The organism is Cellvibrio sp. ARAG 10.3 (genome assembly GCF_051846955.1).
In the GTDB taxonomy this organism is placed as follows: domain Bacteria; phylum Pseudomonadota; class Gammaproteobacteria; order Pseudomonadales; family Cellvibrionaceae; genus Cellvibrio.
Genome location: NZ_JBPYCU010000002.1, coordinates 343,928 through 459,270, shown reverse-complemented (window position 1 = coordinate 459,270; position 115,343 = coordinate 343,928). Strand labels below are relative to the sequence as shown.

Annotated in this window: 107 protein-coding genes and 1 tRNA gene (2 of these 108 running past the window's edge); 65 read left to right on the top strand and 43 right to left on the bottom strand. The window is 51.5% G+C overall.

Annotated elements, in window-relative coordinates:
* From ACSV5M_RS04705 to ACSV5M_RS04680, 6 genes are all read left to right on the top strand, one after another.
* Positions 1–328: the final stretch of a metallophosphoesterase gene (locus tag ACSV5M_RS04705; RefSeq protein ID WP_439174432.1), read on the top strand. It extends 671 nt beyond the left edge of the window; 328 of the gene's 999 nt are visible here — the last part of the coding sequence; its start codon lies beyond the left edge, outside the window; the stop codon is at positions 326–328.
* A gap of 50 nt (positions 329–378) precedes the next feature.
* On the top strand, positions 379–1,260 hold the full coding sequence (locus tag ACSV5M_RS04700; RefSeq protein ID WP_439174431.1) for a rhomboid family intramembrane serine protease: 882 nt from the start codon (positions 379–381) through the stop codon (positions 1,258–1,260).
* A gap of 34 nt (positions 1,261–1,294) precedes the next feature.
* Positions 1,295–1,564, top strand: coding sequence for a YeaC family protein (locus tag ACSV5M_RS04695; RefSeq protein WP_439174430.1), 270 nt, complete (start codon positions 1,295–1,297; stop codon positions 1,562–1,564).
* 49 nt (positions 1,565–1,613) lie between these two features.
* Positions 1,614–4,301, top strand: coding sequence for an aminopeptidase N (gene pepN / locus ACSV5M_RS04690; RefSeq protein WP_439174429.1), 2,688 nt, complete (start codon positions 1,614–1,616; stop codon positions 4,299–4,301).
* 387 nt (positions 4,302–4,688) lie between these two features.
* A complete protein-coding gene (locus ACSV5M_RS04685; RefSeq protein WP_439174428.1) occupies positions 4,689–5,822 on the top strand; it encodes a methyl-accepting chemotaxis protein in 1,134 nt (377 codons plus the stop codon).
* Between the two features lie 3 nt (positions 5,823–5,825).
* A complete protein-coding gene (locus tag ACSV5M_RS04680) occupies positions 5,826–6,623 on the top strand; it encodes a nitrate- and nitrite sensing domain-containing protein (protein WP_439174427.1) in 798 nt (265 codons plus the stop codon).
* A 14-nt stretch (positions 6,624–6,637) separates the two neighbouring features.
* On the opposite strand, the gene ACSV5M_RS04675 is transcribed toward ACSV5M_RS04680, so the two are convergent.
* The 6 genes from ACSV5M_RS04675 to ACSV5M_RS04650 are packed head-to-tail and all read right to left on the bottom strand — an operon-like array spanning position 6,638 to position 13,971.
* A complete protein-coding gene (locus ACSV5M_RS04675; protein ID WP_439174426.1) occupies positions 6,638–8,380 on the bottom strand; it encodes a BatD family protein in 1,743 nt (580 codons plus the stop codon).
* 59 nt (positions 8,381–8,439) lie between these two features.
* Entirely contained in the window at positions 8,440–10,371 is a 1,932-nt protein-coding gene (locus tag ACSV5M_RS04670; protein WP_439174425.1) for a VWA domain-containing protein, read from the bottom strand.
* A complete protein-coding gene (locus ACSV5M_RS04665) occupies positions 10,368–11,432 on the bottom strand; it encodes a vWA domain-containing protein (RefSeq protein ID WP_439174424.1) in 1,065 nt (354 codons plus the stop codon). Before ACSV5M_RS04665 ends, ACSV5M_RS04670 begins: the two co-directional genes overlap by 4 nt.
* A complete protein-coding gene (locus tag ACSV5M_RS04660; RefSeq protein ID WP_439174423.1) occupies positions 11,425–12,033 on the bottom strand; it encodes a DUF4381 domain-containing protein in 609 nt (202 codons plus the stop codon). The genes ACSV5M_RS04665 and ACSV5M_RS04660 overlap by 8 nt, the downstream gene beginning before the upstream one ends.
* A 21-nt stretch (positions 12,034–12,054) precedes the next feature.
* Positions 12,055–13,008 carry a DUF58 domain-containing protein gene (locus ACSV5M_RS04655; protein WP_439174422.1) on the bottom strand — a complete coding sequence of 318 codons (954 nt, stop codon included), beginning with the start codon at positions 13,006–13,008 and terminating at the stop codon, positions 12,055–12,057.
* 3 nt (positions 13,009–13,011) lie between these two features.
* On the bottom strand, positions 13,012–13,971 hold the full coding sequence (locus ACSV5M_RS04650) for an AAA family ATPase (protein WP_439174421.1): 960 nt from the start codon (positions 13,969–13,971) through the stop codon (positions 13,012–13,014).
* A 272-nt stretch (positions 13,972–14,243) separates the two neighbouring features.
* Here ACSV5M_RS04650 and ACSV5M_RS04645 point away from each other — a divergent pair, with 272 nt between their 5' ends.
* A complete protein-coding gene (locus ACSV5M_RS04645; protein ID WP_439174420.1) occupies positions 14,244–19,091 on the top strand; it encodes an NAD-glutamate dehydrogenase in 4,848 nt (1,615 codons plus the stop codon).
* A 26-nt stretch (positions 19,092–19,117) separates the two neighbouring features.
* On the opposite strand, the gene ACSV5M_RS04640 is transcribed toward ACSV5M_RS04645, so the two are convergent.
* Complete coding sequence (locus ACSV5M_RS04640; protein WP_439174419.1) at positions 19,118–20,842, bottom strand: DUF4153 domain-containing protein; 1,725 nt, start codon at positions 20,840–20,842, stop codon at positions 19,118–19,120.
* A gap of 83 nt (positions 20,843–20,925) precedes the next feature.
* On the opposite strand from ACSV5M_RS04640, the gene ACSV5M_RS04635 reads away from it, so the two are divergent.
* Entirely contained in the window at positions 20,926–21,153 is a 228-nt protein-coding gene (locus ACSV5M_RS04635; RefSeq protein WP_439174418.1) for a DUF2835 domain-containing protein, read from the top strand.
* A 64-nt stretch (positions 21,154–21,217) separates the two neighbouring features.
* Positions 21,218–22,240 (top strand): quinone-dependent dihydroorotate dehydrogenase, encoded by a 1,023-nt coding sequence (locus tag ACSV5M_RS04630; protein ID WP_439174417.1) that lies wholly within the window; start codon positions 21,218–21,220, stop codon positions 22,238–22,240.
* Between the two features lie 157 nt (positions 22,241–22,397).
* Here ACSV5M_RS04630 and rmf read toward each other — a convergent pair whose 3' ends face one another.
* Complete coding sequence (gene rmf, locus ACSV5M_RS04625) at positions 22,398–22,622, bottom strand: ribosome modulation factor (protein ID WP_439174416.1); 225 nt, start codon at positions 22,620–22,622, stop codon at positions 22,398–22,400.
* Between the two features lie 418 nt (positions 22,623–23,040).
* Here rmf and rlmKL point away from each other — a divergent pair, with 418 nt between their 5' ends.
* The 5 genes from rlmKL (at position 23,041) to ACSV5M_RS04600 (ending at position 29,172) form a co-directional block, all read left to right on the top strand.
* Positions 23,041–25,296, top strand: coding sequence for a bifunctional 23S rRNA (guanine(2069)-N(7))-methyltransferase RlmK/23S rRNA (guanine(2445)-N(2))-methyltransferase RlmL (gene rlmKL, locus ACSV5M_RS04620; protein ID WP_439174415.1), 2,256 nt, complete (start codon positions 23,041–23,043; stop codon positions 25,294–25,296).
* Between the two features lie 67 nt (positions 25,297–25,363).
* Positions 25,364–26,242: a hypothetical protein gene (locus ACSV5M_RS04615; RefSeq protein ID WP_439174414.1), complete on the top strand. Its 879-nt coding sequence runs from the start codon at positions 25,364–25,366 to the stop codon at positions 26,240–26,242.
* A gap of 228 nt (positions 26,243–26,470) precedes the next feature.
* Positions 26,471–27,199 (top strand): SIMPL domain-containing protein, encoded by a 729-nt coding sequence (locus tag ACSV5M_RS04610; protein ID WP_439174413.1) that lies wholly within the window; start codon positions 26,471–26,473, stop codon positions 27,197–27,199.
* Positions 27,200–27,468: 269 nt separating this feature from the next.
* A complete protein-coding gene (gene msrP, locus ACSV5M_RS04605; RefSeq protein WP_439174412.1) occupies positions 27,469–28,476 on the top strand; it encodes a protein-methionine-sulfoxide reductase catalytic subunit MsrP in 1,008 nt (335 codons plus the stop codon).
* A 90-nt stretch (positions 28,477–28,566) separates the two neighbouring features.
* Entirely contained in the window at positions 28,567–29,172 is a 606-nt protein-coding gene (locus tag ACSV5M_RS04600) for a sulfite oxidase heme-binding subunit YedZ (RefSeq protein WP_439174411.1), read from the top strand.
* A gap of 40 nt (positions 29,173–29,212) precedes the next feature.
* Here the strand turns inward: ACSV5M_RS04600 and ACSV5M_RS04595 are convergent, their stop codons facing one another.
* From ACSV5M_RS04595 to earP, 6 genes are all read right to left on the bottom strand, one after another.
* Complete coding sequence (locus ACSV5M_RS04595) at positions 29,213–30,169, bottom strand: hypothetical protein (RefSeq protein WP_439174410.1); 957 nt, start codon at positions 30,167–30,169, stop codon at positions 29,213–29,215.
* A 63-nt stretch (positions 30,170–30,232) separates the two neighbouring features.
* Positions 30,233–31,084, bottom strand: a complete 852-nt coding sequence (mtnN, locus tag ACSV5M_RS04590) for a 5'-methylthioadenosine/S-adenosylhomocysteine nucleosidase (protein ID WP_439174409.1) — start codon at positions 31,082–31,084, stop codon at positions 30,233–30,235.
* A gap of 15 nt (positions 31,085–31,099) precedes the next feature.
* A complete protein-coding gene (add, locus tag ACSV5M_RS04585; RefSeq protein ID WP_439174408.1) occupies positions 31,100–32,122 on the bottom strand; it encodes an adenosine deaminase in 1,023 nt (340 codons plus the stop codon).
* Positions 32,123–32,549: 427 nt separating this feature from the next.
* Positions 32,550–34,439, bottom strand: a complete 1,890-nt coding sequence (locus ACSV5M_RS04580; protein ID WP_439174407.1) for a cation:proton antiporter — start codon at positions 34,437–34,439, stop codon at positions 32,550–32,552.
* Positions 34,440–34,654: 215 nt separating this feature from the next.
* On the bottom strand, positions 34,655–35,221 hold the full coding sequence (gene efp / locus ACSV5M_RS04575) for an elongation factor P (RefSeq protein WP_439174406.1): 567 nt from the start codon (positions 35,219–35,221) through the stop codon (positions 34,655–34,657).
* Positions 35,222–35,259: 38 nt separating this feature from the next.
* The gene (gene earP, locus ACSV5M_RS04570) at positions 35,260–36,411 is read right to left on the bottom strand and encodes an elongation factor P maturation arginine rhamnosyltransferase EarP (protein ID WP_439174405.1); all 1,152 of its coding nucleotides are present in this window, start codon (positions 36,409–36,411) and stop codon (positions 35,260–35,262) included.
* Positions 36,412–36,591: 180 nt separating this feature from the next.
* On the opposite strand from earP, the gene ACSV5M_RS04565 reads away from it, so the two are divergent.
* On the top strand, positions 36,592–37,128 hold the full coding sequence (locus ACSV5M_RS04565) for a DUF2058 domain-containing protein (RefSeq protein WP_439174404.1): 537 nt from the start codon (positions 36,592–36,594) through the stop codon (positions 37,126–37,128).
* 105 nt (positions 37,129–37,233) lie between these two features.
* Positions 37,234–37,485, top strand: a complete 252-nt coding sequence (locus ACSV5M_RS04560) for a hypothetical protein (protein ID WP_439174403.1) — start codon at positions 37,234–37,236, stop codon at positions 37,483–37,485.
* 41 nt (positions 37,486–37,526) lie between these two features.
* Here the strand turns inward: ACSV5M_RS04560 and ACSV5M_RS04555 are convergent, their stop codons facing one another.
* A complete protein-coding gene (locus ACSV5M_RS04555) occupies positions 37,527–39,356 on the bottom strand; it encodes an ABC transporter ATP-binding protein (RefSeq protein WP_439174402.1) in 1,830 nt (609 codons plus the stop codon).
* 234 nt (positions 39,357–39,590) lie between these two features.
* Here ACSV5M_RS04555 and ACSV5M_RS04550 point away from each other — a divergent pair, with 234 nt between their 5' ends.
* Positions 39,591–39,983, top strand: a complete 393-nt coding sequence (locus ACSV5M_RS04550) for a hypothetical protein (protein ID WP_439174401.1) — start codon at positions 39,591–39,593, stop codon at positions 39,981–39,983.
* A 37-nt stretch (positions 39,984–40,020) separates the two neighbouring features.
* On the opposite strand, the gene ACSV5M_RS04545 is transcribed toward ACSV5M_RS04550, so the two are convergent.
* On the bottom strand, positions 40,021–40,875 hold the full coding sequence (locus ACSV5M_RS04545; RefSeq protein ID WP_439174400.1) for a pirin family protein: 855 nt from the start codon (positions 40,873–40,875) through the stop codon (positions 40,021–40,023).
* Between the two features lie 17 nt (positions 40,876–40,892).
* A complete protein-coding gene (locus ACSV5M_RS04540; RefSeq protein WP_439174399.1) occupies positions 40,893–41,489 on the bottom strand; it encodes an FMN-dependent NADH-azoreductase in 597 nt (198 codons plus the stop codon).
* Positions 41,490–41,614: 125 nt separating this feature from the next.
* Here ACSV5M_RS04540 and ACSV5M_RS04535 point away from each other — a divergent pair, with 125 nt between their 5' ends.
* On the top strand, positions 41,615–42,544 hold the full coding sequence (locus tag ACSV5M_RS04535) for a LysR family transcriptional regulator (RefSeq protein ID WP_439174398.1): 930 nt from the start codon (positions 41,615–41,617) through the stop codon (positions 42,542–42,544).
* A 35-nt stretch (positions 42,545–42,579) separates the two neighbouring features.
* On the opposite strand, the gene ACSV5M_RS04530 is transcribed toward ACSV5M_RS04535, so the two are convergent.
* The gene (locus tag ACSV5M_RS04530) at positions 42,580–43,956 is read right to left on the bottom strand and encodes a class II fumarate hydratase (RefSeq protein ID WP_439174397.1); all 1,377 of its coding nucleotides are present in this window, start codon (positions 43,954–43,956) and stop codon (positions 42,580–42,582) included.
* 46 nt (positions 43,957–44,002) lie between these two features.
* Here ACSV5M_RS04530 and ACSV5M_RS04525 point away from each other — a divergent pair, with 46 nt between their 5' ends.
* A complete protein-coding gene (locus ACSV5M_RS04525; RefSeq protein ID WP_439174396.1) occupies positions 44,003–44,323 on the top strand; it encodes a hypothetical protein in 321 nt (106 codons plus the stop codon).
* Between the two features lie 105 nt (positions 44,324–44,428).
* Positions 44,429–46,447: an excinuclease ABC subunit UvrB gene (gene uvrB, locus ACSV5M_RS04520; RefSeq protein WP_439174395.1), complete on the top strand. Its 2,019-nt coding sequence runs from the start codon at positions 44,429–44,431 to the stop codon at positions 46,445–46,447.
* 179 nt (positions 46,448–46,626) lie between these two features.
* Here the strand turns inward: uvrB and ACSV5M_RS04515 are convergent, their stop codons facing one another.
* Positions 46,627–47,712, bottom strand: a complete 1,086-nt coding sequence (locus tag ACSV5M_RS04515; protein WP_439174394.1) for a Gfo/Idh/MocA family oxidoreductase — start codon at positions 47,710–47,712, stop codon at positions 46,627–46,629.
* Between the two features lie 182 nt (positions 47,713–47,894).
* Between ACSV5M_RS04515 and ACSV5M_RS04510 the strand changes: the two genes are divergently transcribed.
* The 4 genes from ACSV5M_RS04510 (at position 47,895) to ACSV5M_RS04495 (ending at position 52,956) form a co-directional block, all read left to right on the top strand.
* On the top strand, positions 47,895–48,680 hold the full coding sequence (locus ACSV5M_RS04510) for a TSUP family transporter (protein WP_439174393.1): 786 nt from the start codon (positions 47,895–47,897) through the stop codon (positions 48,678–48,680).
* Between the two features lie 36 nt (positions 48,681–48,716).
* Complete coding sequence (locus ACSV5M_RS04505) at positions 48,717–50,090, top strand: RsmB/NOP family class I SAM-dependent RNA methyltransferase (protein ID WP_439174392.1); 1,374 nt, start codon at positions 48,717–48,719, stop codon at positions 50,088–50,090.
* Between the two features lie 733 nt (positions 50,091–50,823).
* Positions 50,824–51,399 carry a DUF2214 domain-containing protein gene (locus ACSV5M_RS04500; RefSeq protein ID WP_439174391.1) on the top strand — a complete coding sequence of 192 codons (576 nt, stop codon included), beginning with the start codon at positions 50,824–50,826 and terminating at the stop codon, positions 51,397–51,399.
* Between the two features lie 378 nt (positions 51,400–51,777).
* Positions 51,778–52,956, top strand: coding sequence for a lytic polysaccharide monooxygenase auxiliary activity family 9 protein (locus tag ACSV5M_RS04495; RefSeq protein WP_439174390.1), 1,179 nt, complete (start codon positions 51,778–51,780; stop codon positions 52,954–52,956).
* A gap of 301 nt (positions 52,957–53,257) precedes the next feature.
* On the opposite strand, the gene ACSV5M_RS04490 is transcribed toward ACSV5M_RS04495, so the two are convergent.
* From ACSV5M_RS04490 to ACSV5M_RS04470, 5 genes are all read right to left on the bottom strand, one after another.
* Complete coding sequence (locus ACSV5M_RS04490; protein ID WP_439174389.1) at positions 53,258–55,570, bottom strand: SUMF1/EgtB/PvdO family nonheme iron enzyme; 2,313 nt, start codon at positions 55,568–55,570, stop codon at positions 53,258–53,260.
* 17 nt (positions 55,571–55,587) lie between these two features.
* Positions 55,588–56,454 carry a PP2C family protein-serine/threonine phosphatase gene (locus ACSV5M_RS04485; RefSeq protein WP_439174388.1) on the bottom strand — a complete coding sequence of 289 codons (867 nt, stop codon included), beginning with the start codon at positions 56,452–56,454 and terminating at the stop codon, positions 55,588–55,590.
* Positions 56,455–56,626: 172 nt separating this feature from the next.
* Positions 56,627–59,551 (bottom strand): insulinase family protein, encoded by a 2,925-nt coding sequence (locus ACSV5M_RS04480; protein ID WP_439174387.1) that lies wholly within the window; start codon positions 59,549–59,551, stop codon positions 56,627–56,629.
* A gap of 43 nt (positions 59,552–59,594) precedes the next feature.
* Complete coding sequence (locus ACSV5M_RS04475; protein ID WP_439174386.1) at positions 59,595–60,209, bottom strand: tRNA-uridine aminocarboxypropyltransferase; 615 nt, start codon at positions 60,207–60,209, stop codon at positions 59,595–59,597.
* Positions 60,196–60,495, bottom strand: a complete 300-nt coding sequence (locus tag ACSV5M_RS04470) for a GIY-YIG nuclease family protein (protein WP_439174443.1) — start codon at positions 60,493–60,495, stop codon at positions 60,196–60,198. Before ACSV5M_RS04470 ends, ACSV5M_RS04475 begins: the two co-directional genes overlap by 14 nt.
* 97 nt (positions 60,496–60,592) lie before the next feature.
* On the opposite strand from ACSV5M_RS04470, the gene ACSV5M_RS04465 reads away from it, so the two are divergent.
* Both ACSV5M_RS04465 and ACSV5M_RS04460 read left to right on the top strand, forming a co-directional pair.
* Complete coding sequence (locus tag ACSV5M_RS04465; protein WP_439174385.1) at positions 60,593–60,910, top strand: MazG-like family protein; 318 nt, start codon at positions 60,593–60,595, stop codon at positions 60,908–60,910.
* 33 nt (positions 60,911–60,943) lie between these two features.
* On the top strand, positions 60,944–61,744 hold the full coding sequence (locus tag ACSV5M_RS04460) for a methyltransferase domain-containing protein (RefSeq protein ID WP_439174384.1): 801 nt from the start codon (positions 60,944–60,946) through the stop codon (positions 61,742–61,744).
* Positions 61,745–61,747: 3 nt separating this feature from the next.
* Here ACSV5M_RS04460 and ACSV5M_RS04455 read toward each other — a convergent pair whose 3' ends face one another.
* Positions 61,748–62,263, bottom strand: coding sequence for a molecular chaperone DnaJ (locus ACSV5M_RS04455; protein WP_439174383.1), 516 nt, complete (start codon positions 62,261–62,263; stop codon positions 61,748–61,750).
* 17 nt (positions 62,264–62,280) lie between these two features.
* Between ACSV5M_RS04455 and ACSV5M_RS04450 the strand changes: the two genes are divergently transcribed.
* The 11 genes from ACSV5M_RS04450 to ACSV5M_RS04400 all read left to right on the top strand — a co-directional run bounded on the left by ACSV5M_RS04450 (position 62,281) and on the right by ACSV5M_RS04400 (position 72,874).
* Positions 62,281–62,406, top strand: a complete 126-nt coding sequence (locus ACSV5M_RS04450) for a hypothetical protein (protein WP_439174382.1) — start codon at positions 62,281–62,283, stop codon at positions 62,404–62,406.
* Positions 62,407–62,449: 43 nt separating this feature from the next.
* Positions 62,450–62,968 carry a lipocalin family protein gene (locus tag ACSV5M_RS04445; protein WP_439174381.1) on the top strand — a complete coding sequence of 173 codons (519 nt, stop codon included), beginning with the start codon at positions 62,450–62,452 and terminating at the stop codon, positions 62,966–62,968.
* A 144-nt stretch (positions 62,969–63,112) separates the two neighbouring features.
* Positions 63,113–64,738: a hypothetical protein gene (locus tag ACSV5M_RS04440; protein WP_439174380.1), complete on the top strand. Its 1,626-nt coding sequence runs from the start codon at positions 63,113–63,115 to the stop codon at positions 64,736–64,738.
* Between the two features lie 36 nt (positions 64,739–64,774).
* A complete protein-coding gene (locus ACSV5M_RS04435; protein WP_439174379.1) occupies positions 64,775–65,344 on the top strand; it encodes a hypothetical protein in 570 nt (189 codons plus the stop codon).
* Between the two features lie 157 nt (positions 65,345–65,501).
* Positions 65,502–66,542: an agmatine deiminase family protein gene (locus tag ACSV5M_RS04430; RefSeq protein ID WP_439174378.1), complete on the top strand. Its 1,041-nt coding sequence runs from the start codon at positions 65,502–65,504 to the stop codon at positions 66,540–66,542.
* Entirely contained in the window at positions 66,539–67,420 is an 882-nt protein-coding gene (locus ACSV5M_RS04425; RefSeq protein WP_439174377.1) for a carbon-nitrogen hydrolase, read from the top strand. Before ACSV5M_RS04430 ends, ACSV5M_RS04425 begins: the two co-directional genes overlap by 4 nt.
* A 477-nt stretch (positions 67,421–67,897) precedes the next feature.
* A complete protein-coding gene (locus ACSV5M_RS04420) occupies positions 67,898–69,601 on the top strand; it encodes a diguanylate cyclase domain-containing protein (protein WP_439174376.1) in 1,704 nt (567 codons plus the stop codon).
* Positions 69,602–69,655: 54 nt separating this feature from the next.
* The gene (gene bcp, locus ACSV5M_RS04415) at positions 69,656–70,129 is read left to right on the top strand and encodes a thioredoxin-dependent thiol peroxidase (RefSeq protein WP_439174375.1); all 474 of its coding nucleotides are present in this window, start codon (positions 69,656–69,658) and stop codon (positions 70,127–70,129) included.
* A gap of 225 nt (positions 70,130–70,354) precedes the next feature.
* Positions 70,355–70,798 carry a helix-turn-helix domain-containing protein gene (locus ACSV5M_RS04410; RefSeq protein WP_439174374.1) on the top strand — a complete coding sequence of 148 codons (444 nt, stop codon included), beginning with the start codon at positions 70,355–70,357 and terminating at the stop codon, positions 70,796–70,798.
* Between the two features lie 136 nt (positions 70,799–70,934).
* Entirely contained in the window at positions 70,935–71,285 is a 351-nt protein-coding gene (gene yajC / locus ACSV5M_RS04405) for a preprotein translocase subunit YajC (protein WP_439174373.1), read from the top strand.
* A gap of 218 nt (positions 71,286–71,503) precedes the next feature.
* Positions 71,504–72,874 (top strand): alanine/glycine:cation symporter family protein, encoded by a 1,371-nt coding sequence (locus tag ACSV5M_RS04400; protein ID WP_439174372.1) that lies wholly within the window; start codon positions 71,504–71,506, stop codon positions 72,872–72,874.
* On the opposite strand, the gene ACSV5M_RS04395 is transcribed toward ACSV5M_RS04400, so the two are convergent.
* The 7 genes from ACSV5M_RS04395 to rne all read right to left on the bottom strand — a co-directional run bounded on the left by ACSV5M_RS04395 (position 72,861) and on the right by rne (position 78,466).
* Complete coding sequence (locus ACSV5M_RS04395) at positions 72,861–73,193, bottom strand: TusE/DsrC/DsvC family sulfur relay protein (protein WP_439174371.1); 333 nt, start codon at positions 73,191–73,193, stop codon at positions 72,861–72,863. The two genes, ACSV5M_RS04400 and ACSV5M_RS04395, sit on opposite strands and share 14 nt — an antisense overlap.
* 2 nt (positions 73,194–73,195) lie before the next feature.
* The gene (gene tusB, locus ACSV5M_RS04390; RefSeq protein ID WP_439174370.1) at positions 73,196–73,504 is read right to left on the bottom strand and encodes a sulfurtransferase complex subunit TusB; all 309 of its coding nucleotides are present in this window, start codon (positions 73,502–73,504) and stop codon (positions 73,196–73,198) included.
* A gap of 5 nt (positions 73,505–73,509) precedes the next feature.
* Entirely contained in the window at positions 73,510–73,872 is a 363-nt protein-coding gene (tusC, locus tag ACSV5M_RS04385; protein ID WP_439174369.1) for a sulfurtransferase complex subunit TusC, read from the bottom strand.
* 1 nt (position 73,873) lies between these two features.
* Entirely contained in the window at positions 73,874–74,266 is a 393-nt protein-coding gene (gene tusD, locus ACSV5M_RS04380) for a sulfurtransferase complex subunit TusD (RefSeq protein WP_439174368.1), read from the bottom strand.
* A gap of 60 nt (positions 74,267–74,326) precedes the next feature.
* The gene (locus ACSV5M_RS04375) at positions 74,327–75,004 is read right to left on the bottom strand and encodes a Bax inhibitor-1/YccA family protein (RefSeq protein WP_439174367.1); all 678 of its coding nucleotides are present in this window, start codon (positions 75,002–75,004) and stop codon (positions 74,327–74,329) included.
* A 205-nt stretch (positions 75,005–75,209) separates the two neighbouring features.
* Positions 75,210–75,299: transfer RNA gene (locus ACSV5M_RS04370), tRNA-Ser, on the bottom strand.
* A 170-nt stretch (positions 75,300–75,469) separates the two neighbouring features.
* Positions 75,470–78,466 carry a ribonuclease E gene (gene rne / locus ACSV5M_RS04365; RefSeq protein ID WP_439174366.1) on the bottom strand — a complete coding sequence of 999 codons (2,997 nt, stop codon included), beginning with the start codon at positions 78,464–78,466 and terminating at the stop codon, positions 75,470–75,472.
* Positions 78,467–79,273: 807 nt separating this feature from the next.
* Between rne and rluC the strand changes: the two genes are divergently transcribed.
* Together rluC and ACSV5M_RS04355 are read left to right on the top strand one after the other, a co-directional pair.
* Entirely contained in the window at positions 79,274–80,263 is a 990-nt protein-coding gene (gene rluC, locus ACSV5M_RS04360) for a 23S rRNA pseudouridine(955/2504/2580) synthase RluC (RefSeq protein ID WP_439174365.1), read from the top strand.
* A gap of 33 nt (positions 80,264–80,296) precedes the next feature.
* On the top strand, positions 80,297–80,941 hold the full coding sequence (locus ACSV5M_RS04355) for an HAD-IA family hydrolase (RefSeq protein WP_439174364.1): 645 nt from the start codon (positions 80,297–80,299) through the stop codon (positions 80,939–80,941).
* Here ACSV5M_RS04355 and ACSV5M_RS04350 read toward each other — a convergent pair.
* The gene (locus ACSV5M_RS04350; protein ID WP_439174363.1) at positions 80,919–81,521 is read right to left on the bottom strand and encodes a Maf family protein; all 603 of its coding nucleotides are present in this window, start codon (positions 81,519–81,521) and stop codon (positions 80,919–80,921) included. The two genes, ACSV5M_RS04355 and ACSV5M_RS04350, sit on opposite strands and share 23 nt — an antisense overlap.
* 114 nt (positions 81,522–81,635) lie before the next feature.
* Between ACSV5M_RS04350 and ACSV5M_RS04345 the strand changes: the two genes are divergently transcribed.
* From ACSV5M_RS04345 to ACSV5M_RS04285, 13 genes are all read left to right on the top strand, one after another.
* Positions 81,636–82,172, top strand: a complete 537-nt coding sequence (locus ACSV5M_RS04345) for a YceD family protein (protein ID WP_439174362.1) — start codon at positions 81,636–81,638, stop codon at positions 82,170–82,172.
* Between the two features lie 41 nt (positions 82,173–82,213).
* Complete coding sequence (rpmF, locus tag ACSV5M_RS04340) at positions 82,214–82,396, top strand: 50S ribosomal protein L32 (protein WP_087465325.1); 183 nt, start codon at positions 82,214–82,216, stop codon at positions 82,394–82,396.
* A gap of 27 nt (positions 82,397–82,423) precedes the next feature.
* Positions 82,424–83,446, top strand: a complete 1,023-nt coding sequence (gene plsX, locus ACSV5M_RS04335) for a phosphate acyltransferase PlsX (protein WP_439174361.1) — start codon at positions 82,424–82,426, stop codon at positions 83,444–83,446.
* Positions 83,447–83,491: 45 nt separating this feature from the next.
* On the top strand, positions 83,492–84,433 hold the full coding sequence (gene fabD / locus ACSV5M_RS04330; protein ID WP_439174360.1) for an ACP S-malonyltransferase: 942 nt from the start codon (positions 83,492–83,494) through the stop codon (positions 84,431–84,433).
* A 12-nt stretch (positions 84,434–84,445) separates the two neighbouring features.
* Entirely contained in the window at positions 84,446–85,192 is a 747-nt protein-coding gene (gene fabG / locus ACSV5M_RS04325) for a 3-oxoacyl-ACP reductase FabG (protein ID WP_439174359.1), read from the top strand.
* Between the two features lie 194 nt (positions 85,193–85,386).
* Entirely contained in the window at positions 85,387–85,623 is a 237-nt protein-coding gene (gene acpP, locus ACSV5M_RS04320) for an acyl carrier protein (RefSeq protein ID WP_012487300.1), read from the top strand.
* A gap of 197 nt (positions 85,624–85,820) precedes the next feature.
* The gene (gene fabF, locus ACSV5M_RS04315) at positions 85,821–87,062 is read left to right on the top strand and encodes a beta-ketoacyl-ACP synthase II (protein ID WP_439174358.1); all 1,242 of its coding nucleotides are present in this window, start codon (positions 85,821–85,823) and stop codon (positions 87,060–87,062) included.
* 95 nt (positions 87,063–87,157) lie between these two features.
* Positions 87,158–88,018, top strand: a complete 861-nt coding sequence (gene pabC / locus ACSV5M_RS04310; protein WP_439174357.1) for an aminodeoxychorismate lyase — start codon at positions 87,158–87,160, stop codon at positions 88,016–88,018.
* Between the two features lie 45 nt (positions 88,019–88,063).
* Positions 88,064–89,098 carry an endolytic transglycosylase MltG gene (mltG, locus tag ACSV5M_RS04305; protein ID WP_439174356.1) on the top strand — a complete coding sequence of 345 codons (1,035 nt, stop codon included), beginning with the start codon at positions 88,064–88,066 and terminating at the stop codon, positions 89,096–89,098.
* A 116-nt stretch (positions 89,099–89,214) separates the two neighbouring features.
* Positions 89,215–90,936 carry a glutamine--tRNA ligase/YqeY domain fusion protein gene (locus tag ACSV5M_RS04300; RefSeq protein ID WP_439174355.1) on the top strand — a complete coding sequence of 574 codons (1,722 nt, stop codon included), beginning with the start codon at positions 89,215–89,217 and terminating at the stop codon, positions 90,934–90,936.
* Between the two features lie 33 nt (positions 90,937–90,969).
* Positions 90,970–92,367: a cysteine--tRNA ligase gene (gene cysS / locus ACSV5M_RS04295; protein WP_439174354.1), complete on the top strand. Its 1,398-nt coding sequence runs from the start codon at positions 90,970–90,972 to the stop codon at positions 92,365–92,367.
* Positions 92,368–92,462: 95 nt separating this feature from the next.
* On the top strand, positions 92,463–92,759 hold the full coding sequence (locus ACSV5M_RS04290; protein ID WP_439174353.1) for a rhodanese-like domain-containing protein: 297 nt from the start codon (positions 92,463–92,465) through the stop codon (positions 92,757–92,759).
* A 36-nt stretch (positions 92,760–92,795) separates the two neighbouring features.
* The gene (locus ACSV5M_RS04285) at positions 92,796–93,014 is read left to right on the top strand and encodes a hypothetical protein (RefSeq protein ID WP_439174352.1); all 219 of its coding nucleotides are present in this window, start codon (positions 92,796–92,798) and stop codon (positions 93,012–93,014) included.
* Here ACSV5M_RS04285 and ACSV5M_RS04280 read toward each other — a convergent pair whose 3' ends face one another.
* Both ACSV5M_RS04280 and ACSV5M_RS04275 read right to left on the bottom strand, forming a co-directional pair.
* Positions 93,015–94,283: an HlyC/CorC family transporter gene (locus tag ACSV5M_RS04280; protein WP_439174351.1), complete on the bottom strand. Its 1,269-nt coding sequence runs from the start codon at positions 94,281–94,283 to the stop codon at positions 93,015–93,017.
* A 100-nt stretch (positions 94,284–94,383) separates the two neighbouring features.
* Complete coding sequence (locus ACSV5M_RS04275) at positions 94,384–95,193, bottom strand: cytochrome C assembly family protein (RefSeq protein WP_439174350.1); 810 nt, start codon at positions 95,191–95,193, stop codon at positions 94,384–94,386.
* Between the two features lie 264 nt (positions 95,194–95,457).
* Here ACSV5M_RS04275 and ffh point away from each other — a divergent pair, with 264 nt between their 5' ends.
* From ffh to ACSV5M_RS04260, 3 genes are all read left to right on the top strand, one after another.
* Positions 95,458–96,846 carry a signal recognition particle protein gene (gene ffh, locus ACSV5M_RS04270; RefSeq protein ID WP_439174349.1) on the top strand — a complete coding sequence of 463 codons (1,389 nt, stop codon included), beginning with the start codon at positions 95,458–95,460 and terminating at the stop codon, positions 96,844–96,846.
* 241 nt (positions 96,847–97,087) lie between these two features.
* On the top strand, positions 97,088–97,585 hold the full coding sequence (locus ACSV5M_RS04265; RefSeq protein WP_439174348.1) for an META domain-containing protein: 498 nt from the start codon (positions 97,088–97,090) through the stop codon (positions 97,583–97,585).
* 2 nt (positions 97,586–97,587) lie between these two features.
* Complete coding sequence (locus tag ACSV5M_RS04260; protein ID WP_439174347.1) at positions 97,588–97,959, top strand: DUF2956 domain-containing protein; 372 nt, start codon at positions 97,588–97,590, stop codon at positions 97,957–97,959.
* Between the two features lie 104 nt (positions 97,960–98,063).
* Here the strand turns inward: ACSV5M_RS04260 and ACSV5M_RS04255 are convergent, their stop codons facing one another.
* From ACSV5M_RS04255 to ACSV5M_RS04245, 3 genes are read right to left on the bottom strand one after another with little or no spacing between them, the layout of a single operon-like run.
* Positions 98,064–98,492, bottom strand: a complete 429-nt coding sequence (locus ACSV5M_RS04255) for a secondary thiamine-phosphate synthase enzyme YjbQ (protein WP_439174346.1) — start codon at positions 98,490–98,492, stop codon at positions 98,064–98,066.
* A gap of 33 nt (positions 98,493–98,525) precedes the next feature.
* Positions 98,526–98,867 (bottom strand): hypothetical protein, encoded by a 342-nt coding sequence (locus ACSV5M_RS04250; protein ID WP_439174345.1) that lies wholly within the window; start codon positions 98,865–98,867, stop codon positions 98,526–98,528.
* A 15-nt stretch (positions 98,868–98,882) separates the two neighbouring features.
* Positions 98,883–99,230, bottom strand: a complete 348-nt coding sequence (locus tag ACSV5M_RS04245) for a HopJ type III effector protein (protein ID WP_439174344.1) — start codon at positions 99,228–99,230, stop codon at positions 98,883–98,885.
* A gap of 258 nt (positions 99,231–99,488) precedes the next feature.
* Here ACSV5M_RS04245 and ACSV5M_RS04240 point away from each other — a divergent pair, with 258 nt between their 5' ends.
* The 9 genes from ACSV5M_RS04240 (at position 99,489) to ACSV5M_RS04200 (ending at position 109,988) form a co-directional block, all read left to right on the top strand.
* The gene (locus tag ACSV5M_RS04240; RefSeq protein ID WP_439174442.1) at positions 99,489–101,186 is read left to right on the top strand and encodes an NAD-dependent malic enzyme; all 1,698 of its coding nucleotides are present in this window, start codon (positions 99,489–99,491) and stop codon (positions 101,184–101,186) included.
* Positions 101,187–101,740: 554 nt separating this feature from the next.
* On the top strand, positions 101,741–102,103 hold the full coding sequence (locus ACSV5M_RS04235) for an MmcQ/YjbR family DNA-binding protein (RefSeq protein WP_439174343.1): 363 nt from the start codon (positions 101,741–101,743) through the stop codon (positions 102,101–102,103).
* Positions 102,104–102,123: 20 nt separating this feature from the next.
* Positions 102,124–102,795 carry an SDR family oxidoreductase gene (locus tag ACSV5M_RS04230; RefSeq protein ID WP_439174342.1) on the top strand — a complete coding sequence of 224 codons (672 nt, stop codon included), beginning with the start codon at positions 102,124–102,126 and terminating at the stop codon, positions 102,793–102,795.
* Between the two features lie 69 nt (positions 102,796–102,864).
* The gene (locus ACSV5M_RS04225; protein ID WP_439174341.1) at positions 102,865–103,515 is read left to right on the top strand and encodes a helix-turn-helix domain-containing protein; all 651 of its coding nucleotides are present in this window, start codon (positions 102,865–102,867) and stop codon (positions 103,513–103,515) included.
* Between the two features lie 217 nt (positions 103,516–103,732).
* Complete coding sequence (gene fadB, locus ACSV5M_RS04220; RefSeq protein WP_439174340.1) at positions 103,733–105,880, top strand: fatty acid oxidation complex subunit alpha FadB; 2,148 nt, start codon at positions 103,733–103,735, stop codon at positions 105,878–105,880.
* Between the two features lie 47 nt (positions 105,881–105,927).
* Positions 105,928–107,106 carry an acetyl-CoA C-acyltransferase FadA gene (gene fadA, locus ACSV5M_RS04215; RefSeq protein WP_439174339.1) on the top strand — a complete coding sequence of 393 codons (1,179 nt, stop codon included), beginning with the start codon at positions 105,928–105,930 and terminating at the stop codon, positions 107,104–107,106.
* A 138-nt stretch (positions 107,107–107,244) separates the two neighbouring features.
* Positions 107,245–108,684: a hypothetical protein gene (locus ACSV5M_RS04210; RefSeq protein WP_439174338.1), complete on the top strand. Its 1,440-nt coding sequence runs from the start codon at positions 107,245–107,247 to the stop codon at positions 108,682–108,684.
* A complete protein-coding gene (locus ACSV5M_RS04205; protein WP_439174337.1) occupies positions 108,681–109,652 on the top strand; it encodes a TraB/GumN family protein in 972 nt (323 codons plus the stop codon). The genes ACSV5M_RS04210 and ACSV5M_RS04205 overlap by 4 nt, the downstream gene beginning before the upstream one ends.
* Positions 109,653–109,727: 75 nt before the next feature.
* Complete coding sequence (locus ACSV5M_RS04200; protein ID WP_439174336.1) at positions 109,728–109,988, top strand: hypothetical protein; 261 nt, start codon at positions 109,728–109,730, stop codon at positions 109,986–109,988.
* 50 nt (positions 109,989–110,038) lie between these two features.
* Here the strand turns inward: ACSV5M_RS04200 and ACSV5M_RS04195 are convergent, their stop codons facing one another.
* The 4 genes from ACSV5M_RS04195 to ACSV5M_RS04180 form a co-directional block, all read right to left on the bottom strand.
* Positions 110,039–110,446 (bottom strand): cell division inhibitor SulA, encoded by a 408-nt coding sequence (locus tag ACSV5M_RS04195; RefSeq protein WP_439174335.1) that lies wholly within the window; start codon positions 110,444–110,446, stop codon positions 110,039–110,041.
* The gene (gene lexA, locus ACSV5M_RS04190) at positions 110,439–111,041 is read right to left on the bottom strand and encodes a transcriptional repressor LexA (RefSeq protein WP_439174334.1); all 603 of its coding nucleotides are present in this window, start codon (positions 111,039–111,041) and stop codon (positions 110,439–110,441) included. Before lexA ends, ACSV5M_RS04195 begins: the two co-directional genes overlap by 8 nt.
* A gap of 103 nt (positions 111,042–111,144) precedes the next feature.
* Positions 111,145–111,465 (bottom strand): DUF2845 domain-containing protein, encoded by a 321-nt coding sequence (locus ACSV5M_RS04185; protein ID WP_439174333.1) that lies wholly within the window; start codon positions 111,463–111,465, stop codon positions 111,145–111,147.
* Between the two features lie 156 nt (positions 111,466–111,621).
* Positions 111,622–112,458, bottom strand: a complete 837-nt coding sequence (locus ACSV5M_RS04180) for an SDR family oxidoreductase (protein WP_439174332.1) — start codon at positions 112,456–112,458, stop codon at positions 111,622–111,624.
* 172 nt (positions 112,459–112,630) lie between these two features.
* On the opposite strand from ACSV5M_RS04180, the gene ACSV5M_RS04175 reads away from it, so the two are divergent.
* Complete coding sequence (locus ACSV5M_RS04175; protein WP_439174331.1) at positions 112,631–113,797, top strand: glycoside hydrolase family 18 protein; 1,167 nt, start codon at positions 112,631–112,633, stop codon at positions 113,795–113,797.
* Positions 113,798–113,869: 72 nt separating this feature from the next.
* On the opposite strand, the gene acnB is transcribed toward ACSV5M_RS04175, so the two are convergent.
* Positions 113,870–115,343 carry the 3' portion of a bifunctional aconitate hydratase 2/2-methylisocitrate dehydratase gene (acnB, locus tag ACSV5M_RS04170; protein WP_439174330.1) on the bottom strand. It continues 1,145 nt past the right edge of the window, so only the last 1,474 of its 2,619 coding nucleotides appear in the window; its start codon lies off the right edge, out of view — the gene reads right to left on this strand; the stop codon is at positions 113,870–113,872.

Here is a 115,343-nt window from a genome sequence, read left to right as displayed (position 1 = left end):
TGAGCGCAGCGTTTTCCGGACCAAATTCTGGGTACCCCGGCCCAAGACCTATGGCGAGTTATTGTTTCAGCCGGACCCCTTGCCGGAAGACATTGCGGCAGCGTCTATCAGCCCGGAACATCGCGGGCAGATGGTCAATTACGACGCTGATCAACCACCATTGTTTGTGGGACACTACTGGCTCAAGGGAAAACCGCAACCCATCGCACCGAATGTGGCCTGCCTGGATTACAGTGCGGTGAAATACGGGCGCCTGGTGGCGTACCGGATGGACGGCGAAGCCCATCTGCGCGCACATAAATATGTGTGGGAATATGTAGACCCTTAAGGGGTTGCGATGATTTGTTTACTATCAATTGACCGGGATACCAAGACTGAATGTCGAACTGGATTGCTGTAAAACATCTGCCGCTGGATCAGGACCTGAGCGAACTGACCCGTTTCCTGCAACGTCGCGGCCTGAATTTCCGTGTGAGTGAAGAAAGTGGGCGGCAGGTCATCGCCGTGCAAGACCCGCAACTTGTCGAGCCTCTGGATCAATTGATCGACGACTTCCTGCGCGGCGACGTGCAATTACCCACAGAAGATTCCGCCGCAGAGACCATTGAGACGCAACCCAGAGACATTCCCTTCTGGATGACGCCGATCACGCTGGTGTTGATTATCTTCAGTGGCATCGGTGCCCTGTTAACCCACACCGAAACCGGACAAGTGTGGGCCATGTGGTTTTTGTTGCTGGATGTCGCACCGGATTTACGCAGTTTTATGTCGCTGGACGACACCCTGGCCAGCGGCCAACTCTGGCGATTGATCACACCAGCCTTCCTCCACTTCGGTTTGTTTCATGTGTTGTTTAACAGTTTGTGGATGTGGGATCTCGGACGGCGTCTGGAACTTGGGCTGGGGAAAGGCCGGTATGTTTTGTTCTTTGTGATCACCGCCATTGTGGCGAATCTCACCCAGTATTTTTGGGAATCATCGCCCTGGTTCGGGGGGATGTCCGGCGTGGTTTACGCGCTGGTGGGATTTTTATGGATTCGCCAACGACTTGCACCGCACCCGTTATTCGCCGTGCCCGCCAGCATTATCGGTTTCATGTTGTTTTGGCTGGTGTTGTGTATGACAGGTATTGTCGATCAATTTATTGACGGCAGTGTAGCCAACGCGGCGCACTTGGGCGGATTGGTTGCCGGGATGCTGCTGGGTGTCGTGTCCGGCATGTTAGCGCGCGGCAAGCCCACGGATTCAATAACGCTATAGTTTTTTGTCCCTCAGTATTTTTTTGGAATGGCTTATGGATGTACAACAACTTCTCTCCAGTTTGACCCCGGATATTTACCGCAACCTCAAACGCGCGGTTGAATTGGGCAAGTGGCCCGACGGTAATCGCTTGTCAGCAGAACAGCGGCAGTTATGTATGCAAGCGATGATTGCCTATGAACAACAGCATTTACCCCCGGAACAGCACACCGGTTATATCGAACCGGAGCCGCACACGCACTGTGGTACGGATGATCATGACCACGACCACCCGGATGAACCCAAACCGCTGAAATGGCTGTGATGGTTTTACTAGCCGATATTTTTTGCAAGCTGCTAATCAGGACATTTCTATGAACGCCAGCCAACAACCCCAAGCGATTCACCTGAAAGATTATCGCGTACCCGATTACGTGATCGATAAAACCGAACTGCATGTCGATCTCTATGAAGACTACACCATCGTCACCAGCAGGCTGAATTTGCGCCGGAATCCTGCGGCTGGCAGTGACGCTGTACCGTTGGTGTTGGACGGGTGCGAGATGACACTGCGTGCCATCGCCGTTGACGGCCGCACGCTGGCTGAGGATGAGTATCAGGTAGATGAGGAACATCTGACGCTGCTCAATCCGCCAGCAGAATTTGTGCTGCAAACACAAACGGAAATCAAACCGCAATTAAATACCTCGCTGGAAGGTTTATATAAATCGCGCACCATGTTTTGTACCCAGTGCGAGGCAGAAGGCTTTCGCAAAATTACTTATTATCTCGACCGTCCGGATGCGATGAGTGAATTTACCACCACCATCGTTGCCGATAAGACGCGCTACCCGGTGTTGCTATCCAATGGCAATTTAATAGCGCAGGGCGAAGCGGAAAACGGTCGGCACTTTGCGACCTGGCATGATCCGTTTAAAAAGCCCTGCTATCTATTTGCGCTGGTGGCTGGCGACCTTGAACATATTGAGGACCGTTTTACGATGATGTCCGGGCGTGAAGTGACCTTGAAAATCTTTGTGGAAGCCAAGGATCTCGACAAATGTGACCACGCCATGACGTCATTGAAAAACGCCATGCGGTGGGACGAAGTCGTTTACGGCCGTGAATATGATCTGGATATTTTTATGATCGTTGCGGTAGACGATTTCAATATGGGCGCGATGGAAAACAAAGGCCTGAATATCTTTAACACCTCCTGCGTTTTAGCCAAACCGGAAACCACCACCGATGCCGGTTTTCAGCGCGTGGAAGGCGTAGTGGCCCACGAATATTTCCACAATTGGTCGGGCAATCGCGTCACGTGCCGCGACTGGTTTCAATTGAGTTTGAAAGAAGGCTTTACCGTTTATCGCGACGCCGAATTTTCCGCCGACATGGGCTCGCGCACGGTTAAACGCGTGGAGGACGTTAGCTTGCTGCGTACCGCTCAATTTGCCGAAGATGCCGGGCCAATGGCGCATCCCATTTGGCCGGAATCCTATATTGAAATTTCCAACTTCTACACGCTGACGATTTATGAAAAAGGCGCAGAAGTGATTCGCATGTTGGCCAACTTGTTAGGGCCGGAAGATTTCCGCAAAGGCACGGATTTATATTTCGAGCGCCACGATGGCCAGGCGGTTACAACCGAAGATTTTGTCGCCGCGTTGGCCGATGCATCAGGCCGCGACCTCACGCAATTCAAGCGCTGGTATTCACAAGCGGGCACGCCGCGTTTACAGGTAACCGATAGCTACGATGAAGATGCGCGCGAGTACACCCTGCACATCAAACAAAGCTGCCCGCCCACGCCGGAATGCCAGAACAAATTGCCGTTCCATATTCCGGTCGCCATGGGCTTGCTGGGCAGCGGAGGCAACCTGCCGTTAAAAATCAAAGGCCAGGTGCCGAATTTTGAAACCGCTGATAACACGCACACTGTGCTGGAATTAACCGAAGCAGAACATACATTTGTTTTTGAAGGCGTAAATGAAAAACCCGTGCCTTCATTGTTGCGCGGTTTTTCGGCACCTGTGAAATTACACTACGCTTATTCCCGCGAAGCGCTGATGCTCTTGATGAGCCGCGACGACGACGGCTTCTGCCGCTGGGACGCCAGCCAGCAGTTGGCTCTGCAAGTAATCGGCGATGTGATGCAAGCCTGGCAGCGCAAAGACGACATTGCTGCTATGGCAATCGACACACGCCTGATCGAAGCCTACCGCAGTCTTTTGCAGGACACGAGCCTGGACCAGGCCATGGTCGCCTACATGTTATCGCTACCATCGGAAGCCTATCTCAGCGAACTTGCGGATGTGATCGATGTGGAAGCCATCCACTACGGTCGCCTGCGCGTGCGCCGCGCCATCGCCGAATCACTGCGAGAGGAATTTGCCAGCATCTACCAGCGCTACGACAATCAGCAAGCCTACGCCGCCACCGCAGAAGCCATTGCTGCACGCAGCTTAAAAAATGTCGCACTGGCCTATCTAATGCTCCTGGAAGATGACCAATGGATTCACGCCTGCGAGCAACAATATCGGCAAGCAAACAACATGACCGACCGCATGGACGCGCTCTCCCAATTGGTCAATAGCCGCTCGCAAACTGCACAAGCACTCGCGGCATCAGCGCTGGATGATTTTTACCAACGTTGGCAAGACGAATCCCTGGTGGTCAACCAATGGATCAGCGTGCAGGCAAGCTGCTCATTACCCAACACCCTGGCCAAGGTCAAGCAACTGCAACAACACCCGGCTTACGACGCAAAAAATCCCAACAAAATCCGTGCGTTGGTATCGACCTTTTGTAATGCCAACGCGATTAACTTCCACGCGTTGCAGGACGGCAAGGCAGAGGGTTATCGCTTCCTTGCCGACGAAGTGATTCGCTTGAACACCCAGAACCCACAAATCGCTTCTCGTTTACTGGGGCCCTTAACCAAGTGGAAAAAATACAGTCCACAACGCCAGACGTTGATGAAAGCTGAGTTGGAAAGAATCCTTGCTGAACCTAAATTATCGAAAGATGTGTTTGAAGTTGTAAGTAAAAGTCTTGCTTGATGAATAGAAAATTTATCAAGATCTTCTCGCTTTCAAAGAGAAAGTTGATGAAAACTTGATATTGGCACAATACGAGTTTGGCGTTAGGGCCTATGTTTCGAAACCCTCAAGTCATGGATGACTTGAGGGAGCTACAGGGATGTATTCATGCGTTTTCGAAACATAGGCCCTAATGACAAACGCACTACAAGGTGCATTCATTCATACCCGTAATATCTCTCCTCAGTTCTTGGCACAAAAGTTGAAGCACAACACACTAATCCTGCCCAAATAAGGGCAGGGATGGTGATGTTGTTTATTTCCTATATTTTCTGCGCCCCGATTTGGGGCTCTTCGATTAAGTGGAACAGTTGGGTTGCACGGTAAATGTGCAGTCGAGGACGAGTGATGGGACGTTTGCTTGGGCACTGGGTAAGTGCAGTCAATAGTCAATTATTGTGCGGTGTAATGCTTGCGTTTATCGCCATCCCCGCATTGGCGTTACTAGCCGGTTACCACCAGCTCTGGTTGTTTATCCCGCTCATCGCTACCGCTACACTACTGATTGGGCTGGTCAGCAGTTACCACAACAGTGTTGAGCAAGTGCGTGCCTGCTTATTGTCAATTCGCCAATCGCAACCGATAGATTCCCCTGTCTACCTGCCTAAAGCGTTTGCGCTGTTGTTGGATGACACCCGCGAAACCTTCAAACATTTCCAACGACGCAATGCCGAGTTTCGCGATGCCGTGAAAGAGATGGGTTATTCATCGTCAGAACTGGCGGGCAATGCCAATGAAGTATCGAGCAGTGCGGCGTTTCAGTCCAAGGCAACCACCTCCAGTGCGGCGGCGATTACGGAGATCAGCCACAGCATTGATGATGTCAGCCAACGAATTGTGTCAGCGCGCGTGGCGGCAACGGCGGCGTGTGAGTTGAGTGAAAGTGGTGCGCGAGCGTTGGTGACGGCCAGTGATGAAGTCAAACAGGTCGCTGGGCTTGCGCAGGAAACACAAACACGTATTACGGCGCTGGAAGAATTGATGGTTAAGGTCACGGCCATGTCGCGCATCATTGGTGAGATTTCCGAGCAGACGAATCTGTTAGCGCTGAATGCGGCCATTGAAGCGGCCCGTGCCGGTGAACACGGGCGTGGATTTGCCGTGGTGGCAGATGAGGTGCGCGCCCTGGCGCAACGCAGCCAGGGCTCGGCGGCGGACATCGCCACTAACATCCTGCAGGTACAAACCACCATGCAACAGGTGCGCGGCAGCATGGGTTCAGTGGTGGAAAAAACCGGTAAGAGTATGGTGGAGGTGGAGCGTGCTGAAGCGGCATTGGCTTCTATCAATCAGCGCACGCGCGATGTGTTCAGTTTGATTGACGATATTGCCGTTGCCGCGCAACAACAAAGCCAGGCAGCGCACGAAATTTCACAGCATATCGAAACCGTTGCTAGCCTGGCCAACGAAAATAGCGGGCGCGCTGTACAGGCTGCTGAAATCGCTGAGCATTTACATCGACTGACACGGTTAACGGAGTAGGGTATGGCTGATGTATTCTCGCTGTTATTTATTCTCCTGCCGCTAATTTTTATTGCATTTATTTTTTATTGCCTGCATCGCCGGCGGGTCATTGTGGGGCGTCTCGTGGATCAGGGGCTGAATTACGTGCGGGTCATGCGTACTTTATTGACGCACGTCCAACAACATCGCGGACTGACGACGGGTTTTCTCAATGGTAATCAGGATGCGAAAGCAGAGATTCAGGCGTTGCAGAATAAAATCCGTAAGGAAATTGTGGAGGTGAATAATCTGGGTGTGTGGGTGCAGGCTAATGAAAAGTGGCGGAGCATCCTCGATCACTGGTCGCGCCTGAGTAGCCATTACGCTTCCGGGGAAGCCATGAATAACCTCAAACAACACAACCAGTTGATTGCCAATATCCTGTATTTCATCGAAGACATTGCCGACGCGCATCACCTGGATAGCAAGGCGCCAGCGGCGTTTGCACATCAATGGCGGTCGTTGTTATTTATTGCTGAGTCGATTGGCCAGGCGCGTGCTTTGGGCACTGGTGTGGTGGCAAAAGGGGAGTGCAGCAGCGTCTTGCGAATTCAGTTGAATCATTTACGCAATAAAATTGCGTCACATACAGGCGAATATCTTTCGCCGCAGGCCTGGGCCGAGATTGAACAGCTGCTGCACTGCATAGAAACGGATGTGGTAATCGATCAGCCCACCATCAGCCCTAAAGCGTATTTTCAGTTGGCCACCCGCTCCCTGGAGCGGGTGATGGAACAGTTTGACCAGTATATCGAGGGGTTGCGTTATCAGGGCCGTTGAATGCGCTGTGAAACTCAGCTTTTATACAGCGGCACCAAACCATCCTGTTGTTTTTGTCGGTGATGTTTCTGGCGGCGGCAGTTGTTGATCTCCTGGATTAATTCACTGCTATCCCAATCATTGCCGGCAGCGCCGCGATACAGAATCTCATCCAGCTTTTTCAGTTGCACACGCAAGGCGTCATTGCTCGAACGTTCGGCAAGGAGCTGCAGGTTTTGCAGTTGCGGATCTTGCCAATGGGCTTGAGCCCAGTGAATCAACGCCGTGCGCAGGGCGGGATAATCCTTGTTGGCCGCCGCACGTTTGAGGTCATTCCAGGCTGCTGTTTCAGTCACATGATCCTGGGTTTTTTCTGCGATATAGAAGGAATGAATGGCTCGCAATTCGCGGCGCGCCTGCCAGTAGAGCCACGCGAACATCAGGGTAGTTAAACCCAGAATCAGCGCCACGGTAATGAGCCAAACGGGCGCAATGTTTACCACGCGAACATCCGTTGTTGCGCTGGGCATATCGGTAGTGATCGGTGTGGTTTCTGCGGGAGTATCCACGCTGAGGGCGGGCACTGGGTCGGGTGTGATGTTCCCCAAGGCATCTTCTACCTGAACCGTTTTGGCCGGCAAAGTAGCGGTTTTCATTTTTTGTGAGTCGGTATCCCACCAGTCGACACTGATCGCCGGCAAGGTAAATTTACCGCTGCGATTGGGAATAATGGCGAGGGTTTCTATCCGTGAACCCGTTACGCCCTTGTTGCTGGTTTTGTCATCATTTTGTGGTTGGTCCGGGTAAAAGGTCAGCCCATCAACCGCCGGCATCGATAACGGCGTCAATTGGCCAGCGGTTAAACCCTCGGCGGACAGGGTAATGGTGCGGGTAACCGGCTCGCCGACTTTCAATCGTTCGGTGCTCCAGTGTTCGGTCAATTGCAGGTCTTTGGCCGGCAGCCAATCCTGACCGGTGAATTGTGCGGGAGCCGTATTCACTTTGACGCGCTGCTCTTCAGTGCGCAAGCGCAACAGATTGCTGCGGCGGTTGCCGAACGGATCGGCCCAGGGATCGCGCTGGCTGCTGCGCACTGACACATTGTACGTCAAGCTCGGAATAATCAACTCACCGCTGTGCTGCGGAAAAATACTGTATACCCGTTCCACCACAATGTGCTGGCGACCGTTGATATTAGTCTGGTATTGGTTCTCACCCAGATCAACAACCAGCGCGTCTGGCAATTCCAACGGTGTCATCTCCGCACCGTTTAAATTGACCGAGGTATACAACCGAATCGTGAGGAGGATTTGTTCCTGCACATAGGCATTATCTTTATTCACTTTTACATCAACAAAGACTTCGCTGCTAGCGTTTTGTGGTGCGCGACTTTGGGATTCCACCGTGATGGGAATTGCATCGCTGCTCGCCCCTTCAATTGTGAACGACGGAATTTCCAGTGTGCCGACCCGCTTGGGGGCAAGGGCGATGCGCCAGTCGGTAAAGGATTCCATATCGCCGTTGATCACGCGCATCTGGTTGCTTTGCTGGGTATTGAGGATATCGAAATCTTTCTGCAGTAATGTCAAATCCGGCGAGTCGCTGGTTTGTGCGTAGAAGCGCAGGGTGAGCGTCAGGGTTTCCTGCAAGCTGATGGTGTCGCGATCCACACTGGCCGATAGAGTATCGGCGTGAGTGCTGGCGCTGAACGCCAACAGAATAAATAATCCGCATAAAAAACTGCGCAGCATCAGTGAGGAAAAAAATAATCGGTTCATACCTTGACTCTCATTTATCGATGTAACGCTCTGCGTATTTCTATTCAGGCAATTGCCTGCTACCAGCGATCATTCTCTTGCTCGGTGGGTGTCTGCCACATATTGCGGTGCCGCTCATCACGTTTCTGCTGGTATTGATAACGGAATTTATTGCGCAACAAACCACCTGGATCATCGGGAACGCGTCGCAGCCACTGTTCCATCGCTTGCTTTTCTTCGTCACTCAAGCCTTCTTCCAGGGCTGCGCGCATGTCTTCCAGCTCTTCTGCACTGGGGGTTGAACTTTGTTGCGCGGCTTGCTGTTCCTGTTGCTCGGCTTGCTCGCTCGACTGCTCGCCGCTATCGCCCGCTGCCGAACGTTGCGCAGCGCTGCTTTGTTGACCGTTCTGCTGTTCGCTATCCTGTTGATCCTGCTGTTGCTGATCCTGCTCTTGTTCGGACTCGCTTTGCTGTTGCTGATCGTTTTGATTCTGTTGTTGGTCCTGCTTGTTTTGTTGTTCGTTGTTTTGCTCGGACGAATTCTGTTGTTGATCCTGGTTTTGTTCGCTGTCCTGATCTTCCTGATTCTCGCCGTCCTGGTTTTGTTGATCTTGTTGTTGCTGTTGTTGTTCCTGCTGTTGCTTCAGCGCTTCCACCAGCGCGCGGTTGCTTGCGGCATCCGCCAGATCAGGATCACGTTTTAAGGCTTCATCATAGGCTTTTAGTGCCTCATCCAGCTTGCCGGATTTTGCCAGGGCATTGCCGCGATTGTAATGCGCCTGGGCAGTGTCACTTTGCGCAAAATTTTTGGCGGCGGCCTCGTAATCGCCCGCACGATATTGCGCACTGCCTTTCCACTCGGGCGATTCAAATTTTTCCGCCGCGCTGGCGGCGTCACCTTGTTCAAGAGCACGCTGACCCTGTTGATCCTGGGTGAGCCAAAGATCACGCCACTCAAATGCGTGGCTGTTCGGCGTATACAGTGACAGCGCAGGGACCAATAACAGCGCCGGCAACACACCGCGACGGAAACAGAAAAACACCACCGGCAGTAATAAAAAGACTAACCAATGGCCATTGTCATGCCAGGTATCAAACTCACGATCCACAGCGCGACTTTCGTCGACTAACGGTGAGGGCAGGGCGAGCAAGGTTTCGATGTCGCGTTTGTCGTTGGTCAGGTCGCTGTAACGTCCACCGGTTTGCTGCGCGAGTGAACGCAATTCGCTGCTATTTAATTGGGTGGTGACAATGGCACGGCTGCTGTCGCGCACAAAGCCGCCGTTGTTGCCGGGAATCGGCGCGGGCGAATCGCTACCGACACCGAGGATGGATAAGCGCACATTGTTGTTGAGCTGTTGTTTGATCGCGGCCTGGGCGTCACTCACAACGCCATCGGTAATCAACAAGACATCGCCGCGTGGTAAACCCGCATCCTGTAGCAAACGCAGGGCAAGGGTAACAGCCGATTCAGCATTACTGCCGGGCAATGGCATGATGTTGGGATGCAGTGACGTCAACAAACTATTGATGGTGGCAGTGTCGTCAGTGAGCGGTGTCACCACATGGGATTCGCCGGCGTAAACAATCAGCGCGGTCAAGCCATCTTTACGTTCGCGCAGGATATCGGCGATCTTGAGGCGCGCGCGAATCAGGCGCGAGGGTTTGATATCTTCAGTCAACATCGATGGCGAAAGGTCGAGGATCAGCACCAGTGCATTCTGATTTTTTTGCACGGGCATAGGACGTTTTTCCCACGCCGGACCAGCCATGGCCAGGGTGGCAATAATCCAGGATGCGATCATCGCCCAGATATGCCAGCGATGCGCGCGCGTGGTGTCGCCATCAATTAAATACGGCAAGAGGTCCGGTGCAATAACCTGTTGCCATTGATGCGCGCCACGCTTTTGTCGCCACAAGGCAATGCCCAACAAAATTGCTGGAATCAACGCTAACAGCCAGAGCGGGCGCAGCCAGTGAAATTGCGTGAGGATCATCTCCCAGGTGCTCATCGGGATACCTCCCCGCGCGTTGTTGATGCATTTTTCGATACATTGTTCGGTGCATTGTCCGGCGCGTAGAAAGGTGTAGCGCGTTGTTGCCACCAGTTCGCCAAGGCCCACAATAAGCTCAACACAAAAGCCACACCTAAAGGCCAATAAAATAATGCCTGCACCGGGCGGAAAGTTTCTTCATCGAATTCGATAGGCTCCAGCAAATCCAGTTGATGATGGATATTGCTCAATTCTTCAAGGTTGCGCGCCCGGAAATATTGCCCGCCGGTTTGCTCGGCAATGTCGCGCATGGTGTCTTCATCGAGATCTTGCGACGGATTGACGCGACGTGCCCCGAATAAACCAGGCACAATCATTTCGTCAGCACCGAAACCGATGGTGTAAATCTTGATGTTTTCTTTCAGCGCCAGAGCGGCCGCGCGCTGCGGTGTCAATTCTCCGGAATTGCTCGCACCATCAGTCAATAACACCAACACACGACTGGCATCCGGGCGGGCGCGCAGACGTTTTACTGCCAGGCCAATGGCATCACCGATGGCGGTTTTCTCGCCGGCAAAACCAATCTGGGTTTCCTGCAACAGTTGATTGACGGTGTTGCGGTCGTAGGTGAGTGGCGCCTGCAAATAGGCCTGGCTACCGAACAGGATCAAACCCAACCGATCGCTTTTACGTCGCTCCACAAAATCGCCCACGACAATCTTGATGGCTTGCAGGCGATTGATGCTTTTACCCAGGTAGGTCATGTCTTCAATTTGCATACTGCCGGAAATATCCACCGCCATCAGCAGGTCGCGCCCGCTGCCGGGCAAACTCACCGGCTCGCCGACCCATTGCGGGTTACTGGCGGCCAATAAGCTGCACAACCAGATGACCCACAACAACAGAATCTTCAGTGGGCCCTTGCGCGTATGCAGGCTGGTGGCGTCTTGCAAGGCGGCGGCACTGCGATAAAAAGGTACACGCAAGGCCGCTTCCTGGCGCTGCTGCGCCGGCAACAGGCGGGCAAATAACGGCAGCGGAAGCAGCAGTAATAACCAGGGCCATTGCAACTCAAGCATTGCGGGTCTCCTTGTTATTTTTATTTACGGATTGGTCATCAGCGGGGGCATTATCTGTGGGCGGCTCCGGTTGCGCGCGCGTCGGCAGTAACGTTTCTTTCGACTTTCTGACTGGCGTTTTCTGCCATTGATTGCGATGTTTTTGCAGCCACAGGCTCACCAGCTGTTGCAAGGCATTGATATCGGCTTGCGGCTTGGCCTCATAAGGGCCGGTTAAGAGCGCGCGTCCGGCACCTTTGCTGAAACCGTCTCGGGTTTCCGGGCATTGATCATCCAACCAGCGCAGCCAGGCCTCACCTTTGAGGTTTGCCTGATAGCTATTGCCGCAACCGCTTAACGCCGCGCGGCGCAGAATAATGCTGACTTGCTGTAAATAAGTGGCGACCTGTTGATCCTGTTTTACGGCGAGCGTGGCGCGTTGCAATTCCGCGAGCGCAGCGGCGCGGTAGCGATTACGTTGCCGGTGACGACGATGCAACCAAAAGGCAAGCAGGGCGACCAGCACCAGCAAGATTAATAACACCCACCAACCCCAGGCCAGCGGCCAGAGGCCGACGGCTTCGGGCAAGTGAATGTCTTTCAGTTGAGCAAGTGGGTCCATGTTTTCCATCGTGTCTGAAACCTAGCGGCGGCGTGGGCTGTTTTTGCCGAAGCGCTCGCGCAGCAAATGTTGGATGTCGTCATTGGTGGCGTAAGACAACAGGGACAGATTCAAGCGCTGACAACTGCGGGTTAAGTCCTGCAGGTGTTTTTGATAATTTTCGTGGTAGGCCTGTTGGAAGCGCCGCTCGTTAGCTGGAATACGACAGCGGGACTGACCATCACTGATCGTCAAGATAGCATTGCTGGCCAGTTGCCGTTCGAGCGGATCAAACACGTGCACCAGAGTGACGTCGGTGTGCCGCGCCAGTTCAAACAATTGTTGCTCGCACGCTGCATCAAAATCGTGGAAGTCACTGACGATAAATAAAGCGCAACCCGGTTTGGCGATGCGGCGGGTATCCGCGAGGATATCCACCAGCTTCACACCATCTGCAGGTGGAATCGGGGATTGCAGGCGGTGGTTGTAATCCTGCAATTGATGCAACAACTCCAGCATCGCGTGCTTGCTGCGGCGCGGGCGGATATCCCGTTGCGTGTGGTCACCAAACACCAGGCCGCCAACGCGGTCACTGTTGCCTAACGCAGCCCATCCGAGCAATGCACAGATATGCGCGCACAACACGGATTTAAAGCAGCGCTGGCTGCCGAAGAACATGGTGGCGCGCTGGTCGGCCACCATAAACACTGGGCGCTCACGCTCTTCGCGAAAGATCTTGGTATGCGGTACCTGGGTACGCGCGGTGACGCGCCAGTCGATGGTGCGTATGTCATCGCCGGGCTGATACAGGCGCACTTCTTCAAAGTCGATACCGCGCCCGCGAAAGCGGGTGCGTTCGCCGCCGGTCAGCAGGCTGCGCACCGGCCGCTTGGCGAAGAGCTTCAGATCCTGCGCGGCAAACCGCAGGCGCAGCAGTTGCGCGAGATCGCTGTAGGCGCCGGCGGGATTGAGGTTATCCAATAACGCGTTGCTCATAGGTTAAGCCAGGGGCACAACGGCAATTAATTTATCAATCGCCTGGTCGCTGTTAACGCCAGTGGCTTCGGCTTCAAAGGTGAGAATCAAGCGATGGCGGAGACAATCATGGATAACGGCCTGAACATCATCGGGGCTGACAAAATCCTTGCCTTGCAGCCAGGCATAGGCGCGGGCGCAACGGTCAAGCGCAATGGTGGCACGGGGGCTGGCGCCATATTCGATCAGGTTGGACAGGTCTTCGTCGTATTTTGCAGGACGACGGGTGGCGTTAATTAACTGGACAATATATTCCTCAACCGTCGGCGCCATGTGCATGGCAAGGATTTCCTTGCGCGCGATCTCCAGCGTTGCCTGGCTGACCGTAGCCGGTACCTCCGGCGCAATAGCGGCCGCCTCATTGCGCGCCAGTTGCAGGATGCGGCGCTCCGCGTCCACGCTGGGGTAATCCACCATCACATGCAGCAGGAAACGGTCGAGCTGGGCTTCCGGCAGTGGGTAGGTACCTTCCTGTTCAATCGGGTTCTGGGTGGCCATCACCATAAACAGGGGCGGCAGCGGATACGTCCGGCTGCCCACGCTCACCTGCCGCTCGGCCATGGCTTCCAGCAGCGCAGACTGTACCTTGGCCGGTGCGCGGTTGATCTCATCAGCCAGGACCAGGTTATGGAAAATCGGGCCGGACTGGAATTCAAAGGTGCCGTGCTCCGGGCGGTAGATATCTGTGCCGGTCACGTCAGAGGGTAATAAGTCAGGGGTAAACTGAATGCGGTGAAAGTCACCTTCAATCGCCTGGGCCAGGGTTTTAATGGCTTTGGTCTTGGCCAGACCGGGAGCACCTTCCACCAGCAGGTGGCCGTCGGCCAATAGTGCAATCAACAGTCGTTGGTTCAGGTGTTCCTGGCCGATGATTTGATTGTTGAGCCAGGTGTTGAGCGTTTGGATCTGCTGGTATGCCTGCATGGGTCGGAATCACCTTTTCTATTGTTCGATCATTTATTTTTCGTTGAACCGCCGCTGCTTCTTTAGCCGCATCGGTCGATTCTTGCGACGCTGGGTAGACCTGCCATAGTGATGGCAGTTCCCCAATTTTTCAACGGCTTCGCTGGCCTTCATCAGCTATTCTTAAACACACGGCCCAGGCGCGATAGCACAACGGCTTTTACGCAAAATTTAATGGATTTTTTGCGGTCCCATAACCCGTGGTTGTTTTTTGAACTCACCGGGAGGTGTCTGTGGACAGACGATTAACCAACACGCAAGATTTCACCAGCTTTTTTCAGGAATTGCGCGAATACGCCGCACAACAATTATCACCAGCGGAAGAGCAGGCGCTCTTTGCCTTCGCGGAACAATTTTTTGATCGCTATCCGCTGGAAGAACTTGCCGGGCGCCACCTCAGCGATGTCTTCGGTGCGGTTTTCCAGTACTGGCGATTTTTGCAGCACTATGATCGAAAGGCGCCGAAGATTCGCGCCTTTAATCCCGATCTTGAAGAAGATGGTTGGGTGTGTCCTTACACCGTATTAGTAGTGCTGCAACGCGACATGCCGTTTCTGGTTGACTCTATCCGCATTGAACTCAATCGACGCAATATCGCCATTCATGGCATTAAAAGCACCGTGGTTGCCGTTGCGCGCGATGCGCATCATCAACTACAGAGGCTCACGCATCGCTCGCTGGCCGAAGACGATGAGCTGGAAAAAGAAGCCCTGATCGTGCTGGAGATCAGCCTGCGCACAGAAGAACAAACCCTGCACGATCTGGTGACCGGTATTGATTCTGTATTGGCGGAAGTGGATGTCGTGGTGGCGGACTATCAGCCATTGGTTGAGCGCGTGCTGGACGCGGAAGAAAACCTCAATCTGGTACGCGATGCGGTTTCAGTCGCGCAGGTGGAAGAAAGCCAGGCATTTTTGCGCTGGATTGTGGATAACCATTTCACGTTTCTCGGCTACGCCGAATATGAATTCAGCGAAGAAGAGGGCGTGAAAGTCTTGCGTGAGCGCGTGGATAAACGCCTGGGTATCTTTGGGCTTAAAGGCGGCGGCCCCCATGTGAGCGACGTAGATCATTTCAACAGCGGCATGGCGCGTTTTCATCTGGCGCCCCAGGTGCTGACCTTTTCCAAATCCTCCGTCCGTTCCCGCGTGCATCGTCAGGCTTACTCGGATTACATCGTGGTGAAACGCTTTAACGCGATGGGTGAAATGTGTGGTGAGGCGCGTTTTCTCGGGCTGTACACCTCCGCGGTTTACACCATGAGTCCACGGCGGATTCCGCTGATTGGCACCAAGGTGGCGAAGGTATTTGAACGCAGTGAACTTGATCCCGACAGTCACGACGGTAAAGCCTTACAACAAATCCTCGATACGTTTCCGCGTGATGAAATATTTCTTTGCACCAGCGCCGAACTCTATGAATTGGTCACTGGCGTTGCACGTATCAACGAGCGTTATATGGTGCGCCTGTTTATGCGTAGGGATTTATTCGGCAAATTTGTTACCTGCCTGGTGTATGTGCCGCGCGATGTATTTACCACGCGCCTGCGTTTGAAGATTCAGGCTTTGATTGGCGAGTCGTTAGGTTCCCAGGAATGTGAATTTACCACCTGGTTTTCTGAATCCATCCTGGCGCGGGTGCACCTGGTGTTTAAAGTCGATCCGAATCGGGCACTGGATTACGATCAGCAGGCGTTGCAGGCACGCATTGTAGCCATTACCCGATCCTGGGATGACGACCTGCAGGATGCTTTGCTCGATGCGCAGGGCGAAGAAAAGGCCATGGCGTTACTGCAACAATATCGTGAGGCTTTTCCTTCAGCCTATCAGGAAACCTACGATTCCCGCACAGCGGTACACGATATCGATTCCATCGCGGAGTTGCATGATGCCAAGGATATTGCGATGAGTTTTTATCAGCCTGCGGGTGCCGAGGATAATGTCTTGCGCTTCAAGATATTTCATCTGGATACGACGCTCGAATTATCCGATGTGATACCCATTCTGGAGCATATGGGCTTACGCGTCATCACGGAAAATCCCTACGATATTTGCCGGCGCGATGGCTCCGTGGTTTGGCTCCATGATTTCATGCTGTCGTACAGCTTGACTGAAAGCGTTGATGTTCACGCTGTTAAAAAAAGTTTCCAGGAAGCCTTTGCCGCAATCTGGCACAAACAGACTGACAATGATGTATTCAACCGCCTGATCCTGAGTGCGCGACTCAATTGGCGTGAAGTCATGCTGTTCCGCGCCTACGCCGGTTATATGCGTCAGACGCTATTCAATTTTACCGAGAGTTATATTGCCAATACTCTGGTTAACCAGGTGAGCGTTACGCGTAACCTGATAGCTTTGTTTAAAGCCAAATTTGATCCGCGCCTCAACGAAGGCCGTGACTCCAGCGAGCGCATTGACCGTTTGCGCAACAAAATTCTGGAAGAACTGGACAGTGTGGCTAACCTCAACGAGGACCGTATCCTGCGTCGTTACCTGGCGATGATGGACGCGAGTTTGCGCACCAATTATTTCCAGCGTGACGCGCAGGGAAGGGAAAAAAATTATCTGTCACTGAAATTCAGTCCACGACAGGTGCCGGATATTCCTGCACCGCGACCGCTCTATGAAATCTATATGTTTTCACCGCGCATGGAGGGGGTACACCTGCGCGGCGGTAAGGTTGCGCGGGGCGGTTTACGTTGGTCGGATCGCATTCCGGATTACCGTACGGAAATCCTGGGGCTGGTAAAAGCCCAGCAGGTTAAAAATGCGGTGATCGTTCCCAATGGGGCCAAAGGTGGGTTTGTCTGCAAACAAATGCCGGCTGGCGCCAGCCGCGATGTCATCCAGCAGGAAGGCATTACCTGCTACAAGATGTTTATTCGCGGCTTATTGGATATTACCGATAACCTGCGCGGTGGAGAGATCATCAAGCCGGATAACGTATTGTGTTTTGACCAGGATGATCCTTATCTGGTGGTGGCGGCAGATAAGGGAACGGCAAGCTTTTCTGATATCGCAAACAGCATTTCTGCCGAATACGATTTCTGGTTGGGTGATGCGTTTGCATCCGGTGGCAGCCAGGGATACGACCACAAAGCCATGGGCATTACCGCGCGGGGTGCCTGGATTTCGGTGCAGCGTCATTTCAAGGAAAAAGGTATCAATATCCAGGAGCAGGATTTTACTGTTATCGGTATCGGCGATATGGCGGGTGATGTATTTGGTAATGGCATGCTGCTGTCACCGCATAGTCGTTTGCTGGCCGCATTTAATCATCAGCATATCTTCATCGATCCGGACCCCGATGCAAAACGCAGCTTCCGCGAACGCGAGCGATTATTTAAATTGTCGCGCTCCACCTGGATGGATTACGACAAGGAACTGATCAGTAAGGGCGGCGGTATCTTTGCTCGCGATCTCAAATCCATCGCCATTACGCCGGAGATGAAAACGGCGTTCGCCATCAATGATGACAAGCTCACCCCAAATGAATTGATTCACGCTTTGCTTAAGGCCCCGGTGGATTTACTTTGGAACGGCGGTATCGGTACCTATGTAAAATCCTCTGACGAAAGTCACGCCGAGGTTGGCGATAAAGCCAATGACAGTGTACGGGTAAATGGTAGCGAATTGCGCTGCGAGGTGGTCGGCGAGGGCGGTAACCTTGGCATGACCCAGCTGGGGCGCGTGGAGTACTGTCTCACCGGCGGGGCCTGTAATACCGATTTTATTGACAACGCTGGCGGTGTGGATTGTTCGGACCATGAGGTGAATATCAAAATCCTGCTGGACGATGTGGTTGCCAAGGGAGATCTCACGCAAAAACAACGCAACCAATTGCTGATGGATATGACCGAAAATGTGGCGCAACTGGTGTTGCACAATAATTATCGACAAACCCAGGCTATCAGTATTGCCCAGGCAGATGCACTAAAACGCGGCGCGGAATACCGGCGTTTTATGACCAAACTGCAAGCCGCCGGCCGGCTTGATCGCGCACTGGAATTCCTGCCCGATGATGAAAGCCTTATCGAGCGGCAGTCTCATGGCAAAGGCTTGACGCGCCCGGAGTTGGCGATTCTGATTTCTTACGCGAAGGCGACGCTCAAGGAGGATCTGGCGGAGACGGATATTGCCGATGATCCATACATCGCCGGTTTTATTGAAGGGGCATTTCCGCAAAAAATTACCCAGGATTTCAAGGAGCCTTTGTATCGCCATCGCTTACGTCGTGAAATTATCGCGACCCAGATCGCTAACGACATTGTGAATAATATGGGCATCAGTTTTGCGCAGCGCTTGATGGAATCTACCGGTGCTCACGTCGGCGAGCTGGCGGCGGCTTATATTACCGCGCGCAATATTTTCCAATTGGATACCTATTGGCGAGAACTGGAGCAACTGGATTACCAGGTGCCGGCGGCGCTGCAAATTGAATTGATGACCAAGATGATGCGCCGCGTGCGTCGCGCTACCCGTTGGTTTTTGCGCAATCGCCGGGATCAACTCGACCCCGGCAAAGAGGTGGAGATCTTTTCACACGGCGTGCAGGAGATTGCCAGCCATTTACCGCAATTGTTGCGTGGGCAATCCCTGGAGGACTGGCAAGCACGTTGCGCGTACTTGCAAGAGCAAGGTTTGCCGGAAGCGCTCGCCAGGCGCGCGGCAATGCCGGGGTATTTATTTTCCGGCCTCAGTGTCGTCGATGCCGCACAGACAAACGGCACCGGTTTGTTGGCCGTGGCTGATTTATATGCGACCCTGGGTGAGTATCTGGATTTACCCTGGTTTGCCGAGCAATTATCGGACGTTAAGGTAGAAAACTATTGGCAAGCCATGGCACGGGAAAGTTTTATGGATGATCTTGAAACCCATCTACGCACGCTGGCGACACATTTAATTCCTGAAATTACCGATGCGGATGCCATTGATGCGGTCGTGTCCACCTGGGGTGAGCAAAACGATGCGCACGTCAAACGGTGGACAGCGATGATCACTGAACTGCAATCGGGCAGCCACGCCGATTTTGCTGTTTTCTCAGTCGCATTACGTGAGCTGCGTGATCTGGTTACCCCCTGACGGCCCGCTTGCAGTGCGCTCAGGGTTCACGGCGTTGCTTCCTGATTAACCTGTAAGGTGAAGTCGCCCAATTGTAGATGCTTCCAGCGTGGGGTTACGGTTTTGACGGCTTGTTGCTGCAAGGCTTCAATCAATTCTTGTGCGTTATATTCCTGCTTGTCCAGTCGGCTAAGGTTAAGTTTTTCCCACACATCTCCCCGCTGGGTGAATAGCGCAACATGAGGGAAGTGTTCTGTTATATCCACCAATACGTAATCGTTGTTGCCGTCTTCGTCCAGATCAACTGACATCAAGTAATAATCTTTTACGTTGCGTAAACGCCAGGGATTGTTGGTCAAGTCGGCATGGATGGCATCGGCCAGTGCCGTGGGGATGGTGTGTTCGGGAAGAACGCGAATGGCTTTGAACAGTTGGTCTTTATCAATCGGGCTTGTCTTGTTTGTAGGATCGCGGTAGAGGCTGTCGATGGCAATAGCAATGGCAGGATGGCTCTCACTAACGTCCTGCTTGAATTGTTGCAAGGCATCGTAGCCCGGTCTCATTAATTCGCGACGGAAGTAATGAATGTCGAAATCTTCGGGTTTCACCTTGCCGGATTCCAGTTGCGCCAGCTGGCTGTTGACGGATATCTTGCGAAAATCCATCAGTGGTGAATTGATCAGCATCATGGTGCATAGCAGTAAAATCCCCATGCGCACATTAACCCAACTTAATCGATGCAGCCAGGCATCGCGTTGCTTGATGATGCCCCACAGATAACCCAGGGAAAACAGCGCGAGAAAGCCCCAGACCAGAAAGCCCCAACAGCGGTCGACTGTCCATCCATACTGTTGTACGCGCAAGCTCAAACCATAAAATGCAATGGCGCTATAGATTGGTAGCAGGGCAACACCGATATAAATAAAACGGTGAATAATCAGCGGGTAAGGCCGGGTGTCAGGATCATCCTGATAAACGGCATTGAGGAAAAATAACATCAAGGCCTGCATACACAAAATCAACGCACTGCCGCTGTTGGTTTCCCATAAAGGGTCGAGACCGGTGAAGGGTAAGGTGATCAAAAACAGGATGGAAACCAGCGTCAGGATAACCAGCAAAAATTTCATCAGGGCTTGCTGGATACGCGTGATGGTGTCGATAACTTTGTACTGGCTGCGGAAGATAATCACACCGAAACCATGGGCTAATGACAATGCCGGATAATAAAACCAGGGTTCCTTGAACAACTCCACAAAGAAGTCAATCTTGATCACCTTAAATAATCCTGCCCACAGGTTGAGGATGCCCCACACGCACAGCATAAATAGCAGTGCAAGACCAACGGTTAAAAAATTCCGCCAGGAAAACCGAAACAGGTCTGCATAGTTAAAGGGATTTCCGGTAGCGCGTTGTTGGGCATACATCAGGAATTTGAAACTGGCAATGCCCAGTGTAGACACATAAGCCACCAGAGAGCCGGTAAAGCGCAGGTGTTCCAAAGGAATCACCTGGCTACCCATGTAATAGCCGGTGAGGCCGCACAGCAATGTGAAGGGGGCAACCCAGCGTAGGAGGGTTCGCCCGTTATCCGGCGTTAAGGATAACAGCAGCATCCAGGGGCCAATAATGACCATACTATAAAAGCAGAACAGCCATTGGGGATGCTGGTAAGGCCAGAAGGAAAACTCGATGGCCTGGTGCAAGATAAGTAACAGCAGGCCTTGCATGAGGGCAATAGCCAGCAATAATTTTCGCGGCAGGTTTATTTCCATAATATGATGTGTCCCGTCATTGATCTGATGCGCCTTATCCTACTGAAAACTGAACTGGCAGAGGCAACTTTTTAAAGGTGTTTATGGCTGTGCGCGATCTTATCGTCAACCTCATGATTTCCCCGGATGAATATCAGCGCTTATACCAGGGCGCGGTGCGGGATGTTCTGGCGACCAGTGTGGATGGTCGGCGGGTACGCTTTCCCGCCATGATCCTGCGGCCGTTTGTGACGCATGTGGGAATTCGCGGGCGTTTTCGTATTCTGTTTGATGAAAACCACCGCTTCCAGGGCATTGAAAAAATCGACTAGGGCGGGTGAATCCAGTATCCTTGCGCGCAGTTTTCACCCCTTCCAATAGCCTGTAAAGACGCCTATGTACTCAACGCTCAGAAACCTCCTGTTCCGCCTTGATCCCGAAGTTTCCCATGAATTCAGTCTTGATATGCTGGGTGCCGCAGAGCGCCTGAAGCTGCTGGAGTTGTTTATCGCGGCCCCCGCCTATAACCCGGTTGAGGTGATGGGATTACGCTTCCCTAATCCGGTCGGCCTGGCGGCGGGACTTGACAAAAATGGTGACTATTTCAATGCCTTGGGCGCACTGGGGTTTGGGTTTGTCGAGATCGGCACCGTGACCCCACGCCCACAGCCGGGTAATCCCCAGCCGCGCCTGTTCCGCATTCCCGAGCGGGAGGCGATCATCAACCGGATGGGGTTCAACAACAAAGGTGTAGACCACCTGGTTGACCAGGTACGCAAGCGTCGCTATCAGGGCATCCTGGGGATTAATATAGGCAAGAACGCTACCACCCCGGTGGAAAATGCGGCAGATGATTACCTGATCGGGATGCGCAAAGTCTATGCCCATGCGGATTACATCACCGTCAATGTGTCCTCTCCCAACACGCCGGGCCTGCGGGATCTGCAATTTGGTGACAGCCTTAATCGCTTGCTGGAGACCCTGAAAAAAGAACAGCTGGCGTTGCAGCAAGCCCATCAACGGTATGTCCCTGTTGCGGTGAAGATTGCGCCGGATATGGATGATATCGCTATTGCCCAGGTTGCTGCTGCCCTGACCGAACAGGGAATGGACGGGGTGATTGCGACCAACACCACCATTGGCCGCGAAGGCGTGGAAGGATGTCCCAACAGTGAAGAGGCCGGTGGCCTGAGTGGCTTACCCGTGCGCGACAAGAGTACGCGGGTGATTGCTGGCCTGCACAGCCAGGTGGGCGGCAAGTTACCGATCATTGGTGTGGGGGGAATTTCTGATGGGCCCAGCGCGATAGAAAAGATCAAAGCAGGTGCCAGCCTGGTACAGATATACAGTGGGTTTATTTACCGTGGCCCGGCGGTGATTACCGAGGTTGCCAACGCAATTGCGCAGATGGAAAAGTAAGGGGCTTTACGGTCGGCAATCCTGCTGTTTATTCCGCTGATTTTATTGAGCTGAAAAAAATGAAGCCCGCGAGTAGCGGGCGTTTGGTCATGACCGAAGTCATGGCAGGATTGCCCGAATGGCCGTCGGGCGCGGTTGGGATTTTGTCAGTATCTGATCAAGTACTCATTGAAAGTTGTTGGATATTGCTCAGCTTTTGCACCTGAGCCATGCGATTCAAACCGTCCCATTGGTCAATGCGCGATTCGCGCCATCCATTTAACCATTGCTGTCGAGCGGTACCGCTGTCGTGTGGACACAAACTCCTTGAACGACCTTCAATACCAGCTTTATACCCTTTACTGAATGCGCGTTCTGTTTGGTCACGTTTTTGACGTTTCATCAGTTATAGCACCTCTATGTAACGGTTGTTGCGGTGGTTAGTTTTTGTTTCGCTTGTTGATGCTTCTTACCTTGTATTGCAGATGTTGGAAGTGTCCATCCGTTTTTCAACTCTCCATGGCTAGAATGTTGAATGCACGTTTGGAACGAGGAGTTACAATCACCATGACGTTATACGTCGTAAACCCATGCCGTGGCGCTGATGACTGTATCCGGTTGACCTCAACCGATTGCCATAGTTCACGGCGGAGGGTCAGTACACCAAAAAAACGTACGACTTTGAACGATTTTATTTTTATAGCCAGCGGGCTCTATAGTACATAAAGCTCTAGCAAATCGATTTGACAAATTGCGGACCCGCATGAGCACTGGGCTGCAAGCTGATGGCGCATATCTCAGCGCGACATATAGGATAACGCATGATCGAACATCAATTTTTTGCCACCTGTCCCAAGGGCATAGAAAATCTCCTGTTTACCGAACTAGCCGATCTGGGCGCGACTGAGTTGCGCGAGACTATCGCCGGCGTTTATTTTCATGCGTCACAGGAAACTGCTTATCGCATCTGTTTGTGGAGCCGCCTGGCCAATAAAATTTTGCTGCCCTTGGCCAACTTTAGCGTGACCAGTCAGGAAGACCTCTATCACGGCGTGCGCGAGTTGCCCTGGCAAGAACATCTTAATCCGACGGGCTCGCTACTGGTGGATTTTACCGGGACCAATGATGCTATTCGCAATACCCAATTCGGCGCGGTAAAAGTGAAAGATGCTATCGTCGACTGCTTGCGGGATTTCAGCGGCGAGCGTCCGTCGGTGGCAAAACGTGATCCGGATTTGCGCGTGAACGCACGGCTCGCAAAAGATAAAGTGGTGATCAGTATTGATTTGTCGGGCGAAAGTTTGCATCGACGCGGTTATCGGACCAAGCAGGGCAATGCGCCGTTAAAAGAAAATCTTGCCGCTGGTATTTTGTTGCGCGCCGGTTGGCCTGCGGTGGCGGCAGAAGGCGGTGCATTGCTCGATCCCATGTGTGGTTCAGGCACGTTATTAATTGAAGCGGCAATGATGGCCGCTGATATCGCACCGGGTTTGGGCCGCGCCAGTTTTGGTTTTGAACGCTGGTTGAATCACCGCAATGATATGTGGTTGAGCTTGCGCGAAGAAGCCTTTGAGCGTCGACGCCTTGGCCTGGCAAAAAATTTACCAGAAATTCGCGGTTATGATGCCGACCTCAAAGTAATTCGCGCCGCCGAAGAAAATATTGTCAGTGCAGAACTGGATCACTGGTTGCGCGTCAGTCGCAAAGAACTGGCGGAGTTTAAAAAACCGACCCATGCGCCCATGGATTATGGTCTGGTCATTTGCAATCCACCTTACGGTGAGCGTCTGGGAGAAATTGAATCCTTGAAACTCTTGTACGCCCACCTCGGAGAGCGGTTGCGCAATGAGTTTCAGGGGTGGCGGGCCGCCATCTTTACCGGCAATCCGGATTTGGGTAAGCAAATGGGATTGCGCGCCGAGAAAAAATACAAACTCTTTAACGGAACCATCGCCAGCGAAGTTTTATTATTTAACATTGATCGCGAGGCTTTCGTGCAAAGCCGTGTGGAGCAGGACGGGCGTTTCAGCAAAGATGACCGCGAACGGCAAATGGCTGAGGAGAAGGTCAAGGTCGAGGATAAAGCAGCGCAAGCGGCTGCCTTGACTAACGGTGCGCAGATGCTGGCCAATCGCCTGCAAAAAAACCTGAAACAGCTGGATAAATGGGCGCGCAAAAACCATATCAGCTGTTATCGCTTGTACGATGCCGATATGCCGGAATACGCAGCGGCCATTGATATTTATCGCGGTATCCCGCAAGACGGGCGCAATGAGCAGACCTACGTGCATGTGCAGGAATACGCTGCGCCGAAATCTGTTGATGAAGACCGGGCGGCCCAACGTTTTGCAGAGATCGAAATGGCCGTGCCTTTTGCGCTGGATGTGCCGATCAAAAATATCAGTTACAAACAGCGCCGCCGCAACAAAGGCAGTGCCCAATATGAAAAGCTCAGTGATCGTCCGACCGGTGATTTGATCACGGTTGTTGAGGGGCAATCGCGCCTGCATATTAATTTGTGGCAATATCTGGACTCGGGATTATTTCTCGATCATCGCCCGGTGCGTGACCGTATTGCACAAATTGTAAAAGATAAGCGTTTTCTTAATTTATTCTGTTACACCGCAACCGCCAGTGTGCGTGCGGCTATGGCGGGTGCGCGCTTTACCGTCAGTGTGGATATGTCCAACACCTATCTGAACTGGGCGCGTAAAAATTTTGCGCTGAACGGTTTAAGCGAGTCGCGCAATCGGCTGGAGCAGGCAGATTGCTTAAAGTGGCTCGAGGAAAACACCCAGCAGTTTGATGTGATCCTGCTAGATCCGCCGAGCTTTTCCAATTCCAAACGCATGGAAGATGTGCTGGATATCCAGGCTGATCATGTGACCATGATTCATCACGCCATGCGCGCACTCGCGGAAGATGGCACTTTAATATTTTCGAATAATCTGCGCAGCTTCAAATTGGATTATGACGCGCTGAAGGATTACACCATCCAGGATATCAGTGCGCAGACGATTGATCAGGATTTTCAGCGCAATGCTAAGATTCATCAGTGCTGGTTAATCAAACACTGATTCTCGTTTTCCTGTCCTGGCAACATACAGTGAGCAACGGGCGCAGCGAACAACAGGCAATAATCTTATGAAAATAATGACGCAGGATGTGTTACAGCATGTAGTTAAAAAAATGGCCCGCTATTCGCTGCTCGGTGTGGCACTGCTGGCCGCGCAATCTTCAGCGCAGTCATTTTGTTTCGCTTCTGCGGGCAGCTATTACGAGCAGGTTTATTGCGAATTACAGGCCCGGGGCGAGGCAAAAACCCTGCCGCCGTTTTACCAATTCAAACGTAACGATGCGACAACCCAAGCACTTTTATTGAAACGACCGGCAGCGCGGATTGGCATCGACTTACCCATGCCCAAAGCCGCGGCAAAAAAAATGACCGCAAAAGCTGCGCCGCAGCAGGAACGAAAACTGCCGGCTCCTGCTGTGCAAAAACCGCAGCCTGGAACATCACCATCGCCAGCCGCGAAAACCCCCACATCATCTGCGTGCCAACTCAACGGCAACGCCATGCGCTGTGGCGATCAACAATTTACCTTGATGGGTAATCGCCGCAACCAGCGTCTGGCGGAAGGTGTGCTGGAAGCTGAGAATAAAATGGCCTTACCGGTCTATCACGGCAGTACCTCGGACCAAGCCGCCATTGATGCCTATTTAATACGCGCCTATCGCCAGTACATCGAAAAGATGCATGAGATAGGCTTGGGCGGCGTCACCATGACTTACGGAAAGTTCTATTTTTTGTTTTTTGATTTACAGGAAAAAGGGCTGGATTTCAGTCAGCGTTTTGAAACCATGTATGGCTTTTTAAAGAAAGACAAAGCCACCATGGGCGTCAGTGAAACCCTGACGCCTGACAGTCAGCTGAAAGCCGAAGATTGTGATCCGCTGGCCGGGCACATGTGGGTGTGCAGCCGGGCGGGGCGGAATTATTTATATCTCGCAGAGTCGGAATAAGGCGCCATTTCTGCTCGTGGGAAACGTAAATTTTGTTAAAGATTTACCTGAATATGCACAATGTTCAGACGGGGTTAAGCCTGGCCCGGCAATTCTTACACCGTTTTACAAATTAAGCGGAGCCTTTCCTCTATAGTGACGAGTGAACAGTAGCAATGAAACTTTTTATGGTTTTCAGTGCACTTTCTTTCTTAACCATCCGTATTTCGTGTAACAAAAGGACACTTTATGAATCACTTACTTGCCCTGGTATTGTTGTTAACCTCTGCCGTCGCGTTTGCGAACCCTTTACCCGCCAAGCCGCATATTTATGTGGAGGGTTCGGCGGAGATTGAGGTCATCCCCGATGAGATGACTATTACCCTGGGCCTGTCATCGGAAAATATGGATGTCGGTGTCGCCAAGGCCGATGTGGACAAGCGTTCAGTACATCTGATCAATACCCTGAAGGCGATGGATATTGAAGCGCGCGATATTGCGACCACGGCGTTGCAGGTTACGCCGGTTTACGATTATGTCGAAGGTAAGCAGGTGCCGCGCGGCAGCAGGGTTTATCGTCAGGTGGATATTACCCTGCGCGACCTTGAGCGTTACGGCGAGTTGATGCAGGCGTTGATGGATGCGAAGATCTCCAACACCGTGGATACGAGTTTGTCGGTGTCGGATGAGAAGGTGGTAAGTGACCAGGCGTTGATCAAGGCGCTGGAGGATGCGCGTTCGCGGGCGGCGGCGTTGGTGGAGTCCCAGGGGCGCAAGTTGGGTGATGTGCATTCGATTTCAGAGTTTGAGTTGCGCCGTGAGGAGACCTACTTCCTGGTGCCGAACCGTCAGATGTATGGTGAGTCTGCGCAGGGGTTGGCGGTGAGTGCGGATATGCGGATGAAGAGTTCGGAGCCGTTTGAGCCGGGGGTGATTCGGGCGAAGGCTAAGGTGTATGTGGTGTATTTGATTAAGTAATTCTGGTGCTTATACCGAGCTTTAGTCGGTCGTGCCGCGAATACCGTTGTCGACTCTGAGACTCGCCGTGAACCCGGCCCCTACGCGCTCCCGGCCCCTACGCGCTCCCGGCCCCTACGCGCTCCCGGCGCTTCGGGACACTTCCCACATCCATGTGGGTCGTCCTTGGGGATTCATTAGCAGCATCCGTGCTGCTGATGGTCTCAGAGTCGACAACGGTATTCTCTCAGAGAGAATGTGCCATAAATTTTTAAATTCGGGTAACTGCCATGCTGATCAAGAAGCCGTCGGATATTCCCTCTTCAGACATTACGCCGGAAGCGATCTATCGGGCGCGGAGGGATTTTATGCGTGGGGCTTTTTCGGTGGGTGTGTTGGGTGCGGCGGGGATGGTGGTGCCGGGGGTGTTGGCGGAGCCGGTTCATGTGGCGGAGGCGGAGAATAAAGGGCCGGATTGGTTGAAGCGGGAGATTGCGTCGGCGAAGGCGGATTCTCAAAATGTGAGCGATAAGTTGACGCCTTACGAGCATGTTACCCAGTACAATAATTTTTATGAGTTTGGTTACAACAAGGATGATCCCGCGAAGAACAGTAAACATTTTCAACCGCATCCCTGGTCGGTAGAAATTGCCGGGGAGGCAGGGAAGACGGGTCGGTTTACGTTGGAGGATATTCTCAAAGGCATGGCGCTGGAGGAGCGGGTTTATCGTCTGCGTTGTGTTGAGGCTTGGTCGATGGTGATTCCGTGGGTTGGCTTTCCACTGGCGAGTTTGTTGAAGCGTTTTGAGCCGACGGGAAATGCGAAATACGTGGCCTTCACTACTCTGAAAGATCCCAAACAAATGCCGGCGCAGAAGAGTGCGTTTAGCAGTATTGATTGGCCTTATGTTGAAGGCTTGCGTATCGACGAAGCCATGCATCCGTTGACGATGTTGGCGGTGGGTTTGTATGGCAAGGTATTGCCCAATCAGAACGGTGCGCCGTTACGGTTAGTAGTGCCCTGGAAGTATGGTTTTAAAAGCATTAAATCTATCGTGAAGATGGAGTTCACCGAAAAAGAACCGCCGACCACCTGGAATATCAGCGCGCCGCAGGAATACGGTTTTTACGCGAATGTAAATCCCAAGGTTGATCATCCACGCTGGAGCCAGGCCACCGAGCGACGTTTACCCAGCGGCCTGTTCAGCCCGAATATTATCGACACCCAGTTATTCAATGGCTACGCCGACGAGGTAGCCCACCTTTACAAAGGCATGAACTTAAAAAAATACTACTAACCCTACCGTAGGTCGGATTAGCGGCAAAGCCGCGTAATCCGACACACAATTATGTAATCAAATTAAACCCCAACCAACCCGGATAACCCCGTGCAACAAATCCCCACCCGCTGGCGACGCCTCACCATCTTTCTCTGCGCCCTTATTCCTTTCGCCTGGCTGGTCTTCAACACCATTACCCAACAACTCGGCGCTGATCCCGCGAAAACTATTGTGTTATTCACCGGCGAATGGACGATTTATTTTTTGTTTATCACGTTATCTGTGACACCCTTACGCCGTTTATTGAAATGGAATTGGCTGATGCCCCACCGCCGGATGCTGGGCTTATTTGCCTTGTTCTACGGTGTATTGCATTTATTGTCGTATCTGATTTTTATTCTCGGCCTGGATTTCAGTCGCCTGGTGTCTGAAACACTCAAACGACCCTATATAACCGTAGGGTTTCCGGCGCTGTTGATTCTGATTGTCCTGGGTATCACCTCCACACAAAAGATGATGCGACGCCTGGGAAAAAACTGGGTTAAGCTGCATCGTCTGGTTTACCTTGCGTTGATCCTCGCCTGGATTCATGTCTTATGGCAGGTGCGCTCCAGCTATTTTGAGGCAGCTGTCTACGGCGCTATCGTGACAGTATTGTTGGGGATTCGCCTGTTCTGGGCCTTCAACAAAAACAAACGTCGCGCCGCGCAATAGCGTGATTTGTTTTTCCTGTTATTTATACCCGCCTTGGCCGTTATTTGTAACCACCCTGTAAATACCGATAAAACGCGGGATTTACCCAAATCGTTTCCGGGTTGAGCGTCCAGGTTTTGTTAAGTGCAGCAATGTTTTTGATTAACTCTGGTGCCTTGTCTGGCAAGGCAAGTAGTACAGCGGTTTCTTCTTCGTGGCTTACCAGAATCTGCGTAACCGGGTGAAAGTCTGATGCAGCAACCAGACTACGGTAATAGGGTTGCCACCAGGCGCTACGAATAAGCCCTGACTGTTCAGCACGATTTTTTTTAGCGTAACGATTCACTATTTGCATAAAGCGCTGTTTGTCATCGGCAGTCGCAAAGCCAAAGTGTAAATCATACTCAAGCGCTTCTATCAGATGGCGATTACCGCTTAGCCCAAGGGTATTGGGATTTGGTGTGCCCCAATCGTCACGATGCAAAAAAGCTGATGTTTTCAGCGAAAAACCCACCTGTGCCTCAAACCCTTCGCTAGCCAGCAGCGCGAGTAACTGTTGGGCGTGATCAATATCATTGTGGCCATAGATAATGTGTGTCTCACGCTCGAATAACGGCCAGGGAGTCGTATAGATGTTATAACCAGTCGCCACGCTCTGGTCGATCACCGCGCGCAAGGCAATAGCAAAATCAGAATGGCCTTCTTTCGAGGCGCTCAGCCAGCGTGTCTCAATGCGTTGGTATACAGAGGGTTCGCGCAAATTTCCGAGATAGGCAAGGTCCGGTTTGTTGTAATGCGCAACAAAGCTGGCGAGATGCACTTTTGTTGTGGGGGCGCCGAGGGTTTTGAGCACAGCCAACGCCTGTTGCTCGGGAAAGTCCTCGGCTTTGTCGGCATCTATGCCAGTGATACGCGTAACTTTTTCCGCAGAAAATGTTGCTGCCAGTTCGCTGTAGCCTAATTGTTTGACGGCATCAGAGTAGGTGCCGCCATGACAGGGAAGCGCAACGCATAACATCGCAAGTCTTGCAAAAAATGACACCCTCATCGTTTATTTTTCCCGCTTCACAGAGCCTCTGAACTATAAAAATTTCACCAGGTGTAACGAAAATTTCGCGGCCTCCCGCGCAGCAATAGGGCCAAGGCGCAGGTAATCATCATTGGGTGCTTCCTGGGCTACATTGGAACCGGCGCGCACAATTAAATAAGGTACGCCCAAGGCTTCGCATACATGGCCCAATGGAGCGGATTCCATCTCCATGATGTCGGTCTTGTAGTGATTGCGCAGTAGATCAATACGGACCTGCGGAACACCGAATAAATCTGATGACGCCACGATGCCGTAGCGCACCGAATTTTTGTAGGTGCTGTCATTGGCGGTTACGGTTTGCGGCTCATAAGTATCCATGGCTTTTTTTGCCAGGGCCAACATGGCTGCGGAAGGTTTAAATTCATTGGTCACTTCCTTGCCGTTATCAGGTCCATTCATCGGGCGATACACCATATCGTTTGCCGTGAGGCTGCCGTAGTCATGCTCATAGGTGTGCGTCGCCACGATAACATCACCGGTGCGCAACTGTTGGTTGATGCGTGCTCCGGTACCGGTCATGAGTACCATACGCGGTTTAAATTCCTTGATGAACAACGTAGTCGTCATGCCGGTGAAGGTTTTGCCGATACCGGTAATAGCAATAACCACCGGCTTGCCATGCAATTTTCCTTGCCAGTAAGGAATACCCCACACACTTTTTTTCTCGGGATTTTCCAGAGCCTCGGTAAGTACCGGGATTTCCTGCGGCACAGCGCCAAGTATCACAATGGTATCGGTCGGTTCGTAGAATCGTGGTTTTTCCTGTGCCTGGCTGGCCGGTGTTACACACGCGAAGAAGCTGGCAATAACGACAAGCAACCGTTTGGTAATTAAAAATTTCATAGCATTATCCCGATATTAATTGGCCGGTTGGTCAGTGTTGGTGGTGACATACTCGTTGAGCAATGTCAGGTAATGGTTCTTCTGCGCCTCCGGTAACCAGGCGACCCGAAACGCGTTGCCAACCAGGGTGGTGATTTCTTCGCTGGTGAATTGTCCTTCCTGTTGCAGTTCCAGCAGGTTTTCATTGAGGTACGCACGAAAGTACGCGGGATCGTCGGAGTTGATGGTGGCGAGCATGCCTTTTTGTAGCATGGTGCGAATTTCTGCAGAGGTAAGTGATTGCACCACAAAACGGTTGGACACCGGGCACACCGTCAGCCCGAGACCGCGTTTCTTTATCGTTTCACACAGTGCTTCGTCTTCAAGGGAATTCACACCGTGATCGATGCGATCCACCATAATGTCATCGAGGCACTGGCCAATATGCACCAGGGTGTTTTGCTGGTTTACATCACAATGCATCGTCAGTTTTAAACCCATCTCCCGTGCTTGTTTAAAAACGTCTGCAAACTTAACTGGTGGGTTATTTTTTTCATCGGAATCCAGCCCTACGCCGATGATCCAGTCGCGGTAGGGTTTGACCATCTTCAGGTGCGCTATGGCGGATTCCGCGCTCATGTCGCGCAGGAAGCACATAATCAGCTGGCTTTCAATGCCGAGTTTTTCTTTGGCATCCACCTGGGCGTTATGAATACCGGTGATAACCACCCCGAATTCCACCCCGCGACTGGTGTGCGCTTGCGGATCAAAAAACACCTCAGCATAAAGCGTATTCTGGCTGCGGGCTTTGCTCAGATAATTCCAGGTGAGCTGGTAAAAATCGGCTTCGGTGCGCAACACATCCATGGCGGCGTAGTAGATGGTTAAAAAAGAGGGCAGGTCATAGAAGTTGTAAGCAGCGATCAATTCGTCCGGCGTTTTGTAGGGCAGGTCGATCTGATTGCGCTGTGCCAGTTCAAAACTGAGTTCCGGTTCCAGTGTTCCTTCCAGGTGAACATGCAATTCCGCTTTGGGCATGTTTTCAATAAAAGTTTGCATCGTTAGCTCCGAGGGTTCACTTGTTGTTGCCCCTGATTTGCAACTTTCATTCCCCTTTATGTGAATGCTTGAAATAAGCTGACTAATTGGACAATAAATTAAAAAGCTGACTGTTTTGGGGTGGTGGGTTGCACTAAAAAAGGTGAGATGGTGTATGGAGAAGGGCGTTTCTGGTGCGATATAGGTGCTTCGTATGTCGTTTACCACTAAGGTCTTTCGTTTCGAAAACGCATAACAAATTGGCAGGATAGCCAATTTGCACAGCGAAGCTGCCGAAGGGTGAGCCACAGGGATGTGGTGAATGAATCGTCCCTGTAGCTCCCGCAAATCATCCGTGATTTGAGGGTTTCGAAACAAAAACCTGAGCGGCAAACTCACGTTGTGCGCTCTTAAAGTCAAGCTATCCGAATGGACAGCTTATTGGCTTTTACTGCGGATCTTCAGGTGTGGTGGGCTTCGCTTCAGTCTCCGGTGTAATCAAACTGATAATTTGCCAGCCCGCCTTGGGTGTCCAGGCACGCTTGGTGGTTTCATGGCGAGGTGCTGCGTTGTTTTCCTTGGTGTTCGTCTCAGGGGTATACATGCCCGCGGTATAAATAAAGGTGCGATTGTTTGGGTCGAGGGCGATCAGTGGCAGGGCGCGGGTGCCGTAATTATTGGCGTAGTCCTCAATGGTAAAGGCGTCCGTCAAGGGGGTGGTTTTTATCTGGGCGCCGCGCGCCATCAGGCTGGCCAATTTGCCGTAGGTGATGTCCTCGCCGAACAGGCTTAAATTCCTGGCGTAGTCTTCGGCCAGTTTGTGGCTGGCGCGGGTGTCTTTTTCTCCGTAGCCCAGGCCCCATACATTGCCTTCGCCCAGGATGGCTTCGTAGTCGTAGCTCAAGACGGGGTTCAGTTGGCGGTAGGGTGACAGTATCAACAGGTGGCGGGTGAGGACCAGGTCGAGCGTGCGGTGGGCGTGCTCGGAGGCGGGGTTGCCATAGTAAGTGGGAATATTCTGCATGCGGGCTGCGCGGATGTTATCCCAGTTGGTGTCCGCCAGTTTGACTGGAATATCCTGTTTGATCAGTTCGCTGGCGAGGGCGCGGGGAAATGCGCTGGCGCCAAAAATCAGTAAGCCTTGTGGAGCTGGCGCGCGCACGCCTAACAGTTTGGCGAAGGTGCCGGCGGTCAAACTCTGCAATACAACGGTAGTAATAATCACCAGGAACACCATCGGGACAATTTTTTCTGCTTCCAGAAAACCTGCTTCTTCCAGCTTCAGGGCAAAGAGTGCCGATACGGCAGCGGCAACAATACCGCGTGGCGCGATCCAGCTCAGCAGGGCTAATTCGCGCCAGTTCAGGGATGTCCCGATACTTGAGGCCAACACACTCAAGGGCCGGGCGACAAAGATGACCACCAGCAGCACAAATACCACGCCCCAGCCCAATTGGCTGATCGCATAAAAATCGATACGGGCGGCCAGCAGGATAAATAAAGCTGAAATCAGCAAGACACTGAGGGTTTCCTTGAACTCGAGGATACTTTCTACTTCAACGTGCTTCATGTTGGCCAGCCAGATACCCATTACCGTTACGGTCAATAAACCGGACTCTTCGGCAACGTGGTTGGAGAGTGCATAGGCGCCCAACATCAAGGTCAGCACGCCGGTATTTTCGAGGTAGTGCGGAAACCAATTGCGACGCAAGGCGACTCCCAAAAAATAACCGGCGGCGGCACCCAGACCGAAGCCGATGGCCAAGGTCAGGCCAAAGGTCTGCAGGGTATGGGCTAATGCGGTTTCCTGGCTGGACACGACAAATTCATAAACCAGTACCGCCAGCAGGGCGCCGATGGGGTCAATCACAATGCCTTCCCAGCGCAGGATGTTGCCAATATTCGCTTTGGGCCGCACGGTGCGCAGCATGGGGACAATGACGGTGGGGCCGGTAACGACCACAATAGCGCCGAACAAAAAGGCCAGTTCCCAGGACAGGTTGAGGAAGTAATGCGCGCTGGGCGTCACGATCAGCCAGGTAATCAGTGAGCCTAGTGTGACCAGGTTGCGCACCATGGTGCCGTGATTTTGCAAATCACTGAAGCGCAAGGTCAGGCTGCCTTCAAACAGGATGATGGCGACCGAGAGTACGACCAGCGGGAAAAGCAGCTCACCGAACAGGGCGTCCGGATCAAGGATATGAAACCCGGGCCCCAGCGCGAGGCCAGCTAATAACAAGGGCAAGATAGCGGGAATACGAATGCGCCAGGCGAACCATTGGCAGGCGATGGATACCAATCCCACCAGGACGAGTAATGAGAGGCTGTCTAATGCCATGTGCTACTCCTTTTATTTTCGTCCGGGGGAGTATAGCAAGCTGTCAGGGCTCGTCCGTGTGTTGAGGGGAAAAGTCAGGAAGTAGGTCGATCTGTTACATAAGATCTGCGGTTTCTGGTACCCATAACCCTGGCACCCATAAACCTAGCACCATCAATCTGGCGCCCATAAAAAAAGCCCCATAAAGATGGGGCTTTTTTGCAAACACGGGTCGCTTAGGCTTTAGCGCGCGATTTGTATTCGCCGGTGCGGGTGTCGATGGAAATCAAATCACCGATCTCTACAAACGCAGAGACTTGCAGCTCAGTACCGTTGTTCAGGCGGGCAGTCTTCATCACCTTGCCGGAAGTGTCACCGCGTACAGCCGGTTCGGTGTAGGCGATTTCACGCACGATGGTGTTGGGCGGGGTGATAGAGATAACGCGACCGTCGTAAAACACTGCTTCACACACGTCCTGCATGCCGTCTTCGATGTACAGCAGCAAATCGCCCAGTTCTTCTTTAGTCACTTCGTATTGTTCGTAATCAGAATCCACGAACACATACATAGGGTCGGAGAAGTAAGAGTAGGTCACTTCTTTGCGATCAAGGATGATGTCTTCGAACTTGTCGTCGGCTTTGTAAACCGTTTCGGTGGCGATGGCGTTCAGCAGGTTCTTCAGCTTCATCTTAACAACGGCAGAGTTACGGCCTGACTTGTTAAACTCCGCTTTCTGGATAACCCAGGGTGAGCCGTCGATGTTGATTACATGACCGGCGCGCAGTTCTTGTGCAGTTTTCATGACGAATCCCAAAAATTGATGGTTAAAATCGGCGGCTACTATAGCGGTTTTTCACAAAATTGCACCAGCTTTGCGGCCAAATCCCCCAAAGAATTTAGGGTTTGCTCCCAGTTTCGGCTGTGGAGCTGCCACTCCGACAGTCGCTCCAGACACTGGTTCCAGGCATCCTGGCAGTTATCTCCACAGTTCCAGCCATACCACAGGCACTCCAGCGCTTGCGCCAGCAAGGGCGGCAAGCCGTGGTGATAGCGCGCCATAAACGCCGCCAGCTTGACCAGATGTGCCTCTTCGTCCTGGGGGTAGATATGCCACACCAGCGGCTTGGCCGCCCATTGCGCGCGAACAAAAGAGTCCTCCCCGCGCACGAAGTTGATGTCACAACTCCACAGCAGACGGTCGTACTGGTCTTGTGTCATAAAAGGAATCACCTGCAAGGTTAGCTGCCCCCGCATGACCTTGGCGCCAACGGCCGGGGCGCTATCGAAGTAGCGACCGAGCGAGGCGAGAATCCGTCCTTCGGGCACCAGGCAGTGGATCGGTCGGGCGGATTTGCACCAGGTTTCCACTAACGAATGGATGGCGGGGTTTTCGTAGCTGAATAACGAAATAAGCAAGGCATCCGAAGCGGTTGTCACACCCATGGATGCCAGGAAATTTACGCGCGCTTCGGGATTTTCCTGAAATGCCTCGCGCTCTTGACGCAATTGCGCTTCACACAGCAAACCGCCGGTTTTGCCGGTAAAACCGGGAAAGAAGAAGGTTTTAACTAAACCGTATTGGGGATTGATAGAGCGCATGCCGTGGCAATCATCTACCCAGGTTTCGGCGCTCAGGTATTCCAGGTTCAACCAGCGGGGGCGCTCAGGCTGCCGGGCCATGGCGGCAACATAGGTCTCCGGTAACTCGCAGGCAAAGGCTTCAATGACGACCTCGGCAGGTTCGACAGCGGGAAATACTGCCGGCCATTGCACAACCTCAATCCCACTCACGGTTTGGTGCGCGCAATCTGCGGTGCTGGGCCACAGGCGGCGCAATGCGGCAAGATCATCCAGCCACAGGCGGACGGACAGGCCATATTCACAATGTAATTGGCGTGCCAGCCGCCAGCAGACGCCGATATCGCCGTAATTGTCGATCACCCGGCAGAAAATATCCCAATGGCGGGGCGGCAGGTTTTCAATGCGCTTCATAAGGTCTGGTTCAAGCTGGCGAGTCGGTAGGTCAAAAAGATCGCCAGTTTATCAGTTACGGCAGTGGGTAGCTTCAGGCTGTGGACAGTTTGAAATCACCGGGCGATATTGCCAATCCGGGAAATTGCTGCGAGAGTGACGCCCTGGCTGTGATCCATCAGAAAAACGGAAGAGGTAGGTATGCCATCTCTACAAGATCAATTACTGAAAGCGGGCCTGGTTGACAAGAAGCAAGTCAAACAGGTCAATAAAGAAAAGCGTAAACAAACGAATGTCGCCCGTCGCTCGGCAGAGGAAGTCGTTGACGAAGTGAAACAACAGGCGGAGCAAGCGCGGCTGGAAAAAGTGCAGCGCGATCGGGAGTTGAATCGGCAGCGTGATCAGGAGTTGCACAATAAAGCCATTGCAGCGCAAATCAAACAATTGGTGGACAATAATCGCCAACCCAAAGGTGGCGACGTTGAATACAATTTCACCGACGGCAAACAGATCAAGAAAATTCGCATGAAGCCGGAGATGCAGCAGCAGCTGATTCGCGGGCAGTTAACCATTGTTAAATCAGCCGGCGAGTATGAACTGGTGCCGCGTATCATTGCTGACAAGATTGCATTGCGTGATCCCGGTTGTGTACTGGTTGCCAATGCAATAGCAGCCACAGATACCAAAGACGATGATCCCTACGCGGATTATGTTATTCCTGACGATTTAATGTGGTAATTCACTGACGAATTACTGAATCTTTTTGCCGAATCCTTGAGCAGCTGTTGAAAACCTTGTGCGACGCATGTTTTCTCTGCCTGCAAACCGTGCACAGTGAACACTATGCTGAAAAATCCTGTCACCGCGATATTGCGTAGTAATTCACCGCGCGGTATCAAAATTATTGCGCTGAGTTTGTTGCTGGTGTTGGTCTGTGCCGCGCCCTTAATGCTGTATGTTTTTTTAGGCCCGGAAGATGGTAATCCGGTAGGGCTAGGGTTGCTCTTTGCCGGCGGTGCGCTGGTCGCGCATGTTGGTTTTACGGTGGGGCTGGTGTTATTGATCTGGGATGTGTTTATCAAAAAGAACAAGTAGGTCGGATTAGCGCAGCGTAATCCGACCTACAGAGAGCATAATCACATCTCGCCCAGGAAGCCGCCGGATTGGTGAGCCCAGAGTTGGGCATAGAGTCCGCCGAGCGCAATCAATTCGCTGTGGGTTCCCTGTTCAACAATGCGGCCCTGATCCAACACAATTAAGCGATCCAGGGCGGCAATAGTCGATAAACGGTGTGCAATAGCGATAACGGTTTTGCCTTCCATCAAGGTTGTCAGGTTAGCCTGAATAGCCGCTTCCACTTCTGAATCCAGTGCTGAGGTTGCTTCATCCATAATCAGGATCGGTGCGTCTTTGATAAGAACGCGCGCGATAGCAATGCGCTGGCGTTGCCCGCCGGATAATTTCACGCCGCGTTCACCCACGTGGGCGTCGTAACCGGTGCGATGTTTGCCATCATCCAGGTACTGAATAAAATCGTGGGCTTCTGCTTGCTTGGCCGCACGAATCATATCTTCTTCGGTGGCATCCGGTTTACCGTAAAGTAAATTGTCGCGCACCGAACGGTGCAATAACGAAGTGTCCTGAGTCACCATGCCGATGTGGGCGCGCAGACTTTCCTGCGATACCTCGGCAATGTCTTTTCCGTCAATCAGAATCTTGCCGGCTTCCACATCGTAAAAGCGCATCAACAAATTCACTAAAGTGGATTTACCGGAACCGGAGCGACCGACCAGACCAATTTTTTCACCCGGTTTAATATCGAGGGAGAAATGATCAATCACGCCGCTGCCTTTGCCGTAATGAAAGCTCACATCGTCAAAGCGAATGCCGCCCTGATGAATGGTGAGTGCCGGCGCACCGGGCTGGTCCTGCACATCGCGGGGTTTGGATAAGGTGTTTAAACCGTCGCGGGCGGTACCGATATTTTCAAACAACGAGGACACTTCCCACATAATCCACTGCGCCATGCCGTTCAGGCGCAATACCAGGCCCACAGCAGCAGCGATAGCACCGGTAGAGATAGCGGATTCGGTCCACAGCCAGATGGACAAAGCCGTAACGGAAAAAATCAGCAGTGCCGTCAAGGTCCATACGCCACTGTTCAACAGCGTGGCCAGACGCATTTGCCGATAAACGGTGGTCAGGAAATATTCCATGCCTTCCTTTGCATAGGTCGCTTCACGGCGCGAGTGGGAAAATAATTTCACTGTAGAAATATTGGTGTAAGTATCCACCAGCCGGCCGGTCATATCGGAACGCGCATCGGCCTGTTCAGTGGACACCTTGGCGAGGCGTGGGAGGAAGTAATACAGCAAACCGGCATAACAGATAAACCAGATCAACAGCGGGATTGCCAGCCGGTAATCCATGGATGCCACTAACAACACCATGCCACTGAAATACACCACAACGTAGAGTAAAACGTCGAGTAACTTCATGACGGTTTCGCGCACCGCCAATGCGGTTTGCATCACCTTGGTGGCAATGCGTCCGGCGAATTCATTTTGATAAAAGGCGAGACTCTGGCCCAGCAGGTAACGATGTGCCTGCCAGCGAATCCGCATAGGGTAGTTACCCAGCAACGTCTGGTGAATCACCGTGGAATGCAAAAACACGGCGCAGGGCAGGGCAAGCAGAATCACGACGGCCATGATCAGCAATTGATCGCCGGATTCCGAAAATAAACTTGCCGGCGTATGGGCATTGAGCTTATCCACCAGCTCGCCCAAAAAGGCGAAGAGCGATACTTCCATCACCGCAATGGCGCCCGTCAGCAAGGCCATAAATACCAGATGAAACTCGATGCCGCGCGTGTAGTGGCGGCAAAACGCAAACAGGGTTTTGGGCGGCTGTTGCGGGTCCTGGGGCGGGAAAGGTTTAATCAGGCTTTCAAAAAACGTAAACATGGTTACCAGCATCTATCAGTGAGAGCCCGATATGTTGATGATAAACATTGACTGTTTAATGTCATCGAACAGGAAATGGGTCATGGTGAAAATTCGGCGGCCAGTCTATCATTTCGTGGTCGGCCATGCTCGCCAAACGAGTAGACTGCTGACACGCTTGGACATTTCTTTACAATTACCTGTGTTTAAAGAATAACCGTCTCCTGTCTTTGTATCTGTACCAGAGAAAAAACAATGAAAAACTTCTTGCTGTGTTTTGCTGCCGGTTGTGTCGGTGGCGTGGTGTATTGTGTGGTGATGTGGCTGTTCAGCCGTTACGGCATTTCGCAGTCTTTCGGTGTCAGTTTGTACGGTTCTGTGGCTCCGCAGTGGATGTACCCGCGTATTGTCTGGGGCGGTTTGTGGGGGTTGTTGTTTTTGTTGCCGATGTTGACCAGCAGTATCTTTATGCGCAGCTTCGTCATCAGTCTGATCCCGACATTTGTTCAGCTTTTTATTATTTATCCTTTCTATGCGGGTAAAGGTTTTGCGGGTTTGCAACTGGGCATGTTGACACCCTTATTGGTGTGGTTCTTTTTCTGGGTGTGGGCGTTTGTGACGGTGATTACCTTGCGGTTGGCCCGGTAATATAAAAAAGCCCCAATTAAGGGGCTGGGGTGAAAACTTAATAATTGACTAACTCACCGCTGCGATAATCCCGGATGGCCTGCTCAATCTCATCCTGGGTGTTCATCACAAAGGGGCCATATTGGGCAATGGGCTCCTTGATCGGTTTTCCGGCGAGTACCAGAAAGCGGGTCTCGTCGTTGGTCGCGGCGATCTTTACTGCATCACCTTTAAACAATAATCCCGCATTGCCGGCACTTAACTTGCGCTGGTCATCACCGATCGCTACCTCACCCTGATAGACATACACAAACAGGTTGTGGTCGTTCGGCACAGCTTGCTCAAACACACCCTGCGCCGGTAAATGCACATCCCAATAAATCGGTTCGGTGCTCAGCCCGTGAATGGGGCCGGTGATAGTCTTGCCGTCCACCGTAACGCTGTTGGCAATTACTTTAACCTGCCCGCCATTCGCCAGCGGCACCACCGGGATATCCTTTGCGGGAATATCGCGGTAGGCAGCCGGTTTCATCTTTTCTGCCGCTGGCAAGTTAAGCCAGAGCTGAAAACCGCGCATGGCGCCCTGTTCTTGCTGGGGCATTTCGGAATGGATAATCCCCCGGCCTGCGGTCATCCACTGCACGTCACCGGTTTTCAGGTCACCGCGATTGCCCAGATGGTCTTCGTGCAACATATGACCCTCGAGCATGTAGGTGACGGTTTCAAAACCGCGATGAGGATGCGAGGGGAAACCGGCGATATAGTCGTCCGCGTTCTCCGAATTAAACTCATCCAACATCAGGAACGGATCAAAACGGGCATGGGGTGTTTGTCCGAGGCTTCGTTTTATGCGCACGCCAGCCCCATCGCTGGTGGCGCGGCCGGGGACAATTTGTTGCAGTTCGCGTTGCATAAAAACCTCCTCAAAGATCAGGCAGCGGTCAATTGATTGATGCGCTCCTGGGCAGCGTTGATACCTTTGGCCTTGCTGTCGTCTCCTAAAGCCAGACCTTCGGCGTAAATTGTTTCTACTTGCTTGAAGCCTACGAAGTTCAGGAAGGTAGTCAACTGCCAGTCAGCGGGTCCCCCGGCGTAATGGCCGCCGCGGGTGGCGAAGACATACACGGGAACATCGGGCAATAAACCTTCCGGGCCGTTGGCGGTGTAGCGGAAGGTCACACCGGCGCGGGCGATGTGGTCAAAGTATGCCTTGAGTGTCGAAGGCATGCCGAAGTTATATAAGGGCGCACCCAGCACAATCACATCGGCGTTACGCAATTCGTTGATCAGTTCATCAGAGTAGTCAACGACCGCTTGTTGTGCCGGTGTGCGCTTGTCGGCCGGGGTGAACAAAGCGCCCAGGCGAGCGCCGTCCAGATGGGGCACGGCTTCAGCGGCCAGGTCGCGCAGGACAACCTTGCCATCAGGATGCTGTGTTTTCCAGCGCGCGACAAATTCATTGCTCAAAGCGGTGGATTGGCTGTTGTCGCCGGTGATACTGCTGGTGATTTGTAACAGAGTGCTCATGGTCTTGCTCCTTCATGTGTCAGTGGCTGAATTGCCATGGAGCTATTTAATGATTTGACCAGCCGATGATAAACAGCGATATTTAACGTATTTTAATCGAAAAAACTAATCTATTGGAGGCGATGATGGCCACACCCAAAGCGACGGTACCCACTTGTTGTGAGCCCAAAGTCAGCCTGGATCAGTGGCGCGCGCTGCTGGCCGTCATCGATGCTGGTGGTTATGCCAAGGCGGCCGAGATGCTGAACAAGAGCCAATCCGCCGTGTCCTACGCCATCCAGCAAATGGAGACGCTACTGGGTGTGGCGGTATTTGAATTGCAGGGCCGCCGCGCCGTCCCTACACCTGCGGGCGAGGTTCTGTACCGTCGCGCGCGCGTATTATTGGAACAGGCGGAGCGTCTGGAACGGGCGGCGGCAAGCTTGTCTTCCCATATCGAGCCTTTGATCAGTATTGCGGCTGACCTGATTATCCCCTCTGAAAAGATCCTGCGTTGTCTGGAGATATTCGCCCGGGATTACCCTGAAACCCGCGTAGAGATCTACGAGTCGGTGTTGAGTGGAACTGAAGACGCCCTGCTGCAACGACAAGTCGATTTGGCCATCGGCGGCCGGGTGCCGCCGGGGTTTATGGGAGATAAGCTGGTGACGGTGATTATGCGCGGCGTGACCAGTCCGGATCATCCCTTGCAACAATTGGGGCGCCCCGCCAATGTCGAGGATCTTCGCCAACACCGGCAGATTATCGTGCGCGATTCCGGGTTGTTTCGGCGCCGCTCTGAGGGGTGGCAGGAAGCCGAACAGCGCTGGACGGTGAGCCATATCAAGACGTCACTGGAAGCCATTCGCATGGGCCTCGGCTATGCCTGGCTGCCGGATGCCTACACCCACCAGGAGATCGCCGCCGGTCGCTTGAAATACTTGTCAGTCGAGGTGGGGGCAGAGCGGGAGGTGCCGATTTATATCACCTTCGCCGACCGCGATTTCGCCGGCCCGGCCACCCGGCGTTTGGCGGATATCCTTAAAGCCGAATTGCCCAGAGCATGCAAAAAGTAGGTCGGATTAGGCGAAGCCGTAATCCGACAACACGCTTACAAACCACCGCGCGTTAACTTCTCCGGATTCAACAGTTCCACCAATTCCGCGCGCGGTATATCCGTTTCCTCTTCCGCCACCTCAAGGATATCGCGCCCTTCCTTGTAGGCTTTCTTCGCGATGGCGGCGGCTTTGTTGTAACCGATGATGGGATTCAACGCCGTGACCAGGATGGGATTGCGGGCCAGCGCTTTGGTCAGGTTGGCTTCGTTCACGGTAAAACTTGCGATGGCTTTTTCCGCCAATAGTTGGCTGGCATTGGCCAGCAACTCAATACTTTCCAGCAAATTATGCGCGATCACCGGCAGCATGACATTTAATTGAAAGTTGCCCGACTGACCGGCAATCGCAATGGTGGTGTCATTGCCCATCACCTGGGCTGCAACCATCGCCACCGCTTCTGGAATCACCGGATTCACTTTGCCAGGCATGATCGATGAGCCGGGTTGTAACGCCTCCAGAGTAATTTCTCCCAAACCGGCTAGGGGGCCAGAGTTCATCCAGCGCAGATCGTTGGCGATCTTCATCAGGCTGACCGCCAGGGTTTTCAATTGGCCGGACAGCGCGACGGCGGTGTCCTGGCTGCTGATCAGCGCAAACAGGTTGTCGCCGGGCACAAAGGGATGTTCGGTATTGATGGCCAGTTGTGCTGCGAATTTTGAAGGGAAAGAAGGATGTACATTGATCCCGGTGCCCACCGCCGTGCCGCCCTGTGCCAGGTGCAGTAATTGCGGCATGAGCGTACGCAGGCGCACATAATTGGCTTCTATCTGATGCGTCCAAGCTTGCAGTTCCTGTGCGAGGGTCACAGGCATGGCATCCATTAAATGGGTGCGCCCGGTTTTAACATAGCCGGCCACCTGGACGCTTTTGCCGAGCAAGCTGGTGTGCAAATATTCCAGCGCGGGCAGCAATTTTTCTTCCAGTTGCAGCACCGCACTGACGTGGATCGCGGTGGGAATCACGTCGTTACTGCTCTGGCTCATGTTGACGTGGTCATTGGGGCTGACGAGTGTCTGCAGCTGTTCGCTGGCGAGGTTGGCAATCACCTCATTGACGTTCATGTTGGTGCTGGTACCGGAACCGGTCTGGAAGATATCCACCGGAAACTGATCGGCATGGCCGCCGTCAATAATGCTGTCACTCGCCTGGACGATCGCATGTGCGATAGCGTTATCGAGCAGCCCCAACTGACTGTTCACCTGGGCTGCAGTTTTCTTAATCAATGCCACCGCCTGGATAAAACTGGCCGGTAAGCCTCGGCCGCTGATGCTAAAGTTATTGATTGCACGCTGGGTTTGCGCGCCGTAACGGGCGGCGGCGGGTACCTTGACCTCGCCCATGCTGTCGGTTTCTGTGCGATATTCGGTCATGATAGGCCTCATGAATTTGACGTTAGTGCTAAGCGGAGGATAGCAGATGCGAAAGTTTCACATGGCGCTGGGTGTGCGTTCATTGACGGATTCCATTGCGGATTATACGCAGCGCCTGGCGAGCCAGCCCCAGGTGATTGTGCCCAATGAATACGCCCTCTGGCGCACCGAAACGCTGAACTTTTCTATTCGTCAAATCCCTGAGGGTGAAGTTCCGGGCCTCCGCCACCTGGGTTGGGAGGAGAGTGCGGCCAGCGCCTTTACCGATACCCGCGATTGCAACGGCATCCTGTGGGAAGAGTTCGGTCCCGAACAACAGCTGCAGGAGATCCTTGAACTTTGGTCTAATGCCCAAATCAAGCACTGACTGTCACTCTCCTGACAGCGGTTGTCAATTGAACCTGATAGGGTGGCGCATCGTATCAAACCCGATGCTTTGCCCACGTCCTTTACTGCCCAAGTCGTAAATCCTATGTCGAAACAAGTTTTTTCTGTGAACAGCGCCTTTGGTCCCGCCGGAGATCAACCTACTGCCATTGCCGGTTTGGTGAAAGGCATCCAGGCCGGACTGGCGCACCAAACGCTGTTGGGTGTGACCGGCTCGGGGAAGACCTTTACCATCGCCAATGTTATTGCCCAGGTGCAACGGCCCACGTTGATCATGGCCCACAACAAAACCCTGGCCGCGCAATTGTATGGTGAGTTCAAGGAATTCTTCCCCAATAACGCGGTGGAATATTTCGTTTCCTATTACGACTACTACCAGCCAGAAGCCTATGTACCGTCTTCCGATACCTTTATTGAAAAGGACTCTTCGGTGAACGAGCACATTGAGCAAATGCGCTTGTCTGCCACCAAGGCGTTGATGGAACGCAAAGATGCGATTGTGGTGGCAACCGTGTCGGCGATTTACGGTTTGGGTGACCCCGACTCTTATCTCAAGATGCTGTTGCATCTGGTGCGCGGCGACAAGATCGATCAGCGCAGTATTTTGCGGCGTCTTGCCGAATTGCAGTACACGCGCAACGACATGGAATTTCATCGCGCCACCTATCGCGTGCGCGGCGATGTGATTGATATCTATCCCGCCGACTCGGATTGCGACGCCGTGCGCGTGGAATTATTTGATGATGAAATCGAACAGATTTCTATCTTTGATCCGCTCACGGGTGAAGTGCTGCATAAAGTACCGCGTGTGACGATTTACCCGAAATCTCACTATGTCACGCCGCGCAGCCAGATCCTGGAAGCCATCGACAACATCAAGGAAGAGTTAAAGGAACGTCTGGCCTACCTGCGCGAAAATAATAAATTGGTTGAAGCACAACGCCTGGAACAGCGTACACGTTACGATCTGGAGATGATGCAGGAGCTGGGTTATTGCAATGGGATTGAAAACTACTCACGCTTTTTATCCGGTCGCAACCCCGGCGAACCACCACCGACCCTGTTCGATTATTTACCGGCAGAAGCTTTATTGGTTATCGACGAATCCCACGTGACCGTTCCGCAAATCGGCGCCATGTACAAAGGTGACCGCTCGCGCAAGGAAACCCTGGTGGAATACGGCTTCCGTCTGCCTTCTGCGTTGGACAATCGCCCCATGCGTTTCGACGAGTGGGAACGACTTGCGCCGCAGATGATTTTTGTTTCAGCAACTCCCGGTAAATATGAAGGTGAAAATGCCGGGCAGGTGGTGGAACAGGTTGTGCGGCCTACAGGCCTTGTAGACCCCGAAATCGAAGTGCGTCCGGCCACCAGCCAGGTGGATGATGTCTTATCGGAAATCCGTTTGCGCGTGGCAAAAGATGAGCGTGTACTGATTACCGTGCTCACCAAACGCATGGCCGAAGACCTGACAGAATATCTGGCCGAGCACGGCGTGCGCGTGCGCTACCTGCACTCGGATATCGACACCGTAGAACGGGTGGAAATTATCCGCGACCTGCGTTTGGGACAGTTTGATGTCCTGGTCGGGATTAACCTGTTGCGCGAAGGTCTGGATATGCCGGAGGTGTCACTGGTGGCGATTCTCGATGCGGATAAAGAAGGTTTCCTGCGTTCGGATCGTTCTCTAATTCAGACTATCGGCCGCGCCGCGCGCAACGTTAATGGTCGCGCTATCCTCTACGCCGACAACATGACCGGCTCCATGCAGCGCGCCATCGAAGAAACCGAGCGCCGTCGCCAGAAACAGGTGGAACATAACCTCAAGCACGGTATTACACCGCAAGGTATCCGCAAAAATATTACGGACATCATGGAAGGTTCACAGGTGCCCGGCGCAGGCGGACGCAGTGCCCGCAGTCGCGCGGCAGCCGCGGAAAAACAGGGCAAATACGCGGTGGATATGCACGGCGGGGATATCTGGAAAACGATTGATGCGCTGGAAAAACAAATGTTCCAGGCGGCCAAAGATCTGGAGTTTGAAGCAGCGGCGAAATTGCGGGATCAGATTGAGAAGTTGAAGGAAAAAGCGATTGCGTTGTGACATACTTTTGTTGGTGACGTTTGCGGGAGGAGTTCGGCGTTAGGGCTTGTGTTTCGAAACCCTCAAGTCAGGGACGACTTGAGGGAGCTACAGGGATGTATTCATGCGTTTTCGAAACACAAGCCCTAATGACGAACGGACTACGGAGCGCTTAATCCGCACCTCAAAGAACGTAAAGGTTACAAACGAATTTCCTTACCCTCTTTAGCCGCTTTAAAAATCGCATCCACAATACGAATATCTCGTAAACCCTCTTCGCCCGGCACCAACACCGGTGAGTTATTGATAATCGCCAATGCATCATTATCCATTTGTCGTGCTTGCTGATTTTCAATCGGCGTATTCAACAAGGTGCCGTCACTCGTGCGACCCTGTACCCCGTTGTAAGACTGGAACGGCTGTAATTCATACCAGCCTTTTTCACATTGTGCATGCAGGCGATTCATACCACGAGCATAGCTGGTGGCACATTCTGCGATGCAACCGCTGGGAAATTGCAAGCGGAATTCCATGGTTTCGTCGACATCTTTATACATCGGGCGGACACTTTCCTGGCGTGCGGTGACCGCGATGGGTTCTTCGCCGGCGGTGTAGCGGGCCGCATTTAAAGGATACACGCCCATGTCATACATGGCACCGCCGCCCAGTTTCGGGTCAGCGCGCCAGCCGTGGGAGCCGCCGCTGCGGTAGCCCGCTTCGGCGGTAATCAGTTGAATCTTGCCGTAGGGTTTTTCTGTCGCCATTTGGATAACCCGTTGGGTATTGGGTTCGTGTTGCATGCGGTAACCGATGGTCAGTTTTACCTTGTTTTTCTTACAGGCGGCGATCATTTCCTCGCATTCGCCCGCGTTCATTGCCATGGGTTTTTCGCACCAGACATGCTTACCGGCTTCAGCGCCGATGATGGAATATTTTTTATGCAGGCCGGTGGGTAATACGATATACACCACGTCAATGTCAGGGTTGTCAGCCATTTGATGCATGTTGTCGTAGTTGTACACATTTTTATCGGGAATCCGGTATTGCTGTTGCCATACCGGAATTTTTTCTGGCGAGCCGGTAACAATCCCGGCCAGGTAGCAGTGCTGTGTTAATTGCAGGGCGGGCGCGAGTTGACCACGGCTGTAAGAGCCGAGCCCTACCAGGGCCACGCCGAGTTTTTTCTTCCCGGAGGGTGCGGCAAAGAGTCCGGGTGCGAGAGAAAAGACGCCCAGGGCAGCCATAGCTTTCATCAGGTCGCGGCGGGAAAACGGCGGATAGCTCATCGTTCACTCCTTTCAATTGTCAAAAATGTGTTAACAAGATAGTGGTTGGAGTCAGTTTTACGTCTTCAGCGTCCGGCGGGCAAACAGCTAAACAAAAAATTACTTCGGTAGACGCGTCTTGCAACCGCTATAATGCGCGCCTCTCGTTGTCGTTTGTGAACCTGCTGTTGTGAATCCCTGTCATGGCTGATCTCGCGCTTTACCAATATTTGTTGATTGCATTGATCTTTATCTGGAGCGGCTTTGTACGTTCCGGTTTGGGCTTTGGGGGCGCAGTTTTGTCGCTGCCTTTTTTATTGCTGGTGGACAACCAACCGCTGGTTTATCTGCCATTGATCGCGGTGCATCTACTGGTGTTTTCCGCGTTGACCGTCTGGCAAAACCAGCGCAAGCAAAGCCGGATATCTACTGATCAGACTACGGGGGACGGCACAGTAGACTGGGCTTATCTGAAAAAAGCACTGGCGATTATGATTGTACCCAAGATGATTGGCGTGTTGGGTTTGCTGACCCTGCCGGCCGGTTTGATGACCGGTATTATCTTCGGGATTGTGTCGGTGTATGCCATTTCCTACATCGTAAACCGCCCTTTTAAAAGTAATCATCCCGTGCTGGATACCGGCTTCCTCATGCTCGGCGGTTACATCAGTGGTACCTCGTTGATTGGCGCACCCCTGATTATTTCGGTGTTTGCGACCCATGTAGCGAAACACCAGCTGCGCGATACCTTATTTGTTCTCTGGTTTATCCTGGTCACCATCAAGATGGTTGCGTTTGTCTACGCGGGTGTGGATTTGCAGCTGATCCACCATTTGTGGTTGCTACCGTGTGCCGCGATTGGTCACGTGATCGGTTTGCGATTTCACCATCGAATTCTGGACGGTGATCCGAAGGTGTTTTATCGGGTGTTGGGCGTGACATTGTTGGTGGTCAGCCTGGTTGGTATCGTCTCATTGGTTATTAAATAATTAATAAATATTTTTTATGTCGGCAGGTAAAACACCATGACAATCGAGTGGACCAGGGCACCTTATGAATTATTGCTGCCCTTGTGGCGCCAGTGGCTGGCAGAGGACACGCAACAGACTGGGCACTGGCCCTTGCTGGATCGATGGCTCAAACGGCAAGTGCCGCAGCTGAAATTGCACACGCCTGGCCGGTCAGTGCGCGGCAAAAACAATCCGCCGGGAATATCGATTCAATTGGCGATATCGGCTGCTATGTTTGCTGCGATGCGCTATCTGCAGCTCGCGGCGTTATTGGAGCACAGCTATCGCGCGCAGTCCCCGGCATTTGATGCGGTGGGCTGGGATAGCACCTGGTCTCCTGCGGATACTCACCACATTCCTCCGGCAGCCCTCTGGTATTGGATTGCATTGCGTAGCACGCCGGATGCATCCGCACCGGAGGTGCTGCGTGATGCCGTCGCGCGCAAGGCGTGGTTTCTGCGGATGCAGCCCCTCTTTACGGCATCGCCCGATTCGCAGGATGCAGCGTTGATGTTATGGCACGGCCTGCGTCCCGGCTGGGCCAGTTTGTTGCAAGCGCGTGCGCAGGCGAGTGAATGGTCGACCCGGGATCTGGAGCAGTTCATTGCCCTGCAAAACCAGGCCCCGCCACTGTGGCTCCGCCCCCAGGGCAATATGGCAGTATCCGAATTAGCACAACTGCTCCGCGATGAAGGGGTAGCGGTAAGGCTCGATCATGACGGGCTTTGTGCATTAGGTGGGACAGGGATTGTGCAAACGACCCCCTACAAGAACGGCTGGGTCGAAATCCAGGATCGGGCGAGTCAGGCAATTGCTGCCAGCGTGGCTGCCAGTCCCGGCGACAAGGTGTGGGATGCCTGCGCGGGTGCGGGCGGCAAATCCCTGGCAATTGCTGCGCGAATGAATAATAAAGGCATGTTGCTCGCGACCGATCTGCACAGTTACAAACTTGAGGAACTCAAACGTCGGGCGAAGCGCGCCGGTGTGTACAACATCCGTACCTTTGAATGGCAGGGCAGGGAAGCCTTGCGCTTGCCCGCCGAAGCGGCGCGTCAACAGGGTTTTGACTGGGTATTGGTGGACGCGCCTTGTACGTCCGCTGGCACCTGGCGACGCAATCCTGATGCGCGCTGGCGATTTCACGCAGCGGATACCGCTGAACTGCTGGACCTGCAAAAGACCATTCTGGACTCAGCCAGCCAGGCGGTTCGCCGGGGCGGCCAGTTGGTATATGCAACCTGTAGTTGGCAAGTCAGTGAGAATGAAGCGCAAGTGGCTGGATTTTTGACAGCGCATCCCGACTTTACCTTGCAGTCCAGCACCCTGGTGGGGGCGCCGGAATGGGATGCAGACACGATGTTCGTTGCGGTTCTGAAACGCTGCGCCTGATACTGTTGTCGCGGTCTGGCATTGTGAAAGCGAAGCATCCTGACCGCTCATCAGGTCTTACCTGCCTCTTTAATATAGTACTTTTCCTGCCTGTAAGTCCCGGAATTTGCGACAGGTGACGCAATATATTGGATTTTGCTTGGTATTAAGTAACAAAAATATTGCGTTTTTATTGGTATTAAGTATCATTGGTCCATCTGAGCTGTCTACCGTTCCTGTTGCAGCCTCAATAACAATAAAAGTTGTGATCTTAATTAATTGCCCGTTTGTGATGTGTTGAATTAGCCCCGTTGCCGTTAAGGGGAAAATAGCAGGCGCCGTACCGGGTCATCCGTTACTTGCCTGGTGTGTTGTTCATACACATTTTCTGTATTGGAGTGTTGGCCAAACCAGGGTTTGCGCAAATCCTTCCTGTCAAGTTGTACCCCAGGTGTTGGTTGATGACTCCAGTCATCGTGTCATTGTTTTTTTGTGGCCATTAGTCTGGCGATTCATTTCGCCATTGTTGTTAACAGGTTGTTGAATAGCCGGTGCGGGTAGTGCGCGACCTGAACAGCTTTCTAGACGGCTTTCATCACCTGTTAACTTTTTTTGATGCCAGGGTTAAACAAATATATTCGGTCAATACCCCTGCATTCGGTATCAAGATGTTGTTGTTTGGCAGCGTAAAAAACTAAAAATTTACCGACACATCGTCAGGTAAAAATTAACTCACTCTTCGGTTGGCATTGGGGTGTTTAAGGCAATGGTGCATACATTGACAGTCTATCTTCATTTGATTGCTGCATGTTCAGCAATTGGCGTTATTCTGATGTCGGATTTGAAACTGTCCACATACTTTTTCAATTCGGATTTAGAAGGCAAACGCCCCGATATCGATCTTGAAATAAAAATTATCATTGCTTCGCTGGCGGTATTATGGGCTACCGGTTTGTTGTTGGTGCTGCAAGGTATCGCCGTCAATCCTGAATATTTACACAACCAAAAATTACAAGCGAAGATCATCCTGGTGATTATTCTCACCATCAATGCTTTTGCACTGCACCTGGTTTCCTTGCCGCGAATTTTCAATTTTGATCAGCACGACGAATTTGCCAAGACAGTATTACCCGCTTCTATATCAAATAGTATCTGGTTTTATGCAGCATTCCTTGGTGTTGCGCGTCATTGGAATTTTTCCGAGTCGCTATCCTTTGTGCTGGCGGTGTGGGCGATGATCTGGGTGATGGTATTTGCGGTCATGTATGTATTAATTCGTTTGGCAAAAGTCAGGCGTGTAAAACTGGAGGCTGCTTCAGCAGCTTATTGATGCTGACGCTGATAAGCGCATTGCAGGTTGTCGAATTTATATGATTTGAGTGATGTGAAAATGCGGAACCCGGTCACACTTTTTGTGATCGCGCTTAGCTCTTTATACTTTTGTTCTGAATTTTTCTTTCGAAAAGCTCGTGGATTAATTTTTTAGTTATTGACGAGCGTCATCGATACATAAATTTTATGATATTTAATATCTTTAAAAATAAAAAAATATGGTATTTAATATCTTTGATGGATACAATCGGTCTCCGGTATTTTCAGTGGAGGGGGTAAGCAGTACCACTGTGTATCGGGAGGTTGTTATAAATGGTGGCTGACAAGTCACTGAACTGTTGTCTACTTGCAAACCAAAAAAGCAGGAGATTGAGGCGTGAATACAACTAATATAAAACGTTCTATCGCGGGTCTGAAAACCCGTAAAGGCTTGGGTGCCTTGGCATTAATCGTCGGTGCAGCTTCTCTGCTTCCCGCTACTGGCGCTAATGCACACGGTTACATTTCATCACCCAAAAGCCGTGTGATTATGTGTAAAGAAAACGGAATTGAAAACCCGACGCACCCGGCTTGTATCGCTGCCAAGGCAGCCGGCAACCAGGGACTGTACACGCCGCAAGAAGTGGCTGTCGGCGGGGTGCGCGATGATCACCAAAATTACATCCCGAATGGCAGACTGTGTAGTGCTGGCCGTGCCAACCTGTTCGGTATGGACCTCGCCAGAACTGACTGGCCAGCAGAAAATGTTTCTCCCGGTTTAAAGACCTTTGTATGGACCAACACTGCTGCGCACAAAACCACTTACTTCCGTTACTACATCACTCGTGAAGGCTACAACCACAGCCAACCGCTGCGTTGGGATGATCTGGTGTTGATCCACGACTCGGGCCCAGCTGATCAGGAACAATTTTCTTACCACGACGTATGGCTGCCACAGCGTACCGGAAAACACATTGTGTACAGTATTTGGCAACGTGACTGGGTAAGGGACGCAGCTGAAGGCTTTTATCAGTGCGTGGACGTAAACTTTGGTAACGGCAACAATCCGCCGCCATCAAGTTCTAGCAGTTCCAGTAGCGTACCGAGCAGCTCTTCAAGTTCTGCACCCACTAACGACACTTGTGCTGCTTTGCCGGCATGGAACTCAGGAACCGTTTACAACAACGGTAACCAGGTCAAGCACAATGGTAAGCGCTACCAGGCTCAGTGGTGGACACAAAGCCAGGATCCAACTAATAACTCTGGCCCAGCAGGTTCAGGATTTGTATGGTTGGATTTGGGTAACTGTACTGGATCTCCGATTTCTTCCAGTTCTGTACCCAGCTCTTCAAGCTCAGTAGCCGTTTCCAGCAGCTCTTCTTCTGTGAGCACTGGCAACTGTACTTCTCCGGCTTATGTTAACGGCAGCACCTATGCAACTGGCGCTAAAGTAGTAAACGGTGGCAGTGAGTATCAATGTACTGTTGGTGGCTGGTGTACCGTTGGTGGCCCATACGCTCCAGGTTCAGGTTGGGCTTGGACAAACGCATGGACTTTCCTGCGCAGCTGTAACTAATAGCGTTTTAAGCAAAACAAAAAAGCCAGCGTTATGCTGGCTTTTTTGTTTTTGGTCGATCGGTTTTTATCTTGGTCATGCATTATGGATGACATTGCATGTGACACGTGGAGAGTATCGTTCGGTGTTGATCTTGGTGTTGGGCTTGATGTCGGATTACGACGCTCGCGATGCGAGCCTCTAATTCGACCTACGGGAGGTTGGATCAGCGTAGCGTAATCCAACAAGCACATTACAATTCCAAAACATGTTCTAACACCAACATTCGCACACTACTTCATACCTTCATCCCACCAAAAAACTATCTCAACTCCATCACAACCCGAAAGCCGAGGTTTTCCTCGTAAGCATCCGACGCATAATGATCACGTACGTGAGAGGCAATTTGTTCCACGTTGTTTTTGGATGAGCCGCCACGCACTACACGCTGGCTACAATTGGCGGTTTCATAGGCGCGTCCATCTTTGGGTTTCTTGTTGTAGTTCTCGACATAACAATCCTGAACCCATTCGGCCACGTTGCCGGCTGTGTCATACACGCCGAAATCATTGGCAGGGTAACTGCCAACCGGTGCTGTCTTGCTGCCAAACAAACCGGAAAAGCTGCTGTAGCAGCCGCGTCGACAGTTTGCTTTATCCATTGCATCCCGGTCATTGTCGCCCCACCAGTAAAGTGTTCTGCTGCCGGCCCGCGCGACATATTCCCACTCTGATTCGGTGGGTAAGCGATAGGTTTCTCCACTCATCTTGCTGAGCCATTCGGTATAGGCGCGTGCGTCACTCCAGCTCACGTTGATCACAGGGCGATTCTTGCGGCCCCACCGATTGTCGCCGGGCAGGGCGCGATTGGTGGCTTTGGCGAACAGATCATACTCATCAAAGCTGACTTCATATTTACTGATGGCAAACGGCTTGTTGATGACAACGTTATGGACCGGCATACAGGCGGTGTCGTTTTTATTCCCCATTAAAAAGCTGCCCACCGGAATACGGACCATCTCCGGGCCGCGCTTGCTGCCACCCAGATTGCTAACGAAGTTGGTGCTCGGAGGAATGACCTTTTCAAGGATATAGCTGGGCTGGAAATTCTTATCGGCAATTTCAATCCACTCGTAGCGGGTTTCAAAACCGGGATGACTCACCTCGATATGGTAACGACCCGGCTTCAATAAAATGCCGTGCTGGTAACGTTCAGGAATATTCATGATCCTGACCCGCGCGTTGCTGGGTATGGTGTCGACCGTGAGGGCGTAGCGCGGCTCGGGTTCTGCCATGATCAGTGGCGGCGGTGAAGCCACGGGTGCTGACGAGGCTGCTTGTGACGACGTTGTTGCCTCAATGGTTGTCGACAGGGCGGGAATCACCGGATCAATCACTTCATCAACTGGTCGCCCCGCCGGTGCGGAAGACGCATTCACACTGGAGGCCATTTGATGCCCCGCATTGGCCGGAGCGACAGGCGCTTCGTCTTCTTCATTGACCAAAGCTTTAACACCAAAGCCGATGATGCCAAGCATAACGGCACCGATGGCCAGCCGCGACCAAAGGCGACGGCGAGCGTTGTGAACCAATTGCAGATGGGTGGCTTGATGAACCCGCGTTGATACTGCCGTTGAGCGCTCATCTTCGTTTTCGCCGGTGATCAGGATCTCGGTAACACGAGTTTCCGGATGCTGATAAACGCCGCGCTGTGGCGTCCAGCGCAAGCGCAGCAGTTTTATCAGTTGGCGATTAAGTGCGGCCCCCGTTGCGGCGACCAATGCCTTCAGTAGGGCGAGTGTGCTGAGTTCGGTTGGATTGGCAGTGGTCAAGTAACTGCCGCGCCCATTAGCTTCCTGGGCTTCAATGGCATTCACCAGTTCGCGACCGCTCTGGAAACGCTTGTCGGGATCTTTCTCCAGCAAGCGATCAACGATCTTTTGATAACTCTGGTAATGCACGGGGAGCCTGGGTACCGGCGCACTCAGATGTTTGATGGCGATGGCCACGGCGTCCTCACCCTGAAAGGGCACGCTGCCCGTCAGCATCTCGTAAAACACGACGCCGAGACTGTAGAGGTCAGAACGGCCATCCACCGGTTTACCGCGAGTCTGTTCCGGGCTCATGTAGTGCGGTGTGCCCACGACCTGGCCGACGTTGGTCATGCGCGACACCCCGATCATGCCCTTGGCCACGCCAAAATCCGAAAGCACCGCAGAATTGTCTGCGCGAAAGAGAATGTTTTCCGGTTTGATATCGCGATGGATGTAGCCTTTTTCATGGGCATGGTCCAGCGCACTGGCAATCTCGCGGGTAACGCGCAAAGCCTCTTCGGCGGTCAGGCCCGTCATCATCCGGTCGTGGACCGAGCCGCCGGGCAGGTAATCCATGGCGATGTAGTTCAGGCTTTCATGACGACCAATGTCATAAATGGACACGATGTTGGGATGGGATAACTGACCGACGATATTGGCTTCGCGCTGAAAACGCTCACTGAAGGCCGGGTCACCATTGAGTGTCGGTGACATCACTTTAAGCGCGACAACGCGCCCCACGCTGATCTGGATCGCGAGGTAGACAGTGGACATCCCTCCTTGGGCAATTTTGCGAATAATGCGATAACCGGGTATTTGCATAGAAAGCGTTAAGTGCCTTATTTCACAATCGAGTAGAGCAGTACCAGCAGCGACACAACAGCGGCACCATAAATCAAAGCATCCCACCGGCGGCGACCGGTGAGATAGGGAATCCACTGCCATACCGACGCCAATGGATGACGGCGGGTGAAGGGTGATTCAATAACCTGCAAGGTAATATTGTCGTGACCGCCATTGGTCAGTGCGGCGTGCAATAACTGGTCGGCGGCGGTCTCGGTATCCCTGGCGTCACATAGCACCTGGGCAATGGCTTTATCATCCAGCTCATCACTGAGCCCATCGCTGCACAATAATATCCATTGGTTTCGTTGCCATTGCCCATGCACCATATCCACTCTGACATCGACCAGTTCCTGCGAGCCGATGCATTGGGTGATGATATTTTTCTCCGGGTGATTCTCCAGCTCTTCGACAGTAATCGCGCCGGAATCCAGTAGCATCTGTACATAAGAGTGGTCGGTGGTGAGTTGCTCCAGGCGGCCGCCGTCGGCGGTATTGGTCCACAGGTAAGCGCGACTGTCGCCTACCCAGGCAATTTCGTAATCGTTGTGATGGCTATATAAAGCCACCACAGTGGAGCCCATTCCCAATGCACCCACGCCGCGGGCCGCCGCTTCGAGCACGGCGCGATGGGATGCCTGGATGCTGTCGCTAAGGGAGGAGTTGGCATGTTTCTCACGGGTTTCCCGGACCGTATCGCGCACGATAGCGCTGGCGACTTCGCCGGCTTCGTGGCCGCCCATGCCATCCGCCACTAGCCAGATACCATATTCCGGCAAGCTCAGATAACAATCTTCATTGTTATCGCGAGCGAGTCCGGGGTGGGTAACGGCGCTGAAGTTGAGCGGGCGAGTGGGTATCATAAAGTGAGCGTCAATGCTGTCGTCTTCTTGGTCTGAATATAAATGATTAACCGCCGGGCGGCGCTACAGGGATTATCCCGTATATCCCTATGGCAAATTGTCGTTATAGCCTAAAGCAATATAGTTGAGTTTAAGGCTGAAAACCATGTGACCAAGATTTTCAGCACTTGCCTCACAGAGTTTTGAGCACCAGGCCTAATTTACCCAACGCATCCCGCTGGCCATTATGGCTGACTACCGCGAGGCTGGCCTTCTCCGGGCGCAGATAGGTGGAGGCTACCCGCTGCAGGTCGGCCAAGGTTACCGCCAGTACCCGATTACGGAATTGCTCGCGTTTTTCGCGGGTACGCCCGAAGAGCTCGGCGTGGTAGGTGCTTTTGGCTTCGCCTGCCGGAGAGCCGGGTTTATCGATACTGCCGATCACACCGAGGATGGCTTCTTCAACAGACTGCCAGTTATGGGACGTGCTTTGCAGCCAGTCGAGCACCGCATCAAAGTCATTCAAGGTGTCCGCCAGACGCGGATCACGATAGGAATAGAAGCGGAAAGCGGCGCTGTGGTTGTCCTGATTGGCGCCGCCGCCGTAGGCGCCGCCTTGCTCACGGATGGTGCGATGCAAATAGCCGTTGCGCAGGAAGCCACCCAATACTGTCAGTACGGCTGCATCCGGATGGTCAGCGGGTACGGTCGGATAGGCTTTTACACAGAAGTTAACCTGGGTGTTGGTGAGCCAGGCTTCGCGGATCTGCTCGTTTACCGGCGGTAAATAGAACGCCTGGAAATCTGTCGACACAGACTGGGCGGGCCAGCGATGTTGCAGATCAGCCAGATAATCATCCAGATGCTCCTGTTCACCCACCAGCAGGAACTGCCGTGGGGCATTGAGGACAAGTTGGTGGATGCAGGCGAGTTTCCCGGCGCAAGACCGAAGTTGCTGTTCATCGTCCAGGCTGTTATCCAAGGCCTTGAGTGCCTGGATACCTGCCAGCCCGCTGAGTTCATGCGTGAGTTTCGCGGCGGGGCTCATACCGGCACAGGCGGCGCTCATGGCTAGGCTATGGCCATTCCCGGTGACACTTTGCTCGCGGCGGGCGCGGGTTTGTGCGACCAGTTCACGCAACCGACTCAGTTCATCAAAGCGCACCTGGGTTAGCGTGGCGTGCATTAAATCACTCATGGCGGCGCTGTTACGGGTTAGTGCTTTGGCGGACAGCGTCAGGTAAGCATCAATAGCCTGCACATCATCGCCGCTGCCGCGTACGCTGCTGAATGCATTGATGGAACCGACCACCTCGGCCTGCCAGCGCTGGGTAGCCAGGTAATCTTTATCGCCCACACCCAGCTCGGTCATGGCAACGCAGTAGAGCGGTAACAGGGATTTCAACTCGTCGTCCAGGGCGGGCAGTTTGCAGGTGATCTGTTGGTAGACCAGGCCATTGGTACCGGCACTGTAACGCCGCAGGGGGTAGCCGTTGAAGGTCTCGTGGCTACCACCGATGTAATGCAGTTGCGGGGGGATGTCTTCCAGGCCGACCTTGGGCAGAAGGCTTTCATCATCCTTACGCTGTTGACGGGCTTGCAAGGCATGGCTGCGCTCAATAATCGCCTGTTTGTCGGCTTCACTCAGTTGGCCTTTCAATTCAGCCAGCCGGGCAATTTCCGCTTGTTTGACACGCTGATTCATCTGTGCATCCGGCCGCAGGGTCAGGCGAACGCGGTGCGGGTTTTCAAGCAGTAATTTACGGGCTAATTGCTGAATAAAATCCGGCTGCTGGATCTTGGTGCGCAGGTCTGCCAATGCGGTGTCCAGATTCAGCAGGGCAATGGGATCTCCGCGATGGGTCGCCGCCGTCAGGCTGGTCATGATCAGTTGCAACCCGTAGGGATATCCGTCGCCACCCACTTCGCGCTGTTGCAGTTCCAGTTGGTGCAGAGAGGCTTCCAGCAGTTGTTGGGGAACACCTTCCTCCGCGACCCGCTGTAAGGTATCCAGGATGAGCTGTTCGATCTGGTCTGCGTCCTCCAGGGCACAACCTTCAAGGCCGCAGACAAAAGCGATTTCGTGCTGTGAATCGTCCATGCCGCACAGGGGCGAGGGCGCCTGGCCCAGGTCTGTCGTTTCCAGGACTTGCTGTAAGGGTGATGCGCTGTTGTCCAGCAATACGTTGGACAACAAGTGGGCTTCCAGGCTCTCCGCCAGGTTGGTGGTCTTGCCCAGTAACCAGGCCATGACGACATGGGTTTTATGGTCCAGGTCTTCACCCTCGGTTTCGTCCAGCGGATAGGCTTCTTCAACGCTGATAGGAGCGTAGTAGCGTTTTTCTGCCGGTACGCTGATCACACTGTCCAGAGCTTCAAAACGCGACAGCGCCTGGGATTCAAAGCGCGCTTGATGGGTGGCGGCCGGAATATCCCCATAGGTCATAAAGATGGCGTTACTGGGGTGATAGTGGGTCTGGTAGAAGTGTTTTAGCTGCTCATACGTCAGGTCGGGGATGTGCTCGGGGTCACCGCCACTGTTGTAGTGGTAAGTGGTGCTGGGATAAAGGTATTTACACAGCGTATGCCAGAGCTGCGAAGCTACTGAGCTCATGGCGCCTTTCATTTCATTATAGACCACGCCCTTGAAAACCAGCTCCGAATCAGGGTTATCCGTTTCTGCGAATTCCACGCGATGACCTTCCTGCGCAAAATCCAGTTCATCCAGGCGCGAGAAAAATACAGCATCCAGGTACACGTCCAGGAGGTTGTTAAAATCCTTAAGGTTTTGGCTGGCGAAGGGATAAGCCGTCCAGTCCGAGCTGGTGAAGGCGTTCATAAAAGTATTGAGTGAGCGACGTACCATCATAAAGAAAGGGTCGCGCACCGGATATCGTTCGCTGCCGCACAGGGCGGTATGCTCCAGGATGTGAGCCACGCCGGTTGAGTCATGGGGTACGGTACGCAGGGCAACGAGAAACACGTTTTCATTATTATCGGCGGCGAGGTGAATATGCTGCGCACCGGTGGCCTTATGGCGATATTCCTCTACCCGGATCTTCAGGGCTTCAATGTGTTGGCTGCGCAGTAACTCAAAACTGGGGTGGGCAATAGTCATAAAACGCTCGGAATCCTGTAGGTGAGAACGGCGAGAAAATACCTCAGTGGCGCGGTGGTATAAAGGCTTGCTGTTGTCGCACAAATCCTTTGAATGCCTGTAACAGCGGAGCGTAATCCACCCGGGTATTTTCCAATTGCTGTAAAGCGTAACAACTTGCTTCCAGTGTGGAAAGCTGATTGTCTTTTTGTGCTTTACGGATAGCGTAGGCCGAAGGAGGGCAGTCCGCTAATGACAAACGTGGCAGTGCTTGCAAAAGGGGATTGAGATATAGCATCTTGCGGCTTTTGCGCCAGGTACCGTCAATAACGATCAGGCGAATGTGTTCCGGTAACGGCAGTTGTGGCAAGGGCGCCGGCGCGGTCAGTTTAAGGGTAGCTTCCTCGGGGGTTGGGGGATACAGCAACACATTGGTTTTATCTCCCTCACCGAGCAGCGCGGCTAAAAAATCATCAGTAAATTGTTCGCCTTCCACCAAGCGACTTTGTTGCAGGCTCAGATGCAGCAAGCGCGCTGTATTTTTTGCGTTGTGTGTTTCCAGCGGGTGTTGCAGGATGATCACCTCAACCAGATTCGAAAGCGGAACGATCCACCGGCACACACAGGTGCGCAACGGACGCTGACAATGGCCGCAATAGGGTCGCTCAGGCGTGGTCATTATGATGAAACATCGTATTGAAGTCGTTCAGGCGCGCGTTTTGTTCTGCAGTGCGTTGCAGTAGCAATTGTTCCTTGGCTCGGCGGGACAATTGTTTGAGTGCGGCTTCGCGCTTGCTGGCATGGCTGCGATCAGGATGGGTTTCCAGCAGGCACAAAGCTGCGGGTTTGCGACCGCGAAAATAACGCGCGCCGGCTTTGCCGGTGCTATGCTCTCGCCATCTGCGCAGGATGTCAGTGGTAATGCCGGTATAAAGCTGGTTGTCGTTGCTGCGGATCATATACACGTACCAGCATTTATTAGCGCTGGATTCAGCCGGACATTCACCCGATGGGGCAGTTGCCGACGCGATACACGAGGACTTGTTTAGAGTGGCATCATTCATGAAAAATCACACACTTGACCTGGCCGACATTCATCAGGCATTCCGCCAGCGCGCGGCGGTTAAAGGCTGGCAAGCATACCACACGCCTAAAAACCTCGCCGCAGCGGTTGCTGTGGAAGCGGCGGAGCTGCTGGAAATTTTTCAGTGGCTAACCGATGAGCAAGCGCAGCAGGTGAAAGATGATACCGAAGCAAAAAACCGGGTAGCAGATGAGGTCGCTGATATCGTGATGTACCTGACCGAATTGTGTGCCCGGCTCGACATTAATATGCCTGCCGCCATCGCGCAAAAAATTGATAAAAACGCAACCCGATAATCAGTGGCTATCTCATATCTTTGGTAGTTAATCATGGCCAAACAAAATGCCTCGCAGGATCGCAACTTTGATGACCTGGCGGGACGCTTCAAAAAAAATATCTATGGCGGTTTAAAAGGTGCGGTGCGCCTCGCGGTATTACAGCGGGATTTTTCTGAATGTATTCCCCATGTGCTCGCGGCAGAAACCCCGTTGCGCATATTGGATGCCGGCGGTGGACAGGGGCAATTTTCGTTGACCCTGGCGAAGGCAGGGCACCAGGTGGTGTTGTGTGATATCTCTGCGGAGATGCTGAAGCTCGCGCGCGAACAGGTTGATAGTGCAGGGTTGCAACAACAGGTCACGCTGGTTCACTGCGGGATTCAAACCCTGGCGCAACACCTGGCGGATGATCAGTTTGATCTGGTGTTGTGCCATGCGGTCATGGAATGGATGGCGGAGCCACAATCACTGCTGCCGTGTCTACTGCAATACCTCAAACCCGGCGGCTGGTTGTCGCTGACCTATTACAACCGTCATTCATTGATCTTTAAAAATTTGTTGCGTACCAACTTCAAAAAAATTATCGCGCAGGATTTTGGCGGAGCAAAAGGTAGTTTGACACCAATCAATCCTTTGGTGCCGGAACAGGTGGATACCTGGTTGGAGGATTTGCCCTTGACTGTGATGGCGCGTAGCGGCATCCGCGTATTTCACGATTACATCCTGGATGGGCAGCAGCGCGAGCGGTCACCGGATGAATTAATCGCGCTGGAATTGCTGTTTTCTCGCCAGGAACCCTATCGCTCCCTGGGGCGTTACATCCATGTTATCGGAGAGAAAACCGGCGGTTGATCGCTAGGGTTTCTCGATCCGTTTTAACAACAGGTCCCGCGCCAGGTTGACACGGGACGCCAGGTAATCATTGCCGCCGCGATCCGGGTGCAGCTTTTGTATCAGGCGCCGATGGGCATCGTTGATCATCTCTGCCGTTATCTCACCCCGGGCGAGATCCCCTTTGAGGCCTAAAACATCCTGCGCCTCTTTGGTATCCATGGTGGTTTGCGGCGCTGGGCTGCGGGTATGTTGCTGGTGCTCACCGGGTTGTTCACGGTTTTTATGCTTCAGCCATAACGGCAAAAACTGCAAGCCGATGCCCAATAACCCGCGCATAAAAGGAATAAGCGCACCAATGACAGCAACCAGCCAATGCATGCGGCCAGTCGCTGCCGCCATAATCAACAGCAATGCCACGGCCCCAATAGCGCTGCGCAGCAGAATGCGGCGGCGCGCTTTCGGATCAAGGTGGCCTAATTTTCGGTAGCCCCAAAACGCCCCGATCACCACCAGAATCAACAGAATACTTTGTAACATGCAGCCCGCCTGTCTCAATGAGCGAAATTGCCGCCGATTATAGCGGTGCAAAAGATGCTTTTGCAGCCATCGAACGTCTATTTGCAGTGGATGAGCGTATTTTAGATTTAGGTAACGCGCGTACAGACAAACAGCGCAGATAGAATCAATGTGATGGTTTTCCGCTTGGTCATCAAGGACACGTCAATGCAAAAGATTAAGACAGCACTGTTTATTCTGGGTATATCACTGCTCCAGGCGTGTAGCGGCCTGCCGGAAAATATCAAACCGGTCGACGATTTTGACCTTGAGCGCTATCTGGGCACCTGGTACGAAATCGCCCGCCTGGATCATTCGTTCGAGCGCGGCCTGGAGAAGGTGACAGCGGAGTACAGCCTGCGTGACGACGGGGGCGTCAAGGTGGTTAATCGTGGGTTTGATACGGAAAAGCAGGAGTGGGACGAGGCGACCGGCAAAGCCTATTTTGTGGGCGATAAAAATACCGGCCAGCTAAAGGTCTCCTTCTTCGGGCCTTTTTATGGTGGCTACAACATTATCGCGCTTGATGACGATTACCAGTACGCCATGGTCTGTGGGCCGGACCGCTCGTACTTATGGATATTGGCGCGCACACCGAATCTGGATTCATCGATTGTCGATAAATTGGTAAAAGCGGCGAAAGGCTTGGGATTTGCTACCGAAGAACTGATTTATGTTGAGCATTAAGCGCGGGCTATCGGTTTGATTTGTGGATAATGTAATGGGCAGATCAGGCTTTTTTCGCTATGCTCAGACCAAACCATAAAGACCGTTACGCTTGACTGTCATTCCCGACCGTAACCCTCACCGCTTTGTTATCAGAGGCTATGTATGCGTCTCCGCTCCCGAGGTAGAACCTTGAATGTGAGTTTGTGTGTGTTGTTGTGTTCGTTGATGCTACTGCTGGGAGCATGTGGGGGAGGCGGTGGTGGGGGTAGTCCAACCCCTGAAAATTCGGTTACCGTCAGCGGAACAGTCACCTATGAATTTGTCCCTTCCAATGAAGATTTTATTGGCCTTGATTATTCGGCTATAGAAACGCGACCGGTTCGTGGTGCTGTTGTGGAACTGGTGAATTCAACCAACACGCCGGTTGCCATTACTGCCACAGACAATAACGGCTTTTACAGTGTTGCGGTTGAAGCCAACACCGTTTTACGGGTTCAGGTCAAAGCGCAATTACAGCGCAACCAGGCGCCTTCCTGGAATATGACCGTCAATGACAATACAAATAATGATCGTTTGTACGCATTGGTGGGCAGTGAAGCCAGTGTTGGCGGCACTGATTCACAACGTAATTTACACGCGCCGTCCGATTGGAATAGTGGTAATTATGCAACATCTCGGCCCGCCGCTCCCTTTGCAATCCTCGATGCGGTTTATACCAGTTTGCAACAATTTGTTGATGCGGGATACGCTGGAAATTTTCCGCCGTTACAGCTGTTTTGGAGTGTAAGTAACATCACAGCGGACGGAGATCCTGACCGTGGCGAAATCGGCACCAGCTATTACTTTGATAATGAAATTTATATTCTTGGTGAAGCTGACCAGGACACCGATGAATTTGATAGCCATGTTATCGTCCATGAATGGGGACACTATATTGAAGACGCACTAGCGCGGTCTGATTCTATTGGTGGTCCTCACCAGTATGGTGATTACCTGGATATGCGTGTTGCTTTTTCAGAAGGCTTTGGCAATGCCTTTGCTGCGATGATGTTGGACGATCCTATTTATCGTGACAGTATCGGTTTCAATCAATCCAATAGTTTTATGTACGATGTTAGGGAGAAAAATCACCCTGTGCGGGGCTGGTATAGTGAAGCATCTGTGGAGTCCGTTTTATATAATTACTTTCTCAGCAGTGCGAATAAAACGGCCAAAGATTTTTCGCCGATTTTATCTACATTGACTGACGGTTCATATTACAACGCGGACAGTCTGGCAACCATTTTTCTGTTCGCTGAACGACTTGTTGCACGATATCCAGCGCATCGCAACGTGCTTGAGGGGCTGCTTGAGGAGCAGGATATCAATAGCGTCAACCAATATGCCAATGGCGAAACCAATAGCGGTGGCAACAGCATTAATTTGCCGATTTACAAAAGCTTGTCGATTGGTGGTACATCCACCAGTGTGTGCAGTACCTCAGAACATACCGATTACAACAAGTTGGGAGTCAACCAGTTTCTTCGTTTATCGATAACACAAAGCGGTAATTACATTGTGCGTATTGAAAGGTCTGGGGGTGATTTTGTTACCCAAAGTGATCCGGATTTTTTTATTCATTCACGTGGCGAGATTATTCATGAAGGTGCATCTTCAGCCAATGATGTAGAACTACAAACTGTCGCTCTGGATTCAGGGAACTATATTGTCGAAATCATTGATTACGCGAATGTCGGTCGCTCGAGTAATGTCACCACCTGTTTCAACGTGTTTATTGCACGTCAATAAATAATTACCACAGTTATGCAAACCCCTGAGGTGGATATGTTTCAAAAAGTACAAGGTCTGTTCTGGCTGCTAACTCTGTTCGTTGTTAGTGGCTGTAGTAATGAAGTCGCGACGAAGGCTGGATCAGATTTGCCGTCTGCGGCTGAACCGCCCGTCATTGCGCAAGAAAAGTCGACCGACCACCACAAAACCCATCGCGGCAAACCGGGTGCAGAGGTAAGCCTGCGAGAAAATCGTGTGCATCGACTTGAGCCGGGTGTGGCGGCTGATGTAGATCTGGGGCTTTCCGCTTCCTATAACCAGGGAGAAATGACTGTCACGCTCAACACCAGCGAGGGGCTGTTTATCCTTGAGGGCGCCACACATTACGCCTTTCCCTTACGCGACAATGGCGACTACTCCCTGCCGCTACGCCTGATGGCTGCGGAGCCGGGCAGGTATTACGTTCGGATTCAGGTGGTTGTAGATTATCAGGGGCGTCAAACCACAAGAGCCCTCTCAGCTATTGTGCAAGTAGGACCGGACACAGAGTCGCGCCAGAAAACAGGCACTTCAGAAGGGGTTATCCCGCTGCCGGCGCAGGAAACTGTTATTCAACAACCATAACAATCAGTTGGTCAGCAACACCCGGTATCCTTCGAGGCTAATGATAATCCCTCTCATTCACTGGCAGCCCGCTTGTGGATTCTGAGCTATAATCCCGCCCCATCCCCCGGGTGCCTACTGGCACCCGCTTCTTTATATATATCACCGAGGTATGACTATGGCCGGCCAACGCCTTTTAGCCGAATGGGAACCCCAGGATGCCGTGCTGCTGTCCTGGCCGCATAAAGGTACCGATTGGGATTGGATTCTGGATGATGTCACTCAATTATACGAAGCCCTGGCGACCGTTATCTGCGATTACGCTGATCTGGTCATCGCTGCTCCGGCGGAAGAATTGGATAACATCCGCGCGCGTCTTGCGGCCATGGACGCCCCCATGGAGTACATCTACCTTTACCCTACGCCGACCAACGATACCTGGGCGCGGGATTTCGGTCCGCTGACGGTCGAGACGGATGAGGGCATGAAGCTACTGGATTTTCAATTCAACGGCTGGGGAAATAAATTTGCCCACCATCTCGATAATCAGATTACCCGCAATCTGTTTGATCAGGGTGCCTTTGCTGCCGCAACCCTTGAGCAACAGGATTGGGTACTGGAAGGCGGCTCTATCGAAACTGATGGAAAAGGCACCTTATTAACCACAGCTTCCTGCTTACTCAACACCAACCGCAATCCGCAATTGACGCAAGAGCAGATTGAGGTGCGTTTGAAAGCGGCGTTCGGAGTGCGCAAGATCAATTGGCTGCATCACGGCCATCTTGCTGGCGACGATACCGATAGTCATATCGATACCCTGGCGCGCCTCTGCCCGAACAACGTAATTGCTTATGTTGCCTGCGATGATCCCGCCGACGAACACTATGCCGAACTTAAACAAATGGAAGCTGAACTGGTCGGTATGACAGATGCGGACGGCGAGCCTTACAAGCTTATCCCGCTGCCTTGGCCGCAGGCGATTTATAACCACGAAGGCCAGCGTTTACCTGCAACCTATGCCAATTTTTTGATTCTTAATGAAGCTGTACTGGTGCCCATCTACGAATGTATGACGGACGAAGATGCGCTGGAGCAAATCTCCCAGGCGTTCCCCGGTTACGATGTCCTGGGGATTCCCTGTGCGACCCTGATTGAGCAGGGCGGCAGCCTGCACTGCATCACCATGCAATTACCCGAAGGAGTTCTTGAGCCGTTATGAAACTTTTAAACGTCGGGATTATTCAACACGCTTGCATAGCGGATACCACCGCAAACCTGCAAAAAACCATGGCTGAGATCCGCGTGGCGGCGCAGCAAGGTGCCCAGTTAATTGTGTTGCAGGAGCTGCATCGTGGGTTATATTTTTGCCAGCAAGAACAGGTCGAGGCCTTTGATCTGGCAGAACCTATTCCCGGTCCCAGTACCCAGGCACTGGGTGAATTAGCCAAAGAATTGGGTGTGGTTATTGTGGCTTCGCTGTTTGAAAAGCGTGCGACGGGCTTGCACCACAACACGGCTGTGGTATTGGAAAAAGACGGGAGTATTGCGGGCAAATATCGCAAGATGCATATTCCTGATGATCCCGGTTTCTACGAAAAATTTTATTTCACGCCCGGTGATTTGGGTTTCAATCCCATTCAAACCTCGGTGGGTAAACTGGGTGTATTAGTGTGTTGGGATCAGTGGTTTCCGGAAGCTGCACGGTTGATGGCTATGGCCGGTGCAGAATTGCTGATTTATCCCACTGCGATCGGTTGGAACCCGGAGGACGACGCTGCAGAGCAGGATCGCCAGCGGGAAGCCTGGATCACCGTACAACGTGGCCATGCGATCGCTAACGGTGTTCCGGTTGTCAGCGTCAATCGTGTTGGTCATGAAGCGGACCCTGCCGGCGGGGCAGGCATTGATTTTTGGGGAAACAGTTTTGTCACTGGCCCCCAGGGTGAATTTTTATTTCAGGCTGCCAATGATCGCGAAGTGACCCAGGTGGTTACGGTAGATATGGAGCGCAGTGAACATGTGCGGCGAATCTGGCCTTATTTGCGTGACCGTCGAATCGATCATTATGCTGATCTGGTAAAAATTTATCGCGATTAACTGATCTGATTAATCACTCTTTTTCCGGTTATTGTTTCGCTGACAAGCTGGAAATTTAAAAATCTGACGGGCAACGTTGTCCGTCAGAAATTTGTTTGCCGCTCATCACTTTTTTCTTCAATACTTATTAAGCTCATACTGCTTTTGCTCAATACTATGTGCCGATAATAGCCATATAAAAACTCTGGGCCTGTATGCTTATTCGTAAGTACAAAAATGATCTCGATACCTAAGATGTGTTGGATTATTCTCTTGCCGGGTTGGCTCGACAGAATGAAAAGTATGGTCTATCGTTGAACCAAGCGACAGTCACGGTGAGTTACCATATTGTGGAGCGGTAGCCGTTGGCTTACATTCGATAACGATTGGCTCAAGTTCTTTCTGGCCTGTTCATATTTATCCCCTGGAGTAGTACAGCAAGGTGGCAAGGTGGCTCAAACGAGCCATATGTATAGTGCATTTCTTTGCAGGACACGTGTGAAAAAACCTGAGCAATTAATTACCCTTAACCAGTTTCTCTGCCGCGTCCTGGTCGGCTTTTGTGGTGGGGTATTCACCTTGGTGGGTATCAGCGGTTTCGTTTGCTGGTATTTTTTAGGGGGGCCACAGCTTTCCATACTCCCTTTCATTATTTTTAGTGTGATGTGCCTGGTTGGCTCTATTGGATTGGTGTCGCTCACCACCCGCTACCTGGGGGATCAATTAGCACGCCCGATTACGCACCTGATAGCCAATACACAATTGAGCGCGAACACCGACAGCTATCAGCTGGAGCCAACCACCCGGATTACGGAAATCAATATTCTCTCCCGCAGTATCCGCCACATGCTCGGTAAAATCCTGCGTCGAGAGCACAACATTATCGGCAGTGAGCGGCGTTTGTCCCTGGCGCTTCGCGGCAGCGGTGAAGGCGTGTGGGACTGGGATATCCAGGAAAATAACTCCTACATCGATCCTAATTGTTGCAGCATCCTTGATGTAAAGCCGGAGGAACTGGCTGTTGATAATCGGCTGTGGCTTAAGCGGTTATTTACAGAAGATGCAGAGCAGGCCAAGCAGTATTTCAGACGAGTTGCGGCTGGCGAACTCACATCATTCGAAGGGGAATACCGTATTCCAAGGCACGATACTGAATCGGAATATCGCTGGATTCAGATTCGTGGCAGTGTTGTTGAATGGAGCAGCGATGGGTTACCGACGCGCATGTCGGGCACGGTAAGCGATGTGACCCAACGAAAAATTTCTGAACAGCAACTGAGGCTTTATTCAACGGCTTTTAAATGTACCAAAAATGCAGTGGTGATGCTGGATAAGGATTTCCGGATACTAGCCGCCAATCGGGCCTTTTGCCAGATCAGTGGACATCAGGAGCACTCCCTGGTCGGGCGCGGCTATATTTTCCAACATCCCGACATACCCTCGGAACAATTCCATAAAGTTATAAAAATGCAGGTAAACAACCGAATGGAGTGGCGTGGAGAGGCTTTGGGTGTGCGAGTTGATGGAAGTGAGTATCCGCAAGAGTTGGCGGTTTATGGGGTTTACGATGATTTTATCAATTTGACTCACTACGTTACGATATTTTCTGACATTACTGAGCGGAAACGTACAGAAGAAAATCTCCGCGTGTTGGCAAACTACGACCCATTGACAGGGCTTGCCAATCGCTACATGTTCAACGCGACTTTTACCCGGTCGTTGCAAAGCGCGCGGCGAAAAAATGAGAAGCTGGCACTGTTGTTTATTGATCTTGATCACTTTAAACAGGTTAATGATCTTCTGGGTCACGAAGCCGGTGATCGATTATTGGTTGAAGTAGCGAACCGTATTCAGGGAAGTATTCGGGAAACGGATATTGCTGCCCGACTAGCGGGCGATGAATTTGTTGTAATACTGGAAAATATCCAGGCTGTTGCGGATGCGGAGCAGGTTGCATTGAAGATTCTTTATGCACTGTCAAATCAAACCGGGGCTGCCGATAACATGTCTCGTGTCAGTGCCAGTATTGGTGTAAGCGTATTCCCGGACCACGGTAATGACCCGGAAACGCTTTTGCGTTCTGCAGATCGTGCAATGTATGATGCGAAAACGCTCGGGCGTAATCGTTTGAATATAAGTACGGGTGCAATTGAATGCACAGTTGCTCATCGGCAACTTATGGATAATGGTAACGTCAACTGAGCTGCAATACCTTTTTATCAGGGATAAATAGGATAAATTTTCATTGGAGTGCTCATGACGTTTCCCAAGATAGGCAATCTGGCCCCGGCCTTTACGCTTCAAAATCAATCAGGCGAAGCGATTTCGTTGAAAGATTTTAAGGGTAAAAAGAATGTAGTGATTTATTTTTATCCAAAAGCCGCAACACCGGGTTGTACCACTCAGGCTTGTGGTATTCGGGACTCGAAAGCAGAATTGGCAAAACTCGATACCGTCATCTTGGGCATCAGTCCGGACAACCCGAAAAAATTACAAAAGTTTATTGATAAATACGATCTTAACTTTGATTTATTGGCCGACGAAGACCATGCCGTTGCAGAAAAATACGGTGTGTGGGGTTTGAAAAAATTTATGGGAAGGGAGTTTATGGGTATATTACGAACTTCCTTTTTCGTCGATAAAAATGGACGTTTGCGTTATATCATGGACAAGGTAAATACCAAAACTCATGACCAGGAAGTCATTGCTTACATCAAAGAGCACTTTTAAAAAACGGATTTAGAATTGTGTGATCTTACGCAGCTTTTAACCAGGAAATTTTTGTGAGATGGACTTTGTATCTGCCAGTATTGGCCTATAATGAGTGCACACGGAAAGTAGGCTTAAGTTTGTGCAGGGAGGAATCGAAGTTAAATTTTTGTTTCTCTCAATCGGTGTGCAAACACTTTCTCGATAATAAATGCCCAGCTTAGTTTGGCAGAAGGAGAGGCCTGTATGATTCAGTTACAACGTATATACCGCAACAACGATGCCGCATCTGAAAACGCTTTTGACGGATCACATATTCGATCCTATGAAGAATATTTGGAAATGGCAAAAATACCTTCTTGCGAAGGGGTGTCTGCGCGTGTCATGGATGCACTGCAACAGCGTGTTGGTCACGCTGAGCTGTCAATCGATAAGATTGCCGAAGACATCAACCTTTCAAAAAGGACGCTGCAACGCCGTCTGCAACAGCAGCAAGCTAACTTTGCCCAGTTGCGAGACAGCATGCGTTTCCACTATGCAATCAAATATTTAATTGATGAGCATATGAGTGTCGATACAGTATCCAAAGCCCTGGATTTTTCTGATCGCACAAGCTTCACCAACGCCTTTAAACGTTGGACGGGCCTTTCTCCCAGCGTATTCCGCAAGCTGTTCCGCGATTACGCCTGACCGCAGCGCAAGAGCCTGGCTCTTGCGACTAACTCTGCAACGGCGATCCGTAAGGACGTCAGGAGGGAGCGCTAATTGCCTGCTCTGTGCAAACAGGGTAGAGTTAGCGCTTTTCTAAATAACAGGGGTTAGTTTCATGAGTTTCTTTGTTTCCTCCGCTATGGCACAAGCGCAAACTGGCGCAGCACCACAAGGTAACCCAATGGTGACCTTATTGATGTTTGGTGGTTTGTTTGTGTTCATGTACCTCTTCATCATTCGTCCGCAACGCAAACGTCAAAAGGAGCACACCGCGCTCGTTTCTGCCCTGGCCAAAGGCGACGAGGTCATTATGACCAGTGGTATGTTGGGTAAAGTGGTCAAGGTCGATGAAAACTATGTGGTGCTGGAAACGGGCAACAACATTGAACTGAAATTCCAGAAGGTTGCCGTTCATGCGGTATTACCTAAAGGCACGATCAAGTCTATTGATGCTGCTAAAGACTAGGTTGCTTTTTTTGCAGGGCGAACGTCGGTTCGCCCTGATATTGCTCAAATATTTACATTAACATCCCTCTGCGATAATCCTTTCTCAAGCGATTGATTAGTTTGTGCGATCAAGCATAAATTTTGTTATCTTCCCATCACTGATATTTTTCAACGCCTCGCTGGTTCTTTGGTAAGAATTATTCGGCGATTTTCTTCCTCTACAATTGAGTCTACTTCATGGATGCTATCAATAATCTGGTGAATTTCCTCAATGGCCTGGTTTGGGGGCCGCCAATGTTGATGTTGATCCTCGGGACGGGGGGCTTCCTGATGATCAGTTTGCGGCTGATGCCGCTAATGCGTATCAAGCAAGGGGTGGAGTCTCTCTGGCAGGGCAGGATAAAGGGCGATCCGGAAACAGGTTTAATAAGCCCTTTTCAAGCGCTGATGACGTGCCTCGCTGCCACGGTGGGAACTGGCAATATTGCGGGAGTGGCAACGGCTATTTTCTGGGGTGGACCCGGCGCCCTGTTCTGGATGTGGTGCACAGCACTGGTCGGAATGGCAACAAAATATTCTGAAGTGGTCTTGGCTGTGCATTATCGAGAGCGTGACACAAACGGTGAGCATGTCGGCGGTCCGATGTATGCCATTAAAAACGGGTTGGGCCCGCGCTGGGCATGGTTGGCTGCGCTTTTCGCTCTCTTTGGTGGGCTCGCCGGTTTTGGGATAGGCAACATGGTTCAGGCGAACAGCATGGCGCAAGCACTTGAATCGAGTTTTGCAGTTGATGTGCGCCTGACTGGCTTTTTAACAATGATCATTGTGGCTGCTGTCATTCTTGGGGGTATAAGGCGCATTGGTAAGGTCGCCGCGTCGCTGGTACCGTTTATGTGTGTCGTTTATGTGCTGACCGCGATAGTGGTTTTATTTATCAATCTATCGGCCATTCCTGCTGCTTTCTCCTTGATATTTACTCATGCATTTACTCCCGCTGCTGCAACGGGTGGTTTTGCCGGTGCAGCGGTGATGGCTGCCATTCGTTATGGTGTTGCCCGCGGTATATTTTCTAATGAGGCCGGATTGGGGACTGCAGGTATTGCGCAGGCTGCCGGTACCAGTGATAACCCGGTGAAGTCGGGCCTGATCGGCATGATGGGCACCTTTATTGATACCATCATCATTTGCACGATGACGGGTCTGGCTATTATCTCTTCAGGCGTCTGGAGCAGCGGAGAGAGTGGGGCAGCCTTGTCGATAGCTGCTTTTGAATCAGCGTTGCCGGGAATTGGCGGGCATGTGCTGACGCTCTCGTTGATTTTGTTCACCTTCACTACCATTCTGGGGTGGAGTTACATCGGCGAACGGTGTTGGAGTTATTTATTTGGTGTTAAAACTATCCTGCCATTTCGAATCTTTTGGGTGATAGCGGTATATTGGGGAGCGACAGCCCAATTGGATTTCGTCTGGTTGTTGGCGGATACACTCAATGGTCTGATGGCAGTGCCTAACTTGATTGCACTGATTATACTCAGTCCAGTAGTCGTCGGTTTGACCAGGTCGTACTTTGCACAGCGGGACAGTCAGGAAAAAGCTACAGACAGTTAGCAGGGCGCGGCAAGCCGGCGATTTTGGCCGCAACCCTTGCCGGGCTCGGAGGGAAGAGTTGCATTAAGTGGATGCTGCGACCCTTGTCACTACCGAGTTTTTGAGCAACGCGTTTAACCAGCGGCCGCATAGCCGGGGCTAGCTCAAACTCGGCATAAAACTCTCTCAGGAGATAAACAATCTCCCAGTGCGCAGGGGACAGCACAATATCCTCTTGCGCAGCCAGATGCTCGGCTACAGCTTCATTCCATTCTTTAAGATTTTTGAGATGGCCTTCTTTATCAGTTTCAATGATCTGGCCATCAATCTGCACCTTCATCGTCAATACCAGCTTTGGACACAGCGATGATCGATACTCAGCTGTACAAAGCCTGTGTAATCGGTCAGCAGGATATTGTTCAGAAGTTTTTCTTGCAGACCGCGCGCTTTAATATCGTTGGAAAGTGCATAGACTTTCACTCCTGACTCGATCAATTCGGTGAGTTTATCGGCACAGGGTGCTGTGGCCAGCGCTCCGAAAACCCCATCCTCAAGCAATAAAATCCCGTCATTTTGCGCGCATATAGATAGGCAGGAAGCCAGGGTGCCGTGGGTGAACGGCGACTTGTTAACGGTATGCAAAGTGCTCATTGTGATTAGAAGCTCAGCAGTTGGTCTTGCTGTGCCAGTAAGACACTGACAGCATGGCTGTCAAGAACCTGGACACTGTCGAGGAGAAGTTCATTTTCCGTGATGCCACGTGCCTGTAGCGATTCCAAGTGTACAAAAATGTTTTCCACTTCGTATAGAGGGAGGATAGGCAGCATAGCTGCGAAATTTTTTTGTGCAATTTCGTGGCTTTGCTGGTTTTGGAGTAGTTGAAAAACCCCGTCGTCCATAAACAACAGGCTTAGGTCCTGTTCATAGGCAGCCATTGTCAGTACGGCATCGAGTGCTTCTTTGGCAATTGAAGAGCCGTAGGGCGCATGTCGGCTGATAAACAGAATTTTTTTGCGCATGCTAGCTACCAAAAGTGATTAGCCGATCTGATGCCAGGGCTGCGTCAACCAGTTGCCCCAAGCCGCTGAGGGCAAAGCCTTGTCGAAGGTTGTGCGCCGGTTTTTCATAGCGGTCGGCTTCTTCCTGGTTGAGTATCCCGCGCTTCAGTGCCGCTGCGATACAAACAACCAGGTCAACCTGGTGTGTGCTGGACAGGTGTTGCCAGCGGGAGGGTATATCGGCCTCATCCTGCGCTATCGTCAGCAAGTTGCTGCTATTGTGAACCCCGTCCTGATAAAAAAAGACTCTATATAGACTGTGCCCCTGCGCCAGCAACGCTTCGGCAAACCGATACGCAGTGTCGCTGGCTTGCGAGCTGTGGGGGGCTGAATAAACGGCTAATGAGAAAATCATAATGTGATAAATAAAAAAGCCCCGTATTAACGGGGCTTTCTTTAATAATTTACGTGGAATTTAGTCATCACCAGCCGCACCTAACAGATGGAGCAGGCTTGTGAAAAGGTTAATGATCGACAAGTACAGGCTGGTGGTGGCCATGATGTAGTTTGTCTCGCCGCCGTGGATAATTGCACTGGTTTGATACAGGATCAAAGCGGACATTAACAGCACCACACCGGCCGAGAAGGCCAATTGCAAGCCTGAGACATTGAATCCGAACAGGGAAGCGCCGATCAATATCAACATCGCGGCAATCATTACCATCATGCCGACTACCACGAAACCTTGCAGAAAGCTGAAATCCTTACGGGTAGTCAAGGTGTAGGCGGACAAGCCAAGAAATATCAATGCTGTGCCACCTAATGCTTGCAGCACGATAGAACCGCCACTAGCGAATGCGAGGTAGTGGTTCAGGATCGGCCCCAGGCTCGCACCAATCAAGCCAGTAAAGGCGAAGACAACGACCAGGCCGGTGGATGAATTGGCGGTGCGTGGTAGAACAAACCATATCAAGCCCAAAGCGACGAGGCTCATAATCAGGCCGACACCGTGACCGATGCCGACTGCCATGCTGATACCTGCAGTAAGGGCGCTGAATACCAGGGTTATGCCGAGTAACATATAGGTATTACGCAGTACCTTGTTTACCTCGAGGGTACTGGTTGATGCTGTTTGGGTATAAAGCTCTTGCATGGTGAATCTCCACTGGGCTTTGTTAAAAAGTGATGGTCATCATACAAAGTCGGATTACAAATTCCAAGAGATTATATTGGTGGCCAGAAGTCTATTGAAACACTGCCTATTGGACATGGGGGCAAATTAACAGTTCACAAGCAGCAAAGTTGAAAAACAAAAGGCGCCGGAGTGCGGCGCCTTTTGTTTTGTCTGTCGACATAGATGGCGGAAGGGCAGGGATTTGAACCCTGGGTAGGCTCGCACCTACGCCGGTTTTCAAGACCGGTGCATTAAACCACTCTGCCACCCTTCCGAAGAGGTGCAAATTATACATAGGTTTTATCGGTGAGCAAGACGCAAGGAATAATATTTGCGCCTGTCTTTGTATCTGCGGTCATAACCTGAACAATTCGCCACATACAATTTAGCGGAAATAAAAAAGCCGGGCCAAAGCCCGGCTTTTGAATAAACACAATGTCAATTTTATTCCTGGTCTTCTGCCTTCACCTCGGTTGTCTGCGCCGCGCGTTTCGCGAGGCGTGGGTCGTTAGATGGGCGAGTCAAGGGGCGAGGGTTGTGTTCAACACTTGCCGGCATGCTGGTATCCAGCGCGCGCGGCTGAACCCGGGTCAATGTCTCGGTCACAATATGAACCGCTGCTGGCTTCGGTGCCCGGCGAGGATCATTGTTGGCGCGAACAACTTCTGTAGCAACTGGCTCACTGCTTTCCGTTTCCGCTTCTGCTTGTGTTTCAACAGTTGCTTCAATAACGTCAACTGGTTTCGCGACGACCTGTTCGGGTTGTTCTTGCTCAGCGGCAACGTGTGTTACTAACGGTGCTGCTGTAGATGCAGTCTCTATAGCTGTGTCTTCTTCAGTTGCTACGCCGTCTTTAGGCAGCGGGGCTTCAAAAACCTGCGATACAGAAGGTGCGGACGATGCGATGCGATTTTTTTCGGCAATAGTATGCACTTCAGCAACTGGTGTCATTGGCTCTCGGTCAATCACAAATGATTGATTGGAAGTAGTTGCCGTTTCCACTTCACGTGCTTCTACTACCTGTACTTCTACCTCTTGCTGCTCCGCTGTAGAGATCTGTTGCTCAAAAGCCGCTGTTTGTGCGGCAATCGCTTCTTTCACTTGCGAATTCAACATTTCCGTTTCGGCGGAGACACTCGAACCAAATTCTGTTTCGTTTACCGCAGCTTCGCCGGTGGTGATGTCAAGGGCTGCAGCGGTTGCTGATTCAGCCGTTCCAGGATTCTGTGCATTATCCTCTGAAGATTCCCGACGTCCGCGACGGCGTTGTTGGGAGCGCGCACGACGTCCGGCTGGGCGTTTTGCTGGCCGGTCATCGCTATCCTGCTCCACCTCGACATTGTCATTTTTGGTTTCTACAGCCGGTTCATTGTTCGCTTGGTTGCGGCGCGCATTATCGCGATCATCGCGATTATTTCGGTTGCCACGTTGTGGGCGATTGTCATTGCTCTCTCTTTCCTTGTTGTCTCTGTCCCTAATATCCCTGTCTTTACTATCTCTGTTCGCCTCACCATTGTCGCGCGCTTGATGACGGTTCTCACGGCGGTCATTTTCGCGGGCGCCGCGCTCATTGCGTGTTTCATTGGTTGGCGAATCGCTTGATTCGCGAGGTTCACGATTATCGCGAAGTTCCCGGTCATCTTTACGATCTTTATCGCGACGATTACGGTCGCGACGATTGCGTGACTGTGGCTGATTTCTGTTGCGACTGTGACGGTTGCGGTCGCGCTTATGGCCTTTGTTGTCGCCGCTGGATTTGTCATTGCTGAACAAGCCCAGTAACAGGCTGATAAAGCGGGCGATAACACCTGGCTTTTTAACGGGCTCAGGCGCTGGTTGTGACGGTGCGGTAACCTGAACGGCAGGTCTGCTGACTGGCAGAGCCTTCACGGTCATCTCTTCGTCTTCTTCTTTGCCTTCGTCTGCCGTCGGCGTGATCTTGTAGCTGGTTTCCAGTGTCCCTTCATCGTCGTCGCGCAGGCGCTGTACCTCAAAATGAGGTGTCATCATATCTGCACTGGGAACAATCACGACGCGAGTATTATTGCGCGCTTCAATGTTGGAAATGGTTTTGCGTTTCTCGTTGAGCAGATAAGTGGCTACCGACATAGGTGCGATAGCGCGAATTTCAGCGCTGCGCTCTTTCTGTGCTTCCTCTTCTACCAGGCGCAAAATAGCCAAAGCTAAAGAGCGTGTGCCACGGATGGTGCCTTGACCATTACAGCGTGGGCATACTTTGGAATGTATTTCTCCCAGTGAGGGGCGCAAACGCTGGCGGGACATCTCCAGCAAGCCGAAGCGTGAAATGCGGCCGATTTGAACCCGTGCACGATCCATCAACAGAGCATCACGCATACGGTTTTCTACTTCGCGCTGATTGCGTACGGGCTGCATATCGATAAAGTCGATAACGACCAGGCCGCCCATGTCACGCAAACGCAATTGCCGTGCAATCTCGTCAGCTGCCTCCAGGTTGGTTTGCAGTGCGGTTTCTTCGATGTCACCGCCTTTGGTCGCCCGTGAAGAGTTAATGTCGATCGAAACAAGCGCTTCGGTAACGTCGATTACAATCGCACCGCCAGAAGGCAGTTTCACTTCCCGTTGGAAGGCGGTTTCGATCTGGCTCTCAATCTGGTAACGGTTAAATAAAGGAATGTCGTCCTGATAGAGCTTTACCTTGCTGCGGTAGTTGGGCATGACTTGTTGAATAAAAGCCGAAGCCAGTTCGAATGCTTCTTTATTATCAACAATGACTTCACCAACATCCTGGCGCAAGTAGTCACGGATAGCACGAATGATGACGTTGCTTTCCTGGAAGAGAAAGGTTGGAGCGGGGGATTTCTTGGCCTCAGTGTCGATTGAACTCCACAGTTGCAGCAGGTAGTTCAAGTCCCACTGTAATTCATCGGCGCTACGGCCCACGCCTGCGGTGCGAATAATCACACCCATACCTTGGGGGACTTCGATGGAGCCAAGCGCATCTTTGAGTTCGGCGCGATCTTCGCCCTCAATACGGCGGGAGATGCCGCCCGCCCGCGGGTTGTTCGGCATCAGCACAAGATAGCGGCCAGCCAGGCTAATAAAGGTGGTGAGTGCAGCGCCTTTGTTGCCACGCTCTTCTTTATCAATCTGCACAATAACTTCTGTGCCCTCTTTGAGGACGTCCTTAATCTTGACGCGTCCGTCAGTGTCGCCGGCATTCTTGGTGAAGTATTCGCGGGAGATCTCTTTCAGAGGGAGGAAGCCGTGACGCTCGGCACCATAATCAACAAAGGCGGCCTCAAGGCTTGGTTCAACCCGGGTGATGCGGCCTTTATAGATGTTCGATTTTTTCTGTTCGCGGTTGCGATTTTCTATATCGAGGTCATAGAGCCACTGGCCGTCGACCAGTGCTACGCGCAACTCTTCGGGTTGAGTTGCATTGATAAGCATTCTTTTCATGTGTTACCTGATTAGTTCGAGCGCATTCGCAACGAAATAACTAGGGTCAACACAGAGGCGTTTTGTGCAACCGTGTAGACTGCCGCGCTACAGAATGCTCGCGACAGCGGTTGGTGGGCAGATGCTGTTCAGTCTGGACTTGTCATGGGCGAATATTCGGCTCGTGACGGATAACATTCCTGCGCTGATAGATAGTTCTCTTCCCATTTAACTCAGTTTTTGGACGGTTGTCATTCCAGTCCGCTCATGTACTGCTGGCTGCAAAAAATCAAGCAACCGGTTCAGGATAGTGATCGCAATTTGCCTAGCCTGTACGGCTAACATGATATGACCTCGCGGGTTTATATCATCTCCGGCCTGGTTCTGTGGCGCGGCATTCGCTTGTCAGGGTGGATCACATCCAGAATTTTTATCTGGCAATACGTAGAATCTAGAGTCCTACAAAACACTTTCGGTATTAACAATAGCTATAACGCAGTTAGGCGCGATTGTTACAGTGTATTTGCGCAACACATACCAGTTGCGAAAATACCGTTTTGTTTGTTTCGTGGAGTATTGGACCCGAGTGTTCCCAATCGGTTGCCTCAAGGGTCAAAGCCTCCTTTCGCCGTCAGCGGTATTTCCTAATTGACACGCCTTTTCAATGCGTTATCCGGAAACCTGCCTGTCTCGGCGCCGCCGAATATAGCAGCATTCATTATTGGCTTCAATGAACGGGGTGCGATAAGGATGCTTCATTATCAAGTCTAGTCGAATAACTTATGTGTGCTACATGTCGAGCGATAAGGTTTGCGGTATGATCGCGCCATGAAAAAAGCCTCTCCTAAATCACACGTCGTCGCCGATATTACCCTTGCCCAAGTTCAATTTATTGAGATAGACGCGGACCAAGCCGGTCAGCGTATTGATAACTTTCTGATGGCTCGCCTCAAGCGCGTACCTAAATCGCGGGTATACAACATCTTGCGTAAAGGCGAGGTCAGGGTAAATAAAGGTCGATGCAAGCCGGATTACAAGCTCCTCGCAGGCGACATTGTCAGGATTCCTCCGGTTCGGCTGGTCGAACAAGCGGCACCTCCCCAACCGAGTAATGTGTTGACCCGTAAGCTGGAGCAGGCAGTTCTGTTTGAAAACGACGGTTTACTGGTTATTAACAAACCGCCAGGTTTGGCGGTTCATGGTGGCAGTGGAGTGAGCCTGGGGTTGATTGAGGTGCTGCGTCAGATGCGTCCGGATGCCCGCTATCTTGAGCTGGTCCACCGGCTGGATAGAGATACCTCCGGTTGTATCATGATCGCCAAGAAGCGTAGCATGCTGCGCCATCTGCAGGCCGCGTTGCGTAATAAAGGACAAAGTGGCGTGCGCAAGGTATATCAGGCCTTGGTGATTGGTGCGTGGCCAGTCGATTGCCGACGTGTCGATGCTCCGTTGCTTAAATCCGAAATAGGTAACGGAGAGCGTATTGTGAAGGTTAACCCGGCAGGAAAACCAAGCCTGACCGAATTTACGGTACTCCAGGCGTATCGGGACTTTACCCTGATAGAAGCCCGGCCGATTACCGGTCGTACCCATCAGATTCGTGTTCATGCGCAATATGTCGGCCATAGTTTGGTGGGGGATGAAAAATATGGCAGGGACGACATTAATGAAGATATGCAACAGCTAGGCATAAAGCGTCTTTTTCTACATGCGGCAGAGCTGGGGTTCTACTTGCCGGATCAGTCAGTGTTGACCATCGTTAAAGCCCCATTAACGCCTGATCTGGCAGAACCGCTGGCCAGGCTGTCTGCATGCTAGTTTCGCAGCTATTTATTTGCAGGAGATGACCAGTTGTTATTGATTTTTGACTGGGATGGAACCCTGAGTGATTCAACGGGAATGATTACGCAAGCCATGCAAATGGCCGCTGACGATTTGGGTTGGCAAGTACCTCTGGATAAAGAGGTTCATGAAATTATCGGGTTGGGCTTACCAGAGGCTATTGCCCGGCTGTTTCCGTTGCGTGGGGAGGTAGAGCGACAACAAATTCGTGATCGTTACGCCTTTCATTTTGTCGCCTTGGATCAGCTGCGTCCTTCCATGCTGTTTCCCGCTGTGCAGGAAACCTTGGAACATCTGCGGGCCGAGGGGCACCAGTTGGCTATAGCAACAGGGAAAAGCCGGCGTGGGCTGGATAGAATCCTGGCTAATCTGGGAATGTCTTCATTCTTTCATGCTACCCGGTGTGCCGATGAAACCGCGTCCAAGCCGCCCCCCTTGATGTTGGAACAACTGCTGGTTGAGTTCTCGGTTCCCTCTAAAGAGTCAGTCATGGTGGGGGATACAGAATATGACATGGCGATGGCGCGTACGATAAGCATGCCGCGTATTGCTGTCAGTTATGGCGCCCACCACGTTGATCGCTTGCATCCTTATGAACCTGAATTATGCATGGATCGTTTTGACGAATTGCTTACCTGGCCGCGTCTGGTTTAGTGCCTAATATTGCAACTCCTTCATTGTGAAGCATGTCAATCAGGGTAATTAAAGGAAGACCTATGAGGGTATTGGGATCTCTACCCTCCAGTTTGTCAAACAAAGCGATTCCCAGCCCTTCGGATTTGAAGCTGCCCGCGCAATCGTAGGGTTGTTCGCGGGCCAGATAATCCTCTATTTGCGCATCAGCTAATGGGCGAAAACTGACTTGATAGGTTTCGCAGCATGTTTGCACGCGTTTGGTAGCACTGTTGTACAGTGCCAGGCCGGTAAAGAAGGTCACCTTTTTGCCGCTTGCCATGGTGAGTTGCGCTTTGGCGCGGGTGTGATTGCCAGGTTTTCCCAGGACTTGATTTTCCAGAGCCGCAACCTGATCCGAACCAATGATCAGTGCCGCCGGATAATGTTGTGCGAGGGCCATAGCTTTGGATTGCGCAAGGCGTTTGACCAAAGCGGTCGGGGATTCCCCGCTTATGGGTGTTTCATCTATATCGGGTGCTTGCCATTGGTAGTGGATGCCCAATTTATCCAATAGCTGGCGGCGATAAATGGAGCTGGAGGCCAGGATAATAGTTTGCATTAAACCCTCGGAATCATAGATAAAGTGTTTATTCTAAGCCGCAAGCACTAAATAGCGCCATTTGCATACATTTTCTTTGACAGACGTACAGCAGATCCCTATTATTGCGCGCTTATGTTTTCAGCCCCCTCACACAAAACCTTGCCCCGGCAGGGAGATCCGCGGAAATTCGCCCAACAGGGTATTTCTCTGGAGGGTATTATCCCTATAGCTGCCTTGCCGCGTTTGGCAGAGTCGCTCGAGGGAACCGAAGGCCAGGTATTTGTCAGGCTGGATTTCGGGATTAGTGAGGAAGGTAAAAAGGTTGTGTCTGGTAAGGCGCGTGCAGATCTGATGTTGATATGCCAACGTTGCTTGTCTCCGGTCAGCAAACCAGTGGAGTGTGATATTTCACTGGCCATTGTGTGGACGGAAGAAGATGCCAGGGCACTGCCGAAGCATCTGGATCCCTGGATTGTTGAGGATACCAGTGCAGATTTCTTCGAAATGGTCGAAGAAGAGTTGTTGCTAAACCTTCCTCCAGTGGCTTACCACGAGGAACAGTGTGTTGACCCCAAGCTCTTCCACAGTGGTGAGCCGGTGGTCGTCAAGCAAGAGAAGAAAAACCCGTTTCAAGTGCTGGAGCAACTTAAGAGCTCGCCGAAAAAATAGAGGCGCCTCGGTTCCAGTGAGTATGTCATCAGGAGATTATCATGGCTGTACAGCAAAACAAAAAATCCCGTTCCAAGCGTGACATGCGTCGTTCACACGATGCATTGACCGGACCAACCTTGTCCGTTGACGCAACCAGCGGTGAAAAACACTTGCGTCATCACGTTACTGCTGACGGTTTTTACCGCGGTCGTAAAGTGATTGATAAAGGTGTTAACGAATAATTTGTCAGGCAACAAGACGATCTAACATTGTCTGAAAAAATTCGTATAGCGGTTGACGCTATGAGCGGGGACTTAGGTCCCCGCGTTGTTATTGCAGCGGCCATTCGTTTTGTCGCGACCTCCCCCGAAGTAGAGCTGTTGTTGGTCGGTGATCAGGATCAAATGCAGTCCTTACTATCATCAAGTAGCGCGCCTGCGCACCCAGCTATTCGCATATTCCACGCGCCTGATACCGTTAGCATGCACGAAGATCCGCTGAGCGCCTTGCGGCATAAAAAAGATTCATCCATGTGGCGAGCATTGCTCCTGGTCCAGGAGCGGCATGCTGATGCTTGTGTCAGTGCAGGTAACACCGGGGCGCTAATGGCAATGAGCAAACATCTGCTGAAAACGTTTCCGGGTATTGAGCGTCCTGCGATCTGCAAATCTATGCCGGTAGAGCAGGGTAGTAGCTTTATGCTGGATCTCGGAGCGAATCTTACCTGTACCCCGGAACAGCTTCACCAATTTGCATTAATGGGTAGTGTACTGGCCTCGTCGACAGGCATTAGCACGCCGCGTGTTGCCTTACTCAATGTTGGTGCGGAAGCAACCAAAGGAACCGATGTCATCAAGCGTAGTCATGTGTTGTTATCGCAGGATGAGCAGCTTAATTATGTGGGATTTATAGAAGGTGATGCGCTGTATCTCGGTCAGGCAAACGTGATTGTTTGTGACGGCTTCAGTGGTAATGTTGCGCTTAAAACCAGTGAAGGTGTAGCGCGCTTGATTACGCGAATAATCGAAAAAAGTTTTACTCGCCACTGGTACCTGAAATTGCTGGCATTATTTATGCGGCCGATGTTGCGTCAGTGGCGCCGGGAATTAAACCCGGGTGCTTATAATGGTGCGAGTTTTCTGGGGTTGCAGCAACCAGTGGTGAAGAGTCACGGCGGTGCAGATGAGGAGGCGTTTTATCAGGCTTTACTCGTTGCAAAAGAACAGGTTGCACAAAAAGTGCCGCTGCGTATTCAGCGTGCATTGCATGCAACACTGAAAGATTCACTATAACGATTTTCCATTATCTGTTTTCTTATCAATACAAGTGAAACTCCTATGACTCAATCTCATCTTGCGTTTGTTTTTCCAGGGCAGGGCTCCCAGAAGATTGGGATGTTGGCGGATTTGGCCGGTCAATACCCTCTTGTGACTGAGACTTTCTCGGAGGCATCCTCCGTGCTTGGTTATGATTTATGGGATTTGGTTCAAAATGGCAATCAGGATGATATCAACCAGACCGAGCGCACCCAGCCCCTGCTGTTAACTGCAAGCGTTGCTGTCTGGCGTGTCTGGCAGCAGAACGGTGGTGCAGCACCGGCATTGATGGCCGGGCATAGTTTGGGTGAGTGGTCGGCCCTGGTATGCGCAGGCGTTGTTGCCTTTGCTGATGCCGTAAAACTGGTTCAGCAGCGTGGTAAGTTTATGCAAGAAGCTGTGCCTGCGGGGCAGGGTGCGATGGCGGCAATCATTGGGTTGGATGATGCCTTAATTATTGACGCATGCAAAAAAGCAGAACAGGGAGAAGTTGTTGCAGCGGTAAACTTTAATTCGCCCGGTCAGGTTGTGATTGCTGGTGCGGCGGCCGCTGTGGGGCGTGCCAGTACCTTATGCAAAGAAGCCGGTGCAAAGCGTGCTCTTCCTTTGCCTGTGAGTGCGCCTTTTCATACATCGCTTATGCGCCCAGCTGCGGAAAAATTGGCAGAGCAAATCTACAGTACGCCATTTTCGACTCCGGTTATCCCGGTTGTGCACAATGTGACTGCTGAGCCGGAAAGCGATCCGGAAAAAATTAAAGCGCTCATGATCGAACAGATCTTTAGTGCGGTGCGCTGGGTGGATTGTGTTAATACTTTATCGACGCGCGGTGTCACAACCACGATTGAATGTGGACCAGGAAAAGTGCTTTCAGGATTAAACAAAAGAATTAACAAGGATTTGAACACGCTCTCCATCGAAACTTCAGACGAACTTCTGAGTGCGCTGGATATTTTTAATTAATGGGTGAAGAAGATGATCAATTTAAACGATAAGGTTGCTTTGGTTACCGGTGCCAGCAGAGGTATCGGTGCCGCAATCGCGGAACAGTTGGGCGCTGCTGGTGCAACGGTTATCGGTACGGCGACAAGTGAATCCGGCGCTGAGAAAATATCTGCTCGTTTGCAGGAGTTGGGTATTCGCGGAGCGGGAAAAGTGTTGAATGTTACCGATGCTGACTCGGTAGCTGCGCTAATGAAAAGTGTTCAGGACGAATTCGGTACGCCAGCTATTCTTGTCAACAATGCGGGTATTACCAAAGATAATTTGTTAATGCGCATGAGTGATGAAGAATGGTTTGATGTTATTAATACTAATCTCAGCTCTATTTATCGTTTAAGTAAAGCCGTGCTGCGTGGAATGATGAAGGCTCGTTGGGGTCGTATTATCAATATCAGTTCTGTTGTCGGTTCTATGGGAAATGCCGGGCAATCCAATTATGCGGCTACCAAAGCCGGCGTGTCAGGCTTTGCACGCTCATTAGCTGCAGAGGTAGGTTCGCGCGGGATCACGGTCAATACCGTCGCGCCAGGTTTTATTGATACGGATATGACCAAAGGCTTACCTGAGGATCAAAAGGCTGGATTGTTGTCCAACATTCCTGTGGGGCGCCTGGGTAAACCGGAAGAGATTGCTGCAGTAGTGGTTTTTTTGGCCAGCGATGCTGCAGCCTACGTTAGCGGTGAGACTATCCACGTCAACGGCGGCCTGTATATGGGTTAATAATAGGATTTAAGTCTTTGTTTTTCATGGAAATTCATTAAAAAAACGAAGAATTTTGGCAGGATGCGTTACAACACGGCAAAAATAGATGTAAAATGCGCGTCGATTTTGGCCGAAACATTATGAAGGAACCACCTTCGTGGTTTCACAAGTGACGGTTTCGTCGATACTACCACTAGGAGTTAAATAGCATCATGAGCAGCATTGAAGAACGCGTAAAAAAAATCGTTGCTGAGCAACTGGGTGTGAAAGAAGAAGAAGTTAAAAACGAAGCTTCTTTTGTTGAAGATCTGGGTGCTGACTCTCTCGACACCGTAGAGCTGGTTATGGCTCTGGAAGAAGAGTTTGAGACAGAGATCCCTGACGAAGAAGCTGAGAAAATCACCACAGTTCAGCTGGCTATCGATTACATCAACGCCAACCTGGCGTAATCTTCAAAGTCGCTGATTATCTGTCTTCGTGAAAAAGCCGTATTATTGCGAAATAGTACGGCTTTTTCTTTTGCAAATTTGATTGCATAAACGGTTTTAATGACAGCGTGATCGGCGCACTTTTAATAAATGCCCACCCCTGAGCATTTTAAAGCTTTTATCCCGCCAATTCCCTATTGTTTTGGAGAATCCCTAACGTGTCGCGTAGAAGAGTGGTTGTAACTGGTCTCGGTATGGTCAGCTCGCTGGGTAATACCGTGGCTGATACCTGGCATGGCATTGTGAACGGCAAAAGCGGTGTTGAAACCATTTCCACCTTTGACGTTTCAGCGTTTACGACGCAATTCAGCGCATCCGTGAAAAATCTCGTGATCGATGATTATTTCTCCGGCAAAGATGCTCGTAAGATGGACCCGTTTATTCAATATGGAATGGTAGCCGGTATCCAGGCGATCCGTGATGCTGGCCTTGAAGTGTCCGAAGCAAATGCGGGTCGTATCGGTGTATCTATCGGTTCGGGGATTGGCGGCATCGGAACCATAGAGGAAGGTACCCTGGTGGTAGAGCACAAAGGGCCGCGGCGCATGTCCCCCTTCTTTGTGCCGAGTGCCATTATCAATATGATCTCTGGCAACCTCTCCATCATGTATGGCATGCGCGGGCCCAACATTGCATTGACCACAGCCTGTACGACGGGTACCCACAGCATTGGTTTTGCGGCGCGGATGATCCAGTACGGTGATGCGGATGTTATGGTCGCAGGCGGTGCTGAGATGGCGACAACCCCCGTTGGACTGGGCGGGTTTGCTGCCGCGCGGGCTCTTTCAACACGTAATGACAACCCGCAAGCCGCCAGCCGTCCATGGGATAAGGATCGCGATGGTTTTGTGCTGGGGGACGGTGCTGGCGTATTGGTGTTGGAAGAATATGAGCATGCAAAAGCTCGCGGAGCCAGGATCTATGCCGAATTGATTGGTTTCGGGATGAGCGGGGATGCTTATCACATGACGTCACCACCGGAAGACGGTTCGGGTGCGGCGGCATCCATGGTTAACGCTATCAAAGACGCCGGGATTCCTGCCAGTGCCATCCATTACATCAACGCGCACGGTACCTCCACACCAGCGGGCGACAAAGCGGAGTGCCAGGCGGTTAAGTCGGTAATGGGCAGTGCAGCGGATCAGGTGGCGGTAAGTTCTACCAAATCCATGATTGGACACCTGTTGGGCGCGGCTGGTGCGGTGGAAGCTATCTTCAGTGTACTAGCCATCCGCGATCAGGTGGCTCCTCCCACCATCAACCTGGATAATCCGGATGAGGGCTGTGATATCAATCTTGTGCCCCACACCGCCCAGGAACGCAAGATCGATACGGTGCTTTCCAACTCGTTCGGTTTTGGAGGGACTAATGGCTCCCTTGTCTTCCGTAAGCTGGACTGATAATGCCATTGTCAGTTAACGAGAAATCAGAAACGCCGAGCTGTAAACAGTTCGGCGTTTTTGTATCGGCGTCTGATTTTGTATAGACTCGGCCGATGCCTAGTCCATTTCCTCTGATATCCGTCAATGGTGTGTTTAATGCATCGGTCTCTCCGCTTGACCGAGGCTTTACCTATGGTGACGGCCTCTTCGAAACTTGTCTTTATCGCGCGGGGAGGGTGCCTTTATGGGGTCTCCATCGCCAGCGTCTGGTTGAGAGCTGCCGAGGGTTAATGATCCCCCTGGATGTCTCGCTCCTGGAAACCTATGTGGCAGAGCTTAGTCAGCAGGCCCAGCGCTTTGGTGCTGCGGAAGGGGTGATGAAAGTCATTGTGACGCGCGGTTGCGGTGGTCGCGGCTACGCACTACCTGAATTGTCCTCCCCGACAATTTGCGTTGTGTTTTTCGATGCTGTGCCGGGAGAATTGCAAAATATCAGTTTGCGAATTTGCCAACAGCGACTCTCGCGCAACCGGACTCTCGCAGGGCTTAAACACCTTAATCGCCTTGAGCAAATTCTAGCTCGTGCAGAGTGGCAACATGAGTATGCCGAGGGCCTGATGCTTGATGAGGAGGGTTTTGTGATAGAGGCCACAGCCAGCAACATTTTCATGATAAAAAACGGCCAACTTTTTACGCCTGACCTCTCGTTTGCCGGTGTGGCGGGTATTATGCGACGAGTTATTATCGATCAGCTGGTGCCGGCGTTGGGGTTGACGGTAACCATTAAAAAAATTCTGCCGCTCGAATTACAGGACGCTGACGAAGTATTTATCTGCAACAGCATCAGAGGCATAGTATCGGTAAGCATGTTGGATAGTGATACCTCTGTGCGTTTTGTTCACTGTGAAATAACTGCCCGCCTGCAAGATCGTTTGGCGATCGTGTTGCGTGGCATATCATCTGATGCGAGTTAATGTGAAGTGCGTAAGATACTAAGAAAAATAACGCGATTGTTGCGAGTGCTGATTGTATTGACTCTGCTGGCTGGTATATCCGGTTGGCTTTATCTGCAGCATTGGTTGACTACTCCATTGGCGTTGCCTCAGGCAGGATATCACTACCAACTTCACTCGGGGCGGGTGCTCGGGCATTTGGCCCATGATTTGAATCAGCAGGGTTTTTTGCAGCATCCGCGCTTGCTGACGTTATATGCACGTTTCGCCAATGCCACCAAGGTTCACGCGGGCGAATACTATTTTCCGCATGGAATGACGCCACAACAGTTATTGGAAAAATTGCGCAAAGGCGATGTTGTCTTGTATCAGGTTACCCTGGTTGAGGGGTGGACATTTCGCCAGGCGCTGACGCTGCTCCACTCAAAAGACACGATTAAACCGCTATTGCAGGATAAGACTGAAGCAGAACAACTGGCACTGCTGGAGTTGCCGATAAACCACCCTGAAGGTTGGTTTTTTCCCGATACTTACATCTATGCGCGCGATGCGACTGACGTAGAGATCTTGCGCAGGGCATATCTGCAAATGCAGCAACAGTTGCAGGCGTTATGGGATTCACGGGCAGACAGCCTTCCGTACAAGGATGTCTATGAGGCATTGATCATGGCTTCCATTGTGGAGCGGGAAACCGGCGCTGAATGGGAGCGAGATCAGATCGCTGGTGTCTTTGTTCGCCGCTTGCAAAAAGGTATGCGTTTACAAACGGACCCGACGGTGATCTATGGAATGGGTGATGCGTACAAAGGCAAGATAACCCGGAAAAACCTACAGCAGGCGACGCCCTACAACACCTATGTGATTAGGGGTTTGCCTCCGACACCAATCTCTTTGCCTGGGCGGGCTGCGCTTCAGGCTAGCTTGAACCCCGCAGAAGGTGATGCACTTTACTTTGTCGCCAAAGGGGACGGCACAACACACTTTTCTGCAACCTTGGCGGAGCATAATCGCGCGGTACGGCGTTATCAATTGAACCGGCGCTCAGATTATCGCTCTACGTTAACCCCGGGCCAATCAGCAGAGCAGTCGGTTAATCCGTAACCACTTCTGTTGCGGTAGGAAAAGCCGGGGCGAATCGCTACAATGGTTTCCTTTGCCGACCGAGACGGGCGGCTGATCTTCGACTGACACAGGTTATTAACCGGACGCTATCCCGTATGACTGAAAATCCTGCTTCCAGCGCGACATCTGCTAACGCCGACGCAAAAACAACTGCCAAGCCTGCGCATTTTATTCAACAAATCATTCGTAAAGATTTGGAGGATGGTAAGCATCAAAAAATCATTACACGTTTTCCTCCAGAGCCTAACGGTTATTTGCATATCGGGCATGCAAAATCCATTTGCCTGAACTTTGGTGTAGCGGAAGAGTTCGGTGGTGTATGTAACCTCCGCTTTGACGACACCAATCCAGAAAAAGAAAACGAAGAATATGTTAATGCGATCAAGCAGGATGTCGCTTGGTTAGGTTTCCAGTGGGATGGTGAGGTCCGCTATACCTCGGATTATTTTGATCAGTTGTATACATGGGCTGTTTATCTGATTGAACAGGGCTTGGCTTACGTATGCCATCTGTCCCCCGATGAAGCGCGTGCGTATCGTGGCACCCTGACGGAGCCAGGCAAAAACAGCCCTTACCGCGACCGTAGCGTGCAGGAAAACCTCGAGCTTTTTGAGCAAATGCGCCTCGGAAAACTTGCCGAGGGCAGTTGTTCGTTGCGCGCAAAGATAGACATGTCCGCGCCGAACATGAATCTGCGCGATCCGATTATCTATCGCATTAAAAAAGCACATCATCATCAAACCGGCGATAAATGGTGTATCTATCCTTCTTATGATTTTGCGCATGGCCAAAGCGACGCGATTGAAGGCATTACCCACTCAATCTGTACGCTGGAGTTTGAAGACCATCGGCCACTCTACGATTGGTTTATTGAACATTTGCCCGTGCCGGCGAAGCCTCGTCAATATGAATTTGCGCGTTTAAATATCAACTATACGGTTACCAGTAAACGCAAACTGAAGCAGCTGGTTGACGAAAAACATGTTGATGCCTGGGATGACCCACGTATGCCGACTATCTCCGGTATGCGTCGGCGTGGCTACACCCCGGCAGCGTTGCGCGATTTTTGTGAGCGCATCGGGGTAACACGCTCTGACAGTATGGTAGATGTCGGCATGCTGGAGTTTTCAGTGCGCGATGACCTGGATAAAAATGCCCCGCGCGCGATGTGCGTTCTGCGCCCGTTAAAAGTAACGCTGACGAATTACTCGGAAGAAAAAATTGAGGAGATGGTTGCGTCCTGCCATCCCAACCGCGACGACCTGGGTGAGCGTTTGCTGCCTTTTACTCGCACCTTGTATATCGAGCAGGATGACTTTCGCGAGGAAGCCAATAAAAAATACAAGCGCCTGGTATTAGGTAAGCGCGTGCGTTTACGCAACGCTTACGTAATTGAAGCGGATCTGGCGATTCGTGATGAGCAGGGAAACATTACGGAAATTGTTGCGCATATTATTGAAGATTCCCTGGGCAAAGATCCGGCTGATGGCATCAAGCCAAAGGGTGTAATTCACTGGGTATCGGCGACACATAATCTGAATTGTGAAGTGCGTTTGTATGACCGTCTATTTACTGATGAGGCGCCGGATGCGGGTGGAAAAAATTTCCTTGAATGCATCAATCCCAATAGTCTTGAAATATTGTACAACTGTAAAGCCGAAATCAGTTTGGCGAAAGCAACCCTGGAAGATCATTTCCAGTTTGAGCGCGAAGGATATTTTTGTCTCGACAGCAAATATCATACGCAGGAGAAACCGGTATTTAATCGTACCATTGGCCTGCGTGACAGCTGGGCAAAAATGGATGATCAGGAATAGCTTTTAATTTTTTACGATGCTGTGGAACAGACCATGACGTTACACCTTTACAACACCCTGACTCGTCAGAAAGAAGCTTTCAAGCCGATAAAACCCGGTAAGATTTCCATGTATGTCTGTGGTGTTACGGTCTACGACTACTGTCATGTCGGTCATGCCCGGGTATTGGTAACCTTTGATGTAGTGACACGTTTTTTACGGTCTCAAGGCTGGGATGTCACCTACGTGCGTAACATTACGGATATCGATGACAAGATCATCAGGCGTGCACAGGAAAACGGTGAAACTTATACCGACCTTACATCGCGTTTCATTGATTATATGCACGAAGATGAAGCCCGGCTGGGTGTGCTACCGCCGGATATTGAGCCGCGTGCGACAGCCTATATCAGTGAAATTATTGCCATGGTCTCCACCTTGGTTGAAAAACAATACGCCTACGCAGCGCCGAATGGTGATGTCTATTACCGGGTAAAACATTTTGCCGAGTACGGCAAATTAAGTAATAAAAACCCTGATGAGCTGTTAGCGGGTGCCCGTATTGAAGTGGATGAAGTAAAAGAAGATCCACGTGATTTTGCTCTGTGGAAGTCGGCAAAGCCAGGTGAAGCTGCGTGGGAGTCGCCATGGGGATTGGGTCGCCCTGGTTGGCACATTGAATGTTCCGCTATGAGCAAAGATTGCTGCGGCGTTACGTTTGATATTCACGGCGGCGGCCCGGACCTTCCTTTCCCTCACCATGAAAATGAAATTGCCCAAAGTGAAGCGGCTAATGGTTGCAAGTATGTTAATTATTGGATGCATGCCGGTGCGGTGCGGGTCGACGGTGAGAAAATGTCCAAATCTTTGGGCAATTTTTTTACCATTCGCGATGTGTTGGAGAAATATCATCCCGAAGTCGTTCGGTTTTTGTTGATCAGCAGCCACTATCGCAGCCCGATCAACTATGCAGAAGATAACCTGGTCGAAGCTCGTACCGGTCTAGAGCGATTCTATGGCGCTTTGCGTGATTACGCAGATGTGCCCGCTGCATCTTTGGTTGATATCGACCAAAGCCCGTACTATCAGGCTTTTGTTGCTTCAATGAATGACGACTTCAATACCCGTGTGGCCTTGGCTGGCATGTACGACCTGGTGCGTGATCTAAATAACGCGAAGTCTGATCCTGAGCTGGCTCACCAACTTGCTGCTCAGCTTAAAGCCTTGGGTAATATTCTGGGCATCCTGCAAGACAAACCCGCACAGTTCCTTCAATCTGCAGGTGGAGATGCGATTTCGGCGGAAGCGGTTGAACATTTGGTGGCTGAGCGTATCGAAGCAAAACGCAATAAGAATTATGCGCGCGCGGATGAAATTCGTAAGAGTTTGCTGGAGCAGGGTGTGGTATTAGAAGATTCCCGCGACGGGTCCACGCAGTGGCGACGCGAATAGCTGGGATAATTGAGAGGTATTACATGGCTCGGTACATCAACAAGTGGCTCGGTATAGCCAGTATTGTATGGTCTTTTCTGTTAGCAGGTTTCTCTATGAATGTGGTTGCCGATGAAGTATGGCTTGATGTCCGGACGCCGGAAGAATATGCAGGTGGTCACGTGGAAGGAGCGTTACTGATGCCGCACGACCAGATCGGCGGGCTGGTTGCTGAGCAGATCTCCGATAAAGACACGCAGATCCAACTGTATTGCCGTAGTGGTCGCCGTGCTGATGTTGCACGGGATACATTGCTGCGGATGGGGTACACCCGAGTGACCAACCATGGCTCGCTGGAGAATGCCTTGGCGGTAGCGGCGCAAGACAAAAACCCGGAGTCGGGTGAGAACTAAAGTAAATTTTTAAGTTGTATTATCCGGATAAGCAGTATGTCGTTGCGGAAATTTTTCAAGAATCGTGGTTTGGCAATCAACATGATTGCTTGCACTGCATTTCTAGCTCTGGCTGTTTACGGCTGGGGCTTACCCCTAAATGACTTGCTAGATTATTTATGGATTTTAATTGCCTGTCTGGTGATAGTGGTGGGACTGGCTGTGCTGGCAGGTTTTATCTTACGAAAGATAAATCATCGTCACGACGATAGATAATCACACCATTCGTTTGACGCGCAACCAGGCGATCATCTTGTCGGTCAGTTGCGCGGTTTCAAAACGGTAGCTGCCGATATCAAATCCGATCTCTGCATCAGGAATATTTTCCAAATACTCCATTGCTAATCCGTTAAGTGTTTTGGGCCCGTCAATGGGCAACTCCCAGTCCAGTGCTCTGTTGATATCGCGGACAAAAGTGCCGCCGTCAATTAAAAACCAGTTATCGTCCTGAGGCACGATATCCCTGGATTCCTCTTCGGCACTGTTGGTGGTGAAATCGCCGACAATTTCCTCCAGTAAATCTTCCAATGTCACGATTCCCTGGACTTCGCCATATTCATCAACCACCAATGCCATGCGGCATTTCTGTTGCTGAAAATTTAATAGTTGCGTATTGAGTTTGGTCGATTCAGGAACGAAATAGGGCTCGTTGGTAAATTGGCGAATGGCCTCGTGTGTGACCGTAGTGTCATCGCCTTGAATAAAACGCGCGGCATTGCGCAGGTGCAGTATGCCTACGACTTTATTGATATCCCCTTCATAAACAGGCAGGCGTGTGTATTCGCTGGTGCGAATACGCTGCAGGAGTTCTGGGATGTCCAGCTCCAGATCAAGGCCTTCCACTTCATTACGCGGAATCATGATGTCTTCCACGGTAGATTTTTCCAAGTCCAGTACATTCAGTAGCATTCCCTGATGTTGCTCAGGCAACAGGTCCCCGGCTTCATCAACCACCGTGCGCAATTCTTCCGGGTCAAGATGTTCGATGTGTTTATGGGTTTTGGCATCAATACCAAATAAACGAACGACGGTGTTGGATAATAAATTAACAGCAACTACAGCGGGATGAAGCAAGTAGGACAGCGGGCGAAGAAACCAGCTGGCGACAAATGAAATTCGTTCGGGATAAAGTGCAGCAATTGTTTTTGGGGTGACTTCGGAGAATACCAGCATCACAAAGGTAAGGATGATACTGGCAACATACGGGCCTGCGTCACCATAAAGCCGAATAGCGATGACCGCTGCAATAGTGACTGCAATATTATTAACGAGATTATTGCCAATCAAAATCAACCCGATCAAACGATCCGGGCGATGTAATAATTTCGCCACCCGTAGTGCGGCACGGTCACCTTTTTTAGTGAGGTGCTTCAATCGGTACCGATTGATTGACATCATGCCGGTTTCGGAACCGGAGAAGAAGGCTGACAGGATGAGCATGCCGAATAGCAAGGCGAATAAAAATTCTAGCGAAGCGTCGTCCAAAGCATTGAAGCCCGTATTGCGAAATGGCTGGGTATCTTGACGAAGTTTGAGGGGTTAATCAATAACACAAGGCCGCCCGGGTGCTTCCTGTTCAGAGTCATCAACCGCGTTGGAGAATCAGCTCCAGCACCAGCTTGCTGCCAAAATACGCAAGCATCAGGAGGGCGAATCCGCCGAGCGTCCAGCGGATTGCGGTATAGCCGCGCCAACCAAGGCGGTGGCGACCCCATAACAGGAGGGCATAGATTACCCAGGCAGCGATAGAGAAAACGGTTTTATGTGCCAGGTGCTGAGCAAAGATATCCTCCAGGAACCACATGCCTGACAGGATTGAGAGGGTCAGCAGGATTTCACCAGCCCATAACAATTCGAAGAGCAGTGATTCCATGGTCTGCAAAGGTGGCAGCAGGCGTACATTACCGATGGTATGTTTGCTTTTGAGCTGGTGGTTTTGATAGGCCAGCAGCAGGGCTTGCAGGGTGGCGATGGTTAGCAGGCTATATGCCAGGATCGACAGGACGACGTGGCTGGCCAGTTGATAGGAAATTTGAACGTCTGCATCGTGTCCTATGAGCGAAGCTCCCACGGCCAGCACCGACAGAGGGCTCAACAGAATGAACAGGTTATGCAGCGCTTTTTTGAAGCTGCTGACCAGTACAATCAGATTAACAACCCAAAAAATGAGCGACGAGACAGAAAAGAATCCCAACTGCACACCAGTGTGGGCGGCGCTGAGACCATAAATACCGCCGCCGTGGAACAAGAGGGCCGTGGCGATCAGGGCGAACAAGGCGGTTCGATGAATCGGCTGCTGACGGGCGAAGCAGTTGATCGCGTAAAGACCGGCTACGACATAAAAAAAGATCGCTGCAAGATTCACATAAAGTGTCATTGTGTTTGCCTGGCCCATGTAATACGCCCGATGAGTTAGCCTCTAAATGCGAATGAGGCGCGATTCGAGTGATAGAGTAGCGCCAAAGTTTGTCACAGGATGAGCACAATGAGAAGCATTGGATGGTTCCACATTAAATCAAAGGTTTAACTCCTGCGGGTGCTGGCAACTGGCCCGCCATTTGAGGGTATAATCGCGGCCTGATTCCGCCGACCGGAACTGCTACGGCACAGTAATGAACCGCACTATTACTCAATACTCAACGATTGTCTGAGAAAGCTTATGTTTGAGAATTTAACTGATCGCCTTTCCCATTCCTTGCGAACTATCACCGGCAAGGCCCGCTTAAGTGAAGACAACATCAAAGATACGCTACGTGAAGTCCGCAAGGCGTTATTGGAGGCGGATGTTGCCTTACCGGTGGTCAAAGCCTTTATTGACCAGGTTCGCAGTCGCGCACTCGGTCAACAGATAGCTAAAGCGCTCAACCCGGGCCAGCAATTCATCAAGATTGTAGAGAACGAGCTGATCAGCGTTATGGGCTCGGCCAACGAAGGGCTCAAACTGGCCGTACAGCCGCCAGCGGTGATCCTGATGGCGGGTTTGCAGGGGGCCGGTAAAACCACCTCTGTCGCAAAATTGGCTCGCTATCTCAAAGAACGTGAGAAGAAAAAAGTGCTGGTTGTGAGTGCGGACATTTACCGTCCCGCTGCGATTCAACAATTACAGACCTTGGCCCAGGAAGTTGACGTTGAGTTTTTCCCCTCTACCGCCGAGCAACGTCCCGTAGACATCGCACGGGGTGCTATCGATCACGCCAAACGGAAATTCCTGGATGTTGTCATCGTGGATACGGCAGGGCGGTTGCACATTGATAACGAACTGATGACGGAAATACAGGATATGCACGCTGCTATCAAGCCGGCGGAAACCCTGTTTGTTATCGACGCCATGATTGGCCAGGATGCGGTCAACACGGCCAAGGCATTCAATGAGGCCTTGCCCCTGACCGGTGTGATTCTGACCAAGGCTGATGGTGATGCCCGCGGTGGTGCAGCCTTGTCTGTCCGCCATGTCACAGGCAAGCCCATCAAGTTTCTCGGTATGGGTGAGAAAGTGGATGCACTTGAACCCTTCCATCCTGAGCGTATTGCGTCACGCATCCTTGGTATGGGTGATGTTCTGTCGTTGATTGAGCAAGCCGAACGAAGCATCGACAAGGAAAAAGCCGATAAGCTGGTCAAGAAGGTCACCAAAGGCCAAAAATTCGACCTCGAAGATTTGCGCGATCAGTTGCAGCAAATGCAGAACATGGGCGGTTTGACCTCCATGCTTGATAAATTGCCCGGTATGGGTAATGTGGCGCAGATGGCGCAACAGTCCAATATGGGCAAACAATTTAAGGTGATGGAAGCCATTATTAATTCCATGACACCGGAAGAGCGCCGCAACCCGGAAGACCTGAACGGCTCGCGCAAACGTCGCATCACCCAAGGCTCTGGTACACAAATTCAGGATTTGAACCGTTTGTTAAAGCAATACAAACAAATGGCCAAGATGATGCAGAAAATGAAGGGCGGCGGCATGTCCAAGATGATGCGTGGCCTGGGTGGCATGATGCCGGGAGGTATGCCGCCCGGCGGTGGATTGCCACCGGGGTTTCGTAAGTAGTTAATACAAAAAGCGCCGCATGTTGCGGCGCTTTTTTACAGACCTGTGGCCCGCTTACAGGCATTTCTGGCATGTCAGCTCCGCGGCATTTCTATGGCATGAAAGTTACGATTTTTTACAACTGCCATGGAATTTTTAATTTCCTGCAGCCTCTCATGAATGAATCCGCTGCGCTGCCATTCGGCACGGATAAAAAAACGCCCAACAATAACAATCGCGGAAAACCGCGCAGGAATTGATGATGAAATCAGTTACGTATTTTGCACTGCTTATATCGACTCTTCTGCTTTTAATAGCCTGCCAGCAAACTGCTCAACCACAATCTCCGGGGGTTCCTGACACAGCCAAACAACCTGCGGTGGGTGAGTCAAGCCCCGCTTATCGTGCTGCTACCAGAAAAGAACTGTCGGGTATCTGGTACATTGAGTATATCGGGGACCGCCCGGTCATTGATCGAAGCCCGGCACGAATTCAGTTCACCGAAGAAGGCGCCATTAATGGTAATGCCAGCTGTAATCGCTTTTTTGGCTCCTATACTTATGCAAGTGAACAGCTTCAGATTCCCGAGAGCCTCGGCGCCACCAAGATGATGTGCCTGCCAGCGTTAATGGAACAGGAGCAACGTTTGTTTCAACACTTACCCAATGCAACGCGAGCCAGTTTGCTAAACGGCTTATTAATCTTGCGTGACGACCAGGGCAACCAGGTTATCAGGGCATCTCGCGATGAATCAGAATAATTATGAATAACCCCGGCAAAAATAAAGACAGAAGTAAAAAAGAAGCCCGCGACATTCGTGCAGAAGCGCTCAAGATCGCTAATAGCCAGCAGGTAGAAGGGCAAACCCGTGAGCAGACGCGCTTGATTGCGTCGGGCATACAGAGGGGCATGGAACAATTTTTACGACAGCAAAGTGAGAAGGCTCGGGAGCTGGACAAGCGTGTCAAGAAGGTCCGGCGCCTCGCAATCCAGCAGTCATCGGAGTTAGCGACAGATACGACAGAAATACAACGTGTTGCGCAAGTGCCGATCAAGAAAGCCTGGTTACCTTGGGGATTATTGATTATCTCGTGGATGCTGTTTGCCGGTTATGTGTGGTTTACTCGCCCTTAAATCCGACTTTATGTTGTCGATAAAGTTTACGTGACTTGGGGCGGTGGGGCTTGCGATCTCACGACGAAAGCTTCGTCACTGATCGGAAATGACCTCGGACAGCGTTACTCCGTTCCGTTTCCCTGAAGCGTAGCCACCAGACTTCTCCATCCGCTTTTATTCCGGTGTTCGCACAAGTAGATGCCTTGCCAGATTCCCAGGTTGAGTTTACCGCCGGTGATAGGCAGCATCAGGCTGGAACCGAGTATGCAATTTTTGATATGTGCCGGCATGTCATCATCGCCTTCATAATCATGCCGATAATAGGGTGCACCCTCTGGCACTAAGTGATTGAAATGATTTTCCAGGTCTTCACGCACCGTGGGATCAGCATTCTCATTGATGCTCAAAGAAGCGGAGGTATGTTGAATAAACAGATGCAGTAATCCACATTCTATTTGTTTGAGTTCCGGTAGCGCGGAGATAACTTCATCGGTGACCAAATGAAACCCGCGACTCTTGGCACGTAAGCGAAATTCTTTCTGTAACCACATAACCGCTCCTCTTATTACTGTATCGGACGTTGATCACTCTGTCGGATTAACGTCTTCTTCTGTGGGGCATTCACCTTCACTATAGCCTGTTACATTCTTATCGCTACAGGCAGTGCAAGCATTGCCAAACGTTTTGTACTCAGCGCTGGGGCAAGGGGTGGTGATACATCTGATGCCTGTATCAACCAAGCCGCAGACGGGCTGGTATATCTGGGTACAAACTTCCGGTCGATTATCGGGGCATTGAATCAAGGATTGTGCGGCCTCTTCTGGTGGGCTGCCGACCTCATCGGTGGTTTCCTGTGTGCCTTTTTCCTGGCATGCGCTGATAAGCAAGCAGAAGAGAAGAATCGTTAAAATTGATGGCTTCATCATGAGTCTCCAGCCGGATCAACGCGGGGTGAGGGCTTGGCCGTCAAAGTAAACACCGGCCCAACCTGTAGCAATAAAGTTGCGAATATTTTGATGGTCTTCACCGCCGGGATTTTTTACCACATCCTCACGATAAAATCCGCCAAAACAGTGCAAGGTATCTTCTTGGGATAATTGGTGCATCTGTGCAAAACTGAATAACTTACATGAACCGGAATTTTCTCCTGCGGCATTGGTCTGCTCGCCATTTTTAAACGCAGTAGGCGTGAAGTGATAGTGAGCATCAATGACTGCCATCGTATCGCTGAATTGAATCGCTTCTGGTGTTTCCCGTAAACGTTGCAGGAACGCATTTATCATTGTCATAGGTTTCTCGGTGGTGTTGAGGATATCGAGATGCATCGTAAAATCTCAGATGTATTTAAAGCGCGAATGCCTGGTTGTGTGCTTTTTGAGCTGTGGGCAGGACTCAGTCGGCTATTGTAATCCGCTGGGGTCACATTACAACCCGGTGCTGGTGCAGAGGGCGCGCCGGATTTTCCTTTGGTAGAGCTGGCCGCTCGACTTTAGCTGGTCTATGTTAATATCTGCTCAAATCCCTTCATTTCCTCATCAAACGGTACTATTGTGAAAAAGCGCCCGATTTATATTCCATTCGCCGGCCCGGCTTTGCTGGAAGCGCCATTGTTGAATAAGGGCAGTGCGTTTACCCAACAGGAGCGGCAACAGTTTAATCTTGAAGGTTTGTTGCCTTACAACATCGAAACTATCGAAGAACAAAAAGCTCGCGCCTACCAGCAGCTTATTTCATTTCAAACTGATATCGACAAACACATCTATCTTCGCAATATCCAGGACACCAACGAAACATTATATTTCCGCTTGGTGACCGATCACCTGCAGGACATTATGCCGTTAATTTATACCCCGACGGTGGGATTGGCATGCCAGCAGTTTTCCAAGATATATCGCCGTAAGCGCGGCTTGTTTATCTCTTATCCCGACCGGGATCGTATTGATGACATGCTACAAAATGCCACCAAGCAAAACGTCAAAGTGATCGTTGTAACCGATGGTGAACGTATCTTGGGTCTGGGCGATCAAGGCATCGGCGGCATGGGCATCCCCATTGGCAAGTTGGCACTTTATACCGCATGTGGTGGTATCAGCCCTGCGTATACCCTCCCGGTTACCCTTGATGTGGGATGTAATAACCAATCACTCATTGATGATCCTATGTACATGGGGTGGCGTCACCCACGCATTACCGGGGACGAATACTACGCGTTTGTTGATGAGTTTATTCAGGCTATTAAAGTGCGTTGGCCCAATGCTTTGCTACAGTTTGAAGACTTTGCCCAGGATCATGCGACGCCACTGTTAAACCGGTATCGGGATGAACTGTGTTGCTTTAATGACGACATTCAGGGCACGGCGTCTGTGACGGTTGGGACGCTCCTGGCTGCATGTCTTGCCAAAGGTGAGACGCTGGCACAGCAACGTGTGGTATTTGCCGGTGCAGGCTCAGCGGGGTGCGGGATTGCCGAACAAGTGGTGCGGCAAATGTGTGCCGAGGGTTTAACCGAAGCCCAGGCTCGCAGCCGTATATTTCTGTTGAGTAAATCGGGTTTACTGCAAACCGGTTCGCCGAATCTTTATGATTTCCAACGACCATTGGCAGTTGCTGATGAGGTTGTAGCGAAATGGTCGCTGACACACAGCAAGGCCGAAAAAATAATTAACCTGATGGACGTAGTAGTGAACACGCGTCCCACGGTTTTGATCGGTGTGTCCGGGCAGCCCGGGCTATTTACCAAAGCGATTATCGAAGCGATGCAAGCGCATTGCGAGCGGCCAATTGTGCTACCACTGTCCAATCCCACCTCGCAAGTGGAGGCATTGCCGGTAGATATTTTACGTTGGACCAGTGGTAAGGCTATCGTGGCTACCGGCAGCCCGTTTCCGCCAGTCGATATCGGTAACCAGCGCTTCGAAATAGCGCAGTGCAATAACAGTTATATTTTTCCCGGCGTCGGTTTGGGTGTGATTGCGGCCAAGGCTGCACGAATAACGGATGGAATGATGATGGCAGCGAGCCGGGCATTAGCCGATGCCTCGCCGATGGTGCAACAAGGGCAGGGTGCCTTGTTGCCATCCCTGAAAAATATTCGTGACGTCAGTAAAGTCATCGCTCATGCCGTATTCAAACAAGCCATTGCAGATGGTGTTGCTATGCCTGTGCCGGAAGAGTTGATCGGCGGAAAAATAGAAAGTAATTTCTGGGCGCCGGAGTACCGTGATTATCGCCGCACCTCGTTCTAGAGTTCGTGAAAACCGCCGCTCTTATCTCTGCCAGCATAAGGGCAGGCTTTGGTAACAGCGGGTACATGGTGAGGCGCGGAGCTTTTTGATTGAACAACTTATGATTCAATCGTTGACTATTTGATCAGTGCGCTCTTTAACATATAAACGCCAGAGATAGCGTTTGAGGTGTCAGTCGTATTTTTGCGATTGTATCGCGGGTGTCAGCGCACTATCATCGCCATCAGCCGGTTGCTACACAAAACCGGTGAGACTCTGCTAAAGTGAGGCAGGCGCGCGATGTGGAATGATCCTGTGCAGGTATGTTGCGTTTAAGCCCAACATGAATGCATCGTACAGGTGAGGCGGTCGGCACTTTAGTATAGCTAGTATAGTGGTGTGCTTATTGATAAAGCGACCTGCGGGCCGCGTGACAACACAAGGAGGCGATGAGTCAGTGGTTTAGGTTCCTTAATCAACCAGGTGCGCTTAGGTGAGATTGTTGTGAGTGAATGATTATGTATATTAGCGGTCGTAGTAAAAACCATTCAGTCGTATTGCTAAAGGACTAAACCATGGATTTTTCTTCAGTTCAAAAATATTTACTTTCCAAACACCAAGCGAAGGAAACATTTCCTTCTGGTCCGGACGTTGCTGTCTACAAGGTTTGCCATAAGATGTTTGCAACGCTCACACAGGAGTCGGGTGTGGCGCGTGTGAATCTTAAATGCGATCCAGAGGAGGCCGTTGCATTACGCGCTAAGTATCTCGCTGTGCAACCCGGCCATCACATGAATAAAAAGCACTGGAATACCGTGTTTCTTGACGGCACCATACCTGATAATGAAATCCAGCGGATGATTGACAATTCCTATGAGTTGGTTATCAATAATCTGCCCAGCGATGAGCTCGCGCGGTTGCTCGCCAGTAAACCCTGATAACGGATCGGGGAAAGATTATGAGCCGTATTGTCGTTACCGGTGCAAGTCGTGGTATAGGGTTAGAGTTATGCCAATATTTTGCCCGACAAGGTCATGAAGTTTATGCCGCCTGCCGTGTCGTATCGACGGCGTTGAGCCAATTACCCCAGCCTGGCATTACTGTTATTGACGGTGTTGATGTTTCCAGTAGCGAGGGCATTGTCACCTTGCGTAACGCACTGGCAGATAAACCTATTGATATCCTGATTAATAATGCCGGCGTGCTGGCAGCGGATAGCCTGGGAGAGTTGGCTTATGATGATATTCAACACCAACTCCAGGTAAATGCTCTGGGACCGCTCAGGGTAACCGAGGCATTATTGGATAATTTGAAGGCGGGTTCCAAGGTGGCGATGATTACCAGCCGAATGGGTTCAATCGCTGATAATTCATCGGGCGGCTATTATGGCTATCGCATGAGTAAAGCTGCGTTGAATGCAGCGGGCGTGAGTCTGGCACGTGACTTGAAGCCGCGGGGCATTGCCGTTGTATTATTACATCCAGGTTTTGTTCAGACTGATATGGTCGGCTTTGCCGGTGATATTTCACCCGCTGTTGCCGCTGAACGTTTGGCAGGCCGGATCAACGAATTGACTTTGGAAAGTTCTGGCAGTTTCTGGCACGCTAATGGTGAGGGGTTGCCTTGGTAGTTTTCTCAACTGAAACATCAACATACGCATAGATGTTAATAATAAATTTGCGTTCAACAGGTTTGCGGTATGGCCACAAAAATTGATGCGTCAATGAGTCATGATATGGTTGCTGAACTGGTTATAGATGAGGTGGAAACCACATCTATCGTCGATTTTGCGCCCGACCTGGCACCGGACATCGGGGTGCGTCTTAAATTAATCCGTGAGCGTAACGGGCTTTCCCAGCGCGAATTGGCCAAACGCGCGGGCATAACAAATAGCAACATTTCAATGATTGAACAGGGGCTTGTTAGTCCGTCTGTCAATTCATTAGCCAAGGTATTAAGCGGTATTCCCATGACCTTGGCTCAATTCTTCGCGTGCAATCAGGTTGACGTCGGGCAGGTAGTTTATCCGGCGGCCATGTTAGCTGCTGATCAGGTGCAGCAACCCAACGGAATAACAGTGCAGTCATTGGCTACGGAAAAGGCCCAGCGCAAAATTTCCATGAGGCGTCATACTTACGCCGCCGGTGCCGATACTGGCAGCGAACCCATACGCCACAAGGCAGAAGCCAGTGGTTGGGTTGTGAGTGGACAAGTGGAATTGACCGCAGGCATGCAGGTGCACGAATTACACGAAGGGGATGCATTTTACCTGGCGGCCCACCAACCCTATCGCATTCGTAATCGGAAAGAGACGGTGGCCGTGGTTGTCTTGAGTGTTGTACAGGATTAATGACGGTTTTTTTGTTTTTGCCGATGCAGTCGTGCTAACGGTTTCTGTACATCACCAAGCGATAAAAGTTGTTAATCGTTCGGCAAGGTTCCCACGCTAATCTCATACAACCTCATTGTTCATTTGTGTTTCAAGTAAGGCTCGCACGTCCCGCTTGCTTGCCTATCAGCGTTAGAGGTTCGTTTTCCTCTGATATTCCACTAGAGAGAGACTTGTTATGTACCAAGGAAAAGCCATATCAGTTGCCCTGTTGCAAGACGGTATTGCGGAGTTGATCTTTGATCTTCAGGGTGAATCAGTTAATAAATTTAATCTGCAAGCCGTTAGCGAACTGGATGAAGCGCTAACCCTACTGGAAAAAAGCCAGGATATTAAAGGGCTATTGGTGAGCAGCGCAAAAGACGTTTTCATCGTCGGTGCTGACATCATGGAATTTGGTAGGGTGTTTGGGGCTGGTGCTGACAGTATTATTGCCCACTTACAAAACAACAATCGCAACAATTGTCGCATTGAGGATCTGCCTTTCCCGGTCGTCGTGGCGATCAACGGCTTTGCTCTTGGTGGCGGTATGGAATTATGCCTGGCCTGTGACTATCGCGTTGCAAGTACCAAAGCGAAAGTGGGCTTGCCGGAAACCAAATTAGGCATATTGCCTGGCTGGGGTGGCACAGTGCGTTTGCCGCGAATTGCAGGCCTTGAAACGGCCGTGGAGTGGATAGCCTCTGGTAAAGAAAACGATGCACAAACTGCGTTGACCGCACGGGTGGTGGATGCCGTGGTAGAGCCGGAGAAGTTGCGCGATGCCGCGCTGTTTACTCTGCAGCAATGCATCAACGGCAAATTTGATTACGCGGCTCGCCGTGTACAGAAAAAAGCCCCGCTCCAGTTGAATTTTATTGAGTCCATGATGGCTTTTGAAACATCAAAAGCATTTGTGGGTGCACAGGCAGGACGCAATTACCCCTCACCGGTCACGGCGATTAAAGCCATGCAGAAAGCGGCAGATAAAGGCCGCGACGAAGCCCTGCAAATTGAAGCAGAAGCCTTTGCCAAGGTTGCCCAGACCGAGACAGCCCAATCTCTGGTCGGCATCTTTGTTAATGAGCAAATGATCAGTAAGAAAGCAAAGGGCTGGGAGAAAAAGGCGGATAAAAAAATTGCGCGCGCAGCGGTGCTCGGCGCGGGCATCATGGGCGGCGGAATTGCCTATCAGTCGGCTCTGAAAGGTGTGCCGATCAAGATGAAAGACGTAGCTCAAAAAGGTATTGATCTGGGCTTGTCTGAAGCAAACAAACAATTGAGCAAACGCGTAGAGCGCAAGAAAATGACACCCGCCGAGATGGGCGACGTGTTGAATCGTATTGAGCCTGCGTTAACCTACGATGGCTTTGACCAGGTCGACATTGTGGTGGAAGCAGTAGTAGAAAATCCCAAGGTCAAGCGCACTGTATTGGCTGAGGTGGAGGCCAAGGTAAGCCCGGATACGATTATTGCCTCCAATACGTCCACAATCTCTATTTCATCCCTCGCGGAAGCGCTGCAGCGCCCTGAGAATTTCTGCGGCATGCACTTCTTCAACCCCGTCCACCTGATGCCCTTGGTGGAAGTGATTCGTGGAACCCGTACGTCGGATACGGCAGTTGCGCGTACCGTGGCTTATGCCAATGCCATGGGCAAGAAGCCCATTGTGGTGAAAGACTGTCCGGGCTTTCTGGTTAATCGCGTGTTATTTCCCTATTTCGCTGGCTTCTCAATGCTGGTGCGCGATGGAGTCGATTTCCGCAGAATTGATAAGGTGATGGAAACCTGGGGCTGGCCGATGGGGCCAGCCTACTTGCTTGATGTCGTGGGGATCGATACCGCCGTTCATGCGGAGAAAGTGATGGCAGAAGGTTTCCCTGAGCGTATGAAGCGTGACTTTACCTCGTGCACCGACGCGCTTTTTGCGGCGGAGCGATTGGGCCAAAAAAACCAGAAAGGCTTCTACGACTACCAGACCGACAAAAAGGGTAAACCTGAAAAAGTATTCAATGAGGATGTACTGGCGCTTCTTAAGCCCCACATTACCGGGGCGGTCGAGGCTTCTGATGATGACATCATCGCGCGGATGATGGTGCCTATGGCCACTGAGTTGGCCCGTTGCCTGGAAGAAGGCATCGTGGAAACGGCGGCCGAGGCAGATATGGCCTTGGTTTACGGTACGGGATTCCCGCCTTTCCGGGGCGGTGTCTTCCGCTGGATTGATTCTATTGGTGTAGGCGCATTTTGTGAAATGGCAAAGCGCTACAGTGATCTTGGTGCGCTTTACGAGCCGCCCGCCAGCCTGCAAAAAATGGCTGCCAATAACCAGAAATTTTACGGCTAAGCATGCGCCGCATCGTCAGCGCCTTGAGTCTTTAAAGGAGAGAAACTGTGAGTCTACATCCAAGAGATGCCGTTATCGTCGATTACGCCCGCAGCGCCATGGGCCGGTCTAAGAATGGTTGTTTTCGTCATGTGCGTGCAGATGATATATCTGCCGCGATTATCAAAGGATTATTGGCTAGAAACGAACAGCTCGATCCGGCAACAATTGATGATTTGTTGTGGGGTTGTGTCATGCAGCGCGAGGAGCAGGCCTTTAATATCGCGCGCAATATTCTGTTGTTAACCGGCTTGCCGCACACGATTCCGGCACAAACCATCAATCGTTTGTGTGGCTCCTCCATGTCTGCCTTGCATACGGCTACGGCGAATATCCGCGCTGGTCTGGGTGATGTTTACCTGATCGGTGGCGTTGAGCACATGGGGCATTTACCCATGTATGAATCAGTCAATCCCAATCCCTTGTTGGGCCTATCGGTTGCCAAGGCAGCCGGTAATATGGGCATGACGGCGGAATATCTGGCGTTGCTGCACGGTATCAACCGCCAGCAGATGGATGAGTTCGGCGCGCGTTCTCATCAGTTGGCGGCCAAAGCCCGCGCGGAAGGGAGGTTTAAGCGCGAGATTATCCCGGTTGCAGGCCACAATGCAGATGGTTTTCCGATGATGATTGAAGATGACGAAACCATCCGGCCAGATACGACGGTTGAAGCCCTGTCCAAGCTGCCACCGGTCTTTGACCCTAAAAATGGTCAGGTGACCGCCGGGACCTCGTCCCAGGTCTCCGATGGTGCATCTGTCATGCTGGTCATGTCGGCTGAACGCGCCCAATCATTGGGGATGAAGCCGATTGCCCGTGTAACGTCTCTTGGCCTGGCGGGTGTCGATCCGTCGATCATGGGTTACGGTCCCGTGCCGTCTACCGAAAAAGCGTTGCAAAAAGCGAATTTGTCCATGGATGACATTGAGTGCGTGGAGCTGAATGAGGCGTTTGCGGCCCAGGCCTTACCCGTATTGAAGGACCTCAAGCTGCTGGAAGACATGGACGAGAAGGTCAATCTGCATGGTGGGGCTATCGCACTGGGGCATCCCTTCGGCTGCTCCGGCACCCGCATAACTGGCTCGCTTCTGACGGTAATGGCAGAAAAAGATGCCACCCTCGGTGTATCCACCATGTGTATCGGATTGGGGCAGGGAATCACCACCGTACTTGAGCGACTGAACTGATTTTTCGGGCACTTACCTTCGAAAATGCCGGAGTTCATACTCCGGCGTTTTCATTCCTCTCGCCTCGGGCGGGCTGTCAGGGTTAACCGCATCTGCTAGACTGCCGACCTTTCTTGTCATGCCATCCAGAGGCTAGCGGTGATTGTCCACGCGGTATCCAACCCCGAATCGTTTATCAATGATCAAATAACGCAACTGATGGCATCGGCGGCAGTCCATCGGTGTTTTGCTATTGAATACGCCTGGCATCAGTACTATCTCCCGTCACAGCCTGAAATCCAATTCATCGCTTTGGTTGCCCTGAGTAAAGAGCGTGATTCATACAAGGTCCATGCTACGCTATCTGCCGTATCGGCTGAGTTGCGTGCACTTATCGTCGCGCTGTGCGACCAACCTGAAAGCCTTGTCGACTTTGTCCGGCAACATCAATTGCCTTGGTTCGATCTATCAGCACCGCTTATGCTGGAGCCTGTTTATATTCCGAAACCCTGGGGCCAGGAAATCTGGTACACAGGTATTGAAGCCCGAGGCCAATCCTGGGTGAGCGCGCAAGGGCGCCGGATTCCTTTACCCTGGCTGCTTTCTTTGATGCCTGATTTTCTCGCCGCCGGCTCTGCACAACATATCATCCTGTTAAAAATCCTTGATCCTTTACCTGACGAACGTTACGGCGATCTCTATTTTGAGATGCACGAGCAGAAGCAGGAAGTCTATGTTATTACGCACATTGATTCTCAGGCCTGGCCTGATGGAATCGGGGGGATTCGCCTGGGATTCAATCAACAAAAACGTCGTGAATTTAATAATGATGCTGCGTTTAAGGCGGCTTATCTGGCAGCGGTCCAGGAATACGAAGCCATCAGGCGCGATATTGACCGACGTCTGGATCAGCAACGCCTGGCCCACAACATTGCCCTCCATGATCCGGTCAATACCGCCACGTTAAATGGCTGGTTGAACGAATTGCCGCAACCCTTGATAACGTTAGAAAATGAAAAACGTGCGGCCATGTATGCCTATACGGCTATGCAGGATTTGCGGGTGGGAGATGTTGTCAAAGTGCCATGTTTTACACCCCATGCATTACAACACGGCGTGCGCACCGTTGAATTCCAGACGCCAGTCTATGAAAGAAAAATTCTGTCTTTCACGCAAAAAGTTTTGACCCAAACACACTGGGACACAGCTGCAGCACTTGCAAACGTCTCGCTTGAAACACCCGCCACTCCCGAGCTTGAGCAGATAAATTCCACAGCTGGGGTTGTAGTTGAACGTGTCGTCGAGTTTCATGATTTTGAAGTCTTGCGCGTAATCTTGAGCGCAGGATCGCGCCATCAATTACCAGTTTGTGTTAGCTACCGCCTGTTGATGGTTATATCCGGCAGCCTTGTGTGCTATGCAACGGAGTCTTCAATGCTTACGCAGGCAAAATATACCGATACCTCTACTTATCTAGCGTCGCAAGCAGTCTTATTGCCTGCATCGCTCGCTCACACTGAGTGGCAGGCCGGTGACGAAGGTGCCATTGTGCTGCTGGCGTTGCCCAAAGAAACTGATCGCGATGGTGAATGCATATGAAACTATGCATTCATTCGGTGATTGCGAAGCGCAGAACATTTTTATGGATTATTGTTACTTGCTTCTATAGCTCGGCTTTGCATGCTGCATCGCAGCCCCTGTTGTGGCAGGTGCAGGATAAGGATTCCCGAGTTCGCCTATATCTATTTGGCTCGTTACATTACGGCGATGAAGCATTCTATCCTTTGCCTGATGCCGTGCTTCAGGCGCATCGAGATTCAGATGTATTGGCTGTTGAATTGGATATCGATGCACTGGATGGAGAAAAAGTGCGCGCGGCCCTCAAGCAATATGGCTATTACCCCAGCGAGAAAAATTTACAAACCCAGCTCGGTGAGAAAATGTGGAAAACATTAACGCAAGTATCCGAGAATCTGGGAGGCGATGCGCAGCAGTTGAAACAATTTAAACCTTGGTTGGCAGCTATGCAGTTGACCAACATGCAATTGGCACGGAGTGATTATCAGCAAGCGTTAGGCCTGGATAAATATTTTCTGACTGCATCACGGGATAAAAAAATTATTCTGGAACTGGAGTCACTTGATGAGCAAATGCAATTATTTAATCAGTTAAGTGACGCAGAACAAATTGAATTTTTGCAGGTTACCTTGAATGAGCAGGGCAAGGCAGAGGAAAGCTTGAAAAGATTGGCAGATGCCTGGTATCAAGGTGATGAACCCACATTAAATGAATTGGTATTCAGTTCATTTCGCCAGAGAAAATTGGGGCATAGGCTCTATCAATTTATTTTCGTTGAACGCAATAAACAAATGCTGCAAATAATTGATACATATATGAAAAAAGCGCAAAAAATTTTTCTCGTTGTGGGTATTGGTCATATGTTGGGCGAGGACGGGCTGGTAGCGCTGTTGGAAGCGCAGGGATATCAAGTGACCTTGGTTACTGGGGTTACTACGGAGGTTAATAGGGGTATTAACGCGGCGGTTAACACGGGGCGGGATGATTGATGCAAGGCGGGTTAATGTTAGAATAAAGCCGTTTTTTCCTTTGCAGGTCAACACTGCAAAACAATAGAGGTTAGTATGCCATCAACGCTATATGAAATTGCCGAGTTACCTAACGGCGATGTCGTGCTGAGAAAAGTCGATGATGAGGGTGGGGAGCCTTTGGTGCGGCTTTGTTTTTCAACAGAATCCCTGGCTTTTATGGGGGAAGCAAAATTTGAGGTCGCGAAAGCGATGATTGAAGCCGGGATGGAAGCCGCCACTGAGCTGGCGGAGCAGGAGCATCTGGATGAGTTTTCTGAAGGTATTCCTGAATTTGAGAAGCCGATCCTGCATTGATTCTATTGGGGCTTTCCGTGCCCCTGCGTCTTCTGATATCTCTCAATGACCTACCGCACGCGCAGTAATAACCCCTGACAATTGCCACGCATCGCAGCAGCTTCCAACTGTTTCAATTCCTTGTCAGTTAATTTGCCGGGGCTGGCGATAACGGTGTGGCTGTTACCTGCCGCCAATGCTTCCCATGTAATCCACAAGGTGTTATGCTGTTCATGGCAATGAATCAGGCGGATCAACCGGGTATCGATACCAAAGCTTTCCAGTGATTGGCGTGTGATGTTGTGGGGCGCAACCCAGGTAATCCAGCGGTCGTGGCAGGTCTTACTGAGATAGGCCAACATTGGCAATAGCAGCGCCGCCTGTTCCGGAGAATGACTGGTTAATACCAACTCAGTTACACCCTTGTTATAGCGGGGTGCACTGCCGGGTTGTTCATCAATACGTACGGTATTAGTCACGACGGATTACTCCTACGCTTAAACCCTCGATACAAAAATCCTGATCCCGCAGATCTACTTCAATCACGTTAAAGTCAGGATTCTCTGGCCAGAGTTCGACTTGAGCCCGATTACCGATGCGTTTGAAACGTTTCACGGTCACTTCCTCGCCGATTCGCGCCACAACAATCTGGCCATTGCGCGCCTGATCAGTCCTGTGCACTGCGAGTAAGTCGCCATCCAGGATACCGGCATCCTTCATACTCATACCTTGCACACGTAACAGGTAATCCGCGCTGGGAGAAAAGAAGCTGTAAGGAATATTGCAGTAATCTTCGATATGTTCCTGGGCAAGGATAGGGCTACCGGCTGCAACCCGACCGACGACAGGAATACCATTATGGGATTCCGGCAAACGAATCCCGCGTGATGCACCAGGGATAATTTCGATTGCCCCTTTTTTTGCCAGGGCTTTGATATGTTCCTCAGCAGCGTTGGCAGACTTATAACCGAGTATGCGAGCAATCTCTGCGCGCGTTGGCGGATAACCGGTTTCTTCGGTGTAGCTCTTGATCAACTGCAGGACTTGTTCCTGGCGGGAGGTCAGATTGGCCATAGGGCGCTCCTGATGAATCTGTTTATTTATACAGGTGTTGTGATTATATACAGTATTTCATCATCCGCAACCCCCTTTTTTCAAGGGGCGGGGCGCCTGAAGTTTAAAGGCGTCGTCCGTTTTTAATCGCCTGGAGTTTGCCGCGTTTGAAATAGAGGTGTTGAATGAACTGGCCGGCACCAGGATGGTAAGTCCACAGGTCAACTTCTTCGCAAGGGACAATGATGGTGGTGTTGGCTTGGCCGACAATGGTGATGGGCTCGCAGTAGCTGTCGGTAAATACCGGCTCCCCGCACCGGTCGATAACATCCGCTTTGGTGTCCCCGGTTTGGATCAGCGAGTTGCTGCAACGCATGGAATCCGCCAATGCGGGTTGTAAATATAATCCGCCGAGAAGGAGCGCGAGATAAGCGCAAATTTTCATGTGATTACCTCAAGGTGGCAGTGGGTGCCGTTGATGGATGATATGCCGTTTGTAGAAAGCTCCGGCCGGATTGTTCGTGCATTTTGACCTGGCTCAGGGTCAGTAATTCCTGTGATGCTGTCGCCTGATATTGCCAGCCCCTGACTTAACTGAAGCTTAACTTCCCGCACGACGTAAGACCCTGTCCATCATCCGTGTACTTAGTATACGTTGCAGAATGCTCATCAAATATGTCGGAAATGTAACGCAATAGCGTGGTTTAGGTGAATCACTTTCCAGCGCGTGTTTCAAGCGCCGGTAAACCGCCTCCGGTCCCAGGGTAAAGGGCGCGGCGGGGCCAGGCTTACTGAGTCGCTGTATGGCCGATGCATATTGATCGGCAAAGCGGCTCTTGTCAGTATCGATATTGGTTTTCAATGCGATGAGGGCATTTTTGCGAAAGTCACTGAGGATGGGGCCCGGCTCAATAAGGCTGACATACACGCCGGTGCCGTCCAGCTCAAGTCGCAAGGTATCCGTCAGCCCCTCAATGGCGAACTTGCTGGCATTGTATGCGCCCCGCAACGGCATGGCCGCGAAACCGAGGATCGAGCTATTCTGAATAATGCGTCCCTGGCCCTGCTGAATCATGAGCGGCAGAATTTTATTCGTGAGCTCCAGCCATCCGAACACATTGGTTTCAAATTGGCGGCGCAATACATCGCGGCTCAGATCTTCTACTGCGCCGGGTTGGCCATAAGCTCCGTTGTTGAATAATCCATAGAGTTTTCCCTCTGTGAGTTCCAATGTTTGGCTTACCGCCCGTTCAATACTGGCGGAATCTGTCAGGTCCAGTTGGATGCACGTCAGGCCGTCAGCCTGGAGACGTGATACATCGGTGAGCTTGCGGCAGGAGGCAATCACCTGGAAGCCATCCGCCTGCAATGCTTTTGCGCAATAGTAACCAATGCCGGTAGAGGCGCCGGTGATCAAAACACTTTTATTACCTTTCATGGCGATAACCTTGTGAGCAGCATGCAAATGCGTTGATTAAGCATTCCTTAACAAAACTTCCTTTCAAATTGGTCGATATTTATTGCACTATAAGCCCGCTTGTTCGGGCCGCGCCCGAAAAAAATAAAATGATATTGGCAATGATATTTCTTCAATACGGGGTTAACTATTTATGAAATCCTTATATCTGATGTGTTTTGGTTTACTTCTGGCCGTTCTCTTGATGGGGTGTCAGGATGATGGAACGGCTTCTTCTGACGTTATTCAACCGCAAGCAGAGAGTGACACCGCTGTCATGCCGAAACAACCACCTTTGCACGATTTTAAAGTGATTGCTTATTACATGGAGGACGGTTCTGATCTGGAGCGTTACAACTTCAATCACCTTACTCACATCATCTACAGCTTCTTGCATCTGAATGGCAATCAACTCAGTTTTGATTCAGATGTAGATAAGCTGGCGCTGCAACGCCTAATTGCATTAAAAGAACAATATCCGCATCTCAAGGTGATGTTATCACTCGGAGGCTGGGGCGGCTGTGAAACCTGTTCCGAGGTCTTCAACAGTGCAGAAAATCGTGCGGCCTTTGCGCAGTCCACCCTGGCGATTATTGAAGAGTACGGCGCAGATGGTATCGACCTGGATTGGGAATACCCGACCATCCCCGGCCATCCCGGTCACCCTTATGCGGATTATGATAAGGATAATTTCACGGCATTGACCCAGGCGTTACGCGATAGCTTTGGTGATCGCTATGAATTAAGTTTTGCCGCCGGAGGCTTCGATAATTTTTTGCAGAACGCGGTGGATTGGGATGCAATTATGCCGCTGTTTGATAATGTCAATCTGATGAGCTACGACATCGTTAACGGCGCGACACCACATACAGGACATCACACTGCGCTTTACTCCACACCCGAACAAAAAGACTCTACGGATAACGCCGTGCAATTCTTGTTAAGCAAAGGTGTGCCGCCGGAAAAAATAGTGATTGGCGCCGCGTTTTATGCACGTGTTTGGGAAAACGTTGAAAATATCAATCTGGGTTTATATCAGCCCGGTAATCACATTGAAGGCGCGAAATTTAAAGATTACGCCACGGCCTATGCTCCAGAGGAGGGTTACGTTTATTATTGGGACCATATTGCCAAGGCGCCTGTTATATACAATGAAGCCAAAAAAATCTTTGTTACCTTCGATGATAAACGTTCTATCACCGCTAAAGTGCGTTACATCAAGGCTCGTCGACTGGGCGGCATTATGTTTTGGCAACTGCCCCATGACAGTGATAAAGACGGTTTAGTGGAGACCATTTATCGCGAAAAATCGGTGCCGTAAAAACACTCCTTCCACGAAGCGCCCAATAAAAAACCCGCCGAAGCGGGTTTTTTATTGCAGCAAAACAATCGTTTAAACGGCGACTGTTTGAATTTCCACAGCGGCAATGCGCTTGCCTTCATCCGCTGATTTTTGGTAGCTCTCAATTTCATTGAAGTTGAGGTAGCGATAAATATCACCGGACATACTGTCGAGTTTCTGCGCGTACTGCATGTATTCGTCAAAGTTAGGCAGTTTGCCCAACACCGCTGCTACTGCCGCCAGCTCGGCCGATGCCAGATACACATTGGCGCCGTTGCCAAGACGGTTGGGGAAGTTACGGGTTGAGGTCGATACCACCGTCGAGTTTGGGGCAACGCGTGCCTGGTTACCCATACACAATGAGCAGCCCGGCATCTCAGTGCGTGCACCTTTACGGCCGTAAATATTGTAGAAGCCTTCTTCCATCAATTGATGCTCGTCCATCTTGGTCGGTGGCGCAATCCACAGACGGGTAGACAATTCATCTTTGGTGGCGTCAAGCAGTTTACCTGCGGCGCGGAAGTGACCGATGTTGGTCATGCACGAACCGATAAAGACTTCATCAATCTTGTCACCAGCAACTTCGGACAATACTTTCACATCGTCCGGATCGTTAGGGCAGGCGAGGATCGGTTCTTTCACATCGGCCAGATCAATCTCGATAACCGCTGCGTATTCCGCGTCAGCATCCGCTTCCATCAGCACCGGATTCGCCAGCCACTCTTCCATCTTGCGTGCACGGCGCTCAAGGGTGCGGACATCGCCGTAACCTTGTTCGATCATCCAGCGCAGCATGGTGATGTTGGAGTTCAGGTACTCAATGATCGGTTCTTTATCCAGCTTGATAGTACAGCCGGCAGCAGAACGCTCAGCAGATGCATCAGAGATTTCAAACGCCTGCTCAACTTTCAGCTTGGGCAAACCTTCTACTTCCAGAATGCGGCCAGAGAAGATGTTCTTTTTGCCTTTCTTCTCGACAGTCAACAAGCCTTGCTTGATGGCGTACAGCGGAATGGCGTTAACCAGATCGCGCAGGGTGATGCCCGGTTGCATTTCGCCTTTGAAACGCACCAGTACCGACTCCGGCATATCCAATGGCATCACGCCGGTTGCCGCGGCAAAGGCCACCAGGCCAGAACCGGCCGGGAAGGAGATACCGATAGGGAAACGGGTGTGAGAGTCGCCGCCGGTGCCGACAGTGTCGGGCAACAGCATGCGGTTCAGCCAGCTGTGGATGATGCCGTCGCCCGGACGCAGGGACACGCCGCCACGGGTCATGATGAAATCCGGCAGGGTGTGCTGGGTCTCAATGTCTACCGGCTTGGGGTAAGCCGCCGTGTGGCAGAAGGACTGCATGGTCAGGTCGGCGGAGAAGCCGAGACAGGCCAGGTCTTTCAGCTCATCGCGCGTCATCGGGCCGGTGGTGTCCTGGGAGCCCACGGTGGTCATATAGGGTTCACAGTAGGTGCCGGGGCGGATACCGGTGGTACCGCAGGCTTTACCTACCATTTTCTGTGCGAGGGTA

What these genes read in the sequence shown, in the direction of transcription:
- ACSV5M_RS04700 (WP_439174431.1), top strand. Translation starts at nt 379, where the DNA reads ATGTCGAACTGGATTGCTGTAAAACATCTGCCGCTGGATCAGGACCTG.
- ACSV5M_RS04695 (WP_439174430.1), top strand. Translation starts at nt 1,295, where the DNA reads ATGGATGTACAACAACTTCTCTCCAGTTTGACCCCGGATATTTACCGC.
- pepN (WP_439174429.1), top strand. Translation starts at nt 1,614, where the DNA reads ATGAACGCCAGCCAACAACCCCAAGCGATTCACCTGAAAGATTATCGC.
- ACSV5M_RS04685 (WP_439174428.1), top strand. Translation starts at nt 4,689, where the DNA reads ATGGGACGTTTGCTTGGGCACTGGGTAAGTGCAGTCAATAGTCAATTA.
- ACSV5M_RS04680 (WP_439174427.1), top strand. Translation starts at nt 5,826, where the DNA reads ATGGCTGATGTATTCTCGCTGTTATTTATTCTCCTGCCGCTAATTTTT.
- ACSV5M_RS04675 (WP_439174426.1), bottom strand. Translation starts at nt 8,380, where the DNA reads ATGAACCGATTATTTTTTTCCTCACTGATGCTGCGCAGTTTTTTATGC.
- ACSV5M_RS04670 (WP_439174425.1), bottom strand. Translation starts at nt 10,371, where the DNA reads ATGAGCACCTGGGAGATGATCCTCACGCAATTTCACTGGCTGCGCCCG.
- ACSV5M_RS04665 (WP_439174424.1), bottom strand. Translation starts at nt 11,432, where the DNA reads ATGCTTGAGTTGCAATGGCCCTGGTTATTACTGCTGCTTCCGCTGCCG.
- ACSV5M_RS04660 (WP_439174423.1), bottom strand. Translation starts at nt 12,033, where the DNA reads ATGGACCCACTTGCTCAACTGAAAGACATTCACTTGCCCGAAGCCGTC.
- ACSV5M_RS04655 (WP_439174422.1), bottom strand. Translation starts at nt 13,008, where the DNA reads ATGAGCAACGCGTTATTGGATAACCTCAATCCCGCCGGCGCCTACAGC.
- ACSV5M_RS04650 (WP_439174421.1), bottom strand. Translation starts at nt 13,971, where the DNA reads ATGCAGGCATACCAGCAGATCCAAACGCTCAACACCTGGCTCAACAAT.
- ACSV5M_RS04640 (WP_439174419.1), bottom strand. Translation starts at nt 20,842, where the DNA reads ATGGAAATAAACCTGCCGCGAAAATTATTGCTGGCTATTGCCCTCATG.
- ACSV5M_RS04635 (WP_439174418.1), top strand. Translation starts at nt 20,926, where the DNA reads ATGGCTGTGCGCGATCTTATCGTCAACCTCATGATTTCCCCGGATGAA.
- ACSV5M_RS04630 (WP_439174417.1), top strand. Translation starts at nt 21,218, where the DNA reads ATGTACTCAACGCTCAGAAACCTCCTGTTCCGCCTTGATCCCGAAGTT.
- rmf (WP_439174416.1), bottom strand. Translation starts at nt 22,622, where the DNA reads ATGAAACGTCAAAAACGTGACCAAACAGAACGCGCATTCAGTAAAGGG.
- rlmKL (WP_439174415.1), top strand. Translation starts at nt 23,041, where the DNA reads ATGATCGAACATCAATTTTTTGCCACCTGTCCCAAGGGCATAGAAAAT.
- ACSV5M_RS04615 (WP_439174414.1), top strand. Translation starts at nt 25,364, where the DNA reads ATGAAAATAATGACGCAGGATGTGTTACAGCATGTAGTTAAAAAAATG.
- ACSV5M_RS04610 (WP_439174413.1), top strand. Translation starts at nt 26,471, where the DNA reads ATGAATCACTTACTTGCCCTGGTATTGTTGTTAACCTCTGCCGTCGCG.
- msrP (WP_439174412.1), top strand. Translation starts at nt 27,469, where the DNA reads ATGCTGATCAAGAAGCCGTCGGATATTCCCTCTTCAGACATTACGCCG.
- ACSV5M_RS04595 (WP_439174410.1), bottom strand. Translation starts at nt 30,169, where the DNA reads ATGTTATGCGTTGCGCTTCCCTGTCATGGCGGCACCTACTCTGATGCC.
- mtnN (WP_439174409.1), bottom strand. Translation starts at nt 31,084, where the DNA reads ATGAAATTTTTAATTACCAAACGGTTGCTTGTCGTTATTGCCAGCTTC.
- add (WP_439174408.1), bottom strand. Translation starts at nt 32,122, where the DNA reads ATGCAAACTTTTATTGAAAACATGCCCAAAGCGGAATTGCATGTTCAC.
- ACSV5M_RS04580 (WP_439174407.1), bottom strand. Translation starts at nt 34,439, where the DNA reads ATGGCATTAGACAGCCTCTCATTACTCGTCCTGGTGGGATTGGTATCC.
- efp (WP_439174406.1), bottom strand. Translation starts at nt 35,221, where the DNA reads ATGAAAACTGCACAAGAACTGCGCGCCGGTCATGTAATCAACATCGAC.
- earP (WP_439174405.1), bottom strand. Translation starts at nt 36,411, where the DNA reads ATGAAGCGCATTGAAAACCTGCCGCCCCGCCATTGGGATATTTTCTGC.
- ACSV5M_RS04565 (WP_439174404.1), top strand. Translation starts at nt 36,592, where the DNA reads ATGCCATCTCTACAAGATCAATTACTGAAAGCGGGCCTGGTTGACAAG.
- ACSV5M_RS04560 (WP_439174403.1), top strand. Translation starts at nt 37,234, where the DNA reads ATGCTGAAAAATCCTGTCACCGCGATATTGCGTAGTAATTCACCGCGC.
- ACSV5M_RS04555 (WP_439174402.1), bottom strand. Translation starts at nt 39,356, where the DNA reads ATGTTTACGTTTTTTGAAAGCCTGATTAAACCTTTCCCGCCCCAGGAC.
- ACSV5M_RS04550 (WP_439174401.1), top strand. Translation starts at nt 39,591, where the DNA reads ATGAAAAACTTCTTGCTGTGTTTTGCTGCCGGTTGTGTCGGTGGCGTG.
- ACSV5M_RS04545 (WP_439174400.1), bottom strand. Translation starts at nt 40,875, where the DNA reads ATGCAACGCGAACTGCAACAAATTGTCCCCGGCCGCGCCACCAGCGAT.
- ACSV5M_RS04540 (WP_439174399.1), bottom strand. Translation starts at nt 41,489, where the DNA reads ATGAGCACTCTGTTACAAATCACCAGCAGTATCACCGGCGACAACAGC.
- ACSV5M_RS04535 (WP_439174398.1), top strand. Translation starts at nt 41,615, where the DNA reads ATGGCCACACCCAAAGCGACGGTACCCACTTGTTGTGAGCCCAAAGTC.
- ACSV5M_RS04530 (WP_439174397.1), bottom strand. Translation starts at nt 43,956, where the DNA reads ATGACCGAATATCGCACAGAAACCGACAGCATGGGCGAGGTCAAGGTA.
- ACSV5M_RS04525 (WP_439174396.1), top strand. Translation starts at nt 44,003, where the DNA reads ATGCGAAAGTTTCACATGGCGCTGGGTGTGCGTTCATTGACGGATTCC.
- uvrB (WP_439174395.1), top strand. Translation starts at nt 44,429, where the DNA reads ATGTCGAAACAAGTTTTTTCTGTGAACAGCGCCTTTGGTCCCGCCGGA.
- ACSV5M_RS04515 (WP_439174394.1), bottom strand. Translation starts at nt 47,712, where the DNA reads ATGAGCTATCCGCCGTTTTCCCGCCGCGACCTGATGAAAGCTATGGCT.
- ACSV5M_RS04510 (WP_439174393.1), top strand. Translation starts at nt 47,895, where the DNA reads ATGGCTGATCTCGCGCTTTACCAATATTTGTTGATTGCATTGATCTTT.
- ACSV5M_RS04505 (WP_439174392.1), top strand. Translation starts at nt 48,717, where the DNA reads ATGACAATCGAGTGGACCAGGGCACCTTATGAATTATTGCTGCCCTTG.
- ACSV5M_RS04490 (WP_439174389.1), bottom strand. Translation starts at nt 55,570, where the DNA reads ATGCAAATACCCGGTTATCGCATTATTCGCAAAATTGCCCAAGGAGGG.
- ACSV5M_RS04485 (WP_439174388.1), bottom strand. Translation starts at nt 56,454, where the DNA reads ATGATACCCACTCGCCCGCTCAACTTCAGCGCCGTTACCCACCCCGGA.
- ACSV5M_RS04480 (WP_439174387.1), bottom strand. Translation starts at nt 59,551, where the DNA reads ATGACTATTGCCCACCCCAGTTTTGAGTTACTGCGCAGCCAACACATT.
- ACSV5M_RS04475 (WP_439174386.1), bottom strand. Translation starts at nt 60,209, where the DNA reads ATGACCACGCCTGAGCGACCCTATTGCGGCCATTGTCAGCGTCCGTTG.
- ACSV5M_RS04465 (WP_439174385.1), top strand. Translation starts at nt 60,593, where the DNA reads ATGAAAAATCACACACTTGACCTGGCCGACATTCATCAGGCATTCCGC.
- ACSV5M_RS04460 (WP_439174384.1), top strand. Translation starts at nt 60,944, where the DNA reads ATGGCCAAACAAAATGCCTCGCAGGATCGCAACTTTGATGACCTGGCG.
- ACSV5M_RS04455 (WP_439174383.1), bottom strand. Translation starts at nt 62,263, where the DNA reads ATGTTACAAAGTATTCTGTTGATTCTGGTGGTGATCGGGGCGTTTTGG.
- ACSV5M_RS04450 (WP_439174382.1), top strand. Translation starts at nt 62,281, where the DNA reads ATGAGCGAAATTGCCGCCGATTATAGCGGTGCAAAAGATGCTTTTGCA.
- ACSV5M_RS04445 (WP_439174381.1), top strand. Translation starts at nt 62,450, where the DNA reads ATGCAAAAGATTAAGACAGCACTGTTTATTCTGGGTATATCACTGCTC.
- ACSV5M_RS04440 (WP_439174380.1), top strand. Translation starts at nt 63,113, where the DNA reads ATGCGTCTCCGCTCCCGAGGTAGAACCTTGAATGTGAGTTTGTGTGTG.
- ACSV5M_RS04435 (WP_439174379.1), top strand. Translation starts at nt 64,775, where the DNA reads ATGTTTCAAAAAGTACAAGGTCTGTTCTGGCTGCTAACTCTGTTCGTT.
- ACSV5M_RS04430 (WP_439174378.1), top strand. Translation starts at nt 65,502, where the DNA reads ATGGCCGGCCAACGCCTTTTAGCCGAATGGGAACCCCAGGATGCCGTG.
- ACSV5M_RS04425 (WP_439174377.1), top strand. Translation starts at nt 66,539, where the DNA reads ATGAAACTTTTAAACGTCGGGATTATTCAACACGCTTGCATAGCGGAT.
- bcp (WP_439174375.1), top strand. Translation starts at nt 69,656, where the DNA reads ATGACGTTTCCCAAGATAGGCAATCTGGCCCCGGCCTTTACGCTTCAA.
- ACSV5M_RS04410 (WP_439174374.1), top strand. Translation starts at nt 70,355, where the DNA reads ATGATTCAGTTACAACGTATATACCGCAACAACGATGCCGCATCTGAA.
- yajC (WP_439174373.1), top strand. Translation starts at nt 70,935, where the DNA reads ATGAGTTTCTTTGTTTCCTCCGCTATGGCACAAGCGCAAACTGGCGCA.
- ACSV5M_RS04400 (WP_439174372.1), top strand. Translation starts at nt 71,504, where the DNA reads ATGGATGCTATCAATAATCTGGTGAATTTCCTCAATGGCCTGGTTTGG.
- ACSV5M_RS04395 (WP_439174371.1), bottom strand. Translation starts at nt 73,193, where the DNA reads ATGAAGGTGCAGATTGATGGCCAGATCATTGAAACTGATAAAGAAGGC.
- tusB (WP_439174370.1), bottom strand. Translation starts at nt 73,504, where the DNA reads ATGAGCACTTTGCATACCGTTAACAAGTCGCCGTTCACCCACGGCACC.
- tusC (WP_439174369.1), bottom strand. Translation starts at nt 73,872, where the DNA reads ATGCGCAAAAAAATTCTGTTTATCAGCCGACATGCGCCCTACGGCTCT.
- tusD (WP_439174368.1), bottom strand. Translation starts at nt 74,266, where the DNA reads ATGATTTTCTCATTAGCCGTTTATTCAGCCCCCCACAGCTCGCAAGCC.
- ACSV5M_RS04375 (WP_439174367.1), bottom strand. Translation starts at nt 75,004, where the DNA reads ATGCAAGAGCTTTATACCCAAACAGCATCAACCAGTACCCTCGAGGTA.
- rne (WP_439174366.1), bottom strand. Translation starts at nt 78,466, where the DNA reads ATGAAAAGAATGCTTATCAATGCAACTCAACCCGAAGAGTTGCGCGTA.
- rluC (WP_439174365.1), top strand. Translation starts at nt 79,274, where the DNA reads ATGAAAAAAGCCTCTCCTAAATCACACGTCGTCGCCGATATTACCCTT.
- ACSV5M_RS04350 (WP_439174363.1), bottom strand. Translation starts at nt 81,521, where the DNA reads ATGCAAACTATTATCCTGGCCTCCAGCTCCATTTATCGCCGCCAGCTA.
- ACSV5M_RS04345 (WP_439174362.1), top strand. Translation starts at nt 81,636, where the DNA reads ATGTTTTCAGCCCCCTCACACAAAACCTTGCCCCGGCAGGGAGATCCG.
- rpmF (WP_087465325.1), top strand. Translation starts at nt 82,214, where the DNA reads ATGGCTGTACAGCAAAACAAAAAATCCCGTTCCAAGCGTGACATGCGT.
- fabD (WP_439174360.1), top strand. Translation starts at nt 83,492, where the DNA reads ATGACTCAATCTCATCTTGCGTTTGTTTTTCCAGGGCAGGGCTCCCAG.
- fabG (WP_439174359.1), top strand. Translation starts at nt 84,446, where the DNA reads ATGATCAATTTAAACGATAAGGTTGCTTTGGTTACCGGTGCCAGCAGA.
- acpP (WP_012487300.1), top strand. Translation starts at nt 85,387, where the DNA reads ATGAGCAGCATTGAAGAACGCGTAAAAAAAATCGTTGCTGAGCAACTG.
- pabC (WP_439174357.1), top strand. Translation starts at nt 87,158, where the DNA reads ATGCCTAGTCCATTTCCTCTGATATCCGTCAATGGTGTGTTTAATGCA.
- ACSV5M_RS04300 (WP_439174355.1), top strand. Translation starts at nt 89,215, where the DNA reads ATGACTGAAAATCCTGCTTCCAGCGCGACATCTGCTAACGCCGACGCA.
- cysS (WP_439174354.1), top strand. Translation starts at nt 90,970, where the DNA reads ATGACGTTACACCTTTACAACACCCTGACTCGTCAGAAAGAAGCTTTC.
- ACSV5M_RS04290 (WP_439174353.1), top strand. Translation starts at nt 92,463, where the DNA reads ATGAATGTGGTTGCCGATGAAGTATGGCTTGATGTCCGGACGCCGGAA.
- ACSV5M_RS04285 (WP_439174352.1), top strand. Translation starts at nt 92,796, where the DNA reads ATGTCGTTGCGGAAATTTTTCAAGAATCGTGGTTTGGCAATCAACATG.
- ACSV5M_RS04275 (WP_439174350.1), bottom strand. Translation starts at nt 95,193, where the DNA reads ATGGGCCAGGCAAACACAATGACACTTTATGTGAATCTTGCAGCGATC.
- ffh (WP_439174349.1), top strand. Translation starts at nt 95,458, where the DNA reads ATGTTTGAGAATTTAACTGATCGCCTTTCCCATTCCTTGCGAACTATC.
- ACSV5M_RS04265 (WP_439174348.1), top strand. Translation starts at nt 97,088, where the DNA reads ATGAAATCAGTTACGTATTTTGCACTGCTTATATCGACTCTTCTGCTT.
- ACSV5M_RS04260 (WP_439174347.1), top strand. Translation starts at nt 97,588, where the DNA reads ATGAATAACCCCGGCAAAAATAAAGACAGAAGTAAAAAAGAAGCCCGC.
- ACSV5M_RS04255 (WP_439174346.1), bottom strand. Translation starts at nt 98,492, where the DNA reads ATGTGGTTACAGAAAGAATTTCGCTTACGTGCCAAGAGTCGCGGGTTT.
- ACSV5M_RS04250 (WP_439174345.1), bottom strand. Translation starts at nt 98,867, where the DNA reads ATGATGAAGCCATCAATTTTAACGATTCTTCTCTTCTGCTTGCTTATC.
- ACSV5M_RS04245 (WP_439174344.1), bottom strand. Translation starts at nt 99,230, where the DNA reads ATGACAATGATAAATGCGTTCCTGCAACGTTTACGGGAAACACCAGAA.
- ACSV5M_RS04235 (WP_439174343.1), top strand. Translation starts at nt 101,741, where the DNA reads ATGGATTTTTCTTCAGTTCAAAAATATTTACTTTCCAAACACCAAGCG.
- ACSV5M_RS04230 (WP_439174342.1), top strand. Translation starts at nt 102,124, where the DNA reads ATGAGCCGTATTGTCGTTACCGGTGCAAGTCGTGGTATAGGGTTAGAG.
- ACSV5M_RS04225 (WP_439174341.1), top strand. Translation starts at nt 102,865, where the DNA reads ATGGCCACAAAAATTGATGCGTCAATGAGTCATGATATGGTTGCTGAA.
- fadB (WP_439174340.1), top strand. Translation starts at nt 103,733, where the DNA reads ATGTACCAAGGAAAAGCCATATCAGTTGCCCTGTTGCAAGACGGTATT.
- ACSV5M_RS04205 (WP_439174337.1), top strand. Translation starts at nt 108,681, where the DNA reads ATGAAACTATGCATTCATTCGGTGATTGCGAAGCGCAGAACATTTTTA.
- ACSV5M_RS04200 (WP_439174336.1), top strand. Translation starts at nt 109,728, where the DNA reads ATGCCATCAACGCTATATGAAATTGCCGAGTTACCTAACGGCGATGTC.
- lexA (WP_439174334.1), bottom strand. Translation starts at nt 111,041, where the DNA reads ATGGCCAATCTGACCTCCCGCCAGGAACAAGTCCTGCAGTTGATCAAG.
- ACSV5M_RS04185 (WP_439174333.1), bottom strand. Translation starts at nt 111,465, where the DNA reads ATGAAAATTTGCGCTTATCTCGCGCTCCTTCTCGGCGGATTATATTTA.
- ACSV5M_RS04180 (WP_439174332.1), bottom strand. Translation starts at nt 112,458, where the DNA reads ATGAAAGGTAATAAAAGTGTTTTGATCACCGGCGCCTCTACCGGCATT.
- ACSV5M_RS04175 (WP_439174331.1), top strand. Translation starts at nt 112,631, where the DNA reads ATGAAATCCTTATATCTGATGTGTTTTGGTTTACTTCTGGCCGTTCTC.